Origin of the sequence: Streptomyces sp. NRRL B-3229 (assembly GCF_000719505.1) — a bacterium.
In the GTDB taxonomy this organism is placed as follows: Bacteria; Actinomycetota; Actinomycetes; order Streptomycetales; family Streptomycetaceae; genus Streptomyces; species Streptomyces griseorubiginosus.
On record NZ_JOGP01000007.1, the window covers coordinates 1 to 114,495 of the forward strand.

The following is a 114,495-nucleotide window of genomic DNA, read 5'->3' on the forward strand; positions in this document are numbered from 1 at the left end:
GGTGAAGAGTTCGGGGGCAGGGGGTCGGGTGGAGGGAGCGGGGGTGGGGGGCGAGGCGGGGGCGGGGTCAGGGGTGGCTGTGGGATCGGAGGCGGCTGTGGGCTGGTCGGTCACTCCTTGACGTTAGCCGGGTTTGGCGGAAGGCCACTCCGGCCACCGGCAACGGCGCCCCGTCCCCGCCCGGCTCAGCCCAGCCCAGCCCAGCCCAGCCTCTGTCGGCCTACCGCTCAGCTCCCCTTCTCCGACTCGCGTATCGCGTCCCGGTACACCCGTGCCGCCGCTCTCAGCGCTGCCTCCGGGTCCGTGCCCTCGGCTTCCGCGCGGGCGGCCAGGGCGAGGAGTTCGTAGCCGATGCCCTCGCCCTCGGGGAGGGGGACCGTCAGCCCCGCCGTCCGTGCGCGCGACGCCAGCTTCGCCGCGAGGGCCAGACCGGGCTGATGGAGGGGGACGCCCTCGGTCACCGAGGTGCGCTGCTTCTCCATCGCCTTGGTGCGCAGCCAGTGCGCCTTGACCTCCTCGGGGGTGGTGGCCGTCGCGTCGCCGAAGACATGGGGGTGGCGGTGGATGAGCTTGGCGACGATCCCGCCGGCCACGTCGTCGATGGAGAAGGGGGTCTCCGGGTCGTCCTCCGCTATCCGGGAGTGGAAGATCACCTGGAGCAGGACGTCCCCGAGTTCCTCGCGCAGTTCGTCGCGGTCGCCCTCCTCGATCGCCTCGACGAGTTCGTAGGCCTCCTCGATCCCGTACTTCGCGAGCCCCTTGTGGGTCTGCTGGGACGACCACGGGCACTCGACCCGGATGCGGTCCATGACCTGCACGAGGTCCAGGAGCCGGGCGCCGGGCAGGTCGTAGGAGGCGGGGAGCAGCTCCAGCTCGGGCATCTCGACGCGTCCGGAACCGGCCAGGCGTGCCAGCCCGTCGGTGAGCGCCGGCTCTCCCTCTCCCGTGGCCACGACGACCACGGCGTTGCCGCCCGCGCACGCGCCCACCAGCTCCTCGGCTGTCGGCGCGGCCTCGTCCACTCGTATCCCCGCCTCCCGCAGGTACGGCAGCTGGGGATGCGCCCCGTCCGCGCAGAGAACACGGTCGGCCGCGTGCAGCGCCTGCCAGGCGGGCCAGGAGAGCAGGCCGGGGGCGACGCGGTGGCTGGTGGTGAGCAGGACGATACGGCCGGGGGCGGGGGCCGTGCGGGGGCCTTGGCCGTGCTGGTCGGGGGCGGGCTCGAAGCCGGTTGCGTTCACAGTTCGAAGCTAACGCACGGCGTCCACGGGGAGATCGAGTTGTCCACAGGGCAAGGGTCGCGGTGTGATCGTATGACCTACGGCTTGAGGTGCCGTGGGGGTGCGTCGGCGTGTGCGGGCCAATGTGCTTCGGCGTGCGGGCCGGTGCGGGGCGGCGCGCTTCGGCGTGCGGGCCGGTGCGGGGCGGGCCCGCTGTGATCCTCCGCGTCCCGCGTCTCCTACGCCGTCCGCTCGCCGCCCGCCGCCGTGACCTCCCGTACCCACGGGGTCTTCGCGTCGGCCCGTGCGCTCTTCTGGGCGTCCCACGTGCCGTAGCGCGGGTTGAGGTCGACGTCGAGTTCCTTGGAGGCCTTGGTCAGGGCGCCCCAGAAGGCGGGGTCGCTGGTGTCGGTGCCGAGCTTCGCCGCGAGCTTCTGGGCCTCCAGCTGGAGACCAAGGCTCTCGTCGAGGCGCTCGGGCGCGATGCCGTACTGCTGGAGCCAGGCCGTCTCCAGGCCCTTCGACCCGCCGGCCTGCTCCTCCAGGCCGGAACGCAGCTGCTGGACCTCCTTGCGGGTCACGCTCACGTGCGCGTCCTCGGCCGCCCTGTGCAGCACCCGGTCGAGGACCATGCCGTGCAGGACGTCCCGGGTGAGGGTGCCGGTCTTGGCGATGGCCTGCGCGTACTGCGCGTCGTCGGTGACGGCCGCCCGCTGTGCGTCGCGGACCTCGGTCACCCGGTTCTCCAGCTGCGCGACGGTGATCCGCTGGCCGCCGACGACGGCCGCAGCCCCGGGATGCGCGTCGTTCGAGCAGGCGGTGAGAAGGGGTGCCGCGCAGGCGAGGGCGGCGGAGAGGACTAGCGCGGTGCGACGACGGCGGTGCAAGGAAGCCTCCCGAGGAGATTGTGCGACGGTGCACAAGGTCTTGCGGTGATCGATGGTAGGCAGGTGACCGGCTCTGGCCAACCCATTCGACCAACGATTCACCGGGACTTCGGGCACCGGCGCGCCGCCGCACCGTGCGGGCGGGCCTCAGCCGGTGATCGCCACCGGCCCGTCCCAGGCGTCCCGGTCCACGGTGATCGTGTAGCCGCCGCGCGACTCCTTGCTGTTGACCAGGTACTGGTGACCGCGGCTGTGGTCGGTGTACTGGGTCTTGCCGAAGGGCCAGTCCGCCGTCGTGGTGTTCTGCTTGTCCCACAGCGCATACCAGAGGTTGCCCGGCAGGTCGGTCCTGTCGGTCGCGTTGGCGATCGCCTTGGCGCTGGAACTGGTGAAACCGTAGAAGCCCGCGCGGTAGATCTTGGCGCGCAGGGTCTTGTCGAACGCGCGCACATAGGTGAGCACGGCGTCGTTGCACGCCTTGTTCGTGATGTCGTACGACTCCATGTCGAGGTAGATCGGGCTGCCGGCCTTCATGCCGAGCGCGGAGGCCTTGGCCACCGCGTCCGCGCCGTCCTTGGCGCCCAGGGAGGCGGCGGTGGAGGCGGTGAGCTTCTCGGGGCTGGAGCCCGTCTGGCAGGACGGCTGGGCGCCGACGTACAGCGGGATGAGCTTCCAGCCGACCGCGCTGACCGACTTGACCCAGGAGGCGGTGAGGTTGGGCTGGGCGCAGCCGCGGTTCCTGCCGCCGATGTAGACGGCGGCGGCGCCGTAGAGACCGCCGTGCCAGGCCTTCATCGCGGAGAGGGAGGGGGCGGCGCAGGTGTCGAACGCGCGTCCGGTGTACGTCTTCTGGGCGGGCCAGGCGGTGGCGGCCATCGACGTCTGCGCGGCGAGGCCGGCCCCGGCGACCACGGCGGCCCCGGCTATGCCCCAGGTGACGTACCTGCGCTTCTTCGACTGCCGGTGACTGGACCGGCCGGCCCGGCTGGACCCGGACGACTCAGATGACTCGGACGACATGGACGACCCCACCCCTGGTTGTGCTGTGCATGGCTGAAACGCAGCGCAAAGGTACTCGGTGTCCGCTCTAGCCGCGCACCTGGCCCAGCCATTGCAGGGTCCGGCGTACCTCCGCCGCGAGGGGGTGGCCGGGGCCCTGGAGCCGTTCGACGTCGTGCAGCAGCCGCGCGAGGGTGTCGTGGGCGGCGGGACGGTCGCCGAGCGCCAGCAGGAGGTGGCCGATGCGGCGACGGACGTCATGGGCGAGCTCGGGGCCGCCTGCCACGTACTGGTTCTCGTAGTACGGCAGCAACGCGCGGTACTCCGCCAGTGCGGCCGCCGGTTCGCCGAGTTGTTCCAGGCACTGGGCGGCGTCGTAGCGGAAGCGCAGGGACTGCGGGTCGGCATGGCCGGCCTCGGCGGCGCGTTCGTCGGCGAGGCGGCGCAGTTCGGGCAGCGCGCGCCGGTACTGACCGTCGTCCATGAGGGTGGCGGCGTACTGCTTGCGCAGGGTGCGGACCACCGGGGAGTTGACGCCGTGCTGTTCGGCGGCCGTGGGCAGGATCGCGCCGAGGATGTCGACGGCCTGGGTGATGCGGCCCTCGCCGAGGAGCCGCTTGACCTCGTCGACCGCGCGCGCGACGTCGGGTTTCTCGGCCTTGTCCGGAACGGGCGTGACGGGGGCGGGCTGGGGCGCGGGGGTACGCGCGCGGTCCGGCCAGGGTGCGTGGGGGCGCAAGAAGGGGCGGGTGGGGTCGAGGGGCGCTCCGGTCGGCATCCCGCGCGCGGGCAGCAGCAGCGCCAGTTCCTCGTAGACGTCCTGTGCGGAGGCCGGGCGGTGCTGCGGGTCCTTGGCGAGCAGGCGCAGGACGAGCGCTTCGAGCGCCTCGGGGACCTCGGGGCGGGTGCGGCGCACGGGCAGCGGCGGCTCGTACAGATGCCGGTGCAGGACACCGAGCGCCGTGGAGCCGGCGAACGGGACGTCTCCGCTGAGGAGTTCGTGCAGCAGCACGCCGAGCGCGTACAGGTCGGTGTACGGGCCGACCGAGCCGCCCATCGCCTGCTCGGGCGCCATGTAGGCGGGCGAGCCGATCGGCGAACCGGTGTGCGTGAGGCGGGTGGTGTCGGTGTCCATGACCGAGGCCACGCCCAGGTCGAGAACGGTGACCGTGCCGTCCTGCTTCACCATCACGTTCCGCGGCTTGAGGTCGCGGTGCACGATCGGCACGGCGTGCACGGCGCTGAGCACGGCGCACAGTTGCGCGGCGACCGCGACGGCCCACTGCCAGGGGTACGGGTCGTGCTCGGCGAGATGGTCGGAGAGGTCCGCGCCGTCGACGTACTGCATGACAAGGAACAGCTCCTCGCCCTCGCTGCCCGCGTCGTGCACGGTGACGAGCCCCGGGTGGTCGACCTGCGCGGTCACCCGGCACTCCCGCACGAACCGGCGGCGCAGTTCGTCCGCCTCCTGCCCGGCCACCTTGTCGGGGCGCAGCAGCTTCACCGCCACGCGCCGGTCGAGCCGCTGGTCGTAGGCCGTCCAGACCTGGCCCATGCCGCCCTGTCCGATGAGCGTGGACAGCTCATAGCGGCCGGCGACGACACGCCCTGTCGCCACGGTCACCTGCCGCCGTCGTGATGGCCGCCGGTGCTGTCGCCGCCGATACCGCCGCCCGTGCCTCCGGTGCCGCCGCCGTGGCCACTGTCGTGCTTGCGCAGGTAGTCGCTGAGCTCGTCGAGTTCGGCGCGCACCTGGTCGATGCGGGCGGGCGCGGGGCGCTGCGGCGGGGGCGGGACGACTCCGGGTGCGGGAACCGGCGGCTGCGGCTGCGGTTGCGGTTGCGGTTGCGGTTGCGGTTGCGGTTGCGGTTGCGGCAGGAGCGTTGACGTGAACGGCGGTGTCGGCTGCGGGTAGCCGTATCCCGTGTGGACGGTCGGGCCCTGCGGCGGCGGATAGCCCGCGAACCGCCGCTGCTGGTGCACCCGGATGTCCATCACCAGGAAGTACACACTGCTGAAGAGGCCCAGGAGCAGGACCAGCGACATGGCGACGTCGGTCCTGTGGTCGGCCTCGGGCAGCGCGCCGACCACCGCGAAGCACGCGATGGACATCGGAAGGCTGGCCCAGGCCAGCACCCAGTCGACGGCCCGTCCGCGCAGGAACGCGACCCGGAACAGGGGCGCGCAGGCGAGCAGGCCGCACGAGAGGAAACCGACGGCGGCGAGCACCACGCGCAGGGTGATGACCGTGCCCGAGTCGCGAGCGGGCGGCGCCGCGCCGTGGCCGTACATGAACGCTCCTGAACCGGGATTCGATGTGGGGTTCGAGCGTATAGGCCGATACCGACAACAGGTCACGGGTTGTACCGAACCGTTGTCGTCCTGATCAGTCGGGTTGATCCGTGGACTGGTCAGTGGGCCTGTTGAGTCGAGTGTTTGCGTCGGCTGGTTGAGTGCGCCGGCTCAGTGGGGCGCGACCGTCCCGTCTGTGAGGCCGTCGTACATCCCGCGCACGAGTTGCTCCCCCAGCCGGCCCGCGTGCCTGAGAGCCCGCTCGAACTCGTCGAGCGCGCGGAAGCGTTCGCCGTAGCGCAGTTGCTCCTCGAGCGGCAGCCGGGGCAGTTGGAGCCGGCGCACGTCCAGGCGGGTCGCGGTGGAGGCGTAGCTGCTGGCCTGGCGGTTGTTGGCGGTGCCGCGCAGGAAGCCGGCGAGGAACCAGGGGTCGAGGGCCGCGGGGTCGGGGCGCAGGAGCACGAGATTGCGCCCCAGGGCGGCGCCGCCGGTCGCCTCGTCGATCACGCGCGCCACCGAACCCCCGCCCAGCACCGGTACGACGACATCGCCGGGCTCGGTCAGCACGGCCTCCTCGTCGCTCTCGGGGAGCGTGCCGGAGGGGGCGGTCCCGGAAAGGACGTCGTGGTCGGTGAGGACGGCCACACGCGCGTGGCCGCCGCTGCCGCCCGTGCGCAGCACCAGGGCTCCCCCGCGCGCGAGTTCGCCGATGGTGGTGAGCGGCCACCGCGCGGGACGTGCGCCGGCGACGGGCGGCGGTGTGAGGTCGGCGGTCAGACGCAGGGTCTCCCCCAGGCGCTCGCGCACGGCCGTGAGCTGTTCGGCCCCGTCCGCGGCGGTGGGCGGCGGCAGATGGCGGGCGGGGGCGAGGTCCACGTCGTCGTCGAGGAGGTCGATGACGGGCAGCGCACGGGCCAGACCGGGGCGTTCGGCGAAACGGCCGGCCCGGCCGAAGGCCTGCCAGGCGTCGAGGACGGTCTCGCGCACGGCCCGCCAGTCCGGCCCGCCGCGTCCCTCGCCCGCGAACCGGCCGACGTCGACGAGCAGCACTTCCGGCTGCGCGGGCGCCTTCTCCGGGCGGCGCAGCACCCACAGGTGCAGGGGGATGCTGTACGGCGGTGCCGCCCCGACCGGCAGGGCGATCACGGCGCGCAGGGCACCGCGGCGCAGCAGGTCGGCGCGGATACGGCGGCCCGAGCGACGGGAGGCGGCAGCGGGCGGCATGAGCAGGACGCCGGCGCCGCCGTCCTTGAGGCGGGCGAGCGCGTGCTGGACCCAGGCGAGCTCGGACTCGGTGCGGGCCGGGAAGCCGTACTCCCAGCGGGGGTCGTAGGCGAGTTCGTCGTGGCCCCAGTTGCGCTCGTTGAAGGGCGGGTGGCACAGGACGGCGTCGGCGTGCAGGTGGGGATAGGCGTCGGCGCGCAGGCTGTCGCCGGTGGCACCGCGGACGGTGGACCAGGTGTGCAGGGCGAGCCGGAGCATGGTGAGCGCGGCCAGTTCGGGGGCGCTGTCCTGGGCGTGGAGCCGTTGGTCGGGGCGGGTGGCGGCGGCCCGCAGAAGGGCGCCGGTCCCGCAGGCGGGGTCGAGGACGGTGCGGGCGGGCCCCACGAGATCGGCCATGAGACCGGCCAGCTCTGCGGGTGTGAGCGTGTACTGGCGGGGGTTGGCGTCCAGATGCCGTCCCAGCAGGAACTCGAAGGTCTGGCGGGCGCCCAGCTCGGCGGCCAGTTCGGCGACACCGCGCAGGAGGGGGGCGGAGGGGAGGAGTTCGGAGGCGGTCGGGGTGTGAAGTGCCGTTCGGGTGTTCACGGCGGCCGAGGTGTTCACAGCGGACGGGTGAGGGGTGCCCGGTGATCCGTGAACGGCCCCGGGAGTGTTCACAGCGACCGGAGTGTCCGGCACTCCCGAGGCGCCGACGGCCGACTCCTCCCCGAAGCGCGGTGTCAGTACGTCCCGCAGCGCTCCCGGCAGCATCGACGCGAGGCGTTCGTCGGAGCCCGCGCTCACATCCAGCCAGACCGGCGGGCGGTCGTGGATCAGCAGCAGAACGCAGCCCGCGTGGGTGAGGGCGGTGACCGGGCCCTCCGGATGTCCGGAGAGCTGCTGCCAGACACGCTCCCGCAGGGGCACCTCGGCGAGTTTCCCCTGCTTGCGCAGCCATGATTCGACCTCGGCGAGCGCGAAGGACGGGCTGGTATCGGTACCGCCGACGGGTCTCGGGAAGTCCGCGTGGCGGCGCCGCCAGTTGCTCACGGCCGCACGGCCCACCCCGGCCAGCCGTGCGATACCGGCGGCGGTCACCTCCGTCGCGTTGTCGTGCACCGCCCGCTCCCCTCGTCGTGCCGCGCCACCGTGCGGCCCGCGTGTGTCGCCGAGCATACCGACGCATGCAAGATCTACCCCTTCACGGCCGTGTACACATCCCATCTCGTAAATCGTGTTGACTCGGTTCACAGGCTCTGGTCTTATTGACCCAGCGAACGAAGCGGCCGCCGGATCGGGCGGTGGCCACCACGTGCGGAGGGGGTCGTCCCTTTCGGCTCGCCCACCTCTTCACCGCACTTCACTCCATCTCGCCGTTTCACCACCAAGGAATCGCCATGCGTCGTACCGCACTTGCCACCCTCTGCATCGCCGCCGCGGCCACCGCAGGACTCACCGGATGCCAGCCGGGTCAGCACACGGCGGACAGCGGCACGGGCACGTCCAGCGCGTCCACCGCGACGGGCAAGCCGGCCGCCGAGAAGGACCCGTTCGCCGGACTGACCGGCGGGGAGATAGCCGACCGGGCCGCGAAGGCGACCACCGGCGCCTCCTCACTGCGCATGAAGGGCGACATCCCCGACGAGGAGAGCGGCGGCACCATCAGCCTCGACGTGGCTCTGAACAAGAAGGGCGAGTGCGCCGGCACCATCGGCATGGGCGGCAAGGGCCAGGTCGACCTGATCAAGACCGGTGACCTCGTGTACATGAAGTTCGACGAGGCGCTGCTGCGCGAGCAGAGCAAGGGCGAGCCGAAGGCGGACACCGACGCGGCCGTGGCCATGCTGGCGGGCAAGTGGACCAAGACGAAGGCGACGGGCGCGAACGGCAAGGAGTTCGGGGACTTCTGCGACCTGACCAAGGTGCTCGGCGGCGCCGAGGACACCGCCTCCGACGCGAGCCGCGGGAAGACGACCACCGTCGACGGGGCCCCGGCCATCACGCTGCACGAGAAGGACGGCAAGGACCGCTACACCCTGTACGTGGCCACCGAGGGCAAGCCGTATCTGCTGCGGGTCGACAGCACGGCGGGGGCGGACCAGGGTTCGGTCGCCTTCAGCGACTTCGACAAGCCGGTCCCGGCGCAGAAGCCCGCAGGCGACATCCTGGACCTGGACGCCCTGGGCGGCTGAGCCGCCGGAACCGAGGCGCCGCACGTCAAGGCAAGGCACCAGGATGCGGCACGCTCAAAGGGCGTGCCGCATCCACACGTTGGGCTCCACATACACCGCGTACCCGTGCTCCGGCTCGCACCGCACCGGCACCAGCGCCCCCGGCACCTCGATGTCGCCCCGGGTGTCGAAGGGCAGCCCGGTCCAGTGACGCCACTGCTCCAGCGAACCGGCCACCGTCATCGAGGCGGGCGCCACCGCGTGCACGGCGGCACCGGCCCGGGCGTGCACACGCAGCCAGGGGTCCCCGGGCAGCCCGTCGGGCCGCACGCGACGGGCGTACTCCTGGATGGGCGTGTGCGGTTCCAGGTGCTTGGCGCTGGGACGGACCGGGGCGACGACCTCACTGAAGCCGTGCGCGCGGGCGTTGTCGCGCATCGCCGAGAGCATCAGGGCGGACAGGCCCTGCCCCTGGAGACGCGGATCGACGACGACGGAGACGGCACCGACCGTGTCGAGCCGCACGCCACGGCGCAGGTCCCCGAACGCCCACACGAGCATCTCGTCCCAGCCCCGGGCGGGCAGTTCACCACGCCCCTCGGCATGGAGGGCGAACGGCACGCTGTGGGCGTGCGCGACGACCTCGCCCCGCTCGTCCTCGGCGAACAGAACGTACTCCGGGAGTTCCTCGGAGATCCGTCCGTAGTGGGCGTTGCCCACGGGGTCCTGCGTCACGAACTCCGGCCAGCTGTTGGCCATGCCGAGGACGCGCTCCCGCATCTCGGGACGCTCGGCGAGACTCGACACCTTCGGCTCCATGCGAGCACCGTAGTTCGCGGCCCGCGCACCGGAAAGCGCATTTCCCCGCCGTGGCCGGTGCGCGGCGGCCTGTCAGTCCGCGTGGAACCTCGGCGGTGCCGCTGTCGGGTTGCCGCCGGTGGGCAGCTGCTGACCGGGGCAGCCCGACAGGACCTTCTCCATCGCGGATTTCTCGGCGGCCGTGACCCACAGCTCGTACTTCTTCTTCACCGCGACCTGGGCGGCCACATAGGTGCAGCGGTACCGCTTGTTGGGCGGCAGCCAGGTCGCCGTGTCGCCGTCCCCCTTGGAACGGTTGGTGCTCGCGTCGACGGCGATGAGGTTGAGCGGGTCGTTGGCCAGAGCTATGCGCTTGCCGGCGTCCCAGTACTTGGCGCCCTTCTGCCAGGCGTCGGAGAGCGCGACCACGTGGTCGATGTCGACCTGGCTGCGGCCCCGCCGGTAGGTCACCTCCTTGCCCGAGTACGGATCCGACTCCAGTACGCCGTAGGAGACCTTGCACCTGCCCCTGGTGAACTTCACGTCCTCCAGGTCGCGTTTGAGTATGTCGTCGCGGGTGTCGCAGTCGTTCGAGTCGGTGTCGGCCCACGCGGTGCCGAACCTGTCGCGGTCGTAACCCGTCTTGGGCGCCCGGCCCTTGACGGTGAGCGACTTGGCGGCGCTGAGGGCAGCACCCGAGGCGCCCCCGGTCTCCTCCGGGCCACCCGACCCTGTGGTCGTCGTCTCCGCCTTGCACCCTGCCACGGCGAACACCATCACGACGGCGGCCGCGACCCCGCCCCTCAGACGCATCACGTGCGCCCCTCCCCTTGCAAACCGGTCCGCCCCCGCAAGGAGCGCCTTCCCTGACAGGGCGTTGCGCACACCGTAGCGACCGGGCGCACCGCGGCATACAGGGGATGGGCCGGGAGGCTCGGGCGAGGCTCCGAGTGGGCATCAGGGACATAACGGCCGTATCGTCATTCTGAGTCACCTCTGGAAGGAGCTCTGGATGGGCATCTTCGACAGGTTCAAGAGCAACCGCCAGGTCCAGGACAAGGGCAAGGACCTGTCCGACATGGCGGAACGCAAGGTCAACGACCGGACGGGCAACAAGTACGAAAGCCAGGTCGACGACGCGCAGCAGAAGATCGAAGGGGCGCTCGGCATGGACCGCGACCGGCCCGACCGGCCGTAGCCCTGAGGCTCCATGGCGGACGGACGCCGGCTCTGCCGGCACGGCCCGAGCGGGTTCTACCGCCGCGAGTTGAACCAGGCCGACCGAGAGGCCGCCCACGGGCTCCACGTTCCGCGGGCGGCCCCTCCCGCATCCCGGGCGCGACACGGCACCGCGACCTCAGATCGGCCACGGCAGCACCGTCAGCTCCGGCCATTCCTCCTTCCAGCGGGCGGCCTTCGACTCGTAGACCTCCCTCGGGGCGAGGACCGGGTTGGGGCGGACCACGAGGTTGAACACGTCCGACAGGCCGTGCGGAGCGTAGACGCGCCACTCGCCACCCGGCTCCGGCCGCACGCCCAGGCAGCAAGTCGTCGCGGCGAAACGGTCGATGGCGGACTCCGTGGAGTCGTAGGGCGGGCAGGGCACGCCGAACTTCCGCTCGTACCAGAGGTGCACCCGGGCCTCGTTGCGGATCTCCACCTCGGCCGGCAGCCCCTCGAACACCTCGCACCCCGCCTTGATCACGGCGTCCTCGGCCTCCCAGGACAAATCGGTGTCGTCGAAGTAGAAGACGTCGTAGTCCCTGATGCCCTGGGTCGGAGGCCTGTCGGTGACCACGTTCCACACGGTCTGGAACAGGCAGCCCGCCGTCACGCACCAGCCCGGAAGGTCAAGCCTCGCCGCTCCGGCCATGACCTCGGTCAGGACCTCGTTGCGCGCCAAGGCCGAGCGGAATGCGTCCAGTTGTTCCCCGAGAGGGAGTCGTCCGAGCACCCGCCCTGCCTATCACGGTCAGACCCTGCCTATGCCCAGAGTGGTCTCCGAGGGAAGCAGTCCGGAGGAGAGCACCGCGACCCAGAAGTCACCGAGCAGGTCCGCGAGCCGGTCGGTGTCCGCCGCGCCGAGCAACTGCCATGGCCGGGATGCCAGTTGGTCGGTCTGGTGTTCCACCCGGTGCCGGAGATCGCGGCCGGCGTCCGTGGCCTCTCCGCTCTCGTCGACCAGGCCGCGGGCCGTCAGACGCTCCCGCGCGGCTCTCCATTCGTCAGCGCTCCAGCCCCGGCTGCCGAACCGTTCGACGGAGGCGGCACCGATCGCGGCGAAGGAGACGAGTGACTCGACCGGGTCGAGTCCGGCCACGAGCAGGGCCGCTATGTGGCCGTCTCCGCGGTGCTCGCGCAGGATCGTGGCCGCCCGCCACAGCTGGAGGTGAGGGGCGTCGGGCCACTCCAGCTCGGCGTTGGCCGCGGCGAGCGGGCGCCCCGCCGTGTCCACCGACTCGGCGGCCCGCCGGGCGAGTCGGGCGGCCTCCGCCAGCTCGGGGCCGTCGACACGGTCGCCGAAGAGGGCCCGGTAGGCGCGGTCGACACCCCGCAGTCGCGCCGCCTTCACCGCGTCGGGACCGGCGACCGACCACGCCGAGTCCATGTGCTCGGCGACCATGCATGGGCTGAAGCTGTAGAAGGCGGAGGCCACACGCCCGGCGCCCACCGGACCCAACGGCGCGGCACGCAGGGGGAAGTAGCTCGGCCAGCGCTCCTTCGTGTCGTACCCGAGGGCGGCCGCTTCCTCGAAGACCTCCGGCGCGTAGTACAGCACCGCGTGCAGCGGCTCCAGCAGGTGCCAGAGCCGGCGTACCCGGGTCAGATCCACGGCACCGCCGACCGCGTCGGCAGCCCCCGCCTCATCGTCCTGGAACGACATGACACAACCCCTCCCCCTCGTCCTGCCCCATTAGAACTTGACACTGACTAGATTGCCTCGCCGACCCGAACTTGTCAATGCCTAGATCCCGCGTACTCTGATGTCCATGGCACCCGCGCAGAGCACGAAGCCCGACCGGCCCTACCACCACGGCGATCTGCGCCGGGCGATCCTCGGCGCCGCGCTCGACGTCATCGCGGCCGAGGGCCCGGCCGCGCTGAGCCTGCGCGACCTCGCCCGCCGGGCCGGGGTCTCGCATGCGGCCCCGGCCCACCACTTCAAGGACCGCACCGGGCTCCTGACCGCGATCGCCGCCGAAGGCTTCGGGCTGCTGGCGGCCGCGCTCAAGGAAGCCGCGGACCTCAAGGACGCGGGCGTGCGCTACGTCCGCTTCGCCCGCGAGCACCCGGCCCACTTCCAGGTGATGTTCGCGCCCGGGCTCCTGCGCGCCGACGATCTCGAACTCACCACCGGCCGGGCCCTGGCCACCGACGCCCTGCGCACCTCGGTCTCGGGCGTCCGCGCCGAGGACTTCGGCATCGACGCACGGCTCGCGGGAGTCGCGGCCTGGTCCCTCGCCCACGGCTTCGCCACGCTGCTGCTCAGCCACAACCTGGACGGCCCGGTCGGCGACAAGGACCCCGAAGACGTGTTCCGAACCCTGGCCACGACGCTCTTCCGCACGCCGTGACCGCCGAGCCGGCCGTCCCGCCGAGCCGGTCTGAGCGCCGGGCCGGTCCGACTAGCCGAGCGCCCCGCCGATCTGGACGCCCCGCCGACATGGACGCCCCGCCGTCATGGATGCCCCGTCACCGCGCAGCCCGCCGTACGGGCCCGCCTCGCGGCGGCCCGGCGAGACACCATGGGCGCGGCCGCCGCCGACCCGCCCCCGCGTTCACGACCCCAGAATCGACGTCAGGAACTCCCCCACCCAGCCCAGCAGTTCTCGCCCGACCAGCGGCTTGCCGCCGACCTTCGCCGTCTTCGGGCGCGGTACCAGCACCTGGTGCACGGCCGGCTTGATGACGGTGCCCGGGTACAGCCGCTTGAGGCGCAGTTCCTGCGACTCCCGCAACTCCACCGGTGCGAAGCGGATGTTGGTGCCCTGGAGGACGATCTCACCGACGCCGCACGCGCGGGCCAGCATGCGCAGGCCCGCCACCAGCAGCAGGTTCTCCACCGGCTCGGGCAACTTGCCGTAGCGGTCGACGAGTTCCTCGCGTACGGCTTTGATGTCCTCCTCGGTGTTGACCGAGGCGATCGCACGGTAGGCCTGGAGACGCAGCCGCTCGCCCGGCGCGTAGTCGTGCGGGACGTGCGCGTCGACCGGGAGCTCGATCTTGACCTCCAGCGGCGGCTCCTCCTCGACCCCGCCCTCCAGCGAGGCCCGGTAGTCCGCGACGGCCTCGCCGACCATGCGCACGTACAGGTCGAAACCGACGCCCGCGATGTGCCCGGACTGCTCGCCGCCGAGGAGGTTTCCGGCGCCGCGGATCTCCAGGTCCTTCATGGCGACGTACATGCCCGCGCCCATCTCGGTGTGCTGGGCGATCGTCGCCAGGCGCTCATGAGCCGTCTCCGTCAGCGGCTTCTCCGGCGGGTACAGGAAGTAGGCGTAACCGCGCTCACGCCCACGGCCGACCCGGCCGCGCAGCTGGTGCAGCTGGGAGAGGCCGAAGTTGTCGCCGCGCTCGACGATGAGCGTGTTCGCGTTGGAGATGTCGATGCCGGACTCGACGATCGTGGTCGACACGAGGACGTCGAACTTCTTCTCCCAGAAGTCGACGACGACCTGCTCCAGGGCCTGCTCCGACATCTGGCCGTGGGCGGTGGCGATGCGCGCCTCGGGCACGATCTCGCGCAGTCGCGCGGCCGCCCGGTCGATGGACTCGACCCGGTTGTGGATGTAGAAGACCTGGCCCTCGCGCAGCAGTTCACGGCGGATGGCCGCGCCGATCTGCCGCTCCTCGTACGGCCCGACGAAGGTGAGCACCGGGTGGCGCTCCTCCGGGGGCGTGGTGATCGTCGACATCTCGCGGATGCCGGTGACCGCCATCTCCAGGGTGCGCGGGATCGGGGTGGCGGACATGGTCAGCACGTCGACGTTGGCGCGGAGCTTCTTGAGCTGCTCCTTGTGCTCGACACCGAAGCGCTGCTCCTCGTCGACGATGACCAGGCCGAGGTCCTTGAACTTGGTCTCGGAGGAGAACAGCCGGTGGGTGCCGATGACGACGTCCACCGAGCCCTCCCGCAGTCCCTCCAGGACGGCCTTCGCCTCGGTGTCGGTCTGGAAGCGGCTGAGCGCCTTCACGACCACCGGGAACTGGGAGTAGCGCTCGGAGAACGTCCCGAAGTGCTGCTGCACCAGCAGGGTGGTCGGGACGAGGACGGCGACCTGCTTGCCGTCCTGCACGGCCTTGAAAGCGGCCCTGACCGCGATCTCGGTCTTGCCGTAGCCGACGTCGCCGCAGATCAGGCGGTCCATGGGGACCGACTTCTCCATGTCCTCCTTGACCTCGGCGATGGTGGTGAGCTGGTCCGGGGTCTCCGCGTACGGGAAGGCGTCCTCCAGCTCGCGCTGCCAGGGGGTGTCCGGGCCGAAGGTGTGCCCCGGGGCCGCCATCCGCGCGCTGTACAGCTTGATGAGGTCGGCGGCGATCTCCTTGACGGCCTTCTTCGCGCGCGCCTTGGTCTTCGTCCAGTCGGCGCCGCCGAGCCGGTGCAGGGTGGGTGCCTCACCGCCGACGTACTTGGTGATCTGCTCCAGCTGGTCGGTGGGGATGTAGAGCCGGTCGCCGGGCTGGCCGCGCTTGGCGGGGGCGTACTCGACGACGAGGTACTCGCGCGTGGCGCCCTGCACGGTCCGCTGGACCATCTCGATGTAGCGGCCCACGCCGTGCTGCTCGTGGACGATGTAGTCGCCGGTCTCCAGGGTGAGCGGGTCGATGCTCTTGCGGCGCCGGGCGGGCATCCGGGCGCCGTCCTTGCCGGCCGCCTTCTGCCCGGTCAGGTCGGTCTCGGTGAGCACGGCGAGCTTCAGGGACGGGTCCACGAAGCCGTACTCGATCGAGCCGCACGCCACGTGAACGACGGAGGGGCTCAGGGAGGCGAGCTCCGCGTCGAGACGGGCCGCGATGCCCTCGCCGCCCAGCACCTCGACGGTACGGGCCGCGGGGCCGTGGGCCTCGGTCACGAAGACCGCGCGCCAGCCGTCGGCGAGCCAGCCCTTGGTGTCGGCGAGCGCCTTGGCGGTGTCGCCGCGGTAGGTCTCGGGGGCGTGCATGCCCAGCTTGAGGGTGTCCGCCTCCAGTTCGAGGTCCGCGGCGAACGGCGACACGGACCACCACATCATGTCCAGCTCGCGCGCGCGGTCCCGGACGTCGGCGATGGACCACAGGGAGGCCGCGCCGACGTCGATGGGCGCCTCGCCGCCACCCGCGGTGGCCGCCCAGGAGGCCTGGAGGAACTCCTGCGAGGTGGCCACGAGGTCCGACGCGCGCGTGCGCACCCGCTCCGGATCGCAGACGACGGCCATGGCGCCCTTGGGCAGGACGTCGATCAGGAGCTCCATGTCGTCGACGAGGACGGGGGCGAGGGACTCCATGCCCTCGACCGCGATCCCCTCGGCGATCCTGCCCAGCAGTTCGCCCAGCTCGGGGTGCTGCTCGGCGAGGGCACGCGCGCGTGCGCGGACGTCGTCGGTGAGCAGGAGTTCGCGGCAGGGCGGGGCCCACAGGCCGTGCTCGGCGACTTCCAGGGAGCGCTGGTCGGCGACCTTGAAGTAGCGGATCTCCTCGACGTCGTCGCCCCAGAACTCGACGCGCAGGGGGTGTTCCTCGGTGGGCGGGAAGACGTCGAGGATGCCGCCCCGGACGGCGAACTCGCCGCGCTTCTCGACGAGCTCCACGCGCGCGTACGCGGCGGCCGCGAGGGCCTCCACGACGGTGTTCAGGTCGGCGCTCTGACCGGTGCGCAGGGCGACCGGTTCCAGGTCGCCGAGGCCCTTGACCTGCGGCTGGAGCACGGATCGGACGGGCGCGACGACCACGGAGACCGGGCCGGTCTCGGGGTCGTCGGGGCGCGGGTGCGCCAGCCGCCGCAGGACGGCCAGGCGGCGGCCCACGGTGTCGCTGCGGGGGCTGAGCCGCTCGTGGGGCAGGGTCTCCCAGGACGGGTACTCCACGATCCCCTCGGACGGCAGCAGGGAGCGCAGGGCGGCGGCCAGGTCCTCCGCCTCGCGGCCCGTCGCCGTCACCGCGAGCACCGGCCGGCCGGCCTCACGCGCGAGGGCGGCGATGGCGAAGGGGCGGGCCGCCGGGGGGCCGACCAGGTCGACGTGCATGCGGTTGCTGTCCTGGGCGGCCGCGATCGCTTCCGCGAGGGCGGGGTCCTTGACGACGGCGTCGAGCAGACCGTGCAGGCTCATTCGGGGCGGCTTTCGTCCGAGGGGGGCTGGGCTTTGCGTGGGTACGGCTGGGGGGTAGGCAACGCGAAGGGCCCGACACGGGGACCGGCCGGGGGGTCTCCAGCCTACGACGCGGCACCGACAGGTGCGGGAGCTGTGGATAACGCCGGTCCAACCCGGCACACACCCTGTGGACAACTCGCCCCCTGCCACCCCTCGCACGGCGACCGTCCTCGCGCACACGAACCCGGCGCCGAGAAGTCCCCCGTGACTTCTCGGCGCCGGGCGTTCCCCCGCTTCCCCCGTCCCCGGAGGCCGCTACTCGGTCGCGATCGCGTTCAGCACGTTCATCCGGCCCGCCCGGAACGCCGGGATCAGTGCGGCGAACAGGCCCACGAAGGCCGAGCCGACGAAGACCGCGATGATCGTCGGCCAGGGGATGTCCAGGACCTTCAGGCCCTCGAGGGCGAGGAGCTTCTGGGCGGTGGCGCCCCAGCCCATGCCCAGGCCGAGCCCGAGCAGCGCGCCGAAGAGGGCGATGACCACCGACTCCATGCGGATCATCCGCCGCAGCTGGCGCCGCGAGAGGCCGATCGCCCGCATGAGGCCGATCTCCCGGGTCCGCTCGACCACCGAGAGCGCCAGGGTGTTCACGACACCCAGGATCGCGACGATGATCGCGAGGGCCAGAAGGCCGTAGATCATGTTGAGCAGCTGGCCGATCTGGTCCTTGAGGGCCTGCTTGTAGTCGGTCTGGTCGCGCACGGTGTACTGCGGGTATTCGTGCAGCGCCGACTTCAGGGACTTGTACGCGGCGTCCGTCTGCCCCTCCTTCGCCGAGGCGAAGACGAGCTGGTCGAGCGGCATCTTGTCGGCCGGCACGTACTTGGCGAGGGTGGCGATCGACGTGTACTTGGAGCCCGCGTCGATGAGGCCGTCACTGCTGGTGATCGCCCGGACCGTGAGGTTCGCGGTCGCGCCGTCCTTGAAGGCGATCTTGATCTTCGAGCCCAGGTGAATGCCGTGCGCCTTGGCGAACTTCTCGTGGACGGACATCGAGTCGGGCTTGTAGGCGTCGGCGAGGTTCCCGGCGACCGTCTTGGTGCGCAGGTCGGTCGCGTACGTCGGGTCGGCCGCGGTGATGTCGGTGTCCTTGAGCGTCTTGCCGTCGGGGGTCGTGTAGTCGGCCTTTGAGATCTTGTACTCGGTGACCCGGGAGAGCCCGGGCGTGTCCTTGACGGCCTTCACGGCGGCCGGCGTGACCAGCTGCCCGCTGTCGGACTGGATGATGAAGTCCGTGCCCACCGTCTTGTCGAGCTGGTCCGTGGCCGAGGCGACCATGGACGAGCCGACGACCGAGAGGCAGGCGACCAGCGCGAGGCCGATCATCAGGGCGGCGCCGGTGGCTCCCGTACGGCGCGGGTTGCGCAGGGCGTTGCGCTCGGCCATGCGGCCGACCGGACCGAACACCCTGAGCACGACCGCGCCCAGGACGCGCACCACGCCGCCGGCGAGGAGCGGGCCGATCACGACGAAACCGATCAGGGAGAACACCACGCCGAGGCCGAGCCACAGGGAGCCCTCGGTGGCCTTGTCGGCGGACGCGGCCAGGAAGAGCGCGTAGCCGCCGCCCGCGGTCAGCAGACCGCCGAGCACGCCGCGTACGACACCCGCCCTTGCGTCCGCCGGGGCGCCCGCGTCCCGCAGGGCGGCCATCGGGGAGACCTTGCCCGCGCGGCGGGCCGGCAGCCAGGCGGCGAGGACGGTGACGACCACGCCGAGCAGCAGGCCGACCACCGGAGTGGTCCAGGCAACTGTCAGGTCGCTGGTCGACAGATGCATGCCCATGGAGCCCATGAGCTTCATCAGCCCGACCGCGAGCCCGACGCCCGCGCCGACCCCGAGGACCGAGCCGAACACGCCCAGTAGCAGCGCCTCGGCGAGCACGGACCGGTTGACCTGGCCGCGGGAGGAGCCGACGGCCCGCATCAGGCCGATCTCCCGGGTCCGCTGCGCGACCAGCATCGAGAAGGTGTTGATGATCAGGAAGATGCCGACGAGGAAGGCGATCCCGGCGAAGCCGAGCATCGCGTACTTCATGACGTTCATGAAGCCCTCGACGTCCTTCTGGTTGGCGTCGGCGGTCTCCTTGGCCGTCTGCACCTTGTAGGCGCCGCCGAGCTCGGCGGCCACATTGGTCTTCAGCCGGGCGTCGCTGACCCCGGTGGCGGCCGTGACGTTGACGTTCGTGTACACGCCCGGCTGCCCGACGAGGGTCTGCTGGGCGGTCTTCGTGTCCAGGTAGAAGATCGCGGCACCGGGGTTGGTGACCTGGAAGTCGGCGATGCCGGAGATCTTCGCGTGGTGGGTGCCGACCGCGCTGATCACGCCGATGTCGTCACCGAGCTTCAGGTGGTGCTTGTCGGCGGTGTCGGCGTCGACCATGACCTGGCCGGAGTTCTTCGGCGCCGCACCGGAGGTGATCTTCATGGTGCGGGCGTCGTTGGCGTTCCAGCTGCCGACGATGGTCGGGGCACCGCTGGAGGGCGAGAGGTTGTCCTTGTCGGCGTCCACGACGGTCACCGAGGTGGAGAAGACGGTCCCCTCCGCCGACTGCACGCCCTGGGCCGCGCGCACCTTGGTCAGCACGGAGGCCGGCATGACCGGCGGCCTGCCGTTGTCGGAGGTCGTCTCGCCGCTGTCGGAGGCGCCCTTGGCGCTCACCGTCACGTCCGAGGAGGTGGCCGCGAAGAGCTTGTCGAAGGTGGTGGACATGGTGTCCGTGAACACCAGCGTCCCGCAGACGAAGGCCACCGAGAGCATGACCGCGATCGCCGACAGGGCCATGCGTCCTTTGTGCGCGAAGAAGTTGCGCATCGAGGTCTTCATGACGGTCATGACGTGCGCCCCCGGGCGTCGAAGTCCTTCATGCGGTCCAGGACGGCCTCGGCGGTGGGCTGGTACATCTCGTCGACGATCCGGCCGTCGGCGAGGTACAGCACCCGGTCCGCGTACGAGGCGGCCACCGGGTCGTGCGTGACGATCACGATGGTCTGGCCCAGCTCGTCGACGGAGCGGCGCAGGAAGCCCAGCACCTCGGCACCCGCGCGCGAGTCGAGGTTTCCGGTCGGCTCGTCACCGAAGATGATCTCGGGACGGGCGGCCAGGGCGCGGGCCACGGCGACGCGCTGCTGCTGGCCGCCGGAGAGCTGGGTGGGCCGGTGCTTGAGTCGGTCGGAAAGTCCAACTGTGTCGACGACCCTGGCGAGCCACTCCTTGTCGGGCTTGCGGCCCGCGATGTCCATGGGCAGCGTGATGTTCTCGAGCGCGTTGAGCGTCGGCAGCAGGTTGAAGGCCTGGAAGATGAACCCGACCCGGTCGCGGCGCAGCCGGGTGAGCTTCTTGTCCTTCAGGCCGGTGATCTCGGTCTCGTCCAGGTAGATCTGACCGCTCGTCACGGTGTCGAGTCCGGCGAGGCAGTGCATGAGGGTGGACTTGCCGGACCCCGAGGGGCCCATGATCGCTGTGAACTGTCCGCGAGCGATGTCCACGTCCACATGGTCAAGGGCGACGACGCGGGTCTCACCGGACCCGTACGCCTTGACGACCTGCCGCGCCCGCGCGGCAACGGCCGTACGCCCTCCAGTGCCCCCGTGCCTGGTGATGGTTACAGCCGATGTCACGGTATGTCTCCTATATCGGTCAGCAATTGAGCCGCCGGGACCGCCCGGCGTTCGGTAGGTGCGGTGCGAGCAAGTGGTGCGTGTGCTGGTGTCCGCTTGGGTACGGCGTTCAGTCTGGTCCCGCGGGGCGGTCCGGCGCGCTGGTGCTCAGCACCCTCTTCTCCGGGGGAAAACCCCACCCCCGTCGGTCCTGCCGCCCCTCCCCCACCGCTCCCCAGCGGCGTAAAGCCAGGTTAAGGACGGACCGTGGCCCTTCTCCTCCTCCGGGGGTACGAACCCTCCCCGAGCCGTAGGAGGGAGGTACCCCTAGGGGCAGTCCACCGACGGGTGGAGACGATCTAGGGGTTCGGTCCACCCTGCCGGTGCGGTCAGACTGCGCCCTGCCGCGGCGTGAGGGTCAAGTGGGAAGCTGTCGTCCGGCAGATAGATGCAGGGGGAAGGAATCCGGGTGGACGACACCAAGCCGGCCGTGGGCGAATCCGCACGGCCCGTCTCCACGCACCGGCGCGGGGCGGTCGTAGCAGCCCTGATGCTCGCCATGGCGCTCGCGGCCCTGGACGCCACCATTGTCTCCACGGCGGTCCCGCAGATCGTCGGCGACCTGGGCGGCTTCTCGGTCTTCTCCTGGCTGTTCTCCGGCTATCTGCTGGCCGTGACGGTGACCCTGCCGGTGTACGGCAAGCTGTCGGACACCTTCGGACGCAAGCCGGTGCTGGTGGTGGGCGCGGCGGTGTTCCTGCTCGGCTCGCTGCTGTGCGCGACGGCGTGGACCATGGGCGCGCTGATCGCGTTCCGGATCGTGCAGGGCCTCGGCGGCGGCGCGCTCCAGGGCACGGTCCAGACGCTCGCCGCGGACCTCTACCCGCTGGAGGAGCGCCCCAGGATCCAGGCCAGGCTGTCCACGGTGTGGGCGGTGGCGGCGGTCGCGGGCCCCGGCATCGGCGGGGTCCTGGCCGCCTACGCCGACTGGCGGTGGATCTTCCTGGTCAACCTGCCCATAGGGGCGGTGGCGTTGTGGCTGATCGCCCGTCATCTGCGGGAGCCTGCTCGCGAAAGACCGGCCACGCGCGCGCGTGTCGACTGGGCGGGCGCGCTCGCGGTGTTCGCCTGCGGGGGCGTGCTGCTGACGGCCCTCGTGCAGGGCGGGGTGGCGTGGCCATGGCTGTCGGGGCCGTCCCTGGGCCTGTTCGGCGCGGGGCTCGCCCTGGTGGGCGTCATGGTCCTGATCGAGCGCCGGGCGGCCGAGCCCATCATCCCCGGCTGGGTGTGGCGCCGCCGGACCATCGCCGCGGTGAACCTGGCACTCGGCGCGCTCGGTCTGCTCATGGTGGCCCCCACGGTCTTCCTGCCGACGTACGCCCAGTCGGTGCTCGGCCTCACCCCGGTCGCCGCCGGATTCGTGCTGTCCGTGTGGACGTTGAGCTGGCCGGTGTCGGCGGCGCTGAGCCAGCACGTGTACCGGCGCGTCGGCTTCCGCAACACGGCGATGCTGGGCATCGGTTCGGCCGCCCTGATCCTGTTCGCTTTCCCCTTCCTGCCCTACCCGGGCGCGGCCTGGCAGCCCACGCTGCTGATGCTGCTCCTGGGCGGCGCACTGGGCCTGTTCCAACTCCCCCTGATCGTCGGGGTCCAGTCGACAGTCGGCTGGGCGGAACGCGGCACGACGACCGCGTCCGTCCTGTTCTGCCGCCAGACCGGCCAGACGGTGGGCGCGGCACTCTTCGGCGCGGTGGCCAACGGCGTCCTGGCGGCCCGCCTCGGCGGCGCGAGCGACCTGGACTCCGTCACGCGCGCGCTGGACGCGGGTACGGCCCCTGAGTCGACCCGCGCGGCCATCGCGGACGCGGTGCACGCGGTGTATCTGGGAGCGGCGGGGGCGGCGGCACTGGCGTTCGTGGTGCTGCTGGTGCTGGCGCCCCGCCGCTTCCCAGTGCTCAAGGAGCAGTAGCCCGGAGCGGGGTTCGCGCACCTGACGTAGGCACCCGAGCACACTCCGGCATGGCCAAAAGTCCGAGTTAACGGGGGTAACACCCCAGGTCAGAGAAGTAAGCGCATACCGACCAATCAGTTTGGTGAAAGGGCTGTACAACTCCGAACCGGCCGGTAACGTGCGGGGCTCCGCTCACTCCTCCACCCCCCCAACTCCCTGCGGTCCACCGCACTGGACCCGAGCCGCGCAAGGAGCCCCGGGATGTCCTACGACCGCTCCCAGCCCCATCCGACCTTCCCCTGGCAGCCCCCCGAACCGCCGCCCGAACCCGCACCCCGGCCGCCGCGCCACCGCTCCCCGATCGGCCACCACAGCGATCTGCGGATCCTGCGCGGCGCCTACCGCCGACAGCGGCGCACCGCCACCTTCACCGCGCTCGGCTACTTCACGCTCTTCCTGGTGCTGTCCGCCTGCGCCCCGGACTTCATGGCGAGCGGCGGCACCGAAGGACTGCCCACCGGGCTGCTCCTCGCCCTGCTCCAACTCCCCGTCACCTGGCTGGCGATCGCCCTGTACGAGCACACCGCGCGCCGCTCCGTCGATCCGCTGGCCGACCGCATCCGCAAGCAGTCCGAAGTGGACGCCAGGCGCGGGGCGGTGGCCCGATGACCGGCTTCAGCGACTCCGCGCAGGCGATGAGCCTGGTGGCGTTCTCCGCCGTCGCCACCCTCACCCTGCTGCTCTGCGTGATGACCGGCCCGGACCGCGACGACCTCGACGAGTTCTACACCGGCTACAGCTCGCTGTCCCCCATGCGCAACGGGCTCGCCATCGCGGGCGACTACATCTCCGCGGCGACCGTGCTCGGCACCGGCGGGGTCATCGCGCTGTTCGGCTACGACGGTGTCGTGCTGGCCCTCAGCACCGCCCTGTCGCTGATGCTGCTGATGTTCCTGCTGGCCGAACCCCTGCGCAACGCGGGCCGGTTCACCATGGGCGACGCGTTCGCGCGCCGGATGCCGGGACGTGCCGTACGGATCGCCGCGTGCCTGGTCACCCTCGCCGCGCTGCTGCCGCTGATGCTGGTGCAGCTCGCCGGGGCCGGCCAACTGCTGGCGTTCATCCTCGGGTTCGACGGCGACACGCTGAAGACCGGTTTCATCATCGGGCTCGGCATGCTGATGATCAGCTACGCGGCCATCGGCGGCATGAAGGGCACCGCGCTCATCCAGATCCTGAAGATGGTCATGCTGCTGGGCTCGGGGGCCGTGGTCGCCGTCCTCGTCCTGCACCGGTTCTCCTGGGACCCGGGCGCCCTGTTCGACGCGGCGGCCCGGCAGAGCGGGGTGGGGCGGGACTTCCTCAACCCGGGGCTGGAGTTCGCGGCCGGGCCTTACCCCCGCATCGACATGATCACCTCACAGCTGGCGGTCGTCATCGGCGGGGCGTGTCTGCCGCACGTCACCATGCGCATGTACACCGCCTCCAGCGCGCGTCAGGTGCGGCGTTCGATGTCCTGGGCGGTGTCGTCGGTGGCCGTGTTCGTGCTCGTCATCACGGTCGTCGGGGTCGGCGCGACGGCGATGATCGGCCGGACGGTGATCGCGGAGGCGGATCCGCAGGGCAACACGGCGTACCTGCTGGGGTCGCGGGCGGCGTTCGGCCCGGAGGTGTCCACCGGGGAGACGTTTCTCTTCACCGCGGTCACCACGGCGCTCTTCCTCACCCTGCTGGCCTCCGTCGCCGGCATGATCCTCGCCTGCGCCAACTCCCTGGCCCATGACGTGTTCGCGACGCGGGCGCGGTCGATGGCACCGCACCGGGAGATCCTCACGGCGCGCGTCTCGGCGCTGGCGGTCGGCGTCCCCACGATCTTCCTCGCGACGCTGATCCAGCACCGCAGCCTCCAGCCGCTGGTGATCCTGTCCTTCTGCGTCGGCGCGTCCGCCCTCGCGCCCGCCCTCGTGTACAGCCTCTTCTGGCGGCGCTACACGCGCACGGGACTGCTGTGCACGCTCATCGGCGGCACGCTGACCGTGCTGGCGCTGATGCCGGGCACGAACCTGGTGTCGGGGTCGCCGGTCTCCGCGTTCCCCGCGGCCGACTTCAACTGGCTGCCGTTCACCACGACCGGCCTCGTCTCGGTCCCGGCGGGCTTCGCATTCGGGTGGCTCGGGACGGTCGTCTCCGGACGAGGGAAGTCGGAGGAGCAGCGGCGGCAGTACGAGGCGGTGGAGGGGTGGATCCTGGCGGGGGCGGTCCGGAGGGAGACGTAGGAGGCCGTCGTTCGGCCGCGGGTGAATGGGGGCCGGTCGCGCAACCACGAACCGCCCGCAGCCGAACGACGCACCAAGGCCCCGTCATTCCGTCGTCGCCCTCCCCGTGAGCGCGGTCAGGCTGCTCCGCACCTGGTCCATCTGTGCCTGGGCCTCGTCCCAGCACTGCCCGTGCTCACGGAGGATCCGTTCCGTCTCCCGGGCGACGCGCTCCTCCTCGGCCCGCGCCACCGCGAGGATCTCCGCCGCACGCGCGTGAGCCTCCTCCTCGCACCGCTCCGCCGCGGCCTCCGCCTCCGCGAAGTCCCGCTTGGCCGCCGAGAGGAGTTCCTCGGCCCGCGCCACCCGTTCGGCGCCGCGCGCGTCCAGCTCGGCCGCGCGCTCCTCCTCCGCGCGCTCCAGCTCGGCCACGCGCTCCGCGTACTCCTTGGCCTGCTCGTCAAGCTTGGCGAGGGTGCGCTGCCGTACCTCGCGCACGGCGGCGAGCGCCTCCCCACGCCCCTCCTTCACCTGACGCCGGGCGGCGATCCGGATCTCGTCGGCCTCCGCGCGAGCGGCGAGCAGACGCTCGCGGGCGCGTTCCTCGGCCTCGGAGCGCACGGTGTCAGCGTGCGCCTGTGCGGCATCCCGTACGCCGTCCGCATGCGCCCGCGCCTCGTCCACGAGCCGTCGGGCCTCGTCCCGGGCGCCCTCCCGGACGGCCGTGGCCTCCTCCTGTCCCAGCTCGAAGAGCCGTCGCGCACTCTCGCCGAGCGACTCGTACGTCTGCGGGGCCAGTGCCGCCACGACCTCCCGCAGCCGGACCACCTCCGCCTCCATGTCCCTGGCGAGCACGGTGAGCCGCGCGGCGCGTTCCCACGCCGCGTCGCGGTCCCGGGACAGAGCGGTGGCGAACGCGTCGACCTGATCGGGGCGGTAGCCACGCCCCCGTACGGCCACGAACCCCTGGGGCGACACCGGTGCGCTGCTCATCCTGGAACCCTCTCCGCCGATACAACCCGAACGGACACAAAATGATGATTTCGCGCACATCTTGATGTATCGGACGGAAATGTTCATAACGCGACACTCCGCGGGTACTCCGCGGGCACTCCGCAGACAGGGCACGGTCGTCGCGCCACGGTCTTCGCGCCGTGCATCGCTCATGCGAGAGGGCCGGCCCCGGTCGCACGACCAGGATCCGGCCCTCTCGTCCCCGTAGGGATCAGCGGCGGCGCGGCGTCACAGCAGCCCGTCCCACATCTCCTCCAGCAGCACCGACCACCAGCTCTCCGGCGAACCCAAAGCCGCCGGGTCGAACGAGGCCAGCTGCGCCTGGAAGTCGACGGTCCAGCGGCCCGCCTGCTCCTGGTTGAGGCCGAAACGCAGCCGCCACATCCGGCCGAGCAGTGCGAGACAGCGCTGGAACTCGGGCAGACCGGTGTTCACGAACTGCGGCGGCACCGGCGCGCCGCCGGGGCCCGCCTCCACGGGTACGGCGACGATGTTCGCCGTCCCGTACTGCACACAGACCGCCTTGCCGAAGTCACTGCCCATGACGAGGTACGAGCCCGCGTCGGAGGCCGGCCGCACCCCTCGTTCGGCGGCGAGTTCCGCCAGCGTCGGCACCGGGCGCCCCGGCTGGGCCTGCACCCAGAAGAACGGGCCCATGTCCAACGGCAGCCCCGCCACCACCAGCGAGTGCGCGACGACCGGCGGCACGCCCTGGCGGTCCACGGCGATCTGCTCGAACCGGAAGACACCCGGACCGAACGCGGCCCCGAGCTCCTGGGCGATGCCCTCCGGGGGGATCGGGGGCGCGGCCTGGACCGGCGGCAAGGGGGCACGCACCGGTGCCGGACGGGCGGGACCGTCCGCCACCTGGTGCAACTCGCCCTGATGGGCCAGCAGTTGCTGCATGCCCTGCTGGCGGCTGGCGTGATCCGTGCCGTAGGGCGCGATGCTGGTGATCCGCGCCTGCGGCCACTGCTCCCGGATCATCCGCGCGCAGTACGCGCCCGGCAGCTCGCAGGACTCCAACTCGGTGTGCAGCTCCAGCACCTGGTTCGGCGGCACGTTCATGGCCCGCAGCTCGTGGAAGATCTGCCACTCCGGATGCGGTGTACCCGGCGCGGAACGCCGGATCAGCTGCTGCTCCGACCCGTCCTGCGCGCGGTACCGCAGCACGGCCTGGTAGCCGGGGCCGACGGTGGGCTGCGACTGCTGGGGATAGCCGTAGGCCGGCGCCGGCGCGGGAGCGGGCTGCCCGGGAGGCGGAGGAACGGCGCCGGGCGGCGGCGCCATCGGGCCCGGGGGAGCCGGAGCGGCACCGGGGGGTGCTACGGCTCCTGGCGGCGGGGGTGCCGGCGTCGCGCCGGGAGGGGGCGGGGGCATGCCGGGGGCGCCGGTCGAGGGCGGAGGCGGAGGCGTGGACAGCACGGTCTCCGCGTGATGCACACCGGGGGGACCCGGAACCTGGGCCGGACCAGGGACGCCGGGTGGCGGGGGCGGGGTGCCTGGCGCGCTCGAGGTACCGGGCGCGTCGGGGAACACCTGCGTGCCGGACGCACCTGGGCCATGGGGGAACGCCGAGCCACCGGACGTGTTCGGGGCATCGGGGAACGCAGACCCGCCGGACGTGCTCGGCGCAGCGGGGAACGTGGGGGCCCCAGGCGCACTCGGAGCGCCCGGACCGCCGGAGCCACCCGGCGCACCAGGGAACGCCGGACCACCAGAAGCATGCGGAGCCGCCGAAGCACCAGGAGACCCCGGACCACCGGACGCACTCGGGGCACCCGGCCCACCCGGCACCCCGGGGAATCCCTGCGCCCCCGGCGGAGGCGGAGGCGGAGGCACCGGGCCGGACCCGGCGCCGGGGCCCGGGGCAGACGGCGCGCCCGAGTTCGAGGGGCCTTCGGCCCCCGGCGCCGACACGAACTGGGTGGGCACGTACCCCCCACCCGCAACGGACGGCGGCGGAGGCGGAGGCGGCGGAGTCGAGCCCCCGCCCTGCGCACCACGCCCGGGAGGCGCCAACTTGCTGGTGGCGAGATCGGCGATGTCACCGGCACTCGGCGCGGGCGCCGGAGCACCAGGGGCCCCCTGCGGGTACCCGTACGAAGCCGGAGCGGGCGCAGCCGGAGCCACGTCCTCCGCAGCCGACGCACCTGGAGCACCCGAAGCACTCGGCCCACCAGGCCCACCAGGCCCACCAGGCCCACCAGGCCCACCAGAACCTTGCGGATAACCGTACGAAGCCGCCCCCGAAGCCGGAGCCGGCGCACCCACCCCCGGCCCACCGACCGTCTGCGGATAGCCGTACGCCGACCCACCGGCGCCCGGCCCGTCGGCCCCCGACCCACTCACCGCATCCGAGGCCTCCGGCGCTACCGGAACCGCGTCCTCCACCCCGTTCCCCGGCGGCGAGAACACCGTGTCCGGCAACGCCACGGACAGGTCCTCACCCTCACCCCCGTTGGTGTCGGTCCCGGTCCAGGGCCGTGCCGCGGAAGCCGCCCCCGCGCCCCCGGCGGAAGAAGACCCGGAAGAGGCACCGTCACCGGAGGAGCCGGCGTCGTCCCCGAGCCCCAACCTGTCCGCCGCGTCCTGCAACCACTCCGGCGGAGTCAGCAGGAACGACGTCTGGTTCAGGTCCACCCGGGCCGCGGGCGCCGGCACCGCGTCCTCGGGGCCGCCGTCCCGTCCGTACTCCTCCTCGTAGCGCCGGATCAGCTCGCCCACCGGCAGTGCGGGCCACAGCGTGGCCTCCCCGCTGTCCCGGGCGATCACGAGCCGCTGGGCGCCGCCGTCGGAGCGCGGTCCGTCCGCCCGGTCCTCGGCCCACACCACGAACCCGAGGCCGAACTCCCGCACCCGCACCTCACGGTGCTGGTACGACGGCACGTCCCCGTTGATCCACTCCTCCGCGCGCTCCTGCGCCTGCGCGAACGTCACCATCGCTGAAGCTCACTCCCCCGACACGGAAGAAGACACGGGAACGGAACGGGCGAACCCGCCGTCCACCATCAGGTTCGCCACCGTCTCCAACTCCGGTGGATTACCGGCCAGTCGGGACAGGAAGACGTCGAAGTCCGCACCGCACGGCAGCAGCAGCCGCCGTACCCGCTCGGCGGGCGGCAGCGAGGGATCGGTGTCACGGGCGTCGTCGTAGGCGCAGAACCAGACCGAACCGATCTCCTCGCCCTTGACCTTCACGGCCAGCAGTCCGCCCTGGACGAAGCCGATGCCGAGGTAGTCCTTGGTGAGGTGGTCGCGCAGGCACTTGTTGACGTAGACGAGGTCGTTGACCGCCGCCTCGTCCCGCACGGTGAAGAACGGCTGGTCCACCAGCAGCCCCAACTCGGCGTCCAGCGCGGCCCCCACCGGCGCGGACCCGCCCGCCGCCTTCAGGAACGAGCGGTAGGCGCCCGGCAGCCGGTAGCCGAGGTCCTCCTCGACCCCCAGCACCTGGGACTCGGTCACCGCCACCGACGACTTGGGCAGTCCGAAGTGCGCCGGACGGGTCTCCTGGAGCGGCCGTGTCCCGCGCTTGTTCTGGTCGACGCGCGTCGTCGCGATCCCGCCGTGGTGCCGCAGCAGCGCCTTGACCTCCACCGGGACCAGTTCGAGGCGGCGTGTGCCCACCACGTGGTGCCACGTCCAGCCGTGCGGTGTCGCCACCGCAGGGACCGTGTCCCACAGGTCGTGACCGGTCGCCGCGAGCGCCGCGTTGGCCGACACGTAGTCCGTCAGCCGCAGTTCGTCGACCCCGAAGCCCTCCGGCGGCTCGGCGATCTCGGCGGCGGCGCGCGCGTAGGGCGAGAAGTCGGGGTAGCCGCGCTCGTCCACCCGTACCCCTCTGGGATGACGCGCGGCCCGGACCGGATCCGGGAAATGCACGACCTGCCCGGCATAGGCCGCGTTCGGCGGCGCGGCTTTCTGCCCGAGCCGACCTGTCGTCATCGCTGAAGCCCCCTGCGGCGCTCTGGTACGACGCGCGGCGGCTCCCCCTCCCGGGGCGGGCCGTCACGCACCGTATCGACTGTCTCGTCCGCCTCCGCGCGTCAACCGCGCGCATCGCGGCGACCACTTGGATCGCGGTGCGAACAGCCTATGCGGTACGACGACGCCGGTCACCGGCCGCCGGTCAGGCCCGCTCCGCTTCCGTGACCAGCCGTCACCCCGTCGTGACAGCGGGGTCGAACCCGGGCGTGTCGTACCGCCCCAGCTTCCGCACCAGCCACGCCGTTTGGCAGTCTGTGACCTCCGGGGGGATGCTCGGGAGGGGATGACGATCATGAACACGACGCAGACGGGACCGCACCCAGGGCCGCACGACGGCGCCATGGCAGGCCTGAACGGCCATCCGCACACGGGTCTCGGCGGCGATCCCCGCATCGGCTGGAGCAGCGCCGAGAGACCCCACGCGCCCGCCCTCCACCACCGCCGCGACGGCATACTGCCCACCGTCGCCGCCGCCCTCTCCGTCCGCGGCGCCACCCTCACCTCGACCGCCGCCCGGGGCGACGAGGCACCGCAACTGCACCCGCTCGTCCAGGACTTCCTCGACACCCTCGGCAGCGACCGGCGCGACCGCTTCACCGGCCGCTGCGCCGAGGCCATGCTCATCTCCCGGCAGATCGCCGCCGCCGACGCCGCCCGCAGCAAGCGCGCCGCGCGCAAGCCCATGACCAACGGCGAGGCCCGTCGCGCCCTCAAGCAGGCCAAGCTCACCGCCCGCCGCATCCGGGAGGACGGCGATCCGCTGCACGGCAGCTTCGCCGCCCCCTGCCGCGCCTGCACCGCCCTGAGCGCCCACTTCGGCGTGCGCATCGTCGACCCGACGACGGACGGCGGCTGACTCCTCCACTCCCCCACCCCCCGGCACCACCCGTAAAACGGCGCACCGCTCCCCGGCGCCCACCCATGACCTCGACGAACGCGAAGGGCAGATGCACCCCGACCGCACCCACAGCACCCGCTTCCCCGTCCCCGTCGACGCCGTCCTGCGCGCCGCCGGCTGGCTCCCCGGACGCTGGGACATAAAGCAGGCCGAGATCTGGGCCGACGCCCTGCGCGAGCACACCTCACCGGCCGGACACCGGCACGCCGTGTTCCCCGCCGCGGTCGAGGTCTGGGCCGAGTTCGGCGGACTGCACCTGACCCCCACCGGCCCCGGCCGCCAGGTCGCCCCCGCCCATCTGCACCTGGACCCGCTGCACGGCCTCCACATGGCCCGCACCCTCGCCGACCTCGGCCGGGCCCTGGACACCGAGGTCTGCCCGCTCGGCGCCGAGACCGACACCCACGCGCTGCTGGCCATCGACACCGAGGGCCGGGTCTACGCCCTGGACCACACCGGCGACTGGTACCTCGGCCCGGACATCGACCAGGCCCTGTCCGGCCTCATAGCCGGCATCGAACCGGCCCGCCTCACCGCGGGCTGAGCGCAACAATCCGCGGTCCGAGCACAGCGGGGCCGCTACGCCGCCGGAATCACCGCCGACACCCGGAAACCCCCCGCGTCCGTCGGCCCCGACACGAACACCCCGCCCAGCGCGGAGACACGTTCCTTCATCCCGACCAGGCCGTTGCCCCCCGAGGGCAGCCGGGCCGAGGCCGGTGACGGGATCTCCGGCGGCGGTTCGTTCTCCACCTGCATCGCGATCTCCGACACCCGGTGCGCCAGCCGTACATGCGTCTTCGCACCCGCCGCGTGCTTGTGGACGTTCGTCAACGCCTCCTGCACCACCCGGAACGCGGTCTGCTCGATCTCCGCGGCGTACGCCCGCGCGTCCCCCTCGACGGACAGGTCCACGACCATCCCGGCCGCCGCCGACTGCCCGATCAGCGCGTCCAGGTCGTCCAGACAGGGCCCTTCGGTCTCCTCCACGACCCGGGTCGCCGCGGCCGCCGCCGCCACACCCACCGCGACCAGCGGCACCGCGTCCCGCTCCCGCCGACCGGAGCCGTCCCCGCTGCGCAGCACCCCGAGCATCTCCCGGAGCTCGGTGAGTGCCTGCCGCCCCATGTCCCCCACCAGCGCCGCGTTCTTGACGGCCTTCTCGGGGTCCTTGCGGGCGACAGCCTGGAGGGCGGCCGCGTGCACGACCATCAGGCTCACCCGGTGCGCGACGACGTCGTGCATCTCCCGGGCGATGCGGGTCCGTTCCTCGTTGCGCGCCCACTCCGCGCGCTCCTCGGCCCGCTCGGCCAGCAGCTGGAGTTCCCGCTCCAGGCTGTCGGCCCGCTCGCGCAGGCTCTCCATGAGCCGCCGCCGCGCGCCGACGTAGAGCCCGAGCAGCAGCGGCGGCGCGGTCATCCCGATGGCGGTGGTGATGGAGACGAAGGGGACGAACCAGTCGCCGAGGTCGAGGTCGGCCCGGCCCGGGTCCTGCCGGACCCGCACGAACATCACGATGAGCATCCCGACGAGGGACATGCCGGCCAGGGAGCCGATGATCCGGCGCGGCAGCTCCGACGCGGCGAGCGTGTAGAGGCCGACGATCCCCATCAGATAGCCCATCTGGGCGGGGGTGATCGCGATGCTCACCAGCACGACGGCGATCGGCCACTTGCGCCGGACGACCAGTACCGATCCGGCCAGCACGCCGAACACGATCCCAGCGGCCGTCGGGATCCCGGCATCCTCCGCGAACCGGATCCCCTCGAACGCACACTCCACCGCGGACGCCGAGGCCAGGCCCACGTCCAGTACCGCACCGCGCCACCGCACCCACCACCACGGCCCCTGCTGAGCCGTGGTGGAGTCTTCCCCCGTCGTGGTCATGCCTCCAGCCTACGGGCGCCCCGTGCCGGATTTCCGGTGACTTTCGACGACTGGCCTACACCACATCCAGTGACCGATCGACTACGAAAGAGCCCGATATCCCTCGAACTACTGAATCACTCACCGTTCGATCCCGGAAGGCAACATTCCGGCCGGACGGTATGCCTATGACACATCCACCGAGCAAGTACGCGAATTTCGAGGGGCTGCGGGAGCGGGCGGTCGCGTTGCGCCGCGAGGGACTCAGCCGACGCCAGATCCGCGACCGACTGCACGTCGACGACAACGACCTGCTCAACCGACTCCTGGAGGGCGAGCGACCTCCGGAGTGGACCAAGCGCCCGAACGCGAAGGATGACCTCCGAGACAGGGCGAGGGAACTCCGCCTCCAGGGCTGGACCTACGACCAAATCCAGGTGGAGCTCGGGTGCTCGAAGAGTTCGATCTCGCTGTGGGTACGGGACCTGCCGAAGCCGGAGCAACGTGATCCGACAGAGCAGGCGAAGCTGGCGGCGCGCAAGCGCTGGGAGCACGAACTGACGGTGCGAGACGAACGGCGCCGAGAGACCAAAGCGGCCGCCGCAAGGGAAATCGGCGCCCTCTCCGACCGTGAGCTGTCATCGCCGGAGTCGCCCTTTATTGGGCCGAGGGCACCAAGGACAAGCCGCACGCCCGGCGCGAGCGGGTCACCTTCGTCAACAGCGATCCCCACATGATCCGCCTGTTCCTGGCCTGGCTGGACCTGCTCGGAGTGGAACGCGACGACGTCGGGTACCGCGTGATGATTCACGAGTCGGCCGACGTCGGGTCCGCCGAGCAGTACTGGGCGGGGCTGGTTCAGGCCGATCGCAGCAGCTTCGGCAAAACCACCCTCAAACAGCACAACCCGAAGACAGTGCGCAAGAACACCGGCGAGACCTACCACGGGTGCCTCGTCCTGACCGTGCGACGGAGCGCAGAGTTGTACCGTCGCATTGAGGGCTGGTGGTACGGCATAGTAGGTGCAGCCACCGCGAAGCCGATCTAACAATTCGGACGCAGCGGCAATCCCGGGTCGTCTAAGGGCAAGACGTCTGATTTTGGTTCAGAGTATGGGGGTTCGAGTCCTCCCCCGGGAGCCCTACCGCAGCGGGCCCTGACAGCACTGTCGGGGCCCGCTCTCATGTCGCCTGCAAAACGCCCCGGTATCCTGCGGATGTCACCCCACCCCCTCCACAGCCGAAGGGCATCCCGTGAGCGCCATTCGCCCGGCAGCCGTCGTCGTTCTCGCAGCGGGTGAGGGCACCCGTATGAAGTCGGCCACACCCAAGGTCCTGCACGAGCTGTGCGGTCGCAGCCTCGTGGGCCATGTGCTCGCCGCGGCCCGTGAGTTGGACCCCGAGCATCTCGTCGTGGTGGTGGGGCACGCGCGGGAGAAGGTCGTCGCTCATCTCGCCGACACCGACGCCGACGTCCGCACCGCGGTGCAGGTGCAGCAGAACGGCACCGGGCACGCCGTACGGATGGCCCTGGAGGAGCTGGGCGGTGCCGTCGACGGAACCGTCGTCGTGGTGTGCGGGGACACTCCCCTGCTGACCGGCGAGACCCTCAACACCCTTGCCGCCACGCACTCCTCGGACGGCAACGCGGTCACCGTGCTGAGCGCCGAGGTGCCGGACGCGACGGGGTACGGCCGGATCGTGCGGGACCCTGTCACCGGTGCCGTGACCGCGATCGTCGAGCACAAGGACGCCTCCGAGGCGCAGCGGGCCGTCCGGGAGATCAACTCCGGGGTGTTCGCCTTCGACGGGCAGCTGCTGGCCGACGCGCTCGGCAAGGTGCGCACCGACAACTCGCAGGGTGAGGAGTACCTGACGGACGTGCTCGGCATCCTCCGCGAGGCCGGGCACCGGGTGGGCGCGGCCGTCGCCGCCGATCACCGCGAGATCGCCGGGATCAACAACCGGGTGCAGCTCTCCGAGGCCCGGCGCATCCTCAACGACCGGCTGCTGACCCACGCCATGCTCTCCGGTGTCACCGTGATCGACCCGGCCACCACCTGGGTCGACGTGACCGTCACCTTCGGCCAGGACGCCGTCGTGCACCCGGGCACCCAGCTGCACGGCTCCACCCACATCGGCGAGGGCGCCGAGGTGGGCCCCAACACCCGCCTCACGGACACGGTCGTCGAGGCCGGGGCCCGGGTCGACAACACGGTGGCCTACGGCTCCCATGTCGGCCCCGGCGCGAGCGTCGGGCCGTACGCCTATCTGCGCCCCGGCACCCGGCTGGGCGCCAAGGGCAAGATCGGCACGTACGTCGAGACGAAGAACGCGAGCATCGGCGAGGGGACGAAGGTGCCGCACCTGTCCTACGTCGGTGACGCCACCATCGGTGAGTACACCAACATCGGTGCCGCGAGCGTCTTCGTGAACTACGACGGGAAGGACAAACACCACACCACCGTGGGGTCGCACTGCCGCACCGGTTCGGACAACATGTTTGTGGCTCCTGTCACGGTCGGGGACGGTTCCTACACCGCGGCGGGGTCGGTGATCACGAAGGACGTGCCGCCCGGTTCGCTGGCCGTGGCCCGTGGCCAGCAGCGGAATATCGAGGGTTGGGTGGCCCGCAAGCGCCCGGGGAGCGCGGCGGCGAAGGCCGCCGAAGCGGCCTCTGGCCAGCACGAGCGCGAGAGCTGACCGGAAACACGTGCGCCGAAGTCGTCGTACCGTGATAAGTGCACACCCCCGCTGTAGACACCTCTGAGGAGACAGCTGTGACCGGGATCAAGACGACCGGCGAGAAGAAGATGATGTTCTTCTCCGGCCGCGCCCACCCCGAGCTTGCCGAGGAGGTCGCCCAGCAGTTGGGTGTCGGGGTCGTCCCGACCAAGGCCTTCGACTTCGCGAACGGCGAGATCTACGTCCGTTACCAGGAGTCGGCCCGCGGTGCGGACTGCTTCGTGATCCAGAGCCACACGGCTCCGATCAACCAGTGGATCATGGAGCAGCTCATCATGATCGACGCGCTGAAGCGTGCGTCGGCCCGCTCCATCACCGTGATCGTGCCGTTCTACGGCTATGCGCGCCAGGACAAGAAGCACCGCGGCCGTGAGCCGATCTCGGCGCGGCTGATCGCGGACCTGATGAAGACGGCCGGTGCCGACCGCATCCTGACCGTCGATCTGCACACCGACCAGATCCAGGGCTTCTTCGACGGGCCGGTGGACCACCTGTTCGCGCTGCCGCTGCTGGCGGACTACGTGGGACAGAAGGTGGACCGGGCGAAGCTGACGGTGGTCTCGCCGGACGCCGGCCGGGTGCGGGTCGCGGACCGCTGGTGCGACCGGCTGGGCGCGCCGCTGGCGATCGTGCACAAGCGGCGGGACAAGGACGTGGCGAACCAGGTGACCGTCCACGAGGTCGTGGGTGAGGTCAAGGGCCGGGTGTGCGTCCTGGTCGACGACATGATCGACACCGGTGGCACCATCTGCGCGGCCGCGGACGCGCTGTTCGCGCACGGCGCGGAGGACGTCATCGTGACGGCCACCCACGGTGTGCTGTCCGGTCCGGCGGCCGACCGGCTGAAGAACTCCCGGGTGAGCGAGTTCGTGTTCACCAACACCCTGCCGACGCCGGGCGAGCTCTCCCGCGACCTGGACAAGATCAAGGTGCTGTCGATCGCGCCGACGATCGCGAGCGCGGTGCGTGAGGTGTTCGAGGACGGTTCGGTGACGAGCCTGTTCGACGAGCAGTGAGCGTGCGGTGAGCTGTAAAAACGCTTCTGCATGATCGATTTTTCTAGGGCCTCCCGCGCCGAGTAGACTGCCCCAGTTGCTCGGCGAGGGAGGCCGTATCCATGGATACGGCGATCCGTTATCGACGCGCTCTTCGTAGCAGGCCGTTCGTGGCCGGGTGACCCTGTCCGTTACTCACCCATACGAGGAGTGATCCGCATGTCCGAGGTCAAGATCTCCGCCGAGACCCGTACCGAGTTCGGCAAGGGCGCCGCCCGCCGCATCCGCCGTGACTCCAAGGTTCCCGGTGTTCTCTACGGCCACGGTGGCGAGACCGTCCACCTGACCCTCCCGGGCCACGAGCTGCTGCTCGCGCTGCGCACGTCGAACGTCCTGATCTCCCTGGACATCGACGGCAAGACCAACGAGCTGGCGATCCCGAAGTCCGTGCAGCGCGACCCGATCAAGGGCTTCCTGGAGCACGTCGACCTGCTGCTGGTCAAGCGCGGCGAGAAGGTCAACGTCGAGGTCTACGTCCAGACCGAGGGCGAGCTGGCCCCGGGCGCCTTCCTGCTGGAGCACGTCCTGAACGCGCTTCCGGTCGTGGCCGAGGCCACGCACATCCCCGAGTCGGTCACCGTCTCCATCGCGGGCCTGGCCGCGGGTGACTCCATCCTCGCCAAGGACATCGCCCTGCCGAAGGGCACCACGCTGGACGTCGACGGCGAGACCGTCGTCCTCCAGGTGCTGGCCGCGCAGGCCGAGGAGTCCGAGGGCGAAGAGGCCGAGGGCGACGAGGCCGCCGAGGCCTGAGCCCCAGCGCTCGCCGTATAAGCTCCAGCCGCTGCTCCCTCAGGGGGCGGCGGCTGTTGCACGTGAGGAGACATGGACGTGACCACCCCTGCCAGCGACCCCTGGCTGATCGTGGGCCTCGGCAACCCGGGACCCGAGTACGCCGCCAACCGGCACAACGTCGGCTTCATGGTGGCCGATCTGCTGGCCCAGCGGATCGGGGGCCGGTTCAAGCGGGCCGGCAAGGCGCAGGCGCAGGTCGTCGAGGGGCGGATCGGCCCGCCCGGACCGGCGAACCGGCGGGTGGTCCTGGCCAAGCCGATGTCCTTCATGAACCTGTCCGGCGGCCCGGTGAACGCGCTCAAGGACTTCTACAAGGTGCCGGTCGCGAACATCGTGGCGATCCATGACGAGCTCGACATCGACTACGGCGTCCTGCGCCTCAAGCTCGGCGGCGGGGACAACGGCCACAACGGGCTGAAGTCGATGACGAAGGCGTTCGGCGCGGAGTACCACCGGGTGCGGTTCGGGATCGGGCGCCCGCCGGGCCGTATGCAGGTCGCCGACTTCGTGCTGAAGGACTTCTCGTCGAGCGAGCGCAAGGAGCTGGACTACTTCGTGGACCGGGCGGCCGACGCGGTGGAGGCGCTGGTGACCGAGGGTCTGGAGCGGGCGCAGACCACGTACAACTCCTAATCCTCTCCGGGCCCTTCCTGGCCCGCATTGACTTCCGGCAATGCCATGGCCAATGATCCCGGCCATGCCTGCCACCGCCGCCTCCTCCCGTCCAGCCGCCCGCCAGACCTCGACCGCCGCCCTGCGGTTCGGGAGACTCGCGGCGATGGGGACGGTCACGGTGGTCATCCTGATCGCCGGGGTGTGGGCCTCCTGGGGCAGCGCGCAGTACGTGATGCTGACCAAGGGGCGCGAGCGCGGCACGGTCGAGGTGGAGCGGTGCGCCGAGGACGTGTGCAGCGGGCCGTACACGCCGTCGTCGCACGGGTCGGTGGCGCGGGACCGGGTCGACATCGAGCACACGGTGGCCGTGCGCAAGGGGCAGCGCTACGCGGTCGTGGTCAAGCCCGGTACGCGGGACGTCGTACGGTCCGGACCGGCCGGAGTGCTCTACTCCTGGGTGCCGATGGGCGGGGCGCTGCTGCTCGCGTCGGTGGTCGTGGCGGGCGGGCTGCGCCGGACGCGGTTCGCGTGGGCGCTGGCGGGGTCGGGGGTCGCCCTGCTCACGGCCGCTTTCGTGACGGTCTGAGAGGGTTCGGCGTTCTCTTTCTCCGTGGAGAACTTGAGTGTTGTCTGTTCGTGATTGACCAGAGGTCAGTCACACCTGCAAGCTGAGCCGCCCCCTCCACATCTTCCCGTTCACTCTCGAAGATGGATAACTGCCCCATGCGTACCCTCCACCGCGCCGGCGTCCTGTCCGCCGTCGCCGCAGCGGCCTTTGCCGTCGCTCCGGTCGCCCACGCCACCCCGCCCGGGGACAACGGCACCGTGAAGATCCACGACGCCACCACCGGCGAAGAGCTCCGCAACAACGAGCCGCACGTGTGCACCTTCTACCTGGACGCCTTCGGCTTCGACGCCGTCCAGGAGGTCGACTGGCACATCGAGGCCTGGGCCCCGACGGCCGACGTCAAGGGCAAGACCGTGAAGTCCGGCGAGATCACGCTGGACTCCGACGGCCACGGCCGTACGGACGACCTGTCGCTGCCCGACGGCCACTACAAGCTGTTCTGGAACTTCGAGGGCGAGAAGGGCGCGGCCAAGCACAAGGTGTTCTGGACCGACTGCGAGGACGAGCAGGGCGGGGGCGGCGGTACGGCCACGCCCACCACCTCCGCGACGCCTTCCACGTCGGCCACGTCCACCCCGTCCGGCTCGCCGAGCAGCGGCCCGAGCGACGAGCCGAGCTCCGAGCCCAGCGAGTCCGGCGAGGCCGGGGGCTCCGCGTCGGCCTCCTCCTCCGCCTCCCCGCAGGGCTCCACCGGTGACCTCGCCGAGACCGGCAGCAGCGCTCCGGTCGGTCTGCTCGCGGGGATCTCCGCGGCGCTGGTGGCCGCGGGCGGTTACCTCGTGGTCCGGCGGCGCCGGGCCTGACGTACACGAGAAGGCGGTGCCCCCGGGATCCCGGGGGCACCGCCTTTTTCCGTGCGTGCGGAGGTCAGCCGGTGTTGCGCAGGCCGGCCGCCACGCCGTTGACCGTCAGGAGCAGGGCGCGGGAGAGCAGCGGGTCGGCGGGCTCGCCCGCGGCCGCCGCGTCGCGCTGGCGCTTGAGCAGGGTCACCTGGAGGTAGGAGATCGGGTCCAGGTAGGCGTCCCGGATGGCGAAGGTCTGCTTGAGGACCGGGGTGGCGTCGAGGAGTTCGGCCTCGCCGGTGATCCGCAGGACCTCGCGGACGGTGAGCTCGTGCTCGGCCTCGATGTCGGCGAAGACGTGCTGGAGCTCGGCCGGGACGAGGGTCTCGACGTAGTGGCGGGCGATGCGCAGGTCGGTCTTCGCGAGCGTCATCTCCACGTTGGAGATGAAGTTGCGGAAGAAGTGCCACTGCTCGTGCATCTCGTCGAGGACGGTGTCCAGGCCCGCCTCGCGCAACGCCTTGAGGCCCGAGCCGACGCCGAACCAGCCCGGGACGATCTGCCGGGACTGGGTCCAGCCGAACACCCAGGGGATGGCGCGCAGGCCGTCGAGGGAGACACCCGAGCCGGGGCGCCGGGAGGGCCGGGAGCCGAGGTGCAGGTCGGCGAGCTGGTCCACCGGCGTCGAGGCGAGGAAGTAGTTCGGCAGGTCCGGGTCCTCGACCAGGCGCCGGTAGGCCGCGTGGGCCGCGTCGCTCACCACGTCCATCGCCGCGTCCCAGCGGGCCAGCGCCTCGTCGGACTGGCGCGGGGCGGTGTGCAGGGCGGAGGCCTGGAGCGTGGCGGCGACCGTCAGCTCCAGGTTCTCCCGGGCCAGCGACGGCACGAGGTACTTGTCGGAGATGACCTCGCCCTGCTCGGTCACCTTGATCTCGCCCTCCAGGGTGCCCCAGGGCTGCGCGAGGATCGCGTCGTGCGAGGGACCGCCTCCGCGGCCGACGGTGCCGCCGCGGCCGTGGAAGAGGCGCAGGCGGACCCCGTACCGGTGGGCGACGTCGCGCAGGCGGCGCTGGGCGCGGTGGATCTCCCACTGCGAGGTGGTGATGCCGCCGAACTTCGAGGAGTCGGAGTAGCCGAGCATGACCTCCTGCACATCGCCCCGGAGCGCGACCAGGCGCCGGTAGGACGGGTCGGAGAGCATGTCCTCCAGGATGGTGTCGGCGGCCTTCAGCTCGTCGGTGGTCTCCAGGAGCGGCACGATGCCGATCTTCGCCCAGCCGGCGTGCAGGTCCAGCAGACCGGCCTCGCGGGCCAGGACCGCGGCGGCGAAGACGTCGTCGGCGCCCTGGCACATCGAGATGATGTACGACTCGATGACCTCGGGCCCGAAGACCTCCAGGGCCCGCTTCACGGTCTGGAAGACCCCGAGGGTCTTCTCTCCGGCCGCGTCCACCGGCGCCGGGGTGGGCGCCAGCGGCCTGCGGGAGCGCAGCTCCTTCGCCAGCAGCCTGGCCCGGTAGTCGCGGGGCATGTCGGCGTACCGCCAGGACTCCTCGCCGAGCCGGTCGAAGAGCTGGCCGAGGGCGTGGTGGTGGGCGTCGGCGTGCTCGCGGACGTCCATGGTGGCGAGCTGGAGGCCGAACGCGGCCAGAGTGCGGATGGTGCGGTCCAGCCTGCCGTCGGCGAAGAGCCCGCCCCGGTGCTCGCGCAGCGAGCTCTGGATCAGGGTGAGGTCCTGGAGCAGCTCGCTGGTGCCGAGGTAGTCGTGGCCGTCCTCGTGCGGGATGCCCTTGGCCAGACGGGTCTTGGTGTTCTCCAGCTTCTGCCGGATGCAGGTGGCCTTGAGGCGGTACGGCTCCTCGGCGTTCAGCCGCTTGTAGCGCGGGCTGATCTCCGGGAGGCGCTCCAGGTCGGCCTTGAGGGACTCCAGGAGTTCCTCGGTGGCGCCCGTGTAGCGGATGGAGTTCGACAGGAAGCCCCGCAGCTCGTCGATGAGCTCCAGGGCGTCGTTGATGCCGTGCTCGTGCTGGAGGATCAGGACGTCCCAGGTGACCTGCGGGGTGACGTTGGGGTTGCCGTCGCGGTCGCCGCCGATCCAGGTGCCGAAGGTCAGGGGGCGGGTGGCGTCGGGGATCCGGACGCCGACGCGCTCCAGCTCGGCGGTGAGGTCCTCGAGTACGTCCCCGACCGCGCCGGCGTGCAGCTCGTCGAGGTAGTAGATGGCGTTGCGGGCCTCGTCGGCGGGCTCGGGGCGGACGACGCGGAGTTCGTCCGTCTGCCAGACGAGGTCGATGTTCTCGGCCAGACGGGTGTCGTGGCGACGCCGGTCCGCCTCGATGACCGGGGTCTCCAGGAGGGCGGCGATCCGGCGGAGCTTGTTCAGCACCGAGCGGCGGGCGGCCTCGGTGGGGTGCGCGGTGAAGACGGGGCGGACGTTGAGGTTGGCGACGGTCTGACGCAGGTGCTCGGGGTCGGCGTCCTTGAGGCGGTCGGCCGTGCGGGCGAGGAGACCGCCCTCGGCGGCCCGGCGGGCCCGCAGCTCACGGCCGCGGTGCACCTGCTCGGTGACGTTGGCCAGGTGGAAGTAGGTGGAGAAGGCACGCACCAGCTTGGCGGCGGTCTCCAGTTCGGTGCCGCGCAGCAGCTCGGCGGCGGCCTCGCCGTCCTCACGGGTGAGGTGGCGCACCCGCTCGACCAGGTCCAGCAGCTCGGGACCCTCCTGGCGGACGAGGGTCTCGCCCAGGAGATCGCCGAGGCGGCGGATGTCGGCACGCAACTCACTACCGGTCGACGTGGCGCTCGTAGTCAGGTCGTCGGCACTGCTCACAGGTGCGGCTCCTTGCAGTGTTGAAGCTCGTCCGGGAGGGGAACCCGGAGTGCGGTCGTGCGGCAGCCGCCGCATACGGGCCGGACATCCGGGAAGAAATCAGAGCGGACCGCGCTGTCCGACCGACTCCAAGGATAGGTGTCGATGCGGACGCGCAGACTTTTGGGCTCTTGCCGTGAGACGGCGACGCACTGCCATACTTACGACGCCGTAGGTTACGGAACCGTAGGGACCGCCGTAACGGACCACGGGAAGGATTTCCGCAGCCCGGCACCTGTCTCAACCCTCGACCCCACAGGGGACGCCCCATGACCGCGAGCTCCGATGTGATCGATGACGCCCCGAAGTCGACCGACGGCCCCACACCGCCCTCCGCGACCCTGGGCGGCGAGCAGAAACGCTCGATCGAGCAGATCACGCTGGTCCTCTTCATCACCGTCCCCTTCCTCGCGCTGCTCGCGGCGGTGCCGCTGGCGTGGGGCTGGGGTGTGAGCTGGCTGGACCTCGGTCTGCTGGTCTTCTTCTACTACCTCGGATGCCACGGCATCACGATCGGCTTCCACCGCTACTTCACGCACGGCTCCTTCAAGGCCAAGCGGCCGCTGCGGATCGCGCTGGCGATCATGGGGTCGATGGCGGTCGAGGGGCCACTGGTGCGCTGGGTGGCCGACCACCGCAAGCACCACAAGTTCTCCGACGCCGAGGGCGATCCCCACTCGCCGTGGCGGTTCGGCGAGACGGTGCCGGCGCTGATCAAGGGCCTGTGGTGGGCCCACATCGCCTGGATGTTCGACGAGGAGCAGACCCCGCAGGACAAGTACGCACCGGACCTGATCAAGGACCCGGCGATCAGGGCGATCTCGCGCCAGTTCATCTACTGGACGATGCTCTCCCTGGCCCTGCCCGCCGTGATCGGCGGTCTGGTGACGATGTCCTGGTGGGGCGCGTTCACCGGTTTCTTCTGGGGCTCGCTGGTCCGCGTCTGCCTCCTCCACCACGTGACCTGGTCCATCAACTCGATCTGCCACGCGGTCGGCAAGCGGCCCTTCAAGTCGCGGGACCGCTCGGGCAACGTGTGGTGGCTGGCCGTGCTGTCCTGCGGTGAGTCCTGGCACAACCTGCACCACGCCGACCCGACCTCGGCCCGGCACGGGGTGATGCGGGGTCAGGTGGACTCCTCCGCGCGGATCATCCGCTGGTTCGAGATGCTGGGCTGGGCGTACGACGTGCGCTGGCCGTCACGCTCGCGTATCGATTCCCGCCGGATCACGGACGGGGACGGCTCCCGGCGCAAGGAGGAGACCGCCGAGGCGGCATGATGGACGCCGTGGCGACCGACTCCAGCAGTACCCCGAGTGACGAAGCGAAGCCGCGGCGTGCCCGGCGCACCCGGATGACGGGTGCCGAGCGCCGCGCGCAGCTTCTGGAGATCGGTCGCACCCTCTTCGCGGCGAAGGGCTTCGAGGCCACCTCGGTGGAGGAGATCGCGGCGAAGGCCGGCGTCTCCAAGCCGGTGGTGTACGAGCACTTCGGCGGCAAGGAGGGGCTGTACGCGGTGGTCGTGGACCGCGAGATGCGGCGCCTGCTGGACATGGTGACGAGCTCACTGACCGCGGGGCATCCCCGTGAGCTGTGCGAGCAGGCGGCCTTCGCCCTCCTCGACTACATCGAGGAGTTCACGGACGGTTTCCGCATCCTGGTCCGCGACTCCCCGATCCCCCAGTCCACGGGCTCCTTCGCCTCGCTCATCTCGGACATCGCCACGCAGGTGGAGGACATCCTGGGCCGCGAGTTCAAGAGCCGCGGCTTCGACCCGAAACTGGCCCCGCTGTACGCCCAGGCCCTGGTCGGCATGGTCGCCCTCACCGGCCAGTGGTGGCTGGACGTGCGCCGCCCGAAGAAGGCGGAGGTCGCCGCGCACCTGGTCAACCTGGCCTGGCACGGCCTGGACGGCCTGGAGGCGAAGCCGCACCTGATAGGGCGCCGCAAGAGCTGACCACGGCGGTACCCCGCGCCCCTCGGGGGACACGGGGTACCGCTCGACGGTCGCGGACCGGTGATCCGGTCAGCGCACCACCGTTCCGAACGCCACCCCGGCCGCGGGTACGCCGTCCGTTCCCGGCGCGTACGTCACGACGGTCTCCGTGCCCGCGTTGGTCACGTTGCCCCACGGCACCGCGTAGGCGGAACCGCGCGCGCCCGGGCCCTTGGGCATCCCCAGGTACAGGTGCGTGGCACCGGCGGAGATGTAGCCGCCGAGCTGCTGTCCCGCCCCCGACGTCCCGGGGACGCCGGCCTTGCCGGGCTCGACGACCACCTCGTTGTCGCCGGGGGCTCCGATCGGGGTGAAGACCGTCACGGAACCGGCGTCGGCCACGGTGCCGATGTCCTCGCCCGGGACGCCCACCGCGATCAGCGTGTTCTTCGTCGAGGCGACGGCGCCGGGTGCCAGTGAGACCGCGGAGACCTGCTCGCCGAGGCGGTCACCGGCCTCGGGGTCGCCGGCCACGTTGGCCGAGCCCTGGTTGAGCTCGGCCAGCTCGCTGACCGCGCCCGCGGCCGTGATCCGCAGGTTCACGACCCGGCCGGTGTCGGCGTCGGTGCTGTTGTCCTCGCCGGGCGAACCGACCGCGAGGATCGAGTCGGTCGCGGCGGTGGAGGAGGACGCGGTGGGCCGGTAAGACGTCATCGCGAGGGAGAAGCCGAACTTGTCGCCGGTCTCCGAGGAACCGCTGATCTCGGGTGCGGTGCTGTCCTGGTCGATGCCCGCCAGCGGGGTCGGGATGCCGTCCGAGTTCAGCGTGTGGCTGAGGATCTCCAGGCCGCCGGAGTCGTCGGCGCTGCCGATGGCCTCGTACGGCGTGCCGATCGCGAGGTGCTGCGGCGAGGCGGCGACCGTCGTGCCGAAGCGGTCTCCGGACTCCACCGTGCCGTGCACTCCGGCCGAGCCCTGGTTGATCGCCCGGTTGGTGGTGCCGCGCAGGTAGAAGCTGCTGCCCGCGTCGGCCAGTCCGTCGAGGTCCTCGCCGGGAACGCCGATGACGAGGTAGGGATCGCCGGCGGTGGTGATGCCGGCGGCGAGGGAGTGACCCATGCGGTCGCCGGCCTCGGAGGCGGAGGCGAGGATCGAGCCGGCGCCCTGACCCTGTTCCAGGGCGAGCTCGGCGGGGCCCTTGGTGAGACCGTCGGCCGAGCCGTACAGCACCTGGACGAGGCCCGCGTCGGCGGCGCTGCCGATGTCCTCGGCCGGGGTGCCCACGACCAGGTCGGTGTAGCCGTCGAGGTTGTGGTCGACCACGGCGAGCGCGGAGCCGAACTGGTCGTTCTCCTCGGCAGCGCCGCTCACGCCCGCGGTGTTCTGGGACAGCGCGAGGGTGCCCTTGCCGCCGCCCAGGACGACATGCACGACACCTGCCTTGGCGACGGTGCCGACGGCGGCCTGCGGGTCCGCGATCGCGGTGTCGCGGACGCCGTCGCCGTTGAAGTCGACGATGCGGGCGGCCTGGACGCGGGTGGTGACCCAGTCGCGGATGTCGTCGAGGCGGGTGGCGACGGCGCCGGTGCGGGTCTCCGTGGAGTTGAAGCAACCGCCCTGCCAGGAACGGCTGTTGACCCCGGCGAGCTGCGGGCTGCCGTTCACCGTGCGGAAGAGGGGGCCGCCGGTGTCGCCGGCGCAGATCGCGTCGCCGTCCTTGCCGGTGACGGCGAGGGTGGTCACACCGACGGTGTCGGCGGTGAACGCGCCCTGGTGCATGCGCAGCGGCGCCCACTCGGTGGCGGTGCGGCCGTAGCCGGTGCTCACGAGGCTCTCGCCGGCGGTCGGCATGGCGGCGGCGATCGCGGCCGGGGCGATGCCGGTGACGGGCCGGTTCAGCCGGGCGAGGACGAGGTCGCGGTCGGAGCGCGGGGCGAGCTCGACGACCGTGCGGGACTGGCCGCTCGTGGTGGTGGTGTCGGTGCGGCCGATGACCGCGGTGGTGGCCTGGGCGGGCTTGCCCGCGCGGATCTGGAAGCTGCCGGAGGGGTCGTCGGCGAAGCAGCTCGCGGCGGTCAGCACCCAGTACGGGTCGACCAGGGCTCCGGAGCAGCGGCGGGCGCCGTCGCCGATGTCGAGCCGGGCGGTGAAGGCGTACGCGCCGTCGGCAGCGGGGTCGCCCGCGACGGCGTGGGCGGCGGGCGCGAGGCCGGTGACGCCGAGCGCTACGGACGCGGCGAGCAGGGCGCCGGTGAGCGCCGTACGGGGTCTGTGGTGGGCCACGGTGAGGTTGTCCCTTGTGAGTCGGGGGCGCGGTGTCGCGAGGTCAGCCGGTGACGCGGAGTTCGAGCAGGATGGTGGGGGCACCGCCCACGCCCTCTCCGACGCCCTTGAACTCGCCCTTGGCGACGTCCACGGTCTGGGTCTGGCCCTCGGCGCTCAGTTCGGCGCGGACCGCACGGGCCTCGGTGGCGAGGGCGTAGACCTCGGGGATCTCCAGGGTGAGCCAGCCGGTGGCCGCGGTGGAGCGGAAGCAGAACTTGCCGTCGGCGGTCTTCCGGGTCCAGACCTCGATCTGGTCGGTGGCGGCCGGGTCGCAGGTGGTGAGGGTGATACGGCCGTCGCCGCGCTTTAGGGTGATGCCCTGCTCGGCGAGGATCTTCGCGGCGCCCGGGTAGGTGAAGTCCTCCACGGCGACCGGGGGGACGTCGTCGGCCGCGGTCCGGGCGGCGTCGGGCGGGGCGGCGACGGCGTAGGCGGCGGCACCGACCAGTACTGCGGTGCCGGCGAGGCCGGCGCACAGCAGCCTGCGGGTTCTGGATATCACAGAGTTTCCCTTCCGTTGAATGCGCGAAATAGGACGCAGCAGGAATGAAGCAGAAAAAGGAAAGGAAAAGTGATGTGCGTCACTCGCCACGCAGAGCGAATGACGAAAGCCCCCTTTTGCCCGCTGTAAGCGCAGAGCACCCGCCTCCCCGTTGCGGAAAGCGAACATAACAAAGCACCGGGCAAAAACAAAGCGCTCACAAAGCAGGGGCAAAGCGTATGCTCTCCCGGTCGAGATCCGACCCCCGGCCAGGGGAACGGCCGGGAAGCGGAAGGTTGCTTCTCAATTGAGAAATAGACTGCTCGGCGGGGGGAGACGGCTGACCACGGCCGTGGGTCTCTCCCTGCTGCCGGCCCTGTTGGCAGGGCTCCTGTCCGCCGCCCCCGCCGCGGCCGTGGACGACCCTGTCGAGCCCGAGCCGACCGGCATGGAACACATACCGGCGACCGACCGGGGCAAGGTCGTCGAACTGTGGAAGACCGGCGGGCCGGGGGTGCGCGCGGCCGCCGAGGCCGCGCTGACCGGCAGTGACACGGCCGTACGCCGGTTCCTGGACCAGGAGCGGGTGGTCGCGCAGCTCGGTGACGACCGGGTCGCCACCGTGCAGATCCTGTCGATGGGCGGACGCGCGGTCCGCGCCGCCGCCGAGACCGCGCTCGCGGGCACGTCCGAGCAGCTGACGGCGTTCCTGAAGGACGGCTGGAAGCAGCCGCTGGAGGAGGACCAGCGGGTCGAGGCCGCGCGCGTCGTGGCCTTCGGCGGCCGTGAGGTGCAGTCCAAGGGCCGGGCGGCGCTGAACGGGAGCATCGAGGACGTCCGGGCCTTCCTGAACGAGGGCCAGTACGCCGCCCGCGACAACGACGACCGCGTGGCCCTGGTGCAGATCATCAGCACCGGTGGCCCGGCCACCCGGGAGGCGGGCCGGGCGGCGCTGAACGGCACGATGGACGACGTACGGGAGTTCCTCGCCGTCGGCCAGCACATCGCCCGCGCCCGGGACCAGGAACAGGCCACCGTCGCCCAGCTCGCGGAGCAGGCGACGGAGGCGGGCCGGCAGGCCGCCGAGGAGACCGAGGCCGCCAAGGACGCCTCGGACAAGGCGATCGCGGCGACCAAGCTCGCCAAGGAGGCCGCCGAGAAGGCCGCCAAGGAGACCGAGGCCGCCAAGGACGACGCCCAGCGGGCCTCCGGCGCCGCGGGCCGGGCGGCGGACGCTGCCCGGGGCGCGGCCCGCGCCGCCGAGCAGGCCATCGCCTCCGCGCGTGCCGCCAACACCTCGGCGCGCATCGCCGCGAACGCCGCCGCACAAGCGGCCTCGGCAGCCGCCGCTGCCGCCCAGGCCGCGTCGAGCGCACGCTCGGCCGCGGCCGACGCGGCGACCGACGCGACCAAGGCGGACGCCGCCAACAAGGCCGCGGCGAAGGCCCGGGACGCGGCCAAGGGGGCGAAGAAGGCCGCCGAGGCGGCGAACCACGCGGGCGTGGCCGCCACCGAGGCCGGCAAGGCGGCCAAGGCCGCCCTCAGCGCCGGGGCCAACGCGGACGCGGCCGCCGCCGCGGCGACGGCCGCGAGCGGATACGCGGGCGTGTCGGACGCTCAGGCCCAGCGGGCCCGGGACGCCGCCGCCGACGCCCGTCGGCACGCGGCCGACGCGACTGCGGCCGCCAACCGGGCCGAGGCGCTCGCCACCCGCTCCGCGCAGGCCGCCTACGAGGCACGCGACGCGGCGAACGCGGCCGCCGTGCACGCCGAGAACGCGGCGACCGCCGCCGAGGAGGCGGCCAAGCACGCGGGCGAGGCCGCCAAGGCCGCCGAGGAGTCCACCAAGCACGCCAACGCCGCCACCGAGGCCGCCAACGCGGCAATCGCGGCCGTGGACAAGGCCCGTGCGACCTTCGACCTGGCCCGTGAGGTGGAGAAGGCCGAACTCGCCGCCCGCAGCGCGCAGTCGAAGGCCCGCGCCGAGTACCTGAAGAGGCTGACCGAGGAGCGCGAGGCGCGCGAGCAGGCCAAGGCCGAGGAGGCCAGGACCAAGGACGCCGAGGCGGCCGCCCTCGCCCAGGAGGCCGCGACCCCCGGCGTGGACGTGGCCGGGGCCGCGGCCAAGGGCCGCAAGGTGGCCCTGCACATCGCGGCCACGCGCGGTCCGTGGAGCGTGACGGCCGCAGAGGTCGCCCTGTCCTCCTCCGACTCGGAGGTCGTGGCGTACCTGAAGAGCGGCCTGAAGCGGGCGCAGGACCAGGACGAGCGGGGCCGGGTCGACCAGCTGGCCACCGACGCGGGCTCCGCGGACGTGCGCACGGCGGCGGAGACGGCACTGGACGGCGACACCGCCGCGATCCGCGCGTTCCTGGAGACCGGCCAGCACCGGGCCGCCGCGAACGACTACCGGGTGGAGATCACCAAGCTCCTCGACGGCGCCGGCCCCGGCGTCAAAAGGGACGGGCAGGCCGCGCTGGACTCCGGCTCCACCGACCGTATGCGGGAGTACCTGACCACGGGCTACTTCACCGCCCGTACGAACGACGAGCGCGTACGGGCCGTGCAGCTGATGGAGAGCGGGGGGCCCGAGCTGTCGGCGGCCGCCGAGGTCGCGCTCGCCGGACCGCCGGACGTGCTGCACGCGTTCATCCAGGTCGGGCAGTTCTCCGCGCTGCGCGCCGACCGGCTGACGGCCACCCATGTGGCCCGGGTGCAGGGGCTGATCGCCGGCGCGGCCCGGGTGGCGTGGACCGCCCAGGAGAACGCGGCCCTCGCCCAGAAGGTCGCCGCCGAGGCCCGCAAGGCCGCCGAGAAGGCCGCCGAGTACGCCCAGCAGGCGAAGGACTCGGCCGCGCAGGCGGACGTGTACGCGGACCAGGCGCGCGCCTCGGCCGCGGCGGCCGAGAAGTCGGCGGCGGACGCGGCGGCCTCGGCCCGTACGGCCCGCGCGGCCGAGGCGGACGCCCACGCGGCGGCCCGCCGCGCCACCGACTCCGCGGCGCAGGCGACGGCTTCGGCCACGGCGGCGCAGGGGTCGGCCGGAGCGGCGTGGCAGGCGGCGAACGAGGCACGGGCCTCCGCGAACGCGGCCGGCAAGTCCGCCGACGAGGCGCAGAAGGCCTCCGACGAGGCGATCGTCATCACCGCGATCAAGATCTGGCAGGAGGCCGAGGCCGACCGCAAGGACGCCGAGTACCGCAAGGACGCGGCCGAACTCCAGGAGCTGGAGGACGCGTTCGCGGACATGGCGGCAGGGGAGGACAGCGACTGGTGGGACTACGTCTCCGGCGCCGGCCACCTGGTCCTGGACGCGGCGGGCGTGGTCCCGGGCTTCGGCGAGGCCTTCGACCTGATCAACTGCGGCTGGTACGGAGCCGAGGGCGACGCCTGGAACTCCGGACTGTCCTGCGCGGCCGCGATCCCGATCATCGGCTGGGGTGCGACCGGCACGAAGTGGGGCAAGGCCGGGTACTCGGCGGTCGAGGCGTTCGCGAAGTCGATGCGGGCGAACGGGCAGGTGCCGCACATCTGGGCGATCCCGCGGGGCGCCGCGAACGCGCCGCACGTCAAGACGGCCGCCCAGAACGCCTCGAAGCACTGGCAGAAGCACAAGGCGGAGTTCCCGGAACTGGGCTCGGCCCGGGAGTACGTCGAGATGGCTCACGGAATGCGGTCGATGAACAAGACGCCGCCGCCGCCCGGCTACCGCATCTTCGACCGCGGCAACGGCGGTTACGTGATCTACGAGAAGAACTCCAACACGCTGGCCGTGTACAACCCGGACGGTCTGCCCATGTCGATGAACCGCCCGGCGCCCAGGAGCGCAAGCAACCCGAACGGGTTCGACACCAGTCGCTGGCCCACCCTGGAGGACTACCTCCGGGCCAACGGCACGGAACGCTGACCCCGACCCGACCGAGAGGAGCCGTACGGAAATGTCGTCCGAACCGGGAAGCCCGCCGGGCCCCGAGTGGGAGACCGTCTGCCGTGTCTGTGGATACGACGACGGAGTGGAGCCCTTCTGGGAGGGGGGCTGGCCCAACGAAGGGGCCATCTGCCCGTGCTGCGGGAACGAGCCCAGCATGAGCGATGTCAGTGTGATGGGCCTGCGCGACTACCGCGGCTACTGGCTCGGCCTGGGCGCCCCCTGGAACTCGCCCGGTTCACGCCCCAAGGACTGGGACATCCTGGAGCAGGTGAAGCACATCCCGGCGGAGTGGCGCTGACCGTCACCGCCCGCAGGACGGCCCGTGCACCTCGTGGTGCACGGGCCGTCGTGTCTGTCGCGGATCAGTGCTTGAAGACGTCCTTGGTCTTCTCCTTGGCCTGGCGAGCGTCGCCCTTGGACTGCGCGGCACGGCCCTCGGCCTCCATGCGCTCGTTGCCGACCGCGCGCCCCACCGTCTCCTTGGCCTTGCCCTTGGCCTGCTCCACCTTGGCCTTGGCCTTCTGGTCTCCTGCCACGGTTCTCACTCCCAGCGGTGGACGACTTCGCTTTCATCACTGCGGGTGACCCCTGGTAGCCCGCTCAAACCCGTCAGTTCTTCTTGCGCGCCACCGCGAAGACCCGGCGGAACGGGAACGGGGTGCCGTGCGGGCCCCTCGGATACGCCTCGCGCAGGGCGGACCGGTACGCGGCCAGGAACTCCTCCCTGGCCCCCGGGTCGTCGGCGAGGGCGGCCAGGAGCGGGCGCAGGCCCGTGCCCTTCACCCAGTCCAGGACCGGGTCCTCGCCCTGGAGCAGGTGCACGTAGGTCGTCTCCCAGGCGTCGGCCTCGCAGCCCAGGTCGGCCAGCACCGCCAGATAGGCCTCGGGCGTGAGCACGGCGTCCTCGTGGCGCAGGGCGTCCGCGAGGCCCGCGGACTCCGCCAGTTCGCGCATCAGGCGGTGGCTCGGGGAGCCGAAGTTGCCGGGGACCTGGAGGGCGAAGGTGCCGCCCGGGGCGAGCCCGGCGATCCACTCCGCGAACCGCTCCACGTGCCCCGGCACCCACTGGAGCGTGGCATTGCTGACGATCAGGTCGTACGGCCGCGCGGGCGTCCAGGTGCGCACGTCCGCGTGGGCGAAGTCGAGGCTCCCGCCGCCGGCCGTGGGTCCCGCGTACTCGACCCGTGCCTTGTCGAGCATCTCGGCCGAGTTGTCGTAGCCGGTGATGCGGGCGGTGGGCCAGCGGGTGGCGAGGAGCGTGGTCACGTTGCCGGGGCCGCAGCCGAGGTCGGCGATCAGGGGTGCCCGGCCGGGCAGGTCCGGGACCCTGGCGAGGAGGTCGGTGAAGGGGCGGGCGCGGTGGCCGGCGTGGCGGAGGTACTGAGCGGGGTCCCAGGTCGTCATGGGGCTCAGTGTTCCCGCCATTTTAGCTTGACGTCAAGAGGCTTGATATCAAGAGACTCCACATCAAGAGACTTCATGTCGACACAACCACTACACTGATCGTCATGGAGGACGAGGTCGATCGGCTGGTCGCTGCGTGGCGCCGGGAGCGCCCTGACCTCGACGTGGAACCGCTCGAGGTGCTCAGCCGGGTGAGCAGACTGGCCCGGCACCTGGACCGGGCGCGCCGGCTGGCCTTCGCCGAGCACAGCCTGGAGCCCTGGGAGTTCGACGTGCTGACCGCGCTCCGGCGCGCGGGGACGCCGTACCAGCTCTCCCCGGGGCAGCTTCTGACACAGACCCTGGTCACCTCGGGCACCATGACCAACCGCATCGACCGGCTGGCCAAGAAGGGCCTGGTGGAACGGCTGCCCGACCCGAGCGACCGGCGCGGAGTGCTGGTCAGGCTCACCGAGGACGGCAAGGACCGCGCGGACCAGGCCCTCGCCGGTCTGCTGGAACAGGAACGCGCGATCCTCGCCGAGCTCTCCCGCGCCCAGCGCGGGGAACTGGCCGGGCTGCTACGCCAGTTGACCGCCCCGTTCGACAACATCCCCGGCTAGGTCGGCCGGCCCCACACCCGCGCGCCGCGCCAACGCGACGGCGGCCAGGGTCGAATGGACTCCCAGCTTGCCGAGGACGTTCTGCATATGGGTGCGGACCGTGTGCGGGGAGAGGAACAGCCGCTCGGCGACCGCCTTGCGGCCCAGCCCGGCCACCATGCAGCGCAGCACCTCGCGCTCCCTCGGGGTGAGGGACTCCACCAGGCGCTCGCTCTCGGTGCGGTGCTTGCGGGCGGCGGTGAGCTCGCGCAGTACGCCCGTGAGCAGCGCGGGCGGCAGATGGGTCTCGTCCCGCAGGACCCCCCGGATGACGGTGAGCAGCCGGGACAGCGAGCAGTCCTTGGCGACCCAGCCCGAGGCGCCGGCCTGAAGCGCGAGCGCGGCCCGGCGCGGGTCGTCCTTCTCGGCGAGCACGACGATCCGGACCGCCGGCTGCGCCGTACGGACCCCGGCGACCAGCGAGATGCCGTCGACCAGACCGTCCTCGTTGCCCTCCTGCACGGAGACCGCGGGCCTGATGCCCTGGACGTTGCCGCCCAGGTCGGCGTCGACGAGCAGGACGTCGAAGCGGCGGCCCTCGGCGGCCGCGCGCTCCAGCGAGCGCAGCGCGGCAGGACCGCTGCCGGCCGCGGAGACCTCCACGTCCGGCTCGGCCGCGAGCGCCGCGGCGAGCGATTCGGCGAAGATGCGATGGTCGTCGACGACCAGGACTCGGATGCGAACCACGTAACCCCCTTCCCCGAGCTCTCGAAGAGCAGGGGATACCCCATCGCCATCGTCTGAGGACGACTCGGGAGACGACACCGCCGCGAGTACGACGCCTGAAGCACGATGGCCGCACGGCCGCCGCCGCGCAAGAACTGCTACCCCCACTTCGGGCGCCGTACCCGGCTGTCTCGCCCCCCTGCATCAGCACCGGCCCCCACCGGTGCTGTTCATCAGGGTACGGCCGGGGGGCAGGAGCGGAAGGTTATTTGCAGAACTGGCTGTCCGGGGCGTTTATGGTGAGCCGCATGTTTCGTCTGGAGACAGAAGTCGACAAGGCCCGGCTCGATCTGCTCCGCACCCGGCTGCGGGACGCCAACACGGCGGCCTCCCCGGTGCTCCGGGCCCTGCGCGGAACCCCAGGTGAGCGGGAACTTCCGCTCCACCTCTGGGTGTTGGACGAGACGGGCGCCCTGGCGGGCGGACTGGTCGGCCACACCTGGGCCGGCTGGCTCCACGTGACCTATCTCTGGGTCGACGAACGGCACCGCGGGGCGGGTCTGGGTTCGCAGTTGCTCGCACAGGCGGAGCGCACGGCGCGTCACGAGCGGGGCTGCGCCTCCGTGCGCCTGGAGACCTGGGACTTCCAGGCGCCGGAGTTCTACCGGAAGCAGGGATACGACGTGGTGTGCGTGATCCCGGACTATCCGCCGGGGGTCACGGAGTTCACGCTGACCAAGCGGCTCAGCCCCTGAAGCGCCAGGAGCCCGGATCGTCCGCGGGTTCCAGGCCGAGCTCGCTCGCGATGCCGGCCGCGCGGCGGTGGGAGACGTCGGGGTAGTGCTCGGGGTGCACCTCGACGAAGCCGTTGGGGTCGGCGGCGGCCGTGCGCAGGGCCTCGCGCAGGATGTGCTCCTGCTCCTCCAGCCTGGTCCGCTCCTCCCGTCGGCGGGAGACGGTCATGCCCCGGCGGGCCGTGGCCGCGACCACGCCGAGCGCGATCAGCGCGAAGGCCCCGACGCTCAGCACGTCCCGGGTCGCGTCCAGGTCTCCGGGGATCCGGGGGCGCAGTTCGCCCCGGGGGTCGGCGAGCACGGTGACGCGCTGGCCGAGGGCGAAGCTGCCGGACCTGGCCTGGAGGGCGGGGCCGGGGAGCCGGGTGCCGTCGCGGCGGGCGAGGGCGTAGTCGTAGGTGTGGTCGGCCCGGCTCTGGTCGGGGTCGAGCCACTCGCGCACGACGGTCGCGCTGATCCGCTCGCCCCGCCGCTCCAGGGTGAGGTCGTCGCGGGCCAGGTCGGCGATGTACACGGCCACCAGGGAGGCGCCCACCACGAGGAGCGCGGCGGACAGGCCGGTCTCGTCGGCGGCGAGTTTCGTCAGCAGCACGGCGAGGAGCACGCCGTGGGCGATCCACAGGGGCACCAGGAGGCCGGAGCCCTGATGGTCCGCCAGCACGAAGAGGCCGACGATCGCGGCAAGCGCGTAGCAGCCGATGCCGATCGCCGACAGGATGCGATGACGCCCTCGACTCACGCTCCGAACCTACTGGGGCGTACGTCAGGGTGAGGCCCGGCTTTCCCCAAGTTCGGATCAAGCCGGGCAAAACAGCGGTCAGCCGGTCTCAGGCCAGACGCCGGGCCCCCGCGGAGGGAACCGCCTCGAAGACCCGCGGAGCGGTGAACTCCGCGGCGGCGAAGGCCTGTTCGACCGCCTTGGTGATGGCCTCCACGTCGGTCGCCTCGGCCAGCACGATCGCCGAGCCGCCGAAGCCGCCGCCGGTCATCCGGGCGCCCAGGGCACCGGAGGCGAGGGCGGTGTCGACGACCAGGTCCAGCTCCGGGCAGGAGATCCGGAAGTCGTCCCGCAGCGAGGCGTGGCCCGCGACCAGCACCGGGCCGATCGCGCGGGTCTCGCCCGACTCCAGCAGGGCGACGACCTTCTCGACCCGCTCGTCCTCGGTGACCACGTGCCGCACCAGGCGTACGGCCTCCTCGTCGTCGCCGAGCCGTCCGAGGACCGCGTCGAGCTCGCCGTAGGGGATGTCCCGCAGCGCGTCGACGCCGAGCAGGGCCGCGCCCCGCTCGCAGCCGGCGCGGCGCTTGCCGTACTCACCCTCGCTGTGCGAGTGCTTGACCTGCGTGTCGACGACGAGCAGGACCATGCCCTCGGCGGCGAGGTCGAAGGGGATCTGCTTCTGGGAGAGGTCCCGGGTGTCGAGGAACAGGGCGTGGCCGCTCTCGCAGCAGGCGGACGCGGTCTGGTCCATGATCCCGGTGGGGGCGCCGACGTAGACGTTCTCGGCGCGCTGGCACAGCCGGGCCAACTGCCAGCGCTGGAGGCCGAGTTCGTACAGATCGTTCAAGGCGAGCGCGACGACGACCTCCAGGGCCGCCGACGAGGACAGGCCCGCGCCCGCCGGGACGGTCGAGGTGAGGTGGATGTCCGCGCCGGTGACCGGGTGGCCGGCCTCGCGCAGCGCCCAGACCACTCCGGCCGGGTAGGCGGTCCAGTTCCGGTCGCTCTCCGGGGCGAGGTCGTCCAGGCGCAGCTCGACGACGCCGCCCTCGACGTCGCCCGAGTGCAGCCTGAGGACGCCGTCGGTGCGCCGGGAGACGGCCGCGGTCGCGGTGTGCGGCAGCGCGAAGGGCATCACGAAGCCGTCGTTGTAGTCGGTGTGCTCACCGATGAGGTTGACGCGGCCCGGCGCCGACCAGACACCTTCGGGGTCGGTCCCGTACAGCTCGACGAAACCGTCCCGCACCTGCTGTGCCACTACTGCTCCTTCGCGATGTGCTGCGCGAACTCCCAGGCGTCCGCGACGATCCCCGCGAGGTCCGCGCGGGTCGGGTTCCAGCCCAGCTTCTCGCGGGCGGTGGCGGCGGAGGCGACCAGGGTGGCCGGGTCGCCGCCCCGGCGGGGGGCCACGATCTCGGGGATCGGGTGGCCGGTCACCTGGCGGACCGTCTCGATGACCTGGCGGACGGAGAAGCCCTCGCCGTTGCCGAGGTTGCAGATGAGGTGCTCGCCCGGCTCGGCCGCCTTCAGCGCGAGGAGGTGGGCGTCGGCCAGGTCGGCGACGTGGATGTAGTCGCGGACGCAGGTGCCGTCCGGGGTCGGGTAGTCCTCGCCGAAGACCGAGATCGCCTCCCGCCTGCCCTGGGCGACCTGGAGGATCAGCGGGATGAGGTGCGACTCGGGGTCGTGCCGCTCGCCCTGGTTGCCGTAGGCGCCGGCGACGTTGAAGTAGCGCAGCGAGACGGCACCGAGGCCGTGGGCGTTCGCCTCGCTGGTGATCATGAAGTCGACGGCGAGCTTGGAGGCGCCGTACGGGTTGGTGGGCTTCGTGGGCGCCGACTCGACGATCGGCACCTCCTCGGGCTCCCCGTACGTGGCGGCCGTGGAGGAGAAGACGAGCTTCCTGACGCCGGCCTCGCGCATCGCGCCGAGCAGGGCCATGGTGCCGCCGACGTTGTTGTCCCAGTACTTCTCGGGCTTCACGACCGACTCGCCGACCTGCGAGGACGCGGCGAAGTGGAGCACGCCGTCGTAGGAGGAGTCGAGCCACTTGGCGGCGTCGCGGATGTCGCCCTCGATGAACGAGGCGCCCGTGGGCACTCCCTCGCGGAAGCCGGTGGAGAGGTTGTCGAGGACGACGACTTCGTGGCCCGCCTCGATGAGGTGCTGGGCCACGACCCCGCCGACATACCCCGCGCCACCTGTCACCAGGTACTTCATGAACTCGCTACCTCTCGCAGTCGCTGTGCCGCGGCCTCCGGCCGGATGTCGTTGATGAAGACGTTCATCCCCGACTCGGAGCCCGCGAGGAACTTCAGCTTGCCGGACGTACGACGGATGGTGAAAAGCTCCAGGTGCAGCGCGAAGTCGTCGCGGTTGACGCCCTCGAAGTCCTCCAGCGCACCGAACGGCGCCTGGTGCCAGGCGGCGATGTACGGCGTCGGAGGCTCACCCTCGCCGAAAATCCGGTCGAAGCGCTTCAAGAGTTCCAGATAGACCTGAGGAAACTCTGTGCGGGCCTCCTCGTCGAGCCCGAGCAGATCGGGCACCCGGCGCTTCGGGTACAGGTGCACCTCGTACGGCCAGTGCGCGGCGTAGGGCACGAACGCGACCCAGTGCTCGCCCTCCAGGACCACCCGCTCACCGGCGAGCTCGCTCTCCAGTACGGCGTCGAAGAGGTTCTCCCCTCCGGTCGCGTCCTTGTGCGCGGCGAGAGAACGCAGCATCAGGGCGGTGCGAGGGGTGGTGAAGGGGTACGCGTAGATCTGGCCATGGGGGTGACCCAGGGTCACACCGATCTCCGCACCTCTGTTCTCGAAACAGAAGACCTGCTCCACGGAGGGCAGATGAGACAGCTCCGACGTCCGGTCGGTCCACGCGTCCAGGACGAGTCGCGCCTGCTCCTCCGTGAGATCCGCGAAGGAGGAGTTGTGGTCGGAGGTGAAGCAGACGACCTCGCAGCGCCCCGAGTCGCCGGCCAGCGAGGGGAAACGGTTCTCGAAGACCACGGCGTCGTACGACGAGTCCGGGATCTCGCTGAGGCGCTCACCCTGCGAGGGGCACAGCGGGCACTCGTCCTTGGGCGGGTGGTAGGTCCGCCCCTGTCGGTGCGAGGCGATGGCCACGGAGTCGCCGAGCAGCGGATCCCGACGAACCTCGGACGTGGTGACAGTCCGCTCCAGCGGGCGCCGGTCCACGGCGTCGCGGACGGTGTCGTCGCGCAGGTCGTAGTAGATGAGCTCGCGACCGTCGGCCAGCCGGGTCGAGGTCTTCTTCACCGCTGAACTCCTTCACCCAAACATAACTAAACACAAATAACCATAACCGCCCACCTGCGTCAACACCGCAATCAAACAAAGCGCATCAGTCGAGGTGTTCAATTGCTGACTATGCAATCCCCCACAAACGGCGCATACGCCGCACATAACGCATACCTCGCGGCCGAGCTGAGGCTCCCCACCAACTGGCTCGACTACACGATCCTCGGCATCTACTTCGTCGTCGTCCTCGGGATCGGCTTCGCCGCCCGCCGCTCGGTGAAGACGAGCCTGGACTTCTTCCTCTCAGGCCGCTCCCTGCCGGCCTGGATCACGGGTCTCGCCTTCATCTCGGCCAACCTGGCGGCGACCGAGATCCTCGGCATGGCCGCCAACAGCGCCCAGTACGGCGCCTACACGGTCCACTGGTACTGGATCGGCGCCATCCCGGCCATGGTCTTCCTCGGCCTGGTGATGATGCCCTTCTACTACGGCAGCAAGGTGCGCTCGGTCCCCGAGATGCTGCTCCTGCGCTTCGACAAGTGGGCCCACCTGCTGAGCTCGGCGCTGTTCGCCTTCGCGGCCATCCTGATCGCGGGCGTGAACCTCTACGCCCTGGCAATCGTCGTGGAGGCCCTGCTCGGCTGGCCCCAGTGGGTGGCCATCGTGGTCGCGGGCGCCTTCGTCCTCGCCTACATCACCCTCGGCGGCCTGTCCTCCGCCATCTACAACGAGGTCCTCCAGTTCTTCGTGATCCTGGCGGCCCTGATCCCTCTGGTCGTCCTGGGCCTGAAGAAGGTGGGCGGCTGGGGCGGCCTCACCGACAAGCTGACGGCGGAGCACGGCGCCAACTTCACCACCGCCTGGGGCGGCACGGGCATCGGCAGCGCGAACCCGCTGGGCGCGAACTGGCTCACGATCGTGCTGGGTCTGGGCTTCGTCCTGTCCTTCGGCTACTGGACGACGAACTTCGCGGAGGTCCAGCGGGCCCTGTCCGCGAAGAACCTCTCGGCGGCCCAGCGCACCCCGCTCATCGCCGCGTACCCGAAGATCTTCATCGTGTTCCTGGTGATGATCCCGGGCCTGGTGGCGGCCGCCCTGATCCCCGGCTTCGGCACGGCCGACTCGGGCTACCAGTACAACGACGCCATCCCCTACCTCATGGAACAGCTCCTGCCGAACGGCGTCCTCGGCATCGCGGTCACCGGCCTCCTGGCCGCCTTCATGGCCGGCATGGCGGCGAACGTCTCGTCCTTCAACACCGTGTTCACCAACGACATCTGGGGCCGCTACGTGCGGCGGGGCCGGGAGGACGAGTACTACGTCCGCTTCGGCCGCCTGATCACGGTCATCGGCGTCTGCGCCTCCGTGGGAACGGCCTTCCTGGCCTCCTCCTTCTCGAACATCATGAGCTACCTCCAGACGCTGTTCTCCTTCTTCAACGTGCCGATGTTCGTCGTCTTCATCGTCGGCATGTTCTGGAAGCGGGCGTCGGCGAAGTCCGGCTTCTGGGGTCTGCTCGCGGGCACGGTCGCGGCGATGGTGAACTACTTCTGGATCTACAAGCAGGGCATCATCGACATCCCGACCGACCAGGGCGCCAACTTCGTCTCCGCGATCGTGGGCTTCGTGGCGGGTGCGGTGGTGATGGTCGCGGTGTCCCTCTTCACGGCCCCGAAGCCCGCGGAGGAACTCCAGGGCCTGGTCTACGGCACGACGTCCCCGGGCATGTCCGAGCCGCCGGCCGCGGGCGACGACGCGTGGTACCGGCGGCCGGCGCTGCTGGGCTGGGGTGCGGTCGTGCTGGCCGCCGCCTGCTACATCCCGTTCTCGTTCTGATCGCGGAGGATTCGAGGAACCATGTCCGAACACGACGTCCAGCGGGAAGTCTCCGAACTCCAGGCCAAGTCGGCCACGGCGGCCCGCATCTTCGACCTGCGCCGCATCATCGGCGGCCTGTTCGTCCTCTACGGCATCATCGTCACGATCGCCGGCATCAACCCCTCCGACTCCTCCCTCGACAAGTCGGAGGGCATCAACATCAACCTGTGGACGGGCCTGGGGATGCTGCTCCTGGGCATCTTCTTCCTGGTCTGGCTGAAGCTGAAGCCTGCGGCGCCGGTGCGGGTGGATCCACCGGAGGGTGAGGACGGCGCCTGAGGGGTGCCGGGTTCGGTTGGCGGGCGACTGCGGGTCCGTTGTGGCTGGTCGCGCAGTTCCCCGCGCCCCCAAGGAGTGCAGTCCATGTGAGCCAGGCGTTCAGGGGCGCGGGGAACTGCGCAAGAACGCCCGCCCCCACCCAGCCGCAGACGTCACGGCCCCGCCGCCGGTGGCACCGGGCCGGCGCGGTCCAACAGGCCCGTCCGCGCAGCCAGTGCCGCCGCCTCCAGGCGAGACCCGACTCCCAGTTTCATCAGCACCCGCTGCACATGCGTCCGCGCGGTCGACGGCGCTATCCCCATCCCCGCCGCGATCAGCCGCGTGTCCTCCCCGTCGGCCACCCGCACCAGCACCTCCACCTCCCGAGGCGTCAGCATCTGGAGCAACCGCTGCCCCTCGTCGTCCGGCTGCGCCGCGGGATTCAGCAGCTCGCTGAACGCCCCCTGCAACAACTGCGGCGCCACCGCCGCCTCTCCCGCCCGCGCCTTCATGATCGCCCGCTCGACACCCTCGATCCGCTCGTCGTGCCGCACATAGCCGGAGGCCCCCGCGGCGAACGCGGCGGCGATCCCGCGAGGGCTCGGGACCGGCCCCAGCACCAGCACCGCCACCTGCGGCCGCTCCCGCTTGATCTTCACGACCGGGTCGAACATCCCCGGCTCGGCCGGCGTGGCCGTACCCAGCAGGCACACCTCGGGCGCCCGGCTGATCACCAGCTCCGCCGCCCCCGCGGCAGGCGCCGCCGCCGCGAGCACCCGGTGCCCCCGCAGCTTCAGTGCCGAGGCCAGCGCCTCGGCGAGCAATCGGTGGTCGTCGACCACCATGAGCCGAACTCCCATCGAGCAACCCCCCAGTCCCCCCATGGATCCGCGTGAATGCCCCACTATGGATGCCCACTGATCCGCGCGGACAGAGGCCCTCTCCCAGCCCCCCGCCCTTCATGCACCCGGAAGCTACACGCTAGTTCGACGTTGCGCTTCCCCTACCGGCGAGAAGTGTCCCGGAAGTGCTGAATTCCCGGCTTTCCTGGCGTTCGAGGACGATGTGCGAGACCTTCACGCATTCTCACGGCCTTCACGCGTTCTCACGACCGTCACGCGTCCTCGGCCAGCTCCAGCCACCGCATCTCCAGCTCCTCCCGCTCCCCCGCGAGATCCCGCAGCTCGGCGTCGAGCGTGGCGACCTTCGCGAAGTCGGTGGCGTTGTCGGCGATCTGCGCGTGCAGCTTGTTCTCCCGCTCGGAGATCTTGTCGAGCTGCCGCTCGATCTTCTGGAGCTCCTTCTTCGCGGCCCGCTGATCCGCCGCGCTCTTCTCGGGTACGGCCTTCACCGGGGCCGGGGTGACCGCGGCCGCCGCCTCCTCCATCCGCTGCCGCCGCTCCAGGTACTCGTCGATGCCGCGCGGCAGCATCCGCAGGGTGGCGTCACCGAGCAGCGCGAAGACCCGGTCGGTCGTGCGCTCGACGAAGAACCGGTCGTGGGAGATGACGACCATCGAGCCGGGCCAGCCGTCGAGGACGTCCTCCAGCTGGGTCAGCGTCTCGATGTCGAGGTCGTTCGTCGGCTCGTCGAGGAAGAGCACGTTGGGCTCGTCCATCAGCAGCCGCAGCAGCTGGAGCCGCCGCCGCTCACCACCGGACAGGTCCCCGACCGGCGTCCACTGCTTCTCCTTGTTGAAGCCGAACGTCTCGCACAGTTGCCCGGCGGTCATCTCGCGCCCCTTGCCGAGGTCCACGCGCTCCCTCACCTGCTGGACGGCCTCCAGCACCCGCAGCGCGGGATTGAGTTCGGCGACCTCCTGCGAGAGGTAGGCGAGCTTGACGGTCCTGCCGACCACGACCCGCCCGCCCACGGGCTGCGTCTCGCCCTCGGTCCGCGCGGCCTCGGCCATGGCCCGCAGCAGCGAGGTCTTGCCGGCGCCGTTGACCCCGACGAGACCGATCCGGTCCCCGGGGCCCAGCTGCCAGGTCACATGCTTCAGCAGCACCTTCGGACCGGCCTGGACGGTCACGTCCTCCAGCTCGAAGACGGTCTTGCCCAGCCGCGAGGACGCGAACTTCATCAGCTCGCTGGTGTCCCGCGGCGGCGGCACGTCCTTGATGAGTTCGTTCGCCGCCTCGACCCGGAAGCGCGGCTTGGACGTACGGGCGGGAGCGCCCCGCCGCAGCCACGCCAGCTCCTTGCGGACGAGGTTCTGCCGCTTGGTCTCCTCGGTGGCGGCGATCCGCTCCCGCTCGGCCCGCGCGAAGACGTAGTCGGAGTACCCGCCCTCGTACTCGTAGACGTCGCCCTTCTGCACGTCCCACATGCGGGTGCAGACCTGGTCGAGGAACCAGCGGTCGTGGGTGACGCAGACCAGCGCCGAGCGGCGTTCGCGCAGGTGCTTGGCCAGCCAGGCGATGCCCTCGACGTCGAGGTGGTTGGTGGGCTCGTCGAGGACGATCAGGTCCTGTTCCTCGATGAGCAGCTTGGCCAGGGCGATACGGCGGCGCTCGCCACCGGAGAGCGGCGCGATGACGGTGTCGAGGCCCTGCGGGAAGCCGGGCAGGTCGAGTCCCCCGAACAGTCCGGTCAGCACGTCCCGGATCTTGGCGTTGCCGGCCCACTCGTGGTCGGCCATGTCCCGGATGACCTCGTGACGGACGGTCGCCGCCGGGTCCAGGGAGTCGTGCTGGGTGAGGACGCCCAGGCGCAGCCCGCCGGAGTGGGTGACGCGTCCGGTGTCGGCGTCCTCCAGCTTGGCGAGCATGCGGATCAGGGTGGTCTTGCCGTCGCCGTTGCGGCCCACGACGCCGATGCGATCGCCCTCGGAGACGCCGAGCGAGACACCGTCCAGCAGGGCACGGGTGCCGTACACCTTGCTGACGTTCTCGACATTGACCAGATTGACGGCCATTTCTCTCCTGCCCAGGGGGATCGATCGACCCTCCAGGGTAGTCCGACCGCTACGCCCGGATCACCGTCGCACCCGGCACCGGCCCCGAGGCCGTGCGCACCGCCCGGCAGGTGCCCGAGGCGCGCAGCGCGTCCGCGATCTCCAGCGCCGCCCCGGCCCCCCGGGCCAGGAAGGCCGTGGTCGGGCCCGATCCCGACACCAGCCCGGCGAGGGCGCCCGCGGCACTGCCCGCCGCGAGGGTGTCGGCCAGTTCCGGGAAGAGCGAGAGGGCGGCGGGCTGGAGGTCGTTGGAGACGGCGGCGGCGAGTGCCTCCGGGTCGCCCTCCGCCAGCGCGTCGAGAAGGGCCTCGGAGGCGACGGGCTCGGGGACGTCGAGGCCCTCGGTGAGCCGGTCGAACTCGCGGAAGACGGCCGGGGTCGACAGACCGCGCTCCGCCATCGCGAACACCCACGAGAAGTCGCCGCCGACGTCCAGGGGACGCAGTTTCTCGCCGCGTCCGGTACCGAGCGCGGCGCCGCCGACCAGGCTGAACGGCACGTCGCTGCCCAACTCGGCGCAGATGTCGAGCAGTTCCTCCCGGGAGGCGCCCGTGCCCCACAGGGTGTCGCAGGCCAGCAGCGCGCCGGCGCCGTCCGCGCTGCCGCCCGCCATGCCGCCGGCGACGGGGATGTCCTTGGCGATGTGGAGGTGCACGGCGGGCTCGATGCCGTACCGCCCGGCGAGCGCGAGCGCGGCCCGCGCGGCGAGGTTCGTGCGGTCCAGGGGGACCTGGGCGGCGTCGGGGCCCTCGCAGGTGACCCGGAGCTCCTCGGCGGGCGTCGCGGTCACCTCGTCGTGGAGGCCGACCGCGAGGAAGACGTTGGCCAGGTCGTGGAAGCCGTCAGGGCGGGCGGCGCCCACCGCGAGCTGGACGTTGACCTTGGCGGGGACACGGACGGTGACGCTCACTGGTGACCGGGCTCCTTGTTCGGTGCGTGCTCGGCGATCCGCGCGAACTCCTCGACGGTGAGCGACTCGCCGCGGGCCTGGGGCGAGACCCCGGCCGCCACGAGAGCCGTCTCGGCCGCCGCGGCCGACCCCGCCCATCCGGCGAGCGCGGCCCGCAGGGTCTTACGGCGCTGGGCGAAAGCCGCGTCGACCACGGTGAACACCTCGCGCTTGGAGGCGGTCGTCTTGACCGGCTCGGTCCTGCGGGTGAGTGCGACCAGGCCGCTGTCGACGTTCGGCGCGGGCCAGAACACGTTGCGCCCGATCGACCCGGCCCGCTTGACCTCGGCGTACCAGTTGGCCTTCACGGACGGGACGCCGTACACCTTCGAACCGGGCGCCGCGGCGAGCCGGTCGGCGACCTCGGCCTGGACCATGACGAGGGTGCGCTCGATGCTCGGGAAGGTGTCGAGCATGTGCAGCAGCACGGGTACGGCGACGTTGTAGGGAAGGTTCGCGACGAGTGCCGTCGGCAACGGAGCCGGGAGGTCGGTGACGTGCATGGCGTCGGAGTGCACGAGTTGGAAGCGGTCGGCACGGTCGGGCATGCGAGCGGCGATCGTGGCCGGGAGCGCTCCGGCGAGTACGTCGTCGATCTCGACGGCGGTGACGCGGTCTGCGGTCTCCAGCAGTCCGAGAGTCAGTGAGCCGAGACCGGGGCCCACCTCCACGACGACGTCCTCGGGCTTCACCTGGGCGGTCCGCACGATCCTTCGGACCGTGTTCGCGTCGATCACGAAGTTCTGGCCGCGCTGTTTGGTGGGGCGGACACCGAGCACGGCCGCGAGTTCTCGGATGTCGGCGGGGCCGAGTAGGGCGTCTGGAGAGGGGCTGCTGCTCACGGGCACCAGGGTACGGGGCCCGTGGCTCGCATTTCGGCTGCGGGCTCGTGGGGGCTGGTCGCGCAGTTCCCCGCGCGCCTAGGTGGGCCCATGCACGCGCCTAGGTGGGCCCATGCAAGCGGGTTCCGCAGTGCGGCCAAGGGCTCGCCCCCCGCCTCACGTACAGCTTCTTCGCCCGGAAGGTCTGCTCCGCCGCCGGGGCGTCCTGGGGGCGGCCGGAGCCGCCGAGGCCCTGCCAGGTTCTCGTGTCGAACTGGTAGAGGCCGCCGTACGTTCCCGACGGGTCCACCGCGTTGGGGCGGCCGCCGGACTCGCAGTGGGCGAGGCCCTGCCAGTTCAGGTGGTCCGCGCCCTGGACGGAGGTCGGCATCGGCCTGGTGCCCACCCGCACCAGCTGGTCCCGGGGCTCGCGCACCGTCTCGACCCGGATCCGGCGCGGCTTCTGCTTGACGCCGTTGACGGTACGCAGGGAGTACGTGACCCGTCGTACGCCCGGCTGCCCCGCCTGTTCGATGACCTCCGTGCCCTTGAACAGGGAGGCGTCCTGGGTCCGTTGCTCGCGGAACGGGATCTGCTCCTCCCGGACCTCCCTCGTCCCGGTGATCCGCAGCACGGTGATGGTCTGGCCCTCGCGCGGGAAGCTCCCCGACGGCACCGAGGTGGTGTCCATGCCGCTGAGCGTGACGCCGGCCTCCTGCACGGCCTCCGCCACGGTCGCCGCGTTGGTGCGGATCGTACGGGCCCGGCCGTCCGCCATGACGGTCACCGAGCGCTCGGTGCGCACGTCGAGCGCGAGCCCCTCCCGCCCGATCCGCCGGGAGCGCGAGGTGGACAGGTGCGCGCCCTCGGCCCGCACTCCGAGCTGCTTCAGCGCCCCTTCGACGGTCTGCGCCGTCGTCCACACCTCGCGCCGTTGTCCGTCGAGCGTGAGCCGGACGGGACGGCCGTAGCGGACCTCGACCTCGTCCCCGCTGGCGAGCTGTTCGCCGGGGGCCGGCGCGACGACGTCGTGCGCGCCCACCGTCACGCCCTCCTCGGCGAGCAGCTCGGTCACGTCGTCCGCGAAGGTGTGCAGGGTGCGCGGCTTGCCGTCGACGGTCAGCTCGACCGCCTTGTCCTCGGCGACGAACGCGGTGGTGCCGCCGGCGAGGAAGGCGACGACCAGCGCCTGCGGAAGCAGCCGGCGCACGGTGCTGTCGGAGCGCTCGATGTACCGCGCCCTGCGCCGACGCGCGGCCCGCCGCCCCGAGTGCTGGAGCGGCAGGGTCGGCTCGGACGTCTCGTACGCGGGCCGGTAGGTGTCCTCGTACGGCGGGAAAGGCGTCTCGTACACCTCGTACGGGAGCGTGTCCGCGGTGGAGGGCTCGGGATACGGCTCGGTGGGGACGTAGGCCTCGTACGTCTCGTACGGCGAGTTGCTCACGACGACACGCTCCAGGGGTCCGGATCGGGCCCCCAGAACCTAGCGGAGCGACCGTCACTCTCCAAAGCGACGCGACTACCCGGAGTTACGTTCGAGCGGTCAGTAACCGAAGGCGCGTGCGGTGTTGGCGGCGAGTGCCGTGGCCAACGCGTCCTCGCCGATGCCGCGCACGGCGGCCATCGCGCGCACCGTGACCGGAATGAGATAGGGGGCGTTGGGCCGTCCGCGGTACGGCGCCGGCGTCAGGAAGGGCGCGTCGGTCTCCACGAGCAGGAGCTCCAGCGGGGCCACCGCCACCGCGTCCCGCAGGTTCTGCGCGTTCTTGAAGGTGACGTTGCCGGCGAAGGACATGAAGTAGCCCTCGCGGGCGCACACTTCGGACATCTCCGCGTCGCCTGAGTAACAGTGGAAGACGGTCCGCTCGGGAGCGCCCTCCTCCTTCAGCACCCGCAGCACGTCGTCGTGGGCGTCGCGGTCGTGGATGACGAGCGCCTTGCCGTGCCGCTTGGCGATCTCGATGTGGGCGCGGAAGGACGCCTCCTGCGCCTCCTTGCCCTCGGGCCCGGTGCGGAAGTAATCGAGGCCGGTCTCGCCGACGCCCTTGACCTGCGGGAGCGCGGCCAGCCGGTCGATCTCCGCGAGCGCCTCGTCGAGCGCCCCGGTGCCGCCGGGGGTGCGCGCGCCCTGCCGGGACCAGCCGTCCGGGTCGCCGTGGACGATGCGCGGGGCCTCGTTGGGGTGCAGGGCGACCGTCGCGTGGACGGCGTCGTGGCGGGCCGCCGTCTCCGCGGCCCACCGCGAGCCGCGGATGTCGCAGCCGACCTGGACGACCGTGGTCACCCCGACCGACGCGGCTTTCGCGAGCCCCTCCTCCACGGTCCCGTCCTGCATGTCCAGGTGGGTGTGGGAGTCGGCGACCGGCACCCGCAGGGGCTCCGGGAGCGGCGGTGCCGCGTTCTTGTCGCGGGGGCTGTTCGAAGGCATGCCCCGATCCTACGAAAGGGGCACACCCCGCCCGGCGGGAGACCGGGTCAGCCCGGTTCAGCTCGCCTTGCGCTGGAACACGTGCAGCAGGTCGGACAGGTGCCAGTGGTGCTCGCCGGGCTCCGGCGCCCCGTCGGTGCCCGCGGGCACCTCCACGGGACCGGCGGGGGGCGTGCGGTGCTGCCGGTGCGCCGCGTCGCGGGTGGCGGCGACCCGGCCGGGCCGCATGATCCGCACGACGTGGTGGTCGCAGTTCTCGCACGTGGGCCTGGAGAGCGGCGAGGGCACGACCCGTCCGTCCGCCGTGTACTGCACGAACTCCCGGCCGTCGCCGTCGATGTGGTGCTCTATCTCGTACGACTGCTCCCACCCGTGCCCGCAGCGCATGCAGGCGAAGGAGTAGGACTCGTTGACGACTGCCGTGGCACCGGGGTGCCCTGCGATCTCGCTCATGCCAGCTCCTGTGTGTCCGCTGGTTCGAAGGACGGGTACGTCCCTCACCCCAGTGGACGCCTCAGGGAGGACGAAGGCGACAGACCCTGTCGACTGTTGAGGCCGATTTGGACTTTCCTTGCCAAACGGACCCGCCACGCCGTGTGGACCTTTGCATTCCGAGACACCGCTTTGCGAGCACATGGGGCGCGCGCTCAGACGTCATGCGCCCTGCTCAGAGGCGGTGTGACCCACCTCATGCGCCCCCTCAGGAAGGGGCGTTCTTCGCCGCGACAACGGCATCGAACACCACGCGCTTGGGGATCCCGGCCTCGACGGCCACCGCGGCGATCGCCTCCTTGCGCCGCTCCCCCGCCTCCTCCCGGACCCGCACCCGACGCACCAGTTCCGCGTCGTCGATCTCCGCGGTCCCCTTCTCGGGCGCCCCCTCGACGACGACGGTGATCTCCCCCCTGACCCCGTCCGCGGCCCACTCGGCGAGCGCGCCCAGCGGCCCCCGCTTGACCTCCTCGTACGTCTTGGTCAGCTCCCGGCACACCGCGGCCCGCCGCTCGGTCCCGAACACCTCGGCCATCGCGGCGAGCGTGTCGTCGAGCCGGTGCGGTGCCTCGAAGTAGACGAGGGTCCGCCGTTCCTCCGCGACCTCCCGAAGCCGCGAGAGCCGCTCCCCGGCCTTGCGCGGCAGGAACCCCTCGAAGCAGAACCGGTCCACCGGCAGTCCGGACAGCGCGAGCGCGGTGAGCACCGCGGACGGTCCCGGCACGGCGGTGACGCGGACGTCCTTCTCGACGGCGGCGGCGACCAGCCGGTACCCGGGGTCGGACACGGACGGCATCCCGGCGTCCGTGACCAGCAGCACGCGCGCGCCGCCGAGGAGTTCCTCGACCAGTTCGGGGGTCCGGGCGGCCTCGTTGCCCTCGAAGTAGGACACGATCCGCCCCTTGGGCGTCACGCCGAGCGCCTGGGTCAGCCGGCGCAGCCGCCGGGTGTCCTCGGCCGCGATCACGTCGGCCCCGGTCAGTTCCTCCGCGAGCCGGGGAGGAGCGTCCGCGATGTCGCCGATAGGGGTGCCCGCCAGGACAAGGGTTCCAGTCACCCGTCCATCCTCCCAGGGGCGCCGCGAACCGGACGCATCCACCCATGCACGGGACTCACACAGCACGGTTCCCTACGATGGCGCGGTGACCAGTACCGCGTCCTCCACGGACACCCGGCAGGACCAGGCCCCCCAGGACCGGCGGCCGTCGTGGCAGCAGAGGCTGCGCCGTTTCGGCTACACCGCGCAGACCAGCGGCGACGTGCGCGAGCGTCTGGTCCCGCCCTATGTGGCACCCAGCCCGCGGATGTGGCAGGTGCTGGGGGTTCCGCGGGTGCTCTCCGACCGGATCTCGCGCTGGTCGGGCTGGCTCGGGCCGCTGCTGGTGACGCTGGTGGCGGGGATCATGCGGTTCTGGAACCTGGGCAGCCCGAAGAAGGTGATATTCGACGAGACGTACTACGCCAAGGACGCGTGGGCGGTCGTCCACCGCGGCTTCGAGCTGAGCTGGGACAAGAACGCCGACAGCCAGATCCTCTCCTCGAACGGGCATGTCCCGCTGCCGACGGACGCCGCGTACGTCGTGCATCCCCCGGTCGGCAAGTACGTCATCGGGCTCGGCGAGCTGATGTTCGGGTTCAACCCGTTCGGCTGGCGGTTCATGACGGCGGTGCTGGGGACGCTGGCGGTGCTGATCGTGTGCCGGGTGGGCCGCCGGATCTTCCGCTCCACCTTCCTGGGCTGCCTGGCCGGTGCCCTGATGACGGTGGACGGGCTGGCCTTCGTGATGGCGCGGACCGCGCTGCTCGACGGTGTGCTGATGTTCTTCGTGGTGGCCGCGTTCGCGTGCCTGGTCATCGACCGCGACCGGGCCCGGGAGAAACTCGCCGCCGCGCTGCCGGTCGACTCCTACGGCCTCGTGCGCCCCGACGCGCACGTCGGGGACACCCTGCGCCTGGGATGGCGCCCCTACCGCTGGCTGGCGGGCCTGCTCCTCGGCCTGGCCATCGGCACCAAGTGGAACGGCCTGTTCTTCCTCGTCGCCTTCGGCGTCATGACCGTGTTGTGGGACGTGGGCTCGCGCCGGGTCGCGGGGGCGCGGCACCCGTACGAGGCGGTCCTCAAGTACGACCTCGGGATCGCGTTCCTGGCCATGGTGCCGGTCGCGGTCGTCACCTACCTCACCTCGTGGATCGGCTGGATCCTCTCCCCGGCGGACGGCAGCGGCGGCTACTACCGCAACTGGGCGGCGACCGACGGCAAGGGCGGCCACTGGACCTTCCTGCCCGACTGGTGGCGCAGCCTGGTCCACTACGAGCACGAGGTCTACAAGTTCAACGTCGGGCTGTCCTCGCCGCACACGTACATGTCCAACCCGTGGAGCTGGATCGTCGACGGCCGCCCGATCTCCTTCTTCTACGAGTCGCCCTCGCCCGGCACCGACGGCTGTCCGGCGGACGCGGGCGAGAAGTGCGCCCGCGAGGTGCTGGCGATCGGCACGCCGCTGCTGTGGTGGGCCGCCTGCTTCGCGATCCTGTACGTGCTGTGGCGCTGGTTCTTCCGCCGCGACTGGCGGGCCGGCGCCATCGCCTGCGGCATCGCGGCGGGGTACCTGCCCTGGTTCAACTACCAGGAGCGCACGATCTTCTTCTTCTACACGATCGTCTTCCTGCCCTTCCTCTGCCTGGCCGTGGCCATGCTGGTCGGCGCGCTCATCGGCCCACCCCGAGCGAGCGACACCCGCCGCGTGGCGGGCGCGACGGCGGCAGGCGTCCTGGTCCTCCTGATCGCCTGGAACTTCATCTACTTCTGGCCCCTGTACACGGGCACGGCGATCCCGATCGACTCCTGGCGGTCGCGGATGTGGATCGACACCTGGGTCTGACAGCTCCCTGTTCACGTACGTGAATTGAGCACCCGGGTCGAGCAATCGGAAAACTCTTGCCCCGGGTGTCACACCTCCCGCTTAGGCTGCCCACAACAACGGGGAATCGGGGAGGGGGCCACACCATGGCCAAGGGGGTGAAGGTCGCTGTCGTCAGCACGGTGTTCGCCGTGATGGTCGGCGGGGCCGGGTACGGGGCGTACAACTTCGTGTCGGCGCTGAGCGACGACGGCAGCGGTGGGGTCGGGGACGCCAAGCGGAGCGGGCCGCCCACCGACGACGAGATCAAGGAGACCTCCCGGGACTTCTTCGCCGCCTGGGAGAAGGGCGACGCGGCGGGCGCCGCCGCGCTCACCAACAACAACACGACCGCCGAGACCCTGCTGACGGGCTACAAGGCGGACGCACACATCGGCGACGTGAGGATCACGCCCGGCAGGGCGACCGGCGCCACCGTGCCGTACAGCGTCAAGGCGACCGTGTCGTACGGCGGCAAGTCCAAGCCGCTGGCCTACCGCAGCGAGCTGACCGTCGTGCGCGGGGTGACCACCGGCAAGGCGCTCGTCGACTGGCAGCCCTCCGTGGTGTACCCGAAGCTCCAGCGCGACGACCGGCTCGTCACCGGCGAGTCCGCGAGCCCGTCCATCGAGGCGGTGGACCGGGGCGGCCAGGTGCTGACCAAGGAGAAGTACCCCTCCCTCGGCCCGGTTCTGGACGCCCTGCGGGAGAGATACGGCAGCGAGGCCGGCGGCACCCCCGGGATCGAGCTGGTCGTCAAGCACCCCGACCAGACCCCCGACACCTCCCTGCTCACCCTCGCCGACGGCAAGGCGGGCAGGGTGCGGACCACGATCAGCGCGACCGCGCAGGCCGCCGCCGAGAAGGCCGTGAAGCTGTACAAGCAGTCGTCGGTCGTCGCGGTCAAGCCCAGCACCGGCGAGGTGCTGGCCGTCGCCAACAACCGTACGGACGGCTTCAACGCGGCCTTCGAGGGCACCAAGGCCCCCGGCTCCACCATGAAGATCATCACCGCCGCGATGCTCATCGACAACGGCGTGACCTCGATGAACGGCCCGGCGCCCTGTCCTCCCGAGGCCGTGTGGCAGGGGCAGACCTTCAAGAACCTCGCCACCCTGAAGCCCGACGAGAACGCCACCCTCGCCAACAGCTTCATGCGGTCCTGCAACACCGCCTTCATCAAGCTGATCGACGAGAAGCCGCTCACCGACGAGTCGCTGACCCTGGAGGCCCAGAACCGGTTCGGGATCGGCCAGGACTGGAAGACCGGCATCGTCTCCTTCGACGGCAAGGTCCCCGCGGTCAGCGGCCCGGACCGGGCGGCCAACGCGATAGGCCAGGGACAGGTCCAGATGAACCCGCTGAACATGGCCTCGGTGACGGCCACCGCCATCACCGGCACCTTCCGCCAGCCCTACCTGGTCTCGCCCGAGCTCGACGACCGCGAACTGGCGACCGCGAAGGGTCTGCCGTACAACACCGCCGCTCAGCTGAAGCAGATGATGAAGCTGACCGCGACGCAGGGCACGGCGGCCACGGCGATGGCGGGTCTCCGCGGGGAGATCGGTGCGAAGACCGGTTCGGCGGAGGTCGACGGACAGCAGGTGTCCAACAGCTGGTTCACCGGTTTCCGCAACGACGTGTCGGCGGCGGCCATGACCGAGGAGGGCGGCCACGGCGGCGACGCGGCCGGCCCGATTGTCGCAGCTGTGCTACGAGCCGCAGGCTGACGTCACCCCTGTGGGACAGGGACTCTAGTCTGTTGCAGTCGTTGAGGTGCATGAGGGCAACGGGGACCCTGGAACAGCGCGGAGGAAGCGTAAGTCGTGGGTAACAGAAGGCGCGTCGCCGAGCGACGGAAGACCAGGCCGGCCGTGGTCGCCGGGATGATCGCCGTGGTCGTCGGCGGCGCCGGCATCGGCGTCTACGCGCTGTACGGCGGCGGGGCGGCGGCCGACGACCGGACGCAGACCTCCGCGGCCGACCACAAGCCGAAGGTGAAGACCGGCCCGCTGTCGGCGGCCGAGGTCACCTCCACCGCGACCGCGTTCCTCACCTCCTGGCAGCAGGGCAAGGTGGCCACGGCCGCCGCCGCGACCAGCGACGGCAAGGCCGCCACCGCCCTGCTCACCGGCTGGACCAAGGACGCCCACCTCACCGCCACCACCCTCACCCCCGGCCCCCGCACCGGCGACAAGGTGCCGTTCTCCGTGAAGACGACGGTGGCGTACAAGGGCCTCAGCAAGCCCCTGACGTACGGCAGTTCCCTGACCGTGGTCCGCAACACCACCACCGGCAAGCCCCAGGTCCACTGGACCGCCTCGCTCGTGCACCCGGACCTGGCGGACGGGGACACCCTGGTCACCGGTGAGTCCGGGACCCCTCCGGTCAAGGCGTTCGACCGGGACGGCGGCGAGCTCACCGCGGCCAAGTACCCGTCGCTGGGCACTGTGCTGGACGGGCTGCGCGACAAGTTCGGCAAGACGGCGGGCGGCAAGGCGGGCATCGAACTGCGGGTGGTCCGCGCGAAGGACAGCAAGTCGTCCGACAAGACCCTGGCCGAACTCAGCAAGGGCACCCCGGGCACCGTGAAGACCACCCTGAGCCCGACGCTCCAGGCGGCGGCCGAGCGGCAGGTCACCACGCAGGCGCGGTCCTCCGTCGTCGTCCTGCGCCCCTCGACCGGCGAGATCCTCGCGGTGGCCAACGCGGGCCACGGCTTCAACACCGCCTTCCAGGGCTCCCTCGCCCCCGGTTCCACGATGAAGGTCATCACCTCCTCGCTGCTCATCGAGAAGGACCTCGCGTCCCCGGACAAGCCGCACCCGTGCCCGAAGTACTTCACGTACGGGGGCTGGAAGTTCCAGAACGACGACAAGTTCGAGATCAAGGGCGGCACCTTCAAGGCGAGCTTCGCCCGCTCCTGCAACACCGCCTTCATCAGCCAGGCGGGCAAGCTGGACAACGACTCCCTGACCAAGCAGGCCCAGCAGGTCTTCGGTCTGTCCATGGACAACTGGGCGATCGGCGTTCCGTCCTTCGACGGCGCGGTGCCGGTGCAGAGCGCGGCCCAGAAGGCGGCCTCGCTGATCGGCCAGGGCGGGGTGCGGATGAACCCGCTGAACATGGCGTCGGTCGCGGCCACCGTCGAGTCGGGCACCTTCAAGCAGCCCTACCTGGTGTCCCCGAGCGTCGATCACCGCACGCTCGCCACCGCCTCGCGCACGATGTCGCCGGCCACGCTGTCGGCGCTGCGTGAGCTGATGTCGTACACGGCGGCCTACGGCACGGCGGCCGAGGCGATGTCCGGGGTCACCGGCAACGTGGGCGCGAAGACCGGCTCCGCGGAGGTCGACGGCCAGAAGAAGCCCAACGGCTGGTTCACCGCCTACCGCGGCGACCTCGCGGCCGCGGGCGTCGCCCAGGCGGGCGGCCACGGCGGCGACACGGCGGGCCCGATCGTGGCGGCCCTGCTGAAGATCGGCGGCTGACCCCTCGGGTCAGCCCCTCACGTCAGCCTCTCGGGGCAGCCCCTCACGTCAGCTCCGCACGGGGGCGGCGGCCATGTAGGTCCGCCGCAGGAATCTGAGCAGCGCCTTCTGCTCGAACTGCACCACCGACACCCCATGGTCCGAGTGGAACTCCACCACGGCCTGTACCCGGCCGCACGGCCACACCCGCACCTCGCCGCTGCCGGCCGGTGCCCTGAGTCCCTGTTCCAGCAGGGCTCGCGAGAAGGTCCACTCGTCGGTGCCCGGCAGGCCGACCCGCACCGAACGCGGGTCGGTGTCCGGGTCGTAGCGCAGCACGACGGGGATCGCCTCGTCCTCCGCGATGTCCGCGTCAGAAACGATGTGGGCTCGCGCGTACTGTTCGACTACAGACATCGTGACGGGCCTCTCACGCTGCGTAACCTGTGCGGAAGCTGTGCATCCATTCCCTCTCCAGCGTCGCACATTTCCCGGATTCCGCTCCCGGGACCGAAAGCCCGTGACTTGCTGTTCGTCACCCGACTCTCTTGCAAAGAGTTCGCAACAAGCCACTATCATCGAACGGTGCATGTGCCTGACGGATTCATAGACGCCCCCATCTCGGCAGCGACCGGAGTCGTCGCCGCGGCCGCCGTCGCGGTGAGCCTGCGCGGCGCCCGGCGTGAACTCGACGAACGCACCGCGCCCTTGGCCGGCCTCGTCGCGGCGTTCATCTTCGCCGTGCAGATGCTGAACTTCCCGGTGGCCGCGGGCACCAGCGGCCACCTCCTGGGCGGGGCGCTGGCCGCGATCCTCGTGGGCCCGTACACAGGGGTCCTCTGTGTCTCCGTGGTCCTCCTCATGCAGGGCATCCTCTTCGCGGACGGCGGGCTGACCGCGCTCGGCGTGAACATCACCGACATGGCCGTGGTCACCACGGTCGTGGCGTACGCCGTCTTCCGCGGGCTGGTGAAGGTGCTGCCCCGCGGACGCGGTGCGATCACCGCGGCCTCCTTCGTGGCCGCCGTGCTCTCGGTGCCCGCCGCGGCCGTCGCCTTCACCCTGATCTACGCGGTCGGCGGCACCACCGACGTCTCGATCGGCAAGGTCGCCACCGCGATGATCGGCGTCCACGTCCTCATCGGCATCGGCGAGGCGGCCATCACCGCGCTGACCGTGGGCGCCGTCGTCGCCGTACGCCCCGACCTGGTGTACGGCGCGCGGGGTCTCCGGCAGAAGCTGAAGCTGCGGGTCGGCGGTGAGCTGGTCGACGTACCGGACACCGCGCCCGTCGCCGCCGCCCGCTCCCCCCGCAAGGTCTGGATCACGGGCCTGGCCGCCTCCCTGGTCCTCGCCGGGTTCGTCAGCTTCTACGCCTCCGCCAGCCCCGACGGTCTGGAGAAGGTCGCCGCCGACCAGGGCATCGACGCGAAGACCGAGGAGCACGCCTCGGCGGACTCGCCGCTCGCCGACTACGGCGTGAAGGACGTCGAGGACGCCCGCCTGTCCGGGGGGCTGGCGGGCGTGATCGGCGTCGGCGTGACCGTCGTCGCGGGCACCGGGGTGTTCTGGGCGGTCCGCAGGCGTCGCAGTGCCGACGTCTCGCCGGCGAGCACGAGCGGCGTCTGACGTGGGGGCGGGGCACGCGCACCGGCTGTACCGGCACGGGCACTCCCCCGTGCACGCCCTGCCGCCGCACACCAAGCTCGCGGCGGTGTTCGCCTTCGTGGTGGTCGTGGTCTCGACCCCGCGGGAGGCGATGTGGGCGTTCGCTCTGTACGCCGTCCTGCTGGGCGTCGTCGCCCGTCTCGCGCGCGTGCCCGCCGGCTTCCTGCTGAAGCGGCTGCTGATCGAGGTGCCGTTCGTGGCGTTCGCGGTGCTGATGCCGTTCGTCGCGGAGGGCGAGCGGGTCGAGGTGCTCGGGATGTCGTTGAGCGTGAGCGGTCTGTGGGGCGCGTGGAACGTGCTCGCCAAGGGCACCCTCGGCGTCGCCGCGTCCGTCCTGCTGGCGTCCACCACCGAACTGCGCGAACTGCTCCTCGGCCTCCAGCGGTTGAAGCTCCCGCCGCTCCTCGTCCAGATCGCGTCCTTCATGATCCGCTACGGCGACGTCATCACCGACGAGATGCGGCGGATGCGGATCGCGCGGGAGTCGCGGGGGTTCGAGGCGAGCGGCGTGCGGCACTGGGGCGTCCTCGCGAAGTCGGCCGGCGCCCTGTTCATCCGCTCCTACGAACGCGGCGAGCGGGTGCACCTGGCCATGGTCAGCCGCGGGTACGCCGGTTCGATGCCGGTCATCGACGAGGTGACCGCGTCCCGGGCGCAGTGGTCGTACGCCTTCGCGCTCCCCGTGACCGCCCTCGTCGTCTGCGTGGTGGGATGGACCCTGTGACAGCCTCCCTGGAAGTGACCGGACTCGCCTTCGCCTACCCCGACGGGCACCAGGCCCTGTTCGGCGTGGACTTCTCGATCGCGCGCGGTGAGCGGGTGGCGCTGCTCGGGCCGAACGGCGCCGGCAAGACCACCCTCGTGCTGCACCTCAACGGCATCCTGGGCGGCGGGGTCGGCTCGGTGAAGGTCGCCGGACTGCCCGTGGACAAGAAGCACATGGCGGAGATCCGGCGCCGGGTCGGCATCGTCTTCCAGGACCCCGACGACCAGCTCTTCATGCCGACCGTGCGCGAGGACGTGGCGTTCGGACCGGCGGCGGCCGGGCTGAAGGGGGACGAGCTGGAGGCGCGGGTGCGGACCGCGCTGGAGCGGGTCGGCATGGCGGAGTTCGCCCACCGGCCCCCGCACCACCTCTCCTTCGGGCAGCGGCGCCGGGTGGCCGTGGCGACCGTGCTCGCCATGGAGCCGGAGATCCTCGTCCTGGACGAGCCCTCCTCCAACCTCGACCCGGCCTCCCGCCGCGAACTCGCCGACATCCTGCGCTCGCTGGACGTGACGGTCCTGATGGTCACGCACGATCTGCCGTACGCCCTGGAGCTGTGCCCGCGCTCGCTGATCCTGAGCGAGGGCACCATCGCCGCGGACGGGCGGACCGGCGAACTCCTCACCGACGAGGAGCTGATGCGGGCCCACCGGCTGGAGCTGCCCTTCGGATTCGATCCGCGGTCCGTGACAATGGGCGCGTGACGAACGCAGAGGACGCCGGATCTCCGCTCCTTGACGACCAGTTGTGCTTCGCGCTGTACACGGCCCAGCGTGCGGTGACCGCCGCGTACCGGCCGCTCCTCGACGAACTCGGGCTCACCTACCCGCAGTACCTGGTGCTGCTGGTGCTGTGGGAGCGCGGCGAGACGACGGTGAAGGAGCTCACGGGGGCCCTGCGCCTGGACTACGGTACGGTCTCGCCGTTGCTCAAGCGGCTGGAGGGCGCCGGGCTGGTCCGCCGGGAGCGGGCGGTGGACGACGAGCGCTCGGTCCGCGTCGCGTGCACGGGGCGCGCGGAGGAACTCAGGGAGCGGGCGGCTGCCATACCGGGCGCCCTGCTCGCGGCGACCGAGCTCGACGGGGCGGAGGCCGAGCGGTTGCGCGGCGAGCTGTGGCGGCTCGCGGAACGGGCGGGCACGGCGGCGGCCCGCTCCCGCTGACCTCTCGCACACGCTGACGCCTTGCACGCCCACCCGCTGACCCCGCGCACACGCTCCCGCTGGCCCCGCGCACACTCCCCGACCTCGGGTTACCCCGGGTTGCCGCCCCCTGACGGCACCCTCTCTCCCTACCGGCCGGTATCTTGTGCACGATGTTCTTGTGCGCACCTTTTCTGGGGGGAGCCAGCCATGAGTGACGACACCGCCGTCGACACCCGCCCGACGAAGATCATGTACGTCGCCGAGGCCACCGCGCACGGCGGCCGTGACGGCTATGTCACCAGCCAGGACGGCCAGATCGAGCTGAAGGTCGCGATGCCGCCGGCGCTCGGCGGGGACGGCAGCGGCACCAACCCTGAACAGCTGTTCGCCGCCGGCTACAGCTCCTGCTTCCACAACGCGCTGATCCTCGTCGGCAACCGCGCGGGCTACGACCTCACCGGTTCGACGGTCGCCGCGAAGGTCGGCATCGGCCCCAACAGGACCAAGGGCTACGGCCTCGCGGTCGCCCTCAGCGTCTCCCTGCCGGTCCTCGACGCGGACCTCGCGGCCAAGCTGGTGGACGCGGCCCACCAGGTCTGCCCCTACTCCAACGCGACCCGCGGGAACATCGACGTGACCATTCTGCTTGGCTGAGGGGGCAGCAGGCAGCAGTGGGAGGAGTGCGGACGTGGACGTGAACGGCACAGTCGCCGAGGGCTTCGAGCCGGTCAGGGTCGCGTTCGCGCGGAACTTCGAGACGCTCGGGGACCGGGGTGCGGCCCTCGCCGTGTACCGGGACGGGCGCAAGGTGGTCGACCTGTGGGCCGGCGCCAAGGACGTCGACGGCACCGAGCCCTGGCAACCCGGCACCGCGCAGGTCGTGCGCTCGGCGACCAAGGGTGTCGCCGCCGCCGTACTCCTGCTGCTGCGGCAGCGCGGGGAGCTCGACCTGGAGGCGCCGGTGGCCGAGCACTGGCCCGAGTTCAAGGGGCACGGCAAGGAGCGGGTGCTGGTGCGGCACGTGCTCAACCACCAGGCCGGGCTGCCGGTGATCGACCGGCCGCTCACCCCCGAGGAGGCCCTCGACCCACTGCGGGGCCCCGAGGCGGTGGCCGCCCAGGCACCCGTCTGGGAGCCCGGCACCGACCACGGGTACCACGCGCTGACGTACGGCTGGATGCTGGACGAGCTGGTGCGCCGGGTGACCGGGCTCGGCGCGGGCGAGTGGATCGCGCGGGAGATCGCCGGGCCGCTCGGGGCGGAGTTCTGGCTCGGTCTGCCCGCAGCGGAGGAGGCCGCCGGGCGGACCGGACGGGTGGGCCGCGTCGAGGCGCCGGAGCCGACCGGTGCGCTGCGCGCCAGGCCCAGGCGGTCGGTCACCGAGGCCTACCAGGACCCGGACTCCCTCACCCGGCGCGCCTTCGCCGCGATCACGCCGTTCCCCGACCAGAACGAGCCGGCGTACCGGGCGAGCGCGCTGCCCGCGACCAACGGGATCGCGACCGCCGACGGGCTGGCGCGGATCTACGCGGCGCTGATCGGCGAGGTCGACGGGGTGCGCCTGTTCGACCCGGCCACGGTGGAGCTCGCCCGGGCCGAGGAGTCGGCGGGACCGGACCGGGTGCTCGTCGTGAACACCCGGTTCGGCCTGGGCTACATGCTGCACGGCAGCGCCTCGCCGTTCCTCGGCGAGGGCTCCTTCGGACACCCCGGCCGCGGGGGCTCCCTCGGCTTCGCCGACCCGGAGACCGGCATCGCCCTCGGCTATGTCACCAACGGCTTCCGCAAGACGGTGACGGCGGACCCGCGGGCGCAGGCCCTGGTCAGGGCGGTGCGGGCGGCCCTGTGACCGCTGGACGTTGATCCGGGGGGGGAGGGGACGTCCGGCCGGGCGGCGCTGGACGTTGATCGGGTGGGACGTCCGGCCGGGCGGCGCTAGACGTTGATCGGGTGGGACGTCCGGCCGGACGCGTCGTCGATCTCGCCGTGCGCCTTGACGAGCAGTTGCATCGCGAGTTCGTTCAGCGCCCGGGCACCGGCGACCTCCTCCCCCACCCTGGGCTGGTTGCTGTCGGTGTGATGGCGGGTGGCGTGCCCGTGCGTGCGTACCTCGGTGCCGTCCGGCAGCCGGACCATCGCCGCCGCCCGCGTGTGCTGGTCGTCCTCCTGGAACTCCAGCTCGATGTGCCATCCCACAGCGGTGTGTGTCATGACGATCGCCTCCGAAGCGTGTGTTTCCAGGGTGCTCCTCGGCGGGCGGCGGCGCACGGGGGGTCAGCCGTCGGACTCCGCCGAGGGCAGGTAGGCGCCGGGTACGTCGTTCGGGGCGAAGACCTTCTTGTCGCCGGGGTAGGGCTTGGTCCAGTTGTGGGTCTGGTACCAGGTGTAGCGGTTCATCTGCTCGTTGTTGGCGTAGTCCGGCACCGCGTGCGGGCCGGTCAGGCGCTGGTGCGAGGCCCAGGCCTTCCACTGTGCCGCGAGCGGCTGCTCTGCCTTCGGCACGGCGGCGGACGTCGGCGCCGGGGCCGCGTCGGTGTCCTGCGCGGCCGGGGTGTCGGCACCGCAGGAGGGCGTGGGGCTCACGCCGAGGGTCAGCGAGGTGCGGTTGGGCACCGCGGTGAACGGGGTGGTGTCCGCCTTCGGGGTGAAGGCCCCGTACATCGGGGTGGCCGCGCTGTCCTTCTGGTTCATCGGGTGGATCCCGAGGATCTGCTCGATGGTGCGGATCATGGTGATCTGCGTGTAGTAGTGGCTGTCGACCGTGCCGTGCTGGGCGTACGGACTGATGACCTGGACCGGGGCCCGGTGGCCGTCGACGTGGTCGAGCCCGTTCTGCGAGTCGTCCTCGACGACGAAGATCGCCGAGTCCTTCCAGTACGTGCTGTGGGAGATCTCGTCGACCATCCGGCCGACCGCGAGGTCGTTGTCGGCGACCTCGGCGGCGGCGTTCGCCGGGCCGCCGGTGTGGTCGTTGGAGAACCAGAACATGTTCAGGTTCGCCGGGCCGTTCTTCTCGAAGTCCTGCTGCCAGATCTGCTCCTTGTAGATGTCCGGGACGTCGAGGTCGAACATCGGGAAGCCCTGCACGGAGACCTTGTTGAGCGAGGGGATCGCCGAGCCGATCTGGATGGGGTACTGGGTAGGCGCCCCGGTAGCGGCCATGGTCTTGGAGTCGCAGTACAGGTTCTGCCAGGTCGCCCCGGCCGGCTTGGACTCCGTCGACTGGAACTCGCCGAAGTCCTTGACCGACTCGCCTGCCGCCTGCGCCCCGGTCCACAGGAACCCGGACTTCTGGTGACCGAGGACGTCGTTCTCGGTGTCGTAACTGCGCGTGTACTCACCGGCGGACGACTCGGTGTACTCCGGGTTGTCCGACTGCATCAGCCAGTTGTGGCCCTCGGCGGAGTTGGTGCCGATGTCGTAGAAGTTGTCGTAGAGGCCGAACTGCTCGGCGAGCGCGTGCTGGTTGGGTGTGACGTTCGCGCCGAAGGTGGTGAGCGCCGGGTCGCCGTCGCCCTGGGGCAGGTCGCCGTAGACCTGGTCGTAGGTGCGGTTCTCCTTGACCAGCAGGAACACGTGCTTGATGGTCGAGGGGTCGCCGAGGCGGGCGGGGACGGGGACCGGCCTCGCACTCTTGGCCTTCTTCGCCGTGCGGACCGAGCCCGGCGTCCAGCCGTTCTGCTGGAAGACCTTGGCCGTCTGGGACCTGATCACGAAGTCGCTCGGCAGCGTGAACTCGGTCAGGCTGGACGTGGTGTCGTGGGTGCCGTGGCCGGTGGCGGTGGTGGGACGGCGGGCGTCGATGCCGCGGGTGTTGGAGACGACGACCTTCCCGCCGGCCGTGGCGATCTCGGCGGGGAAGTAGTCGGTGGGCAGCAGGCCCACGTAACCGGCCGGTTCCTGCGGGGACTTGTAGCGGTAGACGGCGACCGCGTTCGCGCGGCCCAGGGTCACCAGGAGGCGGCCGTCGTCGGTGAGGGTCACCGCGTCGGGTTCGTAGCCGACCCTCGCCTCGGGCCACGGCTGGGTGGCGATGGTCTGGACGACCTTGTCCTTGCGGGTGTCGATCACCGAGACGCTGTTGTCGGCGGTGTTGGTGACGAACACCGTGCCGCGCTTGGCGTAGACGGCGGTCGGGTGCAGACCGACCGTGATCGTTCCGACGGCGGCTGTGGGCTTGGCGGTGTCGATGACGCTGACCGTGCCGGTGGTCGAGGCACCGGTGTCCGGGTTCGCGGGCACCTGGGTGCCGTACGAGTTCATGGTGGTCTCGCCGGGCTTCGCCGGGCGGCCGCCCTCGTTGCTGACGTACAACTTGCCGTCGACCAGGGCGATTCCGCGCGGCGCGGTGCCGACGGACCAGGTCTGCTCGACGGTGCCGGTCGCCGCGTCGAGGGCGACGACGGTGTTCTGGCCGTTGACCGCCGCGTACACGGTGGAGCCGTCGGGCGAGAAGACGGCCCCGCCCACCAGCGCCTGCTGGGAGCCGACGGTCGGGATCGGGACGGCCACCGGGTCGGAGAGGGTGCCGTCGGCGTTCACCGTGAACTTCGTGTAGCCGGTGGCCTGGCCCAGCCACAGCTGCTTGCCGTCGGGCGAGTAGACCGGGCCCTCCTGACCGACGGCGGCGCTGCCGATGCGCAGGTCGTCGGCCGCGTTGGCGCCGATCTTCTGCTTCACCTGACCGGTCGCCAGGTCCATGATGACCAGGGCCGCGTCGCCGTCGGCGACGGCTGCCGCGAGGTGGGTGCCGTCCGGGCTGACCGTGGACGACATGATCTTGCCGTCGTTGATGACGGTCCGGCTGCCGTACGGCTTGAGGTACTGGTCGCTGGAGATGACCTCGCCCTTGGCGGTGTCCTGCGCGACCTGCTGGGTGCCGAACTGGTAGGTCGAGGCGACCGCGGTGCCGGTGACGCCCAGGGCGACCGCGATGCCGGCCGCCACCAGCAGGGTCCGGCGTCCGGCCGGCTGCTTCTCCCTGATACGGCGCGTTACGTGCATGGACCTATCCCTTCGAGGTGGTGTCGAGCAGGTCGACGTTTCCGTCGAACTGCCACAGCGGGTTCGGGGCGTCCCCGGTCTCGGTCCGCACCAGGAAGTAGCCGTTGACTTCCTTCGGACCGTCCCCGTCGGCCACGTACCGGCCGTCCGATCCGACGTCGAGTTGGTAGACGGCGGTCCCCGCGACCGCGGTCCCGGGCAGATGCCAGGTCACGACACACCGCCAGTCGTTGCCCGGACCCTGCTGCGCGGCCTGTCCGTCGCTCTTGGTGCAGGCCGCCGAGGCCCGCAACTGGGCCTCGGTGACGGCGGGCCGGTGCAGTTGGCCGGTCTGCATCCGGTAGAGGTGGGCGAAGGCCGTGGCGAGGGAGCGCTGGACCTTGGTCCGCTGGATGCCGTCCGCGGGGACGGCCACGGCGATCACCACGACGCTGAGGGCGAGAAGACCGGCGAGCGGGAGCAGCCCCGCGGTGAACGCGCGGCGCCCGGCACCGTCGTAGGCGAGGTTGGTGAAGTCCCGCCGCAGGAACAGCAGACAGGCCAGTGTGGTGGCGAGCGCGGCCCACACCAGGGAGACGGCGATCCCGATCAGGAGCGGGGCGAGCTGGGCGGGGCCGGTGAACAGGCCGTTCCAGGTGACGTAGGCGTTGCCGGGCAGGGCGAGGCGGACGGCGACGGGCAGGGGCAGCATCTGGGCGACCGACATCGCGAGCGCGAGGAGCGGCGGCAGCAGCAGGCCCGTTGGGGACCGGCCCAGCGCGACCGACCCGAGCAGGCCGATCGCGGCGAGGGCGAGGGTGGGGGCGAGGACCGCGGTCCAGGCGAGCAGGACCCGCGCCGCCGCGTCGCCGGGTGCCAGGAGGTGTCCGTCCAGGCCGACCAGCGGCTGGTCGCCGACCGCGGTGAGGCCGCCGACCGTGCCGGAGACGGCCAGTCCGGTCACCAGCAGCAGGACGACGGTGAGGCTGGCCAGCGCCTTCGCGGCGAAGATCCGCCGCGGTGAGCGGACCGCGACCAGCAGGTGCCGCCAGGTGCCGAGCCGGTCCTCGGCGGCGAACACGTCACCGGCGACCACCGAGGTCAGCAGCGGCAGCGCCCAGGTGCCCGCGAACCCGAGGACCACCAGAGGGCCGGCCCAGCCGGTGGCGTGCATCCAGCGGCCGAAGAGGGTGTCGGAGGGCAGGGTGCTCTGCTGCGACACCCCGGCGACGAAGAGCCCGGGAGCGATCCAGCAGGCGAGGAGCAGGAGCCGGACGCGCCACTGGGCGAGGAGCTTGCGCAGCTCGAAGCGGTAGACGCGGGAGACCGGGACCGCGGGGGCGGTGGTCTCCCGGATCGCGGTGGCCGTCATCCGTCCGCCTCCCGGGACGCGGTGAGCTCCAGGAAGGCCGCTTCCAACGGCGAGACCACGGGGGCCAGTTCACGTACCGCGATGCCCGACGTCACGAGCCGCGCGACGAGTTCGTCGAGGGCGGGCACCCGTGCGCGGACGACGAGTCCGGCGTCCTGTCGTACGGCCGCCTCGTCGTCGACGATCCGGACCCCGTCGGTGCCGTCGGCCAGCCGGCGCGCGGCCTCCGGGTCGGAGGTCCGTACCCGGTAGTCGAGTGCGCGGCTCTCCGTGGCCAGCTTGCCGAGCGGGCCGGAGAACACGACGCGTCCGGTGGCGAGGAGGGTGACCTCGGAGCAGAGCGCCTCCAGGTCGTCCATGCGGTGGCTGGAGACCACGACAGCGGTGCCGCCCGCGGCGAGCCGGTCGAGCACGCCGTGCACATGCCGTTTTCCGGCCGGGTCCAGGCCGTTGGCGGGCTCGTCGAGGACCAGCAGCCGCGGCCGGGTCAGCAGCGCGGCGGCGAGCCCGAGCCGCTGGCGCATGCCGAGGGAGAAGCCGCGGGCCCGTTCGTCGGCGACGGCGGTGAGCCCGACCTGGTCGAGCACGTCGTCGACGTCCGCGGTACGTTCCCGTCCGCCCCGGAGCCGGGCCAGTGCGGCGAGGTTCTGCCGGGCGGTGAGCGAGGGGTAGAGACCGGGCCCGTCCACGAATCCGGCGACCGAGCCGGGGGCGGCGAACTCCCGCCCGACCGGGGCCCCGAGGATCTCCAGAGTGCCGCTGTCGGCGACGGCCAGCCCCAGCAGCAGCCCGAGCAGGGTCGTCTTCCCGGCCCCGTTCGGCCCGACCAGGCCGTGGATCTGACCTTGCGTCACGTCCAGGTCGACGCCGTCGAGCGCGACGACGTCCCCGAACCCCTTGCTGATCCCACGGGCCCGGACCGCGTGCCGTGTGTCCATGAGTCCCCTCTTCCGGTTCCGGAGGGACCCTAGGGACGGCACACGGCCAGACCGCGAACCCCCGCCTGAACGCTCAGGGAACGAACCGTCAAGGCCTCGGCAAGGACGGCAAGGGAGGGCAAACGGGGAGTGGGGTCCGGCGGGGCTTGACCCGCCCGCTCAAGAAAGACCGCCGGGGACCGGGCCCGGCGGCCTAACCCGCGTGCAGCATCAGCCCGATCCCCGCGACCAGCAGACCCGCCGCGACGATCCTCGGCGCCCCGAACCGCTCCTTGAAGAAGACCGCGCCGATGGCCGCGCCGACGATGATGGAGGACTCGCGCAGGGCCGCGATCGGGGCGAGTTCGGCCTTCGTCTGCGCCCACAGGACCAGGCCGTACGCGGCCACGGAGAGGGCGGCGCCCAGGAGGCCGACGGGGGCGAACGGACGCAGAACAGGGACGAATTGACCGCGCCAGCGGGTGAGCGCGTACGCCGGGATCACCACGCCCTGCACCGCCATCAGCCAGGCGATGTAGCCGAGGGAGGAGCCGGAGGCGCGCACGCCGAGTCCGTCGACGAGCGTGTACACGGCGATGCTGAGGCCGGTCGCCAGCGCGGCGCCGATCGCCGCCCAGTCGGGCCGCCGTCCGCGCAGCCCCCACAGGGCGACCCCGGTGAGTCCCGCGCAGGACAGGGCGATCCCGGCGGCGGCCCAGCCGTCGGGCACCTCATGGGCGAACAGGGCGGCGAGCACCGTGACGACGAGGGGCGCGGTGCCGCGCGCGATCGGATAGGCCTGCCCGAAGTCGCCGAGCCGGAAGGACTTCATCAGCAGCGCGTAGTAGGCGATGTGGACGCAGGAGGAGGTGAGCAGATACGGCCAGGCCCCGGCCGCCGGAACCGCCGCGAGGGGGATGATCGCGAGCCCGATGAGCATGCCGCCGCCGGAGATCAGCGTGAACCCGACCAGCTTGTCGGTGATCCGGTGCGCGATGGCGTTCCAGCTGGCGTGCGTGACCGCGGCGAGAAGGACGGCCGCGGTGACGAGCGGGGTCACGAGGTGTGCTCGCGGACGTCCACGAGGGTGGCGCCGGCGTGGGCGACGAGGTCCTTGGGCGCGATGGGGAAGACGGCGTGCGGATTTCCGGCGGCGGCCCACACGAGGTCGTGGTCGAGCAGCGCCCGGTCGGCGAGGACCCGGGTCCGCGTCCGGTGCCCGAACGGCGGCACACCTCCGATGGCGTATCCGGTCGTCTCCCGTACGACGTCGGCCTTGGCCCGGGTGACCTTGTCGGCACCGAGCTCCCGGCGCACCAGCTCGACATCGACGCGTGAGGCCCCGTCCATCAGCACCAGCACCGGCACCCCGTCCGCCGCGAAGATCAGCGACTTGCAGATCTGTCCGAGCTCGCAGCCGACGGCCGCGGCGGCCTCGGCGGCGGTCCGGGTCGCGTCCGGGAAACGGCGGACCTTCGCGTTGAGCTCGTCGAGTCCCAGCTCCCTCAGGGCCTCGGTGAAACGGGGGTGGGCGGCGTCTTCGGTCGTCATGTCCGTCACGCTAGCGGTGGGTGTACGGGCCACGCGACCCTGTTCCACGGAGCGTTCCGGTTCCCGCTCCCGTCGTGCAGGATGCTGCGATGACCCCGACTCCCGGCATACGCCCCTACGGCCCCCAGGACCGTGCCGCCCTCGACGACATCTGCGTCCGCACCGCGCACGTCGGCCAGGACGCGCGCCCCCACTACCGCGACCCCGGTGTCTTCCCGGCGGCCTTCGCGCAGCCGTACGCCCATCTCGAGCCGGAACTGGTCTTCGTGCTGGACGACGGCGAGGGGCGGGCCGTCGGGTACGTCGTGGGGACCGCGGACACGGCCCGGTTCGTGGCGGACTACCGTGCCGAGTGGATTCCGCTCGTGGCCGACCGCTATCCGAGGCCCGCCGGGCCGCCGCGCACCCCGGACGAGGAGATCGTGGCGCTGCTGCACGATCCGGAGCGGATGCTGGTGCCCGAAGTCGCCGCGTATCCGGCCCACTTGCACATCGACCTCCTGCCCGACTGGCAGGGGCGCGGGTACGGGCGGGCGCTGATGGGCAGTCTGCTGGGCGCCCTCCACGAGAAGGGCGTGCCCGCCGTGCACCTGTGCATGCTGTCCGCCAACACCCCGGCCCGCGCCTTCTACGACCGTCTCGGCTTCCACGAGATAGCCGTACCGGATCCCGGACCGGTCACCTATCTGGGCCGGCCGACGGCAGCGGGGAGCTGGTGAGCGGGTCGGTCGGGGAGCCGGTGGGCGGGTCAGTCGTGGCGAATGCCCAGCGCCGGGAGGACCACGGCGTCGATGTACGAGATGAGGTAGGCCTGGGTCGGCGGCAGCTCGTCGATCATCGTGCGGGCGGCGAACCCGCCGAGCATCATGTGGATCATGAAGCCGATGGCCGGGTTGTCGGCGCGCACCTCACCCCGGTCGACGGCCCGCTGCACGATCCGGTGGAACGCCTCCATCTCGGGCTCGATGAGGTGCTCGCGGAACGCCTTCAGGAGATCCGGGTTGCCGTGGATCGCCATGGCCAGCCCTCGCATGAGCGCGGAGTCCTGCTCCATCTTGCAGTCGTCCGAGCGCAGGGTGAGGGCGTGCAGGTCGCCCCGGAGCGAACCGGTGTCGACCTCGTCGAGACCGAGGGCGCCGGGCTTGGAGTGCCGGACCGCCTTCGCCACCAGCTCGGCCTTGCCGCCCCACTGCCGGTAGAGCGTGGCCTTGCTGGACCGGGTGCGCGCCGCGACGGCGTCCATGGTCAGGGTGTCGTACCCGACCTCCCTCAGCAGGTCGAGCACGGCCCCGTAGAGCTCGGCCTCACGCTCGGGGGTGATACGGCTGCGACGTGCTGTCGTGACCTCGGTCATGCCACTCACCCTTCCCGCTCAGGACATCGAACGACACTGTTTCGTACGACTCGAATGTAGCGCATACACAAGCGAAACGAAACGGTTTCGTTCGTGTGATGGGTCACCTCCCGGTCATCCCTCGGTCACTCATGAGTTACCCCTGCACCCGAGTCCAGGAGATTTTTCATAAGTTGCTCCGGTCCATCCCCCGGAAAAGCATGGGGAGGTGAGCTATCTGCGCCTTCCGCACCTGAGCGGCGACCTGCTGTGCTTCGTCGCCGAGGACGACCTCTGGCTGGCCCCCCTCGACGCCCCGGGCCGCGCCTGGCGGCTGACCGTGGACCGCACGAAGGTCGGCCACCCCCGCTTCTCCCCCGACGGCACCCGCATCGCGTATACGAGCTGGCGCAGCCTCATGCCCGAGATCCACCTGGCCGAGGTGGACGGCGGACCGGCCCGGCGGCTCACCTACTGGGGCTCCTCGGACACCCAGGTGACCGGCTGGACCCCGAACGGCGAGATCCTCGCCGTCGCCTCCCACGGCGAGCCCTTCTCCTACTTCACCTGGGCGTACAAGGTCCCCACCGACGGCTCCCCCGGCCGCAAACTCCCCTGGGGCCCGGTCTCCGACATCCAGGTCGCCGACCGCAGGACCCTCCTGCTGACCGGCACCCCGCCCCACGAACCGGCCGCCTGGAAGCGCTACCGGGGCGGCGCCACCGGCCGGCTCTGGCTGCACGGCGAACGCCTGCTGCCGGACCTGAACGGCCACCTCCACTCCCCCATGTTCGTCGGTGACCGGATCGCCTTCCTCTCCGACCACGAGGGCGTCGGCAACCTCTACTCCTGCACTCCCGAGGGCTCCGACCTGCGCCGCCACACCGACCACGACGCCTTCTACGCCCGGCACGCGGCGAGCGACGGCACCCGGGTGGTGTACCAGTGCGGCGGCGACCTGTGGATCGTGGACGACCTCGCGTCGGCGGAGCCCCGCAGGCTCGACGTACGGCTGAGCGGGCCGCGCGCGGGACGCCGTACGTACCAGGTGCCCGCCGCCCAGCACGTGGACGGCATCTCGGTCGACGAGACGGGCCGGGCGAGCGCGGTCGTCGTCCGGGGCAGCCTGTACTGGCTCACCCACCGGGACGGTCCCGCGCGCACGATCACCGACACCCCGGGGGTACGGGTCCGGCTCCCGGAGATGCTCGGTTCCGTCGGCCAGGTCGCGTACGTGACGGACGCGGAGGGCGAGGACGCCGTCGAGATCGCGTCCCTGCCCCGGGCGACCGGCGACCGCGCGCCCCGGCGCCTGGCCTCCGGCGGCCTCGGCCGGGTCCTGGAGCTGGTCTCCGACCCCCGGGGCGAACGCCTGGCCATCGCCTCGCACGACGGCCGCCTGCTGCTCCTGACCGTGCCTGACAGTGCGGCTGACGCCGCGGGCACGGAGGGCTCCGACGGGGAGGTCACCGAGCTGAACGCCACGAAGGACTCAGACGGGCAGGTCACCGAGCTGATCCGGTCCGTCAACGGCCCGGTCCGCGACCTCGCCTTCTCGCCGGACGGCAACTGGCTGACGTGGTCGCACCCCGGCATCGGCCGCTCGCTGCGCCAGATCAAGATGGCCCGTATCGCTCCGAAGGGAGAAGGCGACCGGCTGATCGTGGACGTCACCAACGGCCGCTTCGAGGACGAGAACCCGGTCTTCACGAGGGACGGCCGCTACCTGGCCTTCCTCTCCTGGCGCGGCTTCGACCCGGTGTACGACGTCCACACCGGCGACCTGTCCTTCCCGCTCGGCTGCCGCCCCTATCTGGTCCCGCTGTCCTCCGCGACCCCCTCCCCCTTCGCCCTCAACCCCGAGGGCCGCCCGGCCGCCGGGGGCCTGGACCCGTTCCCCACCGACGAGGACGGCGACGGGGCCGCCGTGACCGTGGAGACCGAGGGCCTGGAGAGCCGGGTCACCCCGTTCCCGGTCCCCGCCTCCAAGTACTCGGCGCTGCACCCGGTCGCGGGCGGCGGCCTGGTCTGGCTGCGCTGGCCGATCTCGGGCGCGCTCGGCGAGACCTTCGTCAACCCGGACGACACCTCCGAGCGCCCCACCCTCGAACACTTCGCCGTCGGCAAGGCGAAGAAGACCGAACTCGTCGAGCATCTGGACTGGTTCGCGGTCAGCGGCGACGGCTCCCGGCTGGTCCTGGTGGACGAGGGCGAGCTGCGCGCGACCCCCGCGACGGAGTCCGGCGACAGCGACTCGACCGTCTGGATCGACCTGCGCCGCATCCTGCACGAGGTCGACCCGCCCGCGGAGTGGCGCCAGTCGTACGAGGAGGCGGGCCGGCTGATCCGGGCGTACTTCTGGGACCCCGGGATGTGCGGCATCAACTGGGACGCGGTCCTCGACCAGTACCGTCCGCTGCTCGAACGGGTCGCCTCCCCCGACGAGTTCGCCGACCTGCTGCGCGAGGTCCTCGGCGAACTGGGCACCTCCCACGCCTACGTCACCCCCGCCCGCCGCAACGAGGGCCCGCCCCACTACCAGCGCCGCCAGGGCCTGCTGGGCGCCAACTTCGAGCTGAGGGAAGGCGGTTGGACGGTCCGGCGGATCCTCCCGGGCGACTCCTCGGACTCCAGGGCCCGCTCCCCGCTGGCCGGCACGGGCATCCGCGAGGGCGCGGTCCTCACCCACGTGGACGGCCGCCCGGTCGATCCGGTCGCGGGCCCGTACCCTCTCCTCGCGGCGGCGGGCGGTACGACGGTGGAGCTGACCTTCACCCCGGCCGCGGGCGAGGGCGGCTCCCGCCGGGTCGCGGTGGTCCCCCTCGTCGACGAACGCCCCCTGCGCTACCAGGACTGGGTGGCCAAACGCCGGGCCGTGGTCAGGGAGCTGAGCGGCGGCCGCTGCGGCTATCTGCACATCCCGGACATGGGCGGCTCGGGCTGGGCCCAGTTCAACCGGGATCTGCGCATGGAGGTCTCCCGCCCCGCCCTGATCGTCGACGTCCGCGGCAACGCGGGCGGCCACATCAGCGAACTGGTGGTGGAGAAGCTGACCCGCACCATCCTCGGCTGGGACCTGACGAGGAACGCCCAGCCGGTGTCGTACGCCTCGAACGCCCCGCGCGGCCCGGTGGTCGCCCTCGCCGACGAGGCGACCTCCTCGGACGGCGACATGATCACGGCCGCCTTCAAACTCCTGAAGCTGGGCCCGGTGGTGGGCCAGCGCACCTGGGGCGGGGTGGTCGGCATGACCGGCCGCCACCAGCTCGGCGACGGCACGGTGATCACGGTCCCGATGAACGCGGCCTGGTTCGACGCGTACGGCTGGTCCGTCGAGAACGAGGGAGTGACCCCGGACCTGGAGATCCTGCGCACCCCGCTGGACTGGGCGGAGGGCCGGCACGCCCAACTCGACGACGCGGTACAGCTCGCACTGACCTTGCTGGAGGCGAACCCCCCGGCGACCCCGCCCGACTACCGGGACGTCCCGAACAGGTCGAGGCCGAAGTTGCCGCCCAGGTAGGTGCTTTTTGCTTCTTGCCCTTAGGGGCGCGGGGAACTGCGCGAGAAGCCCCACCGGCCGGCAGCCGAACACAAAGCGCGGGGCGCCCTCCAACAACCAGAGGGCACCCCGCACTTCAAGCAGTGACTACATGTCGTAGTCGGGGTCCAGCCGCTCCTGCTCCTCGCGCCGCATCCGCTCGGACTCCTCGTCCCGCATCCGCTCGCTGTCCTGCTCGCCGCGGCGACCCCGCTGGGCCTGCTCCCGGCCCTCCTGGGCCTTCTGCTTGGCCTGCTGCTGCCACTGCTCGGACTTGTCCTGGAACTGGTCCTTGATACCCATGTGGGTTCACTCCCGTGGGGGTGAGGGAAGAGCCCCGGTCCGGGGCCTCGACCAGATTCACACGGCCGGACAAAGAACGCATTTCGATCAACTACGGTGCGTAGCGCGAGCCTCCTCGTCCGCCGCCCCACCTGCACCGACGAGCCCGGTGCGGATGCCCTCCAACCGCTGTCCGAACCGCCGCATCTCCCGCTGTCCGACGGTCCCGATGAGCCCCGGCAGAGCCCCGCGCAGGCCCTGCATCCCGCGCAGCCACCCCTGCCCGTACACATGGCTGGAGCGCCGCTCGATCCCGGCCACGATCCGCTCCACGGCGGGCCCCAGCGGATACGTCTTGTTGGCCGGCCACGGCAGCCGCTGCCGCAACTCCCGCATCACGTCGTCCTGGTCGGCCCCGCGCACCATGTCGGTGTCGGTCCACGACAGGTACCCGACCCCGACCCGCACGCCCCGGTAGCCGACCTCGGCCCGCAGGCTGTGCGCGAACGCCTCCACACCGGACTTGGACGCGCAGTACGCCGTCATCATCGGCGACGGCGTGATCGCGGCGAGCGAGGCGATCTGGAGCAGGTACCCCCGGCTCTCGACGAGCGCCGGGAGGAACGCCCGTGCGGTGACGGCCGATCCGACGAGGTTGACCTCGATGACCCGCCGCCATGCCTCGGGATCGGAGTCGACGAAGGGCCCGCCGGTCGCGACCCCCGCGTTGGCGACCACGATGTCGACCTTCCCGAACCGCTCCTTCACCTCCTCCGCGACCCGCGCCATCGCCTCGTGGTCCGTCACGTCGGCGTACCAGTGGTCGCTGTCGCCGTGCAGCCGCTCGGACAGCTGCTTGAGCGCGTCCGGTTCGAGGCCGACCAGCGCGACCTTCGCGCCGCGCGCGGACAGCTTGCGGGCGAGCAGCTCGCCCACGCCCCGCGCGGCCCCCGTGACGACCGCGACCTGCCCTTCCAGACCGACCCTGCTCATGCGCCCTCCCTGACCTGGACGTAACTGCTGACGAGTTCCCGGATCCGCGCGCTGACCAGCTCGGGCGCCTCGACCGGCGTCATGTGGCCGAGCCCGGGCAGCTCGGTCACCCCGAGACTGCGGGGCAGCGCGGCGGCCAACCGGTGTGCGTGCGCCGGCGGGGTGAGCCGGTCGGCGGTCCCGACGAGGACGGCCGTGGGCACGGCGAGCTGCCGTACGCCCTGGTCCAGGTCGAGTAGATCGAGCACCTGCGACCATGCGTGGCGCACCTTGCGCGGACACGCGTGCACGATTTGCGCGCACGCCTCCACCATGTGCGGGGCCGAACCGGGGCCCATCGTGCCGTACTTGAGGATCCGCAGCGCGAGCGGTGTGACCGGCCCGAGCGGCGCCCGCGCCCCGAGGACGTGCCGGGTCAGCCAGGTGCGCAGCCGCCCGGCCCGGATCGGCACCACGGTCGACTCGGCGACCAGCCGCGACGACCCGGTGCTGCACAGCAGGACGGCCGCCGCGTGCTCCCGGAACGCCGGCCGGTCCGCCGCCGCCATCACCGTCATCCCGCCCATGGAGTGACCGACGACGACCGCTTTCTCGTCCGCCGCGAGGGTCGCCTCCAGCACGGCCACGAGGTCGTCGGCGAGGGCGTCCGCACTGCACGCCGGGCTCGCCGGACTGCGTCCGTGACCACGCTGGTCGTACGCGATGACCCGGTGGTCCACGGAGAGTTCGCGGATCTGCGCGGCCCAGAAGGCGGTGGAACAGGTCCAGCCGTGCGCCAGCACGACCGGGGGCGCGCCCTCGGGGCCGTGCACCTCGACGTGCAGCCGGGCGCCGTCGGCGGAGGTCACGGTCAGTTCGCCGGCCGGCACGGGCGGGGCGTACGGCCCGGAGTCGACATGGGCGAGCCGGCTCATACGGCGGCCGGCAGGGGCTGGGCGGCTCATACGGCGGCCTCCGCGTTCTCGTCCTGGGCCTGGGCCGCGCTTCCCTGCGCGGCGGGCCGCAGCACCTCGTACTCGGCCAGGTCCACCCGCCGGGTCGCCCGCCGGAACTCGGTCGTCGTACCGGGCCAGATCGTGCTGTTGCGGCCGTTCGCGTCCAGGTACCAGCTGGTGCAGCCGCCGGTGTTCCACACCGTGCGCTTCATCCGCTCCTGCACCCGGTGGTTCCAGGCCCGTACGGCGGTGGGCCGGGCGTCGAGGGCCACCCGGCCGCCGAGCACGTCCAACTGCCGTACGAAGTCGGCCAGGTAGTTCAGCTGGGACTCGATCATCAGGATCATCGAGGAGTTCCCGAGCCCGGTGTTGGGGCCGATGACCGTCATCCAGTTGGGGAAGCCGGCGGCGGAGGCACCGCGCAGCGCCTCCATGCCGCCCTTCCACGCCTCGGCGAGCGTCCGCCCGTCCGCGCCGACGACCCGGTCGGCGATGGGCATGTCGGTGACGTGGAAGCCGGTGCCGAAGACGATCGCGTCGACCTGGGCCTCGGTGCCGTCGGCGGCGACGAGCTTCGACCCCTCGACCCGGCTCAGGCCGCTGGCGACGACGTCCACGTTGGGCTGGGCGAGCGCCGGGTAGTACGTGCTGCTCAGCAGGATCCGCTTGCAGCCGATGCGGTAGTCGGGGGTGAGCTTGGCCCGCAGCGCCGGGTCCTTGATGGCGCGGGCCATGTTCCGCTTGGCCAGCTGCTCGACCGCGCCGAGCTGGCCCGGGTGCTTGGTGAAGGCCTGGACCTGCAACTCCCTGATGCCCCACAGCAGTCCGCGCCGGGCCTGGGTGGTGAAGGGCAGCTGCCGGTGCAGCCGCCGCTCGGCGCCGCTGATCGCCCGGTCCATGCGGGGCATCACCCAGGGCGGGGTCCGCTGGAAGAGGGTGACGTTGCGGGCGAGGGGCTGGATCGCCGGCACGATCTGGATGGCCGAGGCGCCCGTGCCCACCATGGCGACGCGCTTGCCGCGCAGGTCGTAGTCGTGGTCCCAGCGGGCGGAGTGGAAGACCTTGCCGGGGAAGGAGTCCAGGCCGGGGATGTCCGGGATCTTCGGATCGGACAGCGGCCCGGTGGCGGATACGACGAAGTCGGCAGACAGCCTGCCGCCGGTGGTCTCGATGTCCCATCGCAGCGTCTCGCTGTCCCAGGTCATCCGCAGCACCTCGGAGTTGAGGCGCAGGTGCGGCCGGAGCCCGAAGACGTCGGTCACGTGCTCCAGGTAGGCCCGGATGTGCTCCTGCCCGGAGAAGGTGCGCGGCCAGTCGGGGTTGGGCGCGAAGGAGAAGGAGTACAGGTGGGACGGCACATCGCACGCGCACCCCGGATAGCTGTTGTCCCGCCAGGTGCCGCCGACGCTGCCGGCCCGCTCCAGCACGACGAAGTCGGTGACGCCCTCCCGCCGCAGGCGTACGGCGGCCCCCAGCCCACCGAACCCGGATCCGACCACCGCCACCCGCACATGCTCGTGTTCGGCCATGCCGACGCCTTCCCTGCGACTCTGCCAGTGAACACTGGCGCAATGGGAGGATAGAGCGGCTCCGTACCGATGGGTAGGGGTCGGGAAGAAGGAAGTTACCGGGAGTACGACATAGGGTGCGGGCGTGGCAGAAGACGGAGGACGACACGAGTACCGCATGGAGGAGCTGGCCCGCCTGGCCGGCATCACCGTGCGCACCCTGCGCTTCTACCGCGAACGCAAGCTGATCGCACCGCCCCGCCGCGAGGGCCGTATCGCCTGGTACGACGACCACCACCTGGCCCGGCTGCGCACGATCGCGGCGCTCCTCGAGCGCGGGCACACCCTCACGGGCATCGCGGAACTGGCGGAGGCCCTCGACCACGGCCGCGATGTCGCCGACGTCCTGGGGGTGACCCCTCCCACCGAGGAGGAGCCGGTCCGCCTCACCCCCGAGGAACTCGCCGCCCGCTTCGAGGGCGAGGTCACCGCGGAGAACCTGGCGGCCGCCCTCGACCTCGGTTACCTCGGCACCGACGGCGACGAGATCGTCCACATCAGCCGCCGCCTCCTGGACGTCTCCTCGGCCCTGGTCCGCGAGGGCATCCCGCTCGCGGAGGTCCTGACCGCCGGCCGACAGGTCCGCGAACACGTCGACGCCCTGGCCGAGATGTTCGCCGACCTGGTCCTGCGCCACACCACCGAGAACGACCTCCACCGCCTGCGCCCCCTGGCCCGGAGCGTGGTGGAGGCGGAACTGTCCCTGGCCCTGGACCGGCGGCTGCGGAAGCGGGACTGAGAGGCCGCTGCCGTACTCAGGCCGGGCTGAGTACGGACGCTCTGGGCGGGGACGGGACGAGCGGAAACACTCGGAGCATGCGAAACCGACCTCTGAGAAGCGTTTCCCACGTGGTGCCGACCCTGGTGACGGCCGGCGTGTCGATGGCGGCGTGGGCTGCCTGGCTGGGCTGGGACCAGCACTACGACGTGCAGCCCGACGGCGCGTCGACCGGTCCGTACGAGGCCTGGCAGGTGATCGGGCTGGTGGTGACCCTGCTGGTGGCGGTGTACTGGGCGGCATCGCGTCGCCACGTCACCTCAGCCGTGCTCGGCACCACTGCCGGCCTGACCCTCGCCGCCTTCGTCGACTGGTCGGACGACTCCACCGGCCAGTTCATGGTGGGCGTGGTGATGGTCATGATGGGGAGCCTCGCCGCGACCGCCCTCGTGACCAACGTGATCACCTCCGTGAGACGGCGGCCGGCGCAGACGCCGCCCGCATGACGCCCCCCCGCGGGACACGTCACATGTCGAAGACGACCGTCACGGGAGCGTGGTCCGACCATCGCTCGTCATGGGTGGCGGCCCGCTCCACGAACCCCTTGACCGCCCGCCGGGCCAGCCCGGGAGTCGCGACAGCGAGGTCGATCCTCCATCCGGAGTCGTTGTCGAACGCCCGCCCCCGGTAGGACCACCACGAGTACGGCCCCTCCACGTCCGGATGCAGCGACCGTACGACGTCCACGTACCCGCCGTCCTCGGCGTCGAGGACCCGGCTCAGCCAGGCGCGCTCCTCCGGCAGGAAGCCCGAACTCTTCTGGTTGGAGCGCCAGTTCTTGAGGTCGGCCTGCTGGTGGGCGATGTTCCAGTCGCCGCAGACGACGACTTCGCGGCCGTCGGCGGCGGCACGCTCGCGCAGACCCTTCAGGTACGTCAGGAACTCGTCCATGAAGCGGACCTTCTCGTCCTGCCGCTCGGTGCCGACCTCGCCGGAGGGCAGGTAGAGGGAGGCGACGGTGACCCCGGGCAGGTCGGCCTCCACATACCGTCCGCTGGTGTCGAACTCGGCCGACCGGAAGCCGACCTGGACCCGGTCCGGCTCACGGCGGGAGTAGAGGGAGACCCCGGCCCGCCCCTTGGCGGCGGCGGGCGCGTGCGTCACGTGCCAGCCCTCGGGAGCGCGGACCGCGTCGGGCAGTTGCTGCGGCTCGGCGCGCACCTCCTGGAGGCAGAGCACATCGGCGGAGGTGTCCGCGAGCCACTCCACGAAGCCCTTCTTCGCGGCGGCACGCAGCCCGTTCACATTGGCGGAGGTCACAGTGAGCACCCCGGCACGATACCGGCACACTGGAGGGCATGATGATCCGCCGTGTCCCCTTCGACCACCCCGACGCCGTCAAGCTCAACGACCAGGTCCAGGCCGAGTACCACGTCCGCTACGGCGACGGCGGCGACGCCACCGAGCTGGCCCCGGCGGACTTCCAGCCCCCGAACGGCGTGTATCTGATCGCGTACGACGCCCTGGACAGCCCCGTCGCCACGGGCGGCTGGCGGGCCCAGGACGCCAACGGCGAGGGCAATCTGGACGGCGACGCCGAGCTCAAGCGGATGTACGTGATCGAGCAGATGCGCGGCCGCGGTCTCGCCCGCCGCGTGCTGGCCGCCCTGGAGGAGGACGCCCGCGCGGCCGGCCGCCTGCGCATGGTCCTGGAGACCGGCACCAAGCAGCCGGAGGCGATCGCGCTGTACACCTCCAGCGGCTACGAGCCCTGCGCCAAGTTCGGCTACTACCGCCACTACGAGGACAGCCGCTGCTTCGCGAAGCCGCTCGCGCGCTGACAGAAACCGCTCGCGCGCGGACAGATGACAGAAGACCCGCTCCTGAATCAGGAGCGGGTCTTCATGATGCGTGGACCTGAGGGGATTTGAACCCCTGGCCCCCTCGATGCGAACGAGGTGCGCTACCGGACTGCGCCACAGGCCCTTGCAACGAGTGAAACTCTAGCATCCCCGTCCGGGTGCTTGGAAATCCGTTCCCGGCTGGTCAGGGACGGGGGTCCGCGAGCCTCGCGTTCCCGCCCCGGGCGTCACTCGTTGGCCGCGCGCGGCCGTTCGCCTTCCTCGTACTGGTCGAAGAGGGGGGTACGGCCACGCTCGCGTGCCCGGCGGGCGGAGGCGGCGCGGCGGGCGTCGGTGCGGCCGTCCGCCGTGGGCGTGTCGTCCGCGTCGCCGGACAGCTCCTCCGATCCCCCGTCCTCGGCGACGGGCGCCGCCTCGTGCTCCGGGGTGACCGTGCTGGAGCGTGCCGAGCTCCACGCGTCGGGTGCCCCGAGGTCCACGTCCGCGGTGGCCCGCGGTGCGACCGGCGCGGTGACGTAGGTCGGCAGCGGCACCGGTACCGGGTCCCAGCTGTCCCCGTGGCCGGGCCTGCGCTGCCGCTCACGCTGCTGGTCGACCCACTCGGCGTGGTCGGTCTGCTCGACGAGGGCGCGCCGGTCGGCGGCGAGGGCGGAGAGCCCGGGGTCGGTGACCTGCTCTGGTCCTCCGTCCGGTTCGTCGGCGTCCACCTCGGTGCCGACGGACGTCCGCCGACGCGGCTGGCGGGCCCGCTCCCGCAGGTGCTGCGCGGCGGCCTCGGCCCGGCGCCGGTCCATCTGGTAGGCGAACCGGCGGCGTTCCTGGGAACGCAGGTAGGCGATGTACGCGCTGAGCATCACCGCGGGCACCCCGGGCGCCCACAGGAAGGTGAGTCCCCCGACGGCGGCGACGATCGCGCCGAGCGTGAACGCCGCGAAGAGCATCACGGTGGTACGCCGTCGGCGCGCGAGGGACTTGGTGCGCCGGGCGCGCGCCGCGGCCGCTTCGGCGGCGGCCGTGCGCCGGGCGGCTGACACGGGAGGCTGCTTGCGGGTGGGGACGCCGGCGTCGTGCGCCGCCTCTCGTCCCGCGTCCCGCCCTGCTTCCCTTCCCGCGTCCCGCGTGGACTCACGCGCCGGCTCCGGGGGACGTCCCGTGGACGGCGGCTGGACCGTCGCCCTGGCCTGTGGACGGGTCGGGGGCATGGCGAAGGACCGGACGTCCACCGAGTCGGTGACGGCGTCCGGATCGTCGGCGCCGTCCTCCCCCTCGTCGGTGGAGCGCGCGCGCAGGTCCTTGGCGTATCGGCGCTCCATGCCCGCCCGTCCGGACAGCAGCCGGATGGCGGTGCTGAAGCGTTCCGTCGGACGGGCCTCGTTCAGCTCGTCCTGCCTACGGAGCCACATCGGCACCAAGTAGGCGGCCCAGGCCCCGACAATGACTGCGTAGATGAGGCCGCTGCTGCTCACGCCTCACACGGTAGAGGGGTTTGCGTGAGGCCATCTGCCAATTGAGCCGGTGTGTCGCACGATCTGGCTGATATTTCGAGCTTTTTTTGCGACCGATCCGATCAGCAGACCGCCTCAGCCGTGAATTCAATGCCCCGAGACGGTCATGCACCGATCATTTTCGAACACTTATTCAATTACCGGGACCTGTATCCGGAACCTGCTTGCCGACGCGGGCCCGCTGCCAGCGTCGGAGCAGTCCGTCCGGTACCTCTTCCGCGGTGAGCGCGAACACGAGATGGTCCCGCCAGGCCCCGTCGATGTGGAGATAGCGCGGCCGCAGCCCCTCCTCGCGGAATCCGAGTTTCTCCACGACCCGCCTGCTCGGTCCGTTCTCCGGGCGAATGCAGACCTCGATGCGGTGCAGACCGACGGTGCGGAAACAGTGGTCCACGACGAGCGCCACGGCGGTCGGCATCACCCCCCGCCCGGCGACCGACTGGTCCACCCAGTAACCGACGTGCCCCGAGCACATCGAGCCCCAGGTGATTCCGGCGACCGTCAACTGCCCGACCAACTGTCCCTGGTACTCGATGACGAACGGCAGCATCCGGCCGGCGTTCGCCTCGGACCTGAGGTGGCGGACCATCTGCCGGTAGGTCGGCCGGTGGGCGATCGGCCCGCTCGGCGTGGGCGGCGGAATCGTCGCCTCCCAGGGGCGCAGCCAGTCCCGGTTGCGCCGGTTGACCTCACGCCACAGGCGTTGGTCGCGCATCCTTATCGGCCTCAGGACGACGTCGCCGTCCGCCAGTACGACGGGCCATGACGGGCTGTTCAGCTCGCACCCCCCTCACCGGCGCCGGGTCCGACGTGGTCGCCGCCGCGGATCTGGTCGACGGCGTGCTTCAACAGGGGCTCCAGGACGGCCAGTCCGTCCTTCACCCCGCCGCTGGAGCCCGGCAGGTTGACGATCAGTGTGCCGGCCGCCACCCCGGCCAGGCCCCGGGAGAGCGCGGCGGTGGGCACCTTGTCCCGCCCGAAGGCCCGGATGGCCTCCGCGATGCCGGGCACCTCGTACCCGATCACCGCGCGGGTCGCCTCGGGGGTGCGGTCGGTGGGCGAGATGCCGGTGCCACCGGTGGTGACGACGACGTCGTAACCCGCCTCGACGCCCGCGCGCAGGGCGGCTTCCACGGGGTCCCCGTCGGGGACGACCTGCGGGCCGTCGACCGCGAAGCCGCACCGCTTCAGGCCGTCGGCGATCAGCGGGCCGCCCTTGTCCTCGTAGACACCGGCGGCGGCCCGGTTGGAGGCGGTGACGACGAGAGCCCGGTACGTCATGACCGGCTCCAGTCGCCCGACTTGCCGCCCGTCTTCTCCTCCACCCGCACGTCCGCGATGACCGCTCCCTTGTCGACCGCCTTGACCATGTCGATCACGGTGAGCGCGGCGACGGAGACCGCGGTGAGGGCCTCCATCTCGACACCCGTGCGGTCCGTGGTCTTCACGGTGGCGAGGATCTCCACGGCGTCGTCCGCGACCGACAGATCCAGTTTCACACCCGACACCGACAACGGGTGGCACAGCGGGATGAGGTCCGGGGTGCGCTTGGCGCCCATGATGCCCGCGATCCGCGCGGTGGCCAGCGCGTCGCCCTTGGGGACGCCCTCGCCGCGCAGCAGCTCGATCACCCGGGGTGAGACGAGGACGCGTCCACTCGCGCGCGCGGTGCGCGCGGTGACGTCCTTGCCGGATACGTCGACCATGCGGGCGGCTCCCGCTTCGTCGATGTGCGTCAGTCGGTCCTGCGTACTCATGGTGTGCGGCGCTCCCGGTCCCGGCGTTGTGCGCGACACGGTACCGCCAACCTGGGGTGCTCAGCCGAGCAGGACCACTTCGACCTCGGTGCCGGGCTCCACGGACTCCACGTCCTCCGGTACGACGATCAGCGCGTCCGCCTGTGCGAGGGCGGCAACCAGGTGGGAGCCCGCGCCGCCGACCGGGGCGACCGTGCCGTCGGCGTACGCACCGCGCAGGAACTGCCGGCGGCCCTTGGGCGAGCTCAGCGCCTTGTCCGCCCTCAGGGTGGCACGGGTCCGCGGGCGGTGGAGGTCGTCGAGGCCCATGAGGGCGCGGATCGCGGGTCGGACGAACAGCTCGAACGAGACGTACGACGACACCGGGTTGCCGGGCAGGGCCAGCAGCGGGGTGTGGTCGGGGCCGATGGTGCCGAAGCCCTGGGGCTTGCCGGGCTGCATGGCGAGCTTGCGGAAGTCGACGCCGCTGCCGGGTTCGTCCTCGTCGCCCACGGAGGTCAGCGCTTCCTTGACGACGTCGTAGGCGCCGACGCTCACGCCGCCCGTGGTGACCATGAGGTCGGCGCGGACGAGCTGGTCCTCGATGGTGGAGCGCAGGGTCTCGGCGTCGTCGGCGACGGCGCCCACCCGGTAGGCGATGGCGCCGGCGTCCCGGGCGGCCGCGGTGAGGGCGAAGCTGTTGGAGTCGTAGATCTGGCCGGTGCCGAGGCTCTCGTCGGGCTGGACGAGTTCGCTGCCGGTGGACATGACGACCACGCGCGGGCGCGGGCGTACCCGGACGGTGCCGCGGCCGATGGCGGCGAGCAGGGCGATCTGGGGCGGCCCGAGGACGGTGCCGGCGTCCAGGGCGCGGTCACCGGCCCGGACGTCGCTGCCCTGGGCGCGTACGTGTGCGCGTGCCTCCGCGGACCGGTACACGTGCACATGCCCCTCGGCGCCCTCGGGGGCGAGGCTGCGGGCGCGCATCCCGGTGACCGGGCCCTCGCCGAGGCCGCCGTCGGTCCACTCGACGGGGACGACGGTCTCGGCGCCGGGCGGCAGCGGGGCGCCGGTCATGATGCGGGCGGCCTGGCCGGGGCCGACATGGAGCAGATCGGCCCCCTGCCCTGCCGCGACGTCCCCGACGACGTCGAGGACGGCCGGGAACTCCTCGCTCGCGCCCGCCACGTCCGCGACCCGTACCGCGTACCCGTCCATGGAGCTGTTGTCGAACGGCGGGAGGGACACCGGGACCGTGACGTCCTCGACCAGGACGCAGCCCTGGGCGTCGAGCAGTTGCAGCTCGATGGGTTCGAGGGGGCGGACGGTCGCGAGGATGTCCTCCAGGTGTTCGTCCACCGACCAGAGGTCGTCCTGGTCGGTGGGACGGGGCGCGGCGCTGCTCAAATCCCTACATCTCCTCGGCTACGAAGCTGCGAAGCCAGGTCCGGAACTCCGGGCCCAGGTCTTCACGTTCGCACGCGAGTCTGACAATGGCACGCAGATAGTCGCCGCGGTCACCGGTGTCATAGCGGCGGCCCTTGAAGACCACGCCGTGCACCGGGCCGCCGACCGTCTCGTCCTGGGCGAGCTGCTGGAGGGCGTCGGTGAGCTGGATCTCGCCGCCGCGGCCGGGCTGGGTCTTGCGCAGTATCTCGAAGATGTGCGGGTCGAGGACGTAGCGGCCGATGACCGCGTAGTTCGAGGGGGCGTCGGCCGCGTCCGGCTTCTCGACGAGACCGCCGACCTTGACGACGTCGCTGTCCTCGGTCTCCGCCACGACGGCACAGCCGTAGAGGTGGATCTGCTCGGGGGCGACCTCCATGAGCGCGATGACGCTGCCGCCGTGCTGCTCCTGGACCTCGATCATCCGCTGGAGGAGGGCGTCGCGGGCGTCGATCAGGTCGTCGCCGAGGAGGACGGCGAAGGGCTCGTGGCCCACGTGGGGGGCCGCGCACAGGACGGCGTGGCCGAGGCCGCGGGGGTCGCCCTGGCGGACGTAGTGCATGGTGGCGAGGTCGCTGGACTCCTGGACCTTGGCGAGCCGGCCGGCGTCGCCCTTCTTCTGGAGGGCGGACTCCAGCTCGTAGTTGCGGTCGAAGTGGTCCTCCAGAGGCCGCTTGTTGCGTCCCGTGATCATGAGGACATCGTCGAGGCCCGCCGAGACGGCCTCCTCGACCACGTACTGGATCGCCGGCTTGTCGACGACCGGCAGCATCTCCTTGGGAGTGGCCTTGGTTGCCGGCAGGAAGCGGGTGCCGAGCCCGGCTGCCGGAATGACAGCCTTGCTGATCCGAGGGTGCGACAGAGTCATGGCCGCAACCCTATCCGGTGCCTTTGCCTGGAATATGAGGCTCCGGTTAATAAGCTCTCATATGAGCGTATTGGAAGGGTACGGGTGCAGACTTTGAGCCACATCGGACATCCCGCCAAGCCTGACAAGCGAGGGTTGCGGCGAGAATACCTGGCGGTGAGGAGCAGGTTGACGGCCGATGACGTGCGGGAAGCGTCCTCCGCGCTGGCCGGCCGGGCCCTCGGGCTGCCCGAGCTGGCGCAGGCGCGCACGGTCGCGGCGTACGTCTCCGTCGGGAGCGAACCCGGCACCCTCACGCTGCTGGACGCGCTGCGCGAGCGGGGCGTGCGGGTCCTGCTGCCCGCCCTGCTGCCGGACAACGATCTGGACTGGGGCGCCTACACCGGCGAGGGTTCCGTCGCGCGGGTCCAGCACGGCGGAAAGATGGCGCTCTTCGAGCCCGCGGGCGAACGCCTGGGCCCGGACGCCGTGACCGGCGCCGACGTGGTGCTGCTGCCCGGCCTCGCGGTGGACGGGCGCGGCATGCGACTGGGGCGCGGCGGGGGGTCGTACGACCGGGTGCTCGCGCGCCTGGAGCGCGCGGGCGCACGACCGGCGCTGGTGGTGCTGCTGTACGACACCGAGGTCGTCGCCGAGGTCCCGGCGGAGGCGCACGACCGGCCGGTGCACGTGGTGGTGACGCCGTCGGGCGTGCGCCGCTTCCCCGCCCCGGCATGAGGAAGAGCCCCTCCACGCGCGTGCGTGGAGGGGCCCTCGCTTCGGTCCTGCCGCGGTCCTACGGCTTCAGGACCAGGGTGTCGCTCGTGCTCTTGTCGACGGCGGCGTCCGAGAAGGACCAGTCCAGCAGCTCGCCCTTGGCCCACTTGCCGGTCTGGTCGGTGTAGTGCGCGCTGTAGGCGTGCCCGGAGGCACCGGTGAGGTTGATCCACTTCGACTTGTCGAGGTCGCCGAGGTTGACCACCATGCGCATCGACGGCACCCAGACGACGCCGTAGCCGCCCGCGGCGTTCCAGCCGGTGGCGTTGACCGTGGCCTCGCCGCCGCTGAGCTTCCAGGGGCCCCGGTTGAGCAGGTACTGGACGATGTCGGGGCCCTGGGTGCCCAGGGTCTGGTTCTTCAGGAACAGGCGGTGCAGCCGGCCCCAGCTCCAGGTGTCGATGTCCTTGCCGAGCTTGGCGGTCAGCTCCCAGCGGGCGTCGATCATGGCGCGCTTGAACAGTTCGTCGCGGTTGGTGGCCGGGGGGCGGTCGCCGGCGCCCTTCGGGGTCTTCCACCAGTCGCTGTTCTGGTCGTTCATGAGGTTGCGCACGACCTCGAACCAGCGGTCGCCGCCGTCCGGCTGCGCCTCGTCGGCGTCGCGCTGCCCGCACTCGCGGGTCTTGTCGGTCTCGTCGGCGGGGCCGGTGGTGTTGACCCGGTCGACCCACAGGCACTGGCCCTTGACCCGCAGCTCCTTGGGCAGCTTGTTGCCGAAGGCGAGCTTGAGGATGTTGCGCCAGACCGCGTTGAAGTAGGCGGCCGCCGCCGAGTCGGCGTCCTGGGTGTAGTCCCAGCCCTCCAGCAGCTCCTGCGCCTGGCGGACGTCCTTGTCGTCCATGTCAATCTTCAGCAGCTTGGGCACCAGCAGCTTGGCGATCTCGCTGCTGTTGTCGAGCTGCATCTGGCGCATGTCGTCGGTGGAGATCTTGCCGCCGCCCTTGATCTTCTGCTCGATCAGGTCGGTGATGCGCTGGCTGCGGGTGCCGTAGCCCCAGTCCGTGGTGAGCGTGTAGGGGTACTTGTCCTTGTCGACCACGGCCTGGTTGGCGGTCACGATGTAGCCGCGCGAGGGGTTGTACTCGTAGGGCAGCTCGTCCTGCTGGATGTACTTGCCGGTCCAGCGGTACTTCGGGTCCCAGCCGGGCGCCGGGAGGGAGCCGTCGTCACCCTTGGCCCGGATCGGGATGCGGCCCGGCAGGGTGTAGCCGATGTTGGTGGCGTCGGCGTAGACGAGGTTCTGCGACGGGACGTCGAACAGGGCCGCCGCCGCGCGGAAGTCGCTCCAGTTCGACGCCCTGTCCATCGCGAAGACGGCGTCCATGGTGGTGCCCGGGTCCAGCGCGGTCCAGCGCAGGGCGACGCCGTAGCCGTCACCCCGGTCGGGGGCCGCGTTGTCGACGGTGGCCTTCCTGCCGACGTTCACCAGCTCGTCGGAACGGTCGGAGAGCAGGGGGCCGTTGTTGGTCTCCCGGACGACGATCTTCTTGGAGGCGCCGCCGGCGACCTTGATGGTCTCCTCACGCGTGGTGAAGGGAACCGTCTTGCCGTCGTACAGGTAGCCGTCCCCGGAGAGCTTCTCCAGGTAGAGGTCGGTGACGTCGACGCCCGAGTTGGTCATGCCCCAGGCGATCTTCCCGTTGTGGCCGATGACCACGCCGGGCATGCCCGCGAAGGTGTAGCCGGTGACGTCGTACTGGCACTTGCTGGACAGGCTCCGGCAGTGCAGGCCCATCTGGTACCAGACGGACGGCAGGGAGGCTGTCAGGTGCGGGTCGTTGGCCAGCAGCGGGTGCCCGGTGATGGTGTGCTCGCCCGCCACGACCCAGGAGTTGGAGCCGATGCCCTGTCCGTTCACGCCGACGGCGGTCGGGACGTCGGCCAGGACCTGGGACAGGCCCGACAGCTGGCTCTGGAGGGCCGAGGCGGCCGTACCGGAGCCGACGGAGGACGACGTGCCGGTGGTACCGCCCGTGGACGTCCCCGTGCCGCCCGTGGAGGTCCCGGTGCCCCCCAAGGACGTCCCGGAGCCGCTAGTGGAGCTGCCGGAGCCGGACAGGCCGTTGTCCTTGGAGCTGCCGTCCTGCTCGAACGTGCCGGTGAGCTCGTTGTACTGGCCCTCCTGGACGATCGCCTTGTTCCGGCTGTACGGGTACTCCGGGTACAGGTCGGCGATCTGCTTCGGGCCGAGGCGGCTGGTCATGAGGGCGCGGTCGATCTCGTCCTTGACGTTGCCGCGCAGGTCCCAGGCCATCGCCTTCAGCCACGAGACGGAGTCGACCGGGGTCCACTGCTCGGGCTTGTAGTCGTTGACGAAGCCGAGCGCCGCGTACTCCAGGGAGATGTCCTTGCCGCTCTTGCCCTGGAGGTAGGCGTTGACTCCCTTGGAGTAGGCCTGGAGGTACTTCTTGGTGGAGGCCGACAGCTTGGTGTCGTACTCCTTCTTCGCCACCCGGTCCCAGCCCATGGTGCGCAGGGACTCGTCGCTGTCGACCAGCCCCTTGCCGAACATCTCCGACAGCCGCCCTGCGGTCAGGTGCCGGCGTACGTCCATCTCGTAGAACCGGTCCTGCGCCTGGACGTAGCCCTGCGCCATGAACAGGTCCTCGTCGGAGGAGGCGTAGATCTGCGGGATGCCGTAACTGTCGCGTTTGACGTCGACCGGGCCCGACAGGCCCTGGAGCTCGACGGAGCCCTTGGTCTGCGGGAACGACGCGCGCACGGTGCTCACCGACCAGTAGCCGCCGTAGGCGACAGCGCCGACGAGGGCCAGGACGAGGACCAGCACGATCAGACGGGCTCTGCGCCCCTTCTTCCTGCCGGACTTGCCGGGCTGCTGACCCGAGGAGGCGGTGGTGGTGGGGGGCATCGCTGTCCTTGCTGTCCTAACGCGAGCGGCAGGGCGGGCTGGTGCATTCGACTCAGAGCCTGTGTGACGCAGGCTCTGCGCGCTGGAGCAACCATAGGCGCAGCGCCTGAGGGCACTTGACGCGGAGTCGGGAACCAACGCGGACGAGCGTTCGATCTTGCCTCGCCGAGCGTCAAGAAATCGTCAAGAGTTAGGTAAGGTAACGAAGTACTTGGATGCGGAGTCCCACCACTTCGTGTCCTATGTACGTGAGCTCACGCGCGCGTGATGCGCGTGAGCCAGGGAAGGGAACGGCCGCTGACTGTCCACCACCTCAACCAGCTCCTGCTCGTCTGCTCGCTCGTCCTGCTCGTCGCCGTGGCAGCGGTCCGGATCTCCTCGCGCAGCGGGCTCCCCAGCCTGCTCGTGTACCTGGGGATCGGCATCGCCATGGGCCAGGACGGCATCGGCGACATCCACTTCGACAACGCCGAACTGACCCAGGTCATCGGGTACGCGGCCCTGGTCGTGATCCTGGCCGAGGGTGGCCTCGGCACGAAGTGGAAGGAGATCGGACCGGCTCTGCCCGCGGCGACCGCGCTGGCGCTGGCCGGGGTCGCGGTGAGCGTCGGGGTCACGGCGACGGCCGCGCACTACCTGATCGGGCTGGAGTGGCGGCAGGCGCTGATCATCGGGGCGGTCGTCTCCTCGACGGACGCGGCGGCGGTGTTCTCGGTGCTGCGCAAGATCCCCCTCCCCTCACGCATAACGGGCACCCTGGAGGCCGAGTCCGGCTTCAACGACGCCCCCGTGGTCATCCTGGTCGTCGCCTTCTCCCAGGCAGGTCCGGTCGAGCACTGGTACCGGCTGATCGGCGAGATAACCCTCGAACTGGCCATCGGTGCCGCCGTCGGCATCGCGGTGGGCTGGCTCGGCTCCTGGGGCCTCAGGCACGTCGCCCTGCCCGCCTCCGGCCTCTACCCCATCGCGGTCATGGCGATCGCCGTCACCGCCTACGCGGCGGGCGCCCTGGCCCACGGCAGCGGCTTCCTCGCCGTCTATCTCGCCTCCATGGCGATGGGCAACGCCAAGCTGCCGCACTGGCCCGCCACCCGCGGGTTCGCCGACGGCCTCGGCTGGATCGCCCAGATCGGCATGTTCGTCCTGCTGGGCCTGCTGGTCACCCCGCACGAGCTGGGCGACGACGTCCTGCCCGGGCTCGTCATCGGCCTGGTGCTGACCATGGTCGCGCGGCCTTTGAGCGTGGTGCTGTGCCTGACGCCGTTCCGGGTGCCCTGGCAGGAGCAGACCCTCATGTCCTGGGCCGGGCTGCGCGGGGCCGTGCCCATCATCCTGGCGACGATCCCCATGGTGAACGGCGTCGACGGCAGCCGGCGCATCTTCAACATCGTCTTCGTCCTGGTCGTCGTATACACCCTCGTGCAGGGCCCGACGCTGCCCTGGCTGGCCCGCAAGCTGCGCCTCGGCGGCGACCCGGAGGCCGCCGACCTCGGCATCGAGTCGGCGCCCCTGGAGCGGCTGCGCGGGCACCTCCTGTCCGTCGCGATCCCCGAGGGGTCGCGGATGCACGGCGTCGAGGTCCACGAGCTGCGGCTGCCGGCCGGAGCCGCCGTCACCCTGGTCGTCCGCGACGCAAAATCGTTCGTTCCGCTGCCGACGACCGTGCTGCGGCGCGGGGACGAACTGCTCGTCGTCACCACCGACCCGGTCCGCGACGCCGCCGAACGACGGCTCCGCGCGGTGGGCCGCGGCGGCAAGCTGGCCGACTGGCTGGGTACGGGCGGCGGCAGGGGCACGGGCAGCGACGGTGGCAGCAGCGGAGGAGGCGGCGGCGGAGGAGGAGGAGGCGTCTCAGGTTAAGGCCGTGTTTCGCGCCCCCTGTACGATGGGGGCGCACCCCTGATCGAACCAACTCTGCCTGACGCAGAGCTGGCGCGACCGTATGGCGGCCGGGACGTCCCTCGTGACGTGGTCTTCGGCATCTACCGCAGTCCGCGCAAGAGGACAGCTCTCGGTGCCGCCCCGGACGGGAGCGGCGCTACCAGGCGGCAGAAAGGCACGGGCCGTGGCATCCACGGTCACCTCCTCCCGCCCGGGATACGGGCAGCTGCTGCGCACCCGCGGCGCCTGGACGTTCCTGCTCCCCGGCTTCGCGGCCCGCCAGCCGTTCGCGATGCTCACCCTCTCCCTCGTGCTGCTCGTGCAGCACACCACCGGCTCCTACGGCGCGGCGGGCGCCGTCGCGGCCGTCACCGGCGTCTCCATGGCACTCTTCGCGCCCTGGAGCGGCCGTCTCGCGGACCGCTACGGACAGCGCGCCGTGCTCGTCCCCGGTGTCCTGGTGCACACCCTGGCCGGCCTGTCCCTGACGGCGCTCGCCCTCTCCCACGCCCCCCTGTGGGCGCTGTTCGCGGCGGCCGTGCCCACCGGCGCCTCCGTGCCGCAGATCGGGCCCATGGTGCGCGCCCGCTGGGGCGTGAAGCTCCAGGACTCGCCCCTGATGACCACGGCGGCGGCCTTCGAGTCGGTCACGGACGAGCTGACCTTCGTCTTCGGCCCGCTGCTGGCCACCGCCCTGTGCACGGCCGTGCACCCGGCCGCGGGTCTGCTGACGGAGGCAACCCTGACGCTGCTCGGCGGTCTGCTGTTCGCCGCGCAGAGGAGCACCCAGCCGCCGGTCGTGCTCGGCGAGCACGCGCGCGTGGAGCACGCCTCGGCACTGCGCTTGCCCGGTGTGCGGGTCCTGATCGTGACCTTCCTCGGCATCGGATCCGTCTTCGGCGGCATGCAGGTCTCGCTCGCCGCGTTCAGCGAGTCGATCGGCGAGCCCGGCCTGAACGGCGTCCTGTACGGCGTCTTCGCCGCCGGCAACATGCTCTCCGGCCTGGTCTGCGGCGCCATCGCCTGGAAGGTGGCCCCGCAGCGACGCCTCGTCATCGGCTACGGCGCCCTCGCCCTGACGGCCTCCGGCCTGTGGGCGGCGCACTCCGTGCTCGTCCTCGCGGGCCTCGGCCTCCTGGTCGGCATGTGCATCGCGCCCGCCCTGATCACCGGGTACACCCTGGTGGAGAACCTGGTGCCGGCCGGCGCCCGCACCGAGGCCTTCACCTGGCTCACCGGAGCGGTGGCCCTCGGCCAGGCGGCCGCGGTCACGATCGCCGGACAGCTGGAGGACCGCTTCTGGAGCGGCGCCGGGTTCCTGGTGCCGATGGCCGGCACCCTGCTCGCCCTGGCGACCCTGCTGGCGCTGCGTTCCCACCTGGTCGGGCGGCCCCGGGGCCGGACTGTCGCACGTGGTGTGGGTCACCGAGTGCCGGTGGCAGTGGACTGATCCCCGGGAATACGTCACTATGGACCCTCGTTAGCACTCATTGAGTGAGAGTGCCAGGAGGAAGACAAGTGCCGACCTACCAGTACCAGTGCACCGAGTGCGGCGAGGGCCTCGAGGCGGTGCAGAAGTTCACCGACGACGCTCTGACCGAATGCCCCAACTGCCATGGTCGCCTCAAGAAGGTGTTCTCCGCGGTCGGCATCGTCTTCAAGGGCTCCGGCTTCTACCGCAACGACAGCCGCGGCTCCTCGTCGAGCAGCTCCCCGGCGTCGTCCTCGAAGTCGTCGACGTCCAGCTCCTCGAGCTCGTCCGACTCCTCGTCCTCGACCTCTTCGTCCTCCTCGGACTCGAAGTCGTCGAGCACGGGCACTTCGTCGAGCAGCAGCTCCGCCGCATAGATCGCACGTCCAGGACCCTGTCGTCGTACGACGACAGGGTCCTCGGCGTTGCCGGAGCCGTACCCGGCGGTCCCGGGCGGTTCGCGATTCCCGGAGCCGGTCACCGCGGGATTTCGGGGCCGGATACTGTGCGGGCATGGCGAACGCAGAGATCGGCGTAATCGGCGGGTCCGGCTTCTACTCGTTCCTCGAGGACGTGACCGAGGTCCAGGTGGACACCCCCTACGGTCCGCCCAGCGACTCCCTCTTCCTCGGCGAGGTCGCCGGGCGGCGGGTCGCCTTCCTGCCCCGGCACGGACGCGGCCACCATCTGCCGCCGCACCGGATCAACTACCGGGCCAACTTGTGGGCGCTCCGGTCGGTGGGGGCACGGCAGATCCTCGGTCCCTGCGCGGTGGGCGGGCTGCGCCCCGAGTACGGTCCGGGCACGCTGCTGGTGCCGGACCAGCTGGTCGACCGCACGAAGTCCCGGGTGGGCACGTACTTCGACGGGCTGCCGCTGCCGGGCGGCGGGGTGCCCAACGTGGTGCACGTGTCCCTGGCCGACCCGTACTGCCCCGTCGGGCGGACGGCCGCGCTGAAGGCGGCTCGCGGGCGGGACTGGGAGGCGGTGGACGGCGGCACGCTCGTCGTGGTCGAGGGGCCGCGGTTCTCCACCCGCGCCGAGTCGCTGTGGCACCAGGCGCAGGGCTGGTCGGTGGTGGGCATGACCGGCCACCCGGAGGCCGCCCTCGCCCGTGAACTGGAGCTCTGCTACACGTCGTTGACCCTGGTCACGGACCTCGACGCGGGCGCCGAGACCGGCGAGGGCGTCTCCCACGACGAGGTGCTGCGGGTGTTCGCGGCGAACGTGGACCGACTGCGGGGCGTGCTCTTCGACGCGGTGGCGGCGCTGCCGGCCGCGGACGAGCGGGACTGCCTGTGCGTGAACGCGCTGGGTGGGATGGATCCGGGGTTCGAACTGCCTTAGCCGGGACGGGGTTCGGGGCGAACGCTCCATTTGGGGCGGACGCCCTTTTTGGGGCGAATACCCCCTTTCAGGGCGAACACCCCCGTTCAGGGCGGACGCTCTCGTTCAGGTGAGGGAGTTTTCCACAACCGGTGGACTGTCCACCGGCTCCGGCGGGATCCGGCGCGAAGCCTCATCGTGGGACCGCAAGCCGATCCCTCGACGCTGGTGGTGGTCCTCATGCCCTTCGCACCTTTCGCTCCCTCTCCCTCCTCCCCGCCCTTCTCCCCTTCTCCTCTCGCCGCGCACCCACCCGGCACCGAGACGCCGCCGACCTGCGAGGTACCGCACTTCGCGCCGGTGCGGGTGCGCGGCGGGCGGTATCAGCTGCGGCAGCTCGTACGGCACCGACGACGTGCCGTGGCCGTCGGACTGGCCGTCACCGCGGCCGCGCTGGTGGCCGCCGGCCCCCGGGACGCCGACGGGGCACGCGGACATCCGGTGGTCGCACCGGTACGCGAGCACCGAGCCGTCGCGACGGTGTCGGCGCCGGTGCGGATCGCCGACGCGGCGACGGTGCGGCTGCTGCGGCCCGGGGACCGGGTGGACGTGATCGCCGCGGAGGAGACGGCGACGGGGGGCGGCGACGCGCGGGTGATCGCGCGTGGGGCACGCGTGTCGAAGGTGCCGGAGGCGCTGGAGGGTGCGGGCGACGGCGGGGCCCTGGTGGTGCTGTCGGTGCCGCGGTCCACGGCGGCCCGTCTCGTCGGGGCGAGCTCCACGGCGCGGCTGGCGGTGACACTGTGTTGAGCCGCGTGGTCAGCCTGTTGCGCCGACTCATGTCAAGTCGCCCTTTCGAGCTACCCAATTGGACAGGGTCGCCTCAGGTTGACGTAGGTTGCGGAGCTGTTTGTTCCACAACCTGTACGTACGAGAAGAGGCCTGCGGGTGAGCGAGAAGAAGCCGAGCGTCTGGGAGGGCTTCAAAGCCTTCCTGATGCGCGGGAACGTCGTCGATCTGGCAGTCGCGGTGGTCATCGGCGCCGCCTTCACCAACATCGTGAACTCGGTGGTGAAGGGGATCATCAACCCGCTGGTCGGGGCGATCGGGACCAAGAACCTCGACCACTACAGCTCGTGCCTGAGCTCCTCGTGCAAAGGCCAGCAGGGCATCACGATCCTGTGGGGCTCGGTGCTCGGTGCCACGCTCAGCTTCGTGATCACCGCGGCCGTCGTGTACTTCCTGATGGTGCTGCCGATGGCGAAGTACCTGGCCCGCGTGGAGGCCCGCCAGAAGGCGAAGGAGGGCACCCGCGAGGTCATCGAGGTGACCGAGCTGGAGGTCCTCAAGGAGATCCGCGACGCGCTGGTCGCGCAGCGGGGCTCGGGGCACAGGGAGCCGTAGCGATCGGCTCAGATGTGGTGGGGCGGCTTCTCGTCGAGGAAGCGCTTCAGGTCGGCCGCGCTGTCCCCGTCGGACCGCGGTCGGTCGCCCCAGCCGCGGTCGGTGTCGTCCGACGACTGCTGGTCCAGCGGATCGTCGAAGACAAGCCCGGGCTTCGGCTCGGCGGGTTCGGGGGCGGGGGCGGAGGTCATGTGTCCAGGGTACGGGGACCTGCGGTACGGCCGAGCGGGGCGCAGTCCCCGACCTGCCGGCCCACCGACACCGTGGATCCGACACCCGAGGCCTCGACCCCCATGGCTCCGATCCACATGACCCCGACTCTCCGGGACCGGACGCCCACGGACCCGGCACCCATGGCCCCAACGCCTGTGACCTCGACATCCACACACCCATCCATGAGCGTTTCCGGTCCGGATCTGCTGTGCTTGGGTCCATGACGTCCAGCCCGCCCCACAGTCCACTGCGCAGACTCACCGCCCGCGGCCGGGACGAGGCCCACCGGGTCGCGTCGCCGCTGGAGCTCTTCTTCGACCTGTGCTTCGTCGTCGCCATCGCGCAGGCGGGCGTCGCCCTGGTGCACGCGGTCGCCGAGGGGCACGCCGGCGAGGGCGTCCTCAACTACGCGATGGTGTTCTTCGCCATCTGGTGGGCCTGGATGAACTTCACCTGGTTCGCCTCGGCCTACGACAACGACGACGCGCTGTACCGGGTCGTCACCCTGGTGCAGATCGCCGGTGTCCTGGTGCTGGCGGCCGGGGTGTCCAGGGCGTTCGAGCAGCACGAGTTCCTGGCCGTGTGGCTGGGCTATCTGATCATGCGGCTGGCGTTGATCACGCAGTGGCTGCGGGTGGCGTGGTCGAGCGAGGGCGCGGAGCGGACGATGGCGCTGCGGTACGCGTTCGGCGTGCTGCTGTGCCAGGTCGGCTGGCTGGGACTGCTGGTGCTGCCCGAGGGCGGGCGGCCCTGGGTCTTCCTGGTGATGGCGGTGCTGGAGATGTGTGTGCCGCCGTTCGCCGAGCGGGACCATCCGACGTCGTGGCATCCGCACCACATCGCGGAACGCTATGGACTGTTCACGATCATCGTGCTCGGTGAGACGATCGCCGCCGCCACGGTCGCCGTGAAGTCCGGTATCGACGAGCAGGACGCGCTGGGGGAACTCCTGCCGATCGCGGCGGGTGGGCTGCTGATCATCTTCGCCGCCTGGTGGATCTACTTCGTGGTGCCCATCCATGACCGTCTGCGCTCCAACAGACAGGCGTTCCTGTGGGGTTACGGCCACTACGTGGTGTTCGCCTCCGCCGCCGCG

100 protein-coding genes, 2 tRNA genes and 1 pseudogene (1 of these 103 only partly in view) are annotated in these 114,495 nt (G+C 71.4%); 46 read left to right on the top strand and 57 right to left on the bottom strand.

Features of this window, described 5'->3' with window-relative positions:
- Positions 1–227: 227 nt before the first annotated feature.
- From IF54_RS0111905 to IF54_RS0111930, 6 genes are all read right to left on the bottom strand, one after another.
- Positions 228–1,241: a nucleoside triphosphate pyrophosphohydrolase gene (locus tag IF54_RS0111905; protein WP_030317390.1), complete on the bottom strand. Its 1,014-nt coding sequence runs from the start codon at positions 1,239–1,241 to the stop codon at positions 228–230.
- A 218-nt stretch (positions 1,242–1,459) separates the two neighbouring features.
- On the bottom strand, positions 1,460–2,107 hold the full coding sequence (locus IF54_RS0111910) for a SurA N-terminal domain-containing protein (protein ID WP_030317392.1): 648 nt from the start codon (positions 2,105–2,107) through the stop codon (positions 1,460–1,462).
- Positions 2,108–2,254: 147 nt separating this feature from the next.
- The gene (locus IF54_RS0111915) at positions 2,255–3,127 is read right to left on the bottom strand and encodes a glycoside hydrolase domain-containing protein (RefSeq protein WP_051735416.1); all 873 of its coding nucleotides are present in this window, start codon (positions 3,125–3,127) and stop codon (positions 2,255–2,257) included.
- A 67-nt stretch (positions 3,128–3,194) separates the two neighbouring features.
- Positions 3,195–4,688 (bottom strand): serine/threonine-protein kinase, encoded by a 1,494-nt coding sequence (locus tag IF54_RS0111920; RefSeq protein ID WP_267884957.1) that lies wholly within the window; start codon positions 4,686–4,688, stop codon positions 3,195–3,197.
- Positions 4,689–4,726: 38 nt separating this feature from the next.
- Positions 4,727–5,398 (bottom strand): hypothetical protein, encoded by a 672-nt coding sequence (locus IF54_RS0111925; protein ID WP_030317397.1) that lies wholly within the window; start codon positions 5,396–5,398, stop codon positions 4,727–4,729.
- A gap of 171 nt (positions 5,399–5,569) precedes the next feature.
- Positions 5,570–7,720 carry an N-6 DNA methylase gene (locus IF54_RS0111930; protein WP_030317399.1) on the bottom strand — a complete coding sequence of 717 codons (2,151 nt, stop codon included), beginning with the start codon at positions 7,718–7,720 and terminating at the stop codon, positions 5,570–5,572.
- A 278-nt stretch (positions 7,721–7,998) separates the two neighbouring features.
- Here IF54_RS0111930 and IF54_RS0111935 point away from each other — a divergent pair, with 278 nt between their 5' ends.
- Positions 7,999–8,793, top strand: coding sequence for a hypothetical protein (locus tag IF54_RS0111935; RefSeq protein ID WP_030317402.1), 795 nt, complete (start codon positions 7,999–8,001; stop codon positions 8,791–8,793).
- Positions 8,794–8,847: 54 nt separating this feature from the next.
- Here IF54_RS0111935 and IF54_RS0111940 read toward each other — a convergent pair whose 3' ends face one another.
- Together IF54_RS0111940 and IF54_RS0111945 are read right to left on the bottom strand one after the other, a co-directional pair.
- Entirely contained in the window at positions 8,848–9,591 is a 744-nt protein-coding gene (locus IF54_RS0111940; RefSeq protein ID WP_030317404.1) for a GNAT family N-acetyltransferase, read from the bottom strand.
- Between the two features lie 72 nt (positions 9,592–9,663).
- Entirely contained in the window at positions 9,664–10,383 is a 720-nt protein-coding gene (locus IF54_RS0111945) for an HNH endonuclease family protein (RefSeq protein WP_420790362.1), read from the bottom strand.
- Positions 10,384–10,582: 199 nt separating this feature from the next.
- Here IF54_RS0111945 and IF54_RS0111950 point away from each other — a divergent pair, with 199 nt between their 5' ends.
- A complete protein-coding gene (locus IF54_RS0111950) occupies positions 10,583–10,768 on the top strand; it encodes an antitoxin (RefSeq protein WP_030317409.1) in 186 nt (61 codons plus the stop codon).
- A 159-nt stretch (positions 10,769–10,927) separates the two neighbouring features.
- On the opposite strand, the gene IF54_RS0111955 is transcribed toward IF54_RS0111950, so the two are convergent.
- Together IF54_RS0111955 and IF54_RS0111960 are read right to left on the bottom strand one after the other, a co-directional pair.
- The gene (locus tag IF54_RS0111955; protein ID WP_030317411.1) at positions 10,928–11,524 is read right to left on the bottom strand and encodes a nucleotidyltransferase family protein; all 597 of its coding nucleotides are present in this window, start codon (positions 11,522–11,524) and stop codon (positions 10,928–10,930) included.
- Between the two features lie 18 nt (positions 11,525–11,542).
- Positions 11,543–12,454, bottom strand: coding sequence for an SCO6745 family protein (locus IF54_RS0111960; protein ID WP_051735417.1), 912 nt, complete (start codon positions 12,452–12,454; stop codon positions 11,543–11,545).
- Between the two features lie 106 nt (positions 12,455–12,560).
- Here IF54_RS0111960 and IF54_RS0111965 point away from each other — a divergent pair, with 106 nt between their 5' ends.
- Positions 12,561–13,145, top strand: a complete 585-nt coding sequence (locus IF54_RS0111965) for a TetR/AcrR family transcriptional regulator (protein ID WP_420790359.1) — start codon at positions 12,561–12,563, stop codon at positions 13,143–13,145.
- 204 nt (positions 13,146–13,349) lie between these two features.
- Here the strand turns inward: IF54_RS0111965 and mfd are convergent, their stop codons facing one another.
- The 3 genes from mfd to IF54_RS0111980 form a co-directional block, all read right to left on the bottom strand.
- Positions 13,350–16,880, bottom strand: coding sequence for a transcription-repair coupling factor (mfd, locus tag IF54_RS0111970; RefSeq protein ID WP_030317417.1), 3,531 nt, complete (start codon positions 16,878–16,880; stop codon positions 13,350–13,352).
- 297 nt (positions 16,881–17,177) lie between these two features.
- Positions 17,178–19,757, bottom strand: coding sequence for an ABC transporter permease (locus IF54_RS0111975; protein WP_030317419.1), 2,580 nt, complete (start codon positions 19,755–19,757; stop codon positions 17,178–17,180).
- On the bottom strand, positions 19,754–20,542 hold the full coding sequence (locus IF54_RS0111980) for an ABC transporter ATP-binding protein (protein WP_030317422.1): 789 nt from the start codon (positions 20,540–20,542) through the stop codon (positions 19,754–19,756). The genes IF54_RS0111975 and IF54_RS0111980 overlap by 4 nt, the downstream gene beginning before the upstream one ends.
- Positions 20,543–20,990: 448 nt before the next feature.
- Here IF54_RS0111980 and IF54_RS0111985 point away from each other — a divergent pair, with 448 nt between their 5' ends.
- From IF54_RS0111985 to IF54_RS0111995, 3 genes are all read left to right on the top strand, one after another.
- Complete coding sequence (locus tag IF54_RS0111985) at positions 20,991–22,490, top strand: MFS transporter (protein WP_107047824.1); 1,500 nt, start codon at positions 20,991–20,993, stop codon at positions 22,488–22,490.
- Positions 22,491–22,733: 243 nt separating this feature from the next.
- Positions 22,734–23,141: a DUF485 domain-containing protein gene (locus tag IF54_RS0111990; RefSeq protein ID WP_030317426.1), complete on the top strand. Its 408-nt coding sequence runs from the start codon at positions 22,734–22,736 to the stop codon at positions 23,139–23,141.
- Positions 23,138–24,748 carry a cation acetate symporter gene (locus IF54_RS0111995; protein WP_030317429.1) on the top strand — a complete coding sequence of 537 codons (1,611 nt, stop codon included), beginning with the start codon at positions 23,138–23,140 and terminating at the stop codon, positions 24,746–24,748. The genes IF54_RS0111990 and IF54_RS0111995 overlap by 4 nt, the downstream gene beginning before the upstream one ends.
- Positions 24,749–24,832: 84 nt before the next feature.
- Here the strand turns inward: IF54_RS0111995 and IF54_RS0112000 are convergent, their stop codons facing one another.
- The 3 genes from IF54_RS0112000 to IF54_RS0112015 all read right to left on the bottom strand — a co-directional run bounded on the left by IF54_RS0112000 (position 24,833) and on the right by IF54_RS0112015 (position 29,689).
- A complete protein-coding gene (locus IF54_RS0112000) occupies positions 24,833–25,720 on the bottom strand; it encodes a DivIVA domain-containing protein (RefSeq protein WP_030317432.1) in 888 nt (295 codons plus the stop codon).
- 249 nt (positions 25,721–25,969) lie between these two features.
- Positions 25,970–28,684, bottom strand: coding sequence for an SUKH-4 family immunity protein (locus IF54_RS40490; protein ID WP_051735418.1), 2,715 nt, complete (start codon positions 28,682–28,684; stop codon positions 25,970–25,972).
- Positions 28,685–28,693: 9 nt separating this feature from the next.
- Complete coding sequence (locus IF54_RS0112015) at positions 28,694–29,689, bottom strand: SMI1/KNR4 family protein (RefSeq protein ID WP_030317434.1); 996 nt, start codon at positions 29,687–29,689, stop codon at positions 28,694–28,696.
- A gap of 334 nt (positions 29,690–30,023) precedes the next feature.
- On the opposite strand from IF54_RS0112015, the gene IF54_RS0112020 reads away from it, so the two are divergent.
- Together IF54_RS0112020 and IF54_RS0112025 are read left to right on the top strand one after the other, a co-directional pair.
- The gene (locus IF54_RS0112020) at positions 30,024–30,587 is read left to right on the top strand and encodes a YwqJ-related putative deaminase (RefSeq protein ID WP_063754939.1); all 564 of its coding nucleotides are present in this window, start codon (positions 30,024–30,026) and stop codon (positions 30,585–30,587) included.
- Positions 30,588–30,678: 91 nt separating this feature from the next.
- Entirely contained in the window at positions 30,679–31,173 is a 495-nt protein-coding gene (locus IF54_RS0112025) for an SUKH-3 domain-containing protein (RefSeq protein ID WP_030317438.1), read from the top strand.
- A 35-nt stretch (positions 31,174–31,208) separates the two neighbouring features.
- On the opposite strand, the gene IF54_RS0112030 is transcribed toward IF54_RS0112025, so the two are convergent.
- A complete protein-coding gene (locus tag IF54_RS0112030; protein ID WP_030317443.1) occupies positions 31,209–32,516 on the bottom strand; it encodes a sensor histidine kinase in 1,308 nt (435 codons plus the stop codon).
- A 167-nt stretch (positions 32,517–32,683) separates the two neighbouring features.
- Here IF54_RS0112030 and IF54_RS39560 point away from each other — a divergent pair.
- The 8 genes and pseudogenes from IF54_RS39560 (at position 32,684) to IF54_RS0112070 (ending at position 39,135) form a co-directional block, all read left to right on the top strand.
- A pseudogene (locus IF54_RS39560) lies at positions 32,684–33,543 on the top strand (hypothetical protein).
- Between the two features lie 20 nt (positions 33,544–33,563).
- A tRNA-Gln gene (locus IF54_RS0112040) sits at positions 33,564–33,634 on the top strand.
- 114 nt (positions 33,635–33,748) lie between these two features.
- Entirely contained in the window at positions 33,749–35,197 is a 1,449-nt protein-coding gene (glmU, locus tag IF54_RS0112045; RefSeq protein WP_030317445.1) for a bifunctional UDP-N-acetylglucosamine diphosphorylase/glucosamine-1-phosphate N-acetyltransferase GlmU, read from the top strand.
- Between the two features lie 77 nt (positions 35,198–35,274).
- Positions 35,275–36,255, top strand: coding sequence for a ribose-phosphate diphosphokinase (locus IF54_RS0112050; protein ID WP_030317447.1), 981 nt, complete (start codon positions 35,275–35,277; stop codon positions 36,253–36,255).
- A gap of 198 nt (positions 36,256–36,453) precedes the next feature.
- The gene (locus IF54_RS0112055) at positions 36,454–37,047 is read left to right on the top strand and encodes a 50S ribosomal protein L25/general stress protein Ctc (protein ID WP_030317450.1); all 594 of its coding nucleotides are present in this window, start codon (positions 36,454–36,456) and stop codon (positions 37,045–37,047) included.
- Between the two features lie 72 nt (positions 37,048–37,119).
- Positions 37,120–37,722, top strand: coding sequence for an aminoacyl-tRNA hydrolase (gene pth, locus IF54_RS0112060; protein ID WP_030317453.1), 603 nt, complete (start codon positions 37,120–37,122; stop codon positions 37,720–37,722).
- A gap of 64 nt (positions 37,723–37,786) precedes the next feature.
- Positions 37,787–38,290 carry a hypothetical protein gene (locus IF54_RS0112065; protein ID WP_037819862.1) on the top strand — a complete coding sequence of 168 codons (504 nt, stop codon included), beginning with the start codon at positions 37,787–37,789 and terminating at the stop codon, positions 38,288–38,290.
- A gap of 137 nt (positions 38,291–38,427) precedes the next feature.
- Entirely contained in the window at positions 38,428–39,135 is a 708-nt protein-coding gene (locus tag IF54_RS0112070) for an LPXTG cell wall anchor domain-containing protein (RefSeq protein WP_030317462.1), read from the top strand.
- Positions 39,136–39,199: 64 nt separating this feature from the next.
- On the opposite strand, the gene ppc is transcribed toward IF54_RS0112070, so the two are convergent.
- Positions 39,200–41,941 (bottom strand): phosphoenolpyruvate carboxylase, encoded by a 2,742-nt coding sequence (ppc, locus tag IF54_RS0112075; protein ID WP_030317463.1) that lies wholly within the window; start codon positions 41,939–41,941, stop codon positions 39,200–39,202.
- 308 nt (positions 41,942–42,249) lie between these two features.
- On the opposite strand from ppc, the gene IF54_RS0112080 reads away from it, so the two are divergent.
- Both IF54_RS0112080 and IF54_RS0112085 read left to right on the top strand, forming a co-directional pair.
- On the top strand, positions 42,250–43,260 hold the full coding sequence (locus tag IF54_RS0112080; protein WP_030317465.1) for an acyl-CoA desaturase: 1,011 nt from the start codon (positions 42,250–42,252) through the stop codon (positions 43,258–43,260).
- On the top strand, positions 43,257–43,937 hold the full coding sequence (locus IF54_RS0112085; protein ID WP_030317466.1) for a TetR/AcrR family transcriptional regulator: 681 nt from the start codon (positions 43,257–43,259) through the stop codon (positions 43,935–43,937). Before IF54_RS0112080 ends, IF54_RS0112085 begins: the two co-directional genes overlap by 4 nt.
- 69 nt (positions 43,938–44,006) lie before the next feature.
- Here IF54_RS0112085 and IF54_RS0112090 read toward each other — a convergent pair whose 3' ends face one another.
- Together IF54_RS0112090 and IF54_RS0112095 are read right to left on the bottom strand one after the other, a co-directional pair.
- Positions 44,007–46,199 (bottom strand): trypsin-like serine protease, encoded by a 2,193-nt coding sequence (locus tag IF54_RS0112090; protein WP_051735419.1) that lies wholly within the window; start codon positions 46,197–46,199, stop codon positions 44,007–44,009.
- A 43-nt stretch (positions 46,200–46,242) separates the two neighbouring features.
- Complete coding sequence (locus IF54_RS0112095) at positions 46,243–46,743, bottom strand: hypothetical protein (RefSeq protein ID WP_037819864.1); 501 nt, start codon at positions 46,741–46,743, stop codon at positions 46,243–46,245.
- 286 nt (positions 46,744–47,029) lie between these two features.
- Here IF54_RS0112095 and IF54_RS0112100 point away from each other — a divergent pair, with 286 nt between their 5' ends.
- Positions 47,030–50,629: a hypothetical protein gene (locus IF54_RS0112100; RefSeq protein ID WP_234438967.1), complete on the top strand. Its 3,600-nt coding sequence runs from the start codon at positions 47,030–47,032 to the stop codon at positions 50,627–50,629.
- Between the two features lie 31 nt (positions 50,630–50,660).
- Entirely contained in the window at positions 50,661–50,951 is a 291-nt protein-coding gene (locus IF54_RS0112105) for a hypothetical protein (RefSeq protein WP_030317474.1), read from the top strand.
- A gap of 64 nt (positions 50,952–51,015) precedes the next feature.
- On the opposite strand, the gene IF54_RS41060 is transcribed toward IF54_RS0112105, so the two are convergent.
- On the bottom strand, positions 51,016–51,189 hold the full coding sequence (locus IF54_RS41060; protein WP_020137821.1) for a CsbD family protein: 174 nt from the start codon (positions 51,187–51,189) through the stop codon (positions 51,016–51,018).
- A gap of 73 nt (positions 51,190–51,262) precedes the next feature.
- A complete protein-coding gene (locus tag IF54_RS0112115; protein ID WP_078851944.1) occupies positions 51,263–52,057 on the bottom strand; it encodes a trans-aconitate 2-methyltransferase in 795 nt (264 codons plus the stop codon).
- A 104-nt stretch (positions 52,058–52,161) separates the two neighbouring features.
- Here IF54_RS0112115 and IF54_RS0112120 point away from each other — a divergent pair, with 104 nt between their 5' ends.
- Positions 52,162–52,659: a MarR family winged helix-turn-helix transcriptional regulator gene (locus tag IF54_RS0112120; protein WP_007382615.1), complete on the top strand. Its 498-nt coding sequence runs from the start codon at positions 52,162–52,164 to the stop codon at positions 52,657–52,659.
- Here the strand turns inward: IF54_RS0112120 and IF54_RS0112125 are convergent.
- Positions 52,618–53,385 (bottom strand): LuxR C-terminal-related transcriptional regulator, encoded by a 768-nt coding sequence (locus IF54_RS0112125; RefSeq protein WP_020137819.1) that lies wholly within the window; start codon positions 53,383–53,385, stop codon positions 52,618–52,620. The two genes, IF54_RS0112120 and IF54_RS0112125, sit on opposite strands and share 42 nt — an antisense overlap.
- Positions 53,386–53,660: 275 nt before the next feature.
- Between IF54_RS0112125 and IF54_RS0112130 the strand changes: the two genes are divergently transcribed.
- Positions 53,661–54,119 (top strand): GNAT family N-acetyltransferase, encoded by a 459-nt coding sequence (locus IF54_RS0112130; protein ID WP_030317480.1) that lies wholly within the window; start codon positions 53,661–53,663, stop codon positions 54,117–54,119.
- On the opposite strand, the gene IF54_RS0112135 is transcribed toward IF54_RS0112130, so the two are convergent.
- The 4 genes from IF54_RS0112135 to galT all read right to left on the bottom strand — a co-directional run bounded on the left by IF54_RS0112135 (position 54,109) and on the right by galT (position 58,157).
- Positions 54,109–54,897 (bottom strand): hypothetical protein, encoded by a 789-nt coding sequence (locus IF54_RS0112135; RefSeq protein ID WP_030317483.1) that lies wholly within the window; start codon positions 54,895–54,897, stop codon positions 54,109–54,111. The two genes, IF54_RS0112130 and IF54_RS0112135, sit on opposite strands and share 11 nt — an antisense overlap.
- Before the next feature lie 88 nt (positions 54,898–54,985).
- Positions 54,986–56,137 carry a galactokinase gene (gene galK, locus IF54_RS0112140; RefSeq protein WP_030317485.1) on the bottom strand — a complete coding sequence of 384 codons (1,152 nt, stop codon included), beginning with the start codon at positions 56,135–56,137 and terminating at the stop codon, positions 54,986–54,988.
- Entirely contained in the window at positions 56,137–57,099 is a 963-nt protein-coding gene (gene galE, locus IF54_RS0112145) for a UDP-glucose 4-epimerase GalE (RefSeq protein WP_030317487.1), read from the bottom strand. Before galE ends, galK begins: the two co-directional genes overlap by 1 nt.
- Entirely contained in the window at positions 57,096–58,157 is a 1,062-nt protein-coding gene (gene galT, locus IF54_RS0112150; RefSeq protein WP_030317489.1) for a galactose-1-phosphate uridylyltransferase, read from the bottom strand. The genes galE and galT overlap by 4 nt, the downstream gene beginning before the upstream one ends.
- 111 nt (positions 58,158–58,268) lie before the next feature.
- Between galT and IF54_RS0112155 the strand changes: the two genes are divergently transcribed.
- Both IF54_RS0112155 and IF54_RS0112160 read left to right on the top strand, forming a co-directional pair.
- On the top strand, positions 58,269–59,975 hold the full coding sequence (locus IF54_RS0112155) for a sodium:solute symporter family protein (protein WP_030317491.1): 1,707 nt from the start codon (positions 58,269–58,271) through the stop codon (positions 59,973–59,975).
- Between the two features lie 21 nt (positions 59,976–59,996).
- On the top strand, positions 59,997–60,296 hold the full coding sequence (locus IF54_RS0112160; RefSeq protein ID WP_030317493.1) for a hypothetical protein: 300 nt from the start codon (positions 59,997–59,999) through the stop codon (positions 60,294–60,296).
- A 152-nt stretch (positions 60,297–60,448) separates the two neighbouring features.
- Here IF54_RS0112160 and IF54_RS0112165 read toward each other — a convergent pair whose 3' ends face one another.
- From IF54_RS0112165 to rsmI, 8 genes are all read right to left on the bottom strand, one after another.
- Entirely contained in the window at positions 60,449–61,135 is a 687-nt protein-coding gene (locus IF54_RS0112165; protein WP_078851945.1) for a helix-turn-helix transcriptional regulator, read from the bottom strand.
- 254 nt (positions 61,136–61,389) lie between these two features.
- Positions 61,390–63,192 (bottom strand): ABC-F family ATP-binding cassette domain-containing protein, encoded by a 1,803-nt coding sequence (locus IF54_RS0112170; protein ID WP_030317497.1) that lies wholly within the window; start codon positions 63,190–63,192, stop codon positions 61,390–61,392.
- Between the two features lie 49 nt (positions 63,193–63,241).
- Positions 63,242–64,141: a 4-(cytidine 5'-diphospho)-2-C-methyl-D-erythritol kinase gene (locus IF54_RS0112175; protein ID WP_030317499.1), complete on the bottom strand. Its 900-nt coding sequence runs from the start codon at positions 64,139–64,141 to the stop codon at positions 63,242–63,244.
- On the bottom strand, positions 64,138–65,022 hold the full coding sequence (gene rsmA, locus IF54_RS0112180; RefSeq protein ID WP_030317501.1) for a 16S rRNA (adenine(1518)-N(6)/adenine(1519)-N(6))-dimethyltransferase RsmA: 885 nt from the start codon (positions 65,020–65,022) through the stop codon (positions 64,138–64,140). Before rsmA ends, IF54_RS0112175 begins: the two co-directional genes overlap by 4 nt.
- Before the next feature lie 100 nt (positions 65,023–65,122).
- Entirely contained in the window at positions 65,123–66,445 is a 1,323-nt protein-coding gene (locus tag IF54_RS0112185) for a resuscitation-promoting factor (protein ID WP_037819874.1), read from the bottom strand.
- Between the two features lie 99 nt (positions 66,446–66,544).
- Positions 66,545–67,429 carry a TatD family hydrolase gene (locus IF54_RS0112190; protein ID WP_030317505.1) on the bottom strand — a complete coding sequence of 295 codons (885 nt, stop codon included), beginning with the start codon at positions 67,427–67,429 and terminating at the stop codon, positions 66,545–66,547.
- Between the two features lie 57 nt (positions 67,430–67,486).
- Positions 67,487–67,882, bottom strand: coding sequence for a hypothetical protein (locus IF54_RS0112195; protein WP_030317508.1), 396 nt, complete (start codon positions 67,880–67,882; stop codon positions 67,487–67,489).
- A gap of 247 nt (positions 67,883–68,129) precedes the next feature.
- Positions 68,130–68,978, bottom strand: coding sequence for a 16S rRNA (cytidine(1402)-2'-O)-methyltransferase (gene rsmI, locus IF54_RS0112200; RefSeq protein WP_030317509.1), 849 nt, complete (start codon positions 68,976–68,978; stop codon positions 68,130–68,132).
- An 85-nt stretch (positions 68,979–69,063) separates the two neighbouring features.
- Here rsmI and IF54_RS0112205 point away from each other — a divergent pair, with 85 nt between their 5' ends.
- The 3 genes from IF54_RS0112205 to IF54_RS0112215 all read left to right on the top strand — a co-directional run bounded on the left by IF54_RS0112205 (position 69,064) and on the right by IF54_RS0112215 (position 74,312).
- Positions 69,064–70,803: a dolichyl-phosphate-mannose--protein mannosyltransferase gene (locus IF54_RS0112205; RefSeq protein WP_030317511.1), complete on the top strand. Its 1,740-nt coding sequence runs from the start codon at positions 69,064–69,066 to the stop codon at positions 70,801–70,803.
- A 125-nt stretch (positions 70,804–70,928) separates the two neighbouring features.
- Positions 70,929–72,551 carry a penicillin-binding transpeptidase domain-containing protein gene (locus IF54_RS0112210; protein ID WP_030317513.1) on the top strand — a complete coding sequence of 541 codons (1,623 nt, stop codon included), beginning with the start codon at positions 70,929–70,931 and terminating at the stop codon, positions 72,549–72,551.
- A 96-nt stretch (positions 72,552–72,647) separates the two neighbouring features.
- Positions 72,648–74,312, top strand: a complete 1,665-nt coding sequence (locus tag IF54_RS0112215; RefSeq protein WP_030317515.1) for a penicillin-binding transpeptidase domain-containing protein — start codon at positions 72,648–72,650, stop codon at positions 74,310–74,312.
- 48 nt (positions 74,313–74,360) lie between these two features.
- On the opposite strand, the gene IF54_RS0112220 is transcribed toward IF54_RS0112215, so the two are convergent.
- On the bottom strand, positions 74,361–74,708 hold the full coding sequence (locus IF54_RS0112220; protein ID WP_030317517.1) for an SsgA family sporulation/cell division regulator: 348 nt from the start codon (positions 74,706–74,708) through the stop codon (positions 74,361–74,363).
- A gap of 168 nt (positions 74,709–74,876) precedes the next feature.
- Here IF54_RS0112220 and IF54_RS0112225 point away from each other — a divergent pair, with 168 nt between their 5' ends.
- The 6 genes from IF54_RS0112225 (at position 74,877) to IF54_RS0112250 (ending at position 79,718) form a co-directional block, all read left to right on the top strand.
- Positions 74,877–75,920, top strand: a complete 1,044-nt coding sequence (locus IF54_RS0112225) for an energy-coupling factor ABC transporter permease (RefSeq protein WP_030317519.1) — start codon at positions 74,877–74,879, stop codon at positions 75,918–75,920.
- Position 75,921: 1 nt separating this feature from the next.
- Positions 75,922–76,683: a cobalt ECF transporter T component CbiQ gene (gene cbiQ, locus IF54_RS0112230; protein ID WP_030317521.1), complete on the top strand. Its 762-nt coding sequence runs from the start codon at positions 75,922–75,924 to the stop codon at positions 76,681–76,683.
- Positions 76,671–77,429 (top strand): energy-coupling factor ABC transporter ATP-binding protein, encoded by a 759-nt coding sequence (locus IF54_RS0112235; protein ID WP_030317523.1) that lies wholly within the window; start codon positions 76,671–76,673, stop codon positions 77,427–77,429. The genes cbiQ and IF54_RS0112235 overlap by 13 nt, the downstream gene beginning before the upstream one ends.
- Positions 77,426–77,887, top strand: a complete 462-nt coding sequence (locus IF54_RS0112240; RefSeq protein ID WP_030317525.1) for a MarR family winged helix-turn-helix transcriptional regulator — start codon at positions 77,426–77,428, stop codon at positions 77,885–77,887. The genes IF54_RS0112235 and IF54_RS0112240 overlap by 4 nt, the downstream gene beginning before the upstream one ends.
- 189 nt (positions 77,888–78,076) lie before the next feature.
- Positions 78,077–78,523 (top strand): organic hydroperoxide resistance protein, encoded by a 447-nt coding sequence (locus tag IF54_RS0112245; RefSeq protein ID WP_030317527.1) that lies wholly within the window; start codon positions 78,077–78,079, stop codon positions 78,521–78,523.
- A gap of 34 nt (positions 78,524–78,557) precedes the next feature.
- On the top strand, positions 78,558–79,718 hold the full coding sequence (locus IF54_RS0112250; RefSeq protein WP_030317530.1) for a serine hydrolase domain-containing protein: 1,161 nt from the start codon (positions 78,558–78,560) through the stop codon (positions 79,716–79,718).
- Positions 79,719–79,804: 86 nt separating this feature from the next.
- On the opposite strand, the gene IF54_RS0112255 is transcribed toward IF54_RS0112250, so the two are convergent.
- From IF54_RS0112255 to IF54_RS0112280, 6 genes are all read right to left on the bottom strand, one after another.
- On the bottom strand, positions 79,805–80,080 hold the full coding sequence (locus IF54_RS0112255) for a DUF1876 domain-containing protein (RefSeq protein ID WP_030317532.1): 276 nt from the start codon (positions 80,078–80,080) through the stop codon (positions 79,805–79,807).
- Positions 80,081–80,143: 63 nt separating this feature from the next.
- Positions 80,144–82,873 carry a bifunctional YncE family protein/alkaline phosphatase family protein gene (locus IF54_RS0112260; RefSeq protein ID WP_030317534.1) on the bottom strand — a complete coding sequence of 910 codons (2,730 nt, stop codon included), beginning with the start codon at positions 82,871–82,873 and terminating at the stop codon, positions 80,144–80,146.
- A 4-nt stretch (positions 82,874–82,877) separates the two neighbouring features.
- A complete protein-coding gene (locus IF54_RS0112265) occupies positions 82,878–84,224 on the bottom strand; it encodes an ABC transporter permease (protein ID WP_030317536.1) in 1,347 nt (448 codons plus the stop codon).
- Entirely contained in the window at positions 84,221–85,162 is a 942-nt protein-coding gene (locus tag IF54_RS0112270) for an ABC transporter ATP-binding protein (RefSeq protein WP_030317538.1), read from the bottom strand. The genes IF54_RS0112265 and IF54_RS0112270 overlap by 4 nt, the downstream gene beginning before the upstream one ends.
- Positions 85,163–85,355: 193 nt before the next feature.
- Entirely contained in the window at positions 85,356–86,201 is an 846-nt protein-coding gene (locus tag IF54_RS0112275) for a DMT family transporter (RefSeq protein WP_030317539.1), read from the bottom strand.
- The gene (locus IF54_RS0112280; protein WP_030317540.1) at positions 86,198–86,692 is read right to left on the bottom strand and encodes a YbaK/EbsC family protein; all 495 of its coding nucleotides are present in this window, start codon (positions 86,690–86,692) and stop codon (positions 86,198–86,200) included. The genes IF54_RS0112275 and IF54_RS0112280 overlap by 4 nt, the downstream gene beginning before the upstream one ends.
- Positions 86,693–86,781: 89 nt before the next feature.
- Between IF54_RS0112280 and IF54_RS0112285 the strand changes: the two genes are divergently transcribed.
- Positions 86,782–87,411: a GNAT family N-acetyltransferase gene (locus tag IF54_RS0112285; RefSeq protein WP_030317541.1), complete on the top strand. Its 630-nt coding sequence runs from the start codon at positions 86,782–86,784 to the stop codon at positions 87,409–87,411.
- Positions 87,412–87,440: 29 nt separating this feature from the next.
- Here the strand turns inward: IF54_RS0112285 and IF54_RS0112290 are convergent, their stop codons facing one another.
- Positions 87,441–88,046, bottom strand: coding sequence for a TetR/AcrR family transcriptional regulator (locus IF54_RS0112290; protein ID WP_030317542.1), 606 nt, complete (start codon positions 88,044–88,046; stop codon positions 87,441–87,443).
- Between the two features lie 208 nt (positions 88,047–88,254).
- Here IF54_RS0112290 and IF54_RS0112295 point away from each other — a divergent pair, with 208 nt between their 5' ends.
- Positions 88,255–91,548 carry a S41 family peptidase gene (locus IF54_RS0112295; RefSeq protein ID WP_030317544.1) on the top strand — a complete coding sequence of 1,098 codons (3,294 nt, stop codon included), beginning with the start codon at positions 88,255–88,257 and terminating at the stop codon, positions 91,546–91,548.
- 126 nt (positions 91,549–91,674) lie between these two features.
- Here IF54_RS0112295 and IF54_RS0112300 read toward each other — a convergent pair whose 3' ends face one another.
- The 4 genes from IF54_RS0112300 to IF54_RS0112315 all read right to left on the bottom strand — a co-directional run bounded on the left by IF54_RS0112300 (position 91,675) and on the right by IF54_RS0112315 (position 95,305).
- Positions 91,675–91,869, bottom strand: a complete 195-nt coding sequence (locus IF54_RS0112300) for a hypothetical protein (protein ID WP_030317546.1) — start codon at positions 91,867–91,869, stop codon at positions 91,675–91,677.
- An 87-nt stretch (positions 91,870–91,956) separates the two neighbouring features.
- Entirely contained in the window at positions 91,957–92,841 is an 885-nt protein-coding gene (locus IF54_RS0112305) for an SDR family oxidoreductase (protein WP_030317549.1), read from the bottom strand.
- The gene (locus tag IF54_RS0112310; protein ID WP_030317555.1) at positions 92,838–93,755 is read right to left on the bottom strand and encodes an alpha/beta fold hydrolase; all 918 of its coding nucleotides are present in this window, start codon (positions 93,753–93,755) and stop codon (positions 92,838–92,840) included. Before IF54_RS0112310 ends, IF54_RS0112305 begins: the two co-directional genes overlap by 4 nt.
- Positions 93,756–93,781: 26 nt before the next feature.
- Positions 93,782–95,305, bottom strand: a complete 1,524-nt coding sequence (locus IF54_RS0112315) for a flavin-containing monooxygenase (RefSeq protein ID WP_030317557.1) — start codon at positions 95,303–95,305, stop codon at positions 93,782–93,784.
- A 157-nt stretch (positions 95,306–95,462) separates the two neighbouring features.
- On the opposite strand from IF54_RS0112315, the gene IF54_RS0112320 reads away from it, so the two are divergent.
- The gene (locus IF54_RS0112320; protein ID WP_020137777.1) at positions 95,463–96,083 is read left to right on the top strand and encodes a MerR family transcriptional regulator; all 621 of its coding nucleotides are present in this window, start codon (positions 95,463–95,465) and stop codon (positions 96,081–96,083) included.
- Between the two features lie 77 nt (positions 96,084–96,160).
- Positions 96,161–96,568 carry a hypothetical protein gene (locus tag IF54_RS0112325; RefSeq protein ID WP_030317559.1) on the top strand — a complete coding sequence of 136 codons (408 nt, stop codon included), beginning with the start codon at positions 96,161–96,163 and terminating at the stop codon, positions 96,566–96,568.
- A gap of 19 nt (positions 96,569–96,587) precedes the next feature.
- On the opposite strand, the gene IF54_RS0112330 is transcribed toward IF54_RS0112325, so the two are convergent.
- Positions 96,588–97,412: an exodeoxyribonuclease III gene (locus tag IF54_RS0112330; protein ID WP_078851946.1), complete on the bottom strand. Its 825-nt coding sequence runs from the start codon at positions 97,410–97,412 to the stop codon at positions 96,588–96,590.
- A gap of 8 nt (positions 97,413–97,420) precedes the next feature.
- Here IF54_RS0112330 and IF54_RS0112335 point away from each other — a divergent pair, with 8 nt between their 5' ends.
- Positions 97,421–97,903: a GNAT family N-acetyltransferase gene (locus IF54_RS0112335; protein WP_030317563.1), complete on the top strand. Its 483-nt coding sequence runs from the start codon at positions 97,421–97,423 to the stop codon at positions 97,901–97,903.
- A gap of 71 nt (positions 97,904–97,974) precedes the next feature.
- On the opposite strand, the gene IF54_RS0112340 is transcribed toward IF54_RS0112335, so the two are convergent.
- The 7 genes from IF54_RS0112340 to galU form a co-directional block, all read right to left on the bottom strand.
- A tRNA-Ala gene (locus IF54_RS0112340) sits at positions 97,975–98,048 on the bottom strand.
- 103 nt (positions 98,049–98,151) lie between these two features.
- Complete coding sequence (gene glpR / locus IF54_RS0112345) at positions 98,152–99,390, bottom strand: gephyrin-like molybdotransferase receptor GlpR (RefSeq protein WP_030317565.1); 1,239 nt, start codon at positions 99,388–99,390, stop codon at positions 98,152–98,154.
- Between the two features lie 172 nt (positions 99,391–99,562).
- Positions 99,563–100,207, bottom strand: a complete 645-nt coding sequence (locus IF54_RS0112350; protein WP_078851947.1) for a GNAT family N-acetyltransferase — start codon at positions 100,205–100,207, stop codon at positions 99,563–99,565.
- On the bottom strand, positions 100,204–100,710 hold the full coding sequence (locus IF54_RS0112355) for a MogA/MoaB family molybdenum cofactor biosynthesis protein (RefSeq protein ID WP_030317569.1): 507 nt from the start codon (positions 100,708–100,710) through the stop codon (positions 100,204–100,206). The genes IF54_RS0112350 and IF54_RS0112355 overlap by 4 nt, the downstream gene beginning before the upstream one ends.
- Positions 100,707–101,186 (bottom strand): cyclic pyranopterin monophosphate synthase MoaC, encoded by a 480-nt coding sequence (moaC, locus tag IF54_RS0112360; protein ID WP_030317571.1) that lies wholly within the window; start codon positions 101,184–101,186, stop codon positions 100,707–100,709. The genes IF54_RS0112355 and moaC overlap by 4 nt, the downstream gene beginning before the upstream one ends.
- Positions 101,187–101,246: 60 nt before the next feature.
- Complete coding sequence (glp, locus tag IF54_RS0112365) at positions 101,247–102,572, bottom strand: gephyrin-like molybdotransferase Glp (protein ID WP_030317573.1); 1,326 nt, start codon at positions 102,570–102,572, stop codon at positions 101,247–101,249.
- 4 nt (positions 102,573–102,576) lie between these two features.
- Positions 102,577–103,479, bottom strand: a complete 903-nt coding sequence (galU, locus tag IF54_RS0112370; RefSeq protein ID WP_030317575.1) for a UTP--glucose-1-phosphate uridylyltransferase GalU — start codon at positions 103,477–103,479, stop codon at positions 102,577–102,579.
- A gap of 93 nt (positions 103,480–103,572) precedes the next feature.
- Here galU and IF54_RS0112375 point away from each other — a divergent pair, with 93 nt between their 5' ends.
- A complete protein-coding gene (locus IF54_RS0112375) occupies positions 103,573–104,196 on the top strand; it encodes a 5-formyltetrahydrofolate cyclo-ligase (RefSeq protein WP_030317578.1) in 624 nt (207 codons plus the stop codon).
- Between the two features lie 58 nt (positions 104,197–104,254).
- On the opposite strand, the gene IF54_RS0112380 is transcribed toward IF54_RS0112375, so the two are convergent.
- The gene (locus IF54_RS0112380; protein WP_030317581.1) at positions 104,255–107,104 is read right to left on the bottom strand and encodes a penicillin acylase family protein; all 2,850 of its coding nucleotides are present in this window, start codon (positions 107,102–107,104) and stop codon (positions 104,255–104,257) included.
- A 267-nt stretch (positions 107,105–107,371) separates the two neighbouring features.
- On the opposite strand from IF54_RS0112380, the gene IF54_RS0112385 reads away from it, so the two are divergent.
- The 6 genes from IF54_RS0112385 to mscL all read left to right on the top strand — a co-directional run bounded on the left by IF54_RS0112385 (position 107,372) and on the right by mscL (position 113,186).
- A complete protein-coding gene (locus IF54_RS0112385; RefSeq protein WP_037819879.1) occupies positions 107,372–108,964 on the top strand; it encodes a potassium/proton antiporter in 1,593 nt (530 codons plus the stop codon).
- A gap of 205 nt (positions 108,965–109,169) precedes the next feature.
- Positions 109,170–110,435, top strand: coding sequence for an MFS transporter (locus tag IF54_RS0112390; RefSeq protein WP_030317585.1), 1,266 nt, complete (start codon positions 109,170–109,172; stop codon positions 110,433–110,435).
- Between the two features lie 68 nt (positions 110,436–110,503).
- Entirely contained in the window at positions 110,504–110,833 is a 330-nt protein-coding gene (locus IF54_RS41065; protein WP_078851948.1) for an FmdB family zinc ribbon protein, read from the top strand.
- A 136-nt stretch (positions 110,834–110,969) separates the two neighbouring features.
- Positions 110,970–111,803, top strand: coding sequence for an S-methyl-5'-thioadenosine phosphorylase (locus tag IF54_RS0112400; protein ID WP_030317588.1), 834 nt, complete (start codon positions 110,970–110,972; stop codon positions 111,801–111,803).
- 219 nt (positions 111,804–112,022) lie between these two features.
- The gene (locus IF54_RS0112405; protein WP_078851973.1) at positions 112,023–112,592 is read left to right on the top strand and encodes a hypothetical protein; all 570 of its coding nucleotides are present in this window, start codon (positions 112,023–112,025) and stop codon (positions 112,590–112,592) included.
- Between the two features lie 138 nt (positions 112,593–112,730).
- Complete coding sequence (mscL, locus tag IF54_RS0112410) at positions 112,731–113,186, top strand: large conductance mechanosensitive channel protein MscL (protein WP_030317591.1); 456 nt, start codon at positions 112,731–112,733, stop codon at positions 113,184–113,186.
- A gap of 8 nt (positions 113,187–113,194) precedes the next feature.
- Here the strand turns inward: mscL and IF54_RS0112415 are convergent, their stop codons facing one another.
- Positions 113,195–113,377 (bottom strand): hypothetical protein, encoded by a 183-nt coding sequence (locus IF54_RS0112415; RefSeq protein WP_020137759.1) that lies wholly within the window; start codon positions 113,375–113,377, stop codon positions 113,195–113,197.
- A gap of 242 nt (positions 113,378–113,619) precedes the next feature.
- Here IF54_RS0112415 and IF54_RS0112425 point away from each other — a divergent pair, with 242 nt between their 5' ends.
- Positions 113,620–114,495, top strand: the 5' portion of a protein-coding gene (locus IF54_RS0112425; RefSeq protein ID WP_051735421.1) for a low temperature requirement protein A. The gene runs 357 nt beyond the window's last position; 876 of the gene's 1,233 nt are visible here — the first part of the coding sequence; the start codon lies at positions 113,620–113,622; the stop codon falls past the right edge of the window.

Excerpts from the sequence above, each read along its gene's own strand:
- IF54_RS0112280 (WP_030317540.1), bottom strand. The coding sequence starts at position 86,692 with ATGACGACCGAAGACGCCGCCCACCCCCGTTTCACCGAGGCCCTGAGG.
- IF54_RS0111915 (WP_051735416.1), bottom strand. The coding sequence starts at position 3,127 with ATGTCGTCCGAGTCATCTGAGTCGTCCGGGTCCAGCCGGGCCGGCCGG.
- IF54_RS0112220 (WP_030317517.1), bottom strand. The coding sequence starts at position 74,708 with ATGTCTGTAGTCGAACAGTACGCGCGAGCCCACATCGTTTCTGACGCG.
- pth (WP_030317453.1), top strand. The coding sequence starts at position 37,120 with ATGGACGTGACCACCCCTGCCAGCGACCCCTGGCTGATCGTGGGCCTC.
- IF54_RS0112270 (WP_030317538.1), bottom strand. The coding sequence starts at position 85,162 with ATGGACACACGGCACGCGGTCCGGGCCCGTGGGATCAGCAAGGGGTTC.
- IF54_RS0112105 (WP_030317474.1), top strand. The coding sequence starts at position 50,661 with ATGTCGTCCGAACCGGGAAGCCCGCCGGGCCCCGAGTGGGAGACCGTC.
- mfd (WP_030317417.1), bottom strand. The coding sequence starts at position 16,880 with ATGAGCCTGCACGGTCTGCTCGACGCCGTCGTCAAGGACCCCGCCCTC.
- IF54_RS0111960 (WP_051735417.1), bottom strand. The coding sequence starts at position 12,454 with ATGTCGTTCCAGGACGATGAGGCGGGGGCTGCCGACGCGGTCGGCGGT.
- galU (WP_030317575.1), bottom strand. The coding sequence starts at position 103,479 with ATGACTCTGTCGCACCCTCGGATCAGCAAGGCTGTCATTCCGGCAGCC.
- IF54_RS0112070 (WP_030317462.1), top strand. The coding sequence starts at position 38,428 with ATGCGTACCCTCCACCGCGCCGGCGTCCTGTCCGCCGTCGCCGCAGCG.
- IF54_RS0112255 (WP_030317532.1), bottom strand. The coding sequence starts at position 80,080 with ATGACACACACCGCTGTGGGATGGCACATCGAGCTGGAGTTCCAGGAG.
- IF54_RS0112285 (WP_030317541.1), top strand. The coding sequence starts at position 86,782 with ATGACCCCGACTCCCGGCATACGCCCCTACGGCCCCCAGGACCGTGCC.
- IF54_RS0112055 (WP_030317450.1), top strand. The coding sequence starts at position 36,454 with ATGTCCGAGGTCAAGATCTCCGCCGAGACCCGTACCGAGTTCGGCAAG.
- IF54_RS0112415 (WP_020137759.1), bottom strand. The coding sequence starts at position 113,377 with ATGACCTCCGCCCCCGCCCCCGAACCCGCCGAGCCGAAGCCCGGGCTT.
- IF54_RS0111965 (WP_420790359.1), top strand. The coding sequence starts at position 12,561 with ATGGCACCCGCGCAGAGCACGAAGCCCGACCGGCCCTACCACCACGGC.
- IF54_RS0112300 (WP_030317546.1), bottom strand. The coding sequence starts at position 91,869 with ATGGGTATCAAGGACCAGTTCCAGGACAAGTCCGAGCAGTGGCAGCAG.
- IF54_RS0111925 (WP_030317397.1), bottom strand. The coding sequence starts at position 5,398 with ATGTACGGCCACGGCGCGGCGCCGCCCGCTCGCGACTCGGGCACGGTC.
- IF54_RS0112025 (WP_030317438.1), top strand. The coding sequence starts at position 30,679 with ATGCACCCCGACCGCACCCACAGCACCCGCTTCCCCGTCCCCGTCGAC.
- IF54_RS0112260 (WP_030317534.1), bottom strand. The coding sequence starts at position 82,873 with ATGCACGTAACGCGCCGTATCAGGGAGAAGCAGCCGGCCGGACGCCGG.
- IF54_RS40490 (WP_051735418.1), bottom strand. The coding sequence starts at position 28,684 with ATGGTGACGTTCGCGCAGGCGCAGGAGCGCGCGGAGGAGTGGATCAAC.
- IF54_RS0112235 (WP_030317523.1), top strand. The coding sequence starts at position 76,671 with ATGGACCCTGTGACAGCCTCCCTGGAAGTGACCGGACTCGCCTTCGCC.
- IF54_RS0112290 (WP_030317542.1), bottom strand. The coding sequence starts at position 88,046 with ATGACCGAGGTCACGACAGCACGTCGCAGCCGTATCACCCCCGAGCGT.
- galE (WP_030317487.1), bottom strand. The coding sequence starts at position 57,099 with ATGAAGTACCTGGTGACAGGTGGCGCGGGGTATGTCGGCGGGGTCGTG.
- IF54_RS0112210 (WP_030317513.1), top strand. The coding sequence starts at position 70,929 with ATGGCCAAGGGGGTGAAGGTCGCTGTCGTCAGCACGGTGTTCGCCGTG.
- IF54_RS0112000 (WP_030317432.1), bottom strand. The coding sequence starts at position 25,720 with ATGAGCAGCGCACCGGTGTCGCCCCAGGGGTTCGTGGCCGTACGGGGG.
- IF54_RS0112400 (WP_030317588.1), top strand. The coding sequence starts at position 110,970 with ATGGCGAACGCAGAGATCGGCGTAATCGGCGGGTCCGGCTTCTACTCG.
- IF54_RS0112335 (WP_030317563.1), top strand. The coding sequence starts at position 97,421 with ATGATGATCCGCCGTGTCCCCTTCGACCACCCCGACGCCGTCAAGCTC.
- IF54_RS0112320 (WP_020137777.1), top strand. The coding sequence starts at position 95,463 with ATGGAGGAGCTGGCCCGCCTGGCCGGCATCACCGTGCGCACCCTGCGC.
- IF54_RS0111975 (WP_030317419.1), bottom strand. The coding sequence starts at position 19,757 with ATGACCGTCATGAAGACCTCGATGCGCAACTTCTTCGCGCACAAAGGA.
- IF54_RS0112265 (WP_030317536.1), bottom strand. The coding sequence starts at position 84,224 with ATGACGGCCACCGCGATCCGGGAGACCACCGCCCCCGCGGTCCCGGTC.
- IF54_RS0112080 (WP_030317465.1), top strand. The coding sequence starts at position 42,250 with ATGACCGCGAGCTCCGATGTGATCGATGACGCCCCGAAGTCGACCGAC.
- IF54_RS0112355 (WP_030317569.1), bottom strand. The coding sequence starts at position 100,710 with ATGACGTACCGGGCTCTCGTCGTCACCGCCTCCAACCGGGCCGCCGCC.
- IF54_RS0112155 (WP_030317491.1), top strand. The coding sequence starts at position 58,269 with ATGCAATCCCCCACAAACGGCGCATACGCCGCACATAACGCATACCTC.
- IF54_RS0112030 (WP_030317443.1), bottom strand. The coding sequence starts at position 32,516 with ATGACCACGACGGGGGAAGACTCCACCACGGCTCAGCAGGGGCCGTGG.
- IF54_RS0111950 (WP_030317409.1), top strand. The coding sequence starts at position 10,583 with ATGGGCATCTTCGACAGGTTCAAGAGCAACCGCCAGGTCCAGGACAAG.
- IF54_RS0112305 (WP_030317549.1), bottom strand. The coding sequence starts at position 92,841 with ATGAGCAGGGTCGGTCTGGAAGGGCAGGTCGCGGTCGTCACGGGGGCC.
- IF54_RS0112165 (WP_078851945.1), bottom strand. The coding sequence starts at position 61,135 with ATGGGAGTTCGGCTCATGGTGGTCGACGACCACCGATTGCTCGCCGAG.
- IF54_RS0112160 (WP_030317493.1), top strand. The coding sequence starts at position 59,997 with ATGTCCGAACACGACGTCCAGCGGGAAGTCTCCGAACTCCAGGCCAAG.
- IF54_RS0112020 (WP_063754939.1), top strand. The coding sequence starts at position 30,024 with ATGAACACGACGCAGACGGGACCGCACCCAGGGCCGCACGACGGCGCC.
- IF54_RS0112325 (WP_030317559.1), top strand. The coding sequence starts at position 96,161 with ATGCGAAACCGACCTCTGAGAAGCGTTTCCCACGTGGTGCCGACCCTG.
- IF54_RS0111935 (WP_030317402.1), top strand. The coding sequence starts at position 7,999 with ATGCGTCGTACCGCACTTGCCACCCTCTGCATCGCCGCCGCGGCCACC.
- moaC (WP_030317571.1), bottom strand. The coding sequence starts at position 101,186 with ATGAGTACGCAGGACCGACTGACGCACATCGACGAAGCGGGAGCCGCC.
- IF54_RS0111940 (WP_030317404.1), bottom strand. The coding sequence starts at position 9,591 with ATGGAGCCGAAGGTGTCGAGTCTCGCCGAGCGTCCCGAGATGCGGGAG.
- IF54_RS0112245 (WP_030317527.1), top strand. The coding sequence starts at position 78,077 with ATGAGTGACGACACCGCCGTCGACACCCGCCCGACGAAGATCATGTAC.
- IF54_RS0112380 (WP_030317581.1), bottom strand. The coding sequence starts at position 107,104 with ATGCCCCCCACCACCACCGCCTCCTCGGGTCAGCAGCCCGGCAAGTCC.
- IF54_RS0111945 (WP_420790362.1), bottom strand. The coding sequence starts at position 10,383 with ATGCGTCTGAGGGGCGGGGTCGCGGCCGCCGTCGTGATGGTGTTCGCC.
- IF54_RS0112115 (WP_078851944.1), bottom strand. The coding sequence starts at position 52,057 with ATGACGACCTGGGACCCCGCTCAGTACCTCCGCCACGCCGGCCACCGC.
- IF54_RS0112120 (WP_007382615.1), top strand. The coding sequence starts at position 52,162 with ATGGAGGACGAGGTCGATCGGCTGGTCGCTGCGTGGCGCCGGGAGCGC.
- IF54_RS0111990 (WP_030317426.1), top strand. The coding sequence starts at position 22,734 with ATGTCCTACGACCGCTCCCAGCCCCATCCGACCTTCCCCTGGCAGCCC.
- IF54_RS0112190 (WP_030317505.1), bottom strand. The coding sequence starts at position 67,429 with ATGCCTTCGAACAGCCCCCGCGACAAGAACGCGGCACCGCCGCTCCCG.
- IF54_RS0112310 (WP_030317555.1), bottom strand. The coding sequence starts at position 93,755 with ATGAGCCGGCTCGCCCATGTCGACTCCGGGCCGTACGCCCCGCCCGTG.
- IF54_RS0111995 (WP_030317429.1), top strand. The coding sequence starts at position 23,138 with ATGACCGGCTTCAGCGACTCCGCGCAGGCGATGAGCCTGGTGGCGTTC.
- IF54_RS0112315 (WP_030317557.1), bottom strand. The coding sequence starts at position 95,305 with ATGGCCGAACACGAGCATGTGCGGGTGGCGGTGGTCGGATCCGGGTTC.
- IF54_RS0112130 (WP_030317480.1), top strand. The coding sequence starts at position 53,661 with ATGGTGAGCCGCATGTTTCGTCTGGAGACAGAAGTCGACAAGGCCCGG.
- IF54_RS0112170 (WP_030317497.1), bottom strand. The coding sequence starts at position 63,192 with ATGGCCGTCAATCTGGTCAATGTCGAGAACGTCAGCAAGGTGTACGGC.
- IF54_RS0112015 (WP_030317434.1), bottom strand. The coding sequence starts at position 29,689 with ATGACGACAGGTCGGCTCGGGCAGAAAGCCGCGCCGCCGAACGCGGCC.
- IF54_RS0112085 (WP_030317466.1), top strand. The coding sequence starts at position 43,257 with ATGATGGACGCCGTGGCGACCGACTCCAGCAGTACCCCGAGTGACGAA.
- IF54_RS0112405 (WP_078851973.1), top strand. The coding sequence starts at position 112,023 with ATGCCCTTCGCACCTTTCGCTCCCTCTCCCTCCTCCCCGCCCTTCTCC.
- IF54_RS0112065 (WP_037819862.1), top strand. The coding sequence starts at position 37,787 with ATGCCTGCCACCGCCGCCTCCTCCCGTCCAGCCGCCCGCCAGACCTCG.
- IF54_RS0112385 (WP_037819879.1), top strand. The coding sequence starts at position 107,372 with ATGCGCGTGAGCCAGGGAAGGGAACGGCCGCTGACTGTCCACCACCTC.
- IF54_RS0112195 (WP_030317508.1), bottom strand. The coding sequence starts at position 67,882 with ATGAGCGAGATCGCAGGGCACCCCGGTGCCACGGCAGTCGTCAACGAG.